Annotated in this window: 91 protein-coding genes (1 of these 91 running past the window's edge); 51 read left to right on the top strand and 40 right to left on the bottom strand. The window is 72.2% G+C overall.

What is annotated here, in order from left to right:
- Positions 1–32: 32 nt before the first annotated feature.
- The 4 genes from ABZ857_RS02415 to ABZ857_RS02400 form a co-directional block, all read right to left on the bottom strand.
- The gene (locus ABZ857_RS02415; protein WP_357036185.1) at positions 33–599 is read right to left on the bottom strand and encodes an AAA family ATPase; all 567 of its coding nucleotides are present in this window, start codon (positions 597–599) and stop codon (positions 33–35) included.
- Between the two features lie 91 nt (positions 600–690).
- The gene (locus ABZ857_RS02410) at positions 691–1,083 is read right to left on the bottom strand and encodes a type II toxin-antitoxin system VapC family toxin (protein ID WP_357036182.1); all 393 of its coding nucleotides are present in this window, start codon (positions 1,081–1,083) and stop codon (positions 691–693) included.
- Positions 1,080–1,310: an antitoxin gene (locus tag ABZ857_RS02405; protein WP_357036179.1), complete on the bottom strand. Its 231-nt coding sequence runs from the start codon at positions 1,308–1,310 to the stop codon at positions 1,080–1,082. Before ABZ857_RS02405 ends, ABZ857_RS02410 begins: the two co-directional genes overlap by 4 nt.
- A gap of 49 nt (positions 1,311–1,359) precedes the next feature.
- Positions 1,360–2,265, bottom strand: coding sequence for an AraC family transcriptional regulator (locus tag ABZ857_RS02400; RefSeq protein WP_357036176.1), 906 nt, complete (start codon positions 2,263–2,265; stop codon positions 1,360–1,362).
- Between the two features lie 144 nt (positions 2,266–2,409).
- On the opposite strand from ABZ857_RS02400, the gene ABZ857_RS02395 reads away from it, so the two are divergent.
- From ABZ857_RS02395 to ABZ857_RS02385, 3 genes are all read left to right on the top strand, one after another.
- A complete protein-coding gene (locus ABZ857_RS02395) occupies positions 2,410–2,727 on the top strand; it encodes an antibiotic biosynthesis monooxygenase (RefSeq protein ID WP_357036173.1) in 318 nt (105 codons plus the stop codon).
- Between the two features lie 67 nt (positions 2,728–2,794).
- The gene (locus ABZ857_RS02390) at positions 2,795–3,757 is read left to right on the top strand and encodes an alpha/beta hydrolase (RefSeq protein ID WP_357036170.1); all 963 of its coding nucleotides are present in this window, start codon (positions 2,795–2,797) and stop codon (positions 3,755–3,757) included.
- Positions 3,758–3,809: 52 nt separating this feature from the next.
- Complete coding sequence (locus ABZ857_RS02385; RefSeq protein ID WP_357036167.1) at positions 3,810–4,568, top strand: SDR family oxidoreductase; 759 nt, start codon at positions 3,810–3,812, stop codon at positions 4,566–4,568.
- An 11-nt stretch (positions 4,569–4,579) separates the two neighbouring features.
- Here the strand turns inward: ABZ857_RS02385 and ABZ857_RS02380 are convergent, their stop codons facing one another.
- The 6 genes from ABZ857_RS02380 to coaA all read right to left on the bottom strand — a co-directional run bounded on the left by ABZ857_RS02380 (position 4,580) and on the right by coaA (position 10,071).
- Positions 4,580–5,296, bottom strand: coding sequence for an ABC transporter permease subunit (locus ABZ857_RS02380; RefSeq protein WP_357036164.1), 717 nt, complete (start codon positions 5,294–5,296; stop codon positions 4,580–4,582).
- Positions 5,293–6,246, bottom strand: coding sequence for an ABC transporter ATP-binding protein (locus ABZ857_RS02375; protein WP_357036161.1), 954 nt, complete (start codon positions 6,244–6,246; stop codon positions 5,293–5,295). Before ABZ857_RS02375 ends, ABZ857_RS02380 begins: the two co-directional genes overlap by 4 nt.
- A complete protein-coding gene (locus tag ABZ857_RS02370) occupies positions 6,243–7,109 on the bottom strand; it encodes an ABC transporter permease (RefSeq protein ID WP_357036158.1) in 867 nt (288 codons plus the stop codon). Before ABZ857_RS02370 ends, ABZ857_RS02375 begins: the two co-directional genes overlap by 4 nt.
- Positions 7,106–8,047 carry an ABC transporter ATP-binding protein gene (locus ABZ857_RS02365; RefSeq protein ID WP_357036155.1) on the bottom strand — a complete coding sequence of 314 codons (942 nt, stop codon included), beginning with the start codon at positions 8,045–8,047 and terminating at the stop codon, positions 7,106–7,108. Before ABZ857_RS02365 ends, ABZ857_RS02370 begins: the two co-directional genes overlap by 4 nt.
- Positions 8,048–8,124: 77 nt before the next feature.
- Complete coding sequence (locus ABZ857_RS02360; protein WP_357036152.1) at positions 8,125–9,060, bottom strand: DUF389 domain-containing protein; 936 nt, start codon at positions 9,058–9,060, stop codon at positions 8,125–8,127.
- A 69-nt stretch (positions 9,061–9,129) separates the two neighbouring features.
- Entirely contained in the window at positions 9,130–10,071 is a 942-nt protein-coding gene (gene coaA, locus ABZ857_RS02355; protein ID WP_357036149.1) for a type I pantothenate kinase, read from the bottom strand.
- Positions 10,072–10,140: 69 nt separating this feature from the next.
- Here coaA and ABZ857_RS02350 point away from each other — a divergent pair, with 69 nt between their 5' ends.
- On the top strand, positions 10,141–10,545 hold the full coding sequence (locus tag ABZ857_RS02350; RefSeq protein WP_357036146.1) for a holo-ACP synthase: 405 nt from the start codon (positions 10,141–10,143) through the stop codon (positions 10,543–10,545).
- A gap of 56 nt (positions 10,546–10,601) precedes the next feature.
- Here ABZ857_RS02350 and ABZ857_RS02345 read toward each other — a convergent pair whose 3' ends face one another.
- The gene (locus tag ABZ857_RS02345) at positions 10,602–10,964 is read right to left on the bottom strand and encodes a MarR family transcriptional regulator (protein WP_357036143.1); all 363 of its coding nucleotides are present in this window, start codon (positions 10,962–10,964) and stop codon (positions 10,602–10,604) included.
- A gap of 1 nt (position 10,965) precedes the next feature.
- Here ABZ857_RS02345 and ABZ857_RS02340 point away from each other — a divergent pair, with 1 nt between their 5' ends.
- The 10 genes from ABZ857_RS02340 (at position 10,966) to tsaD (ending at position 19,605) form a co-directional block, all read left to right on the top strand.
- On the top strand, positions 10,966–11,454 hold the full coding sequence (locus ABZ857_RS02340) for a hypothetical protein (protein WP_357036140.1): 489 nt from the start codon (positions 10,966–10,968) through the stop codon (positions 11,452–11,454).
- Positions 11,455–11,574: 120 nt separating this feature from the next.
- Positions 11,575–13,077 carry an NAD(P)H-hydrate dehydratase gene (locus ABZ857_RS02335; protein ID WP_357036137.1) on the top strand — a complete coding sequence of 501 codons (1,503 nt, stop codon included), beginning with the start codon at positions 11,575–11,577 and terminating at the stop codon, positions 13,075–13,077.
- Positions 13,078–13,131: 54 nt separating this feature from the next.
- Complete coding sequence (gene alr, locus ABZ857_RS02330; protein ID WP_357036134.1) at positions 13,132–14,277, top strand: alanine racemase; 1,146 nt, start codon at positions 13,132–13,134, stop codon at positions 14,275–14,277.
- A gap of 24 nt (positions 14,278–14,301) precedes the next feature.
- The gene (locus tag ABZ857_RS02325) at positions 14,302–15,354 is read left to right on the top strand and encodes an alpha/beta hydrolase (protein ID WP_357036131.1); all 1,053 of its coding nucleotides are present in this window, start codon (positions 14,302–14,304) and stop codon (positions 15,352–15,354) included.
- The gene (tsaE, locus tag ABZ857_RS02320) at positions 15,351–15,812 is read left to right on the top strand and encodes a tRNA (adenosine(37)-N6)-threonylcarbamoyltransferase complex ATPase subunit type 1 TsaE (RefSeq protein WP_357036128.1); all 462 of its coding nucleotides are present in this window, start codon (positions 15,351–15,353) and stop codon (positions 15,810–15,812) included. Before ABZ857_RS02325 ends, tsaE begins: the two co-directional genes overlap by 4 nt.
- Positions 15,813–15,983: 171 nt before the next feature.
- Positions 15,984–16,637: a hypothetical protein gene (locus ABZ857_RS02315; RefSeq protein WP_357036125.1), complete on the top strand. Its 654-nt coding sequence runs from the start codon at positions 15,984–15,986 to the stop codon at positions 16,635–16,637.
- A 2-nt stretch (positions 16,638–16,639) separates the two neighbouring features.
- Complete coding sequence (locus ABZ857_RS02310) at positions 16,640–17,194, top strand: class F sortase (protein ID WP_357036122.1); 555 nt, start codon at positions 16,640–16,642, stop codon at positions 17,192–17,194.
- 109 nt (positions 17,195–17,303) lie between these two features.
- Positions 17,304–18,026: a tRNA (adenosine(37)-N6)-threonylcarbamoyltransferase complex dimerization subunit type 1 TsaB gene (gene tsaB / locus ABZ857_RS02305; protein WP_357036119.1), complete on the top strand. Its 723-nt coding sequence runs from the start codon at positions 17,304–17,306 to the stop codon at positions 18,024–18,026.
- A gap of 19 nt (positions 18,027–18,045) precedes the next feature.
- Positions 18,046–18,522 carry a ribosomal protein S18-alanine N-acetyltransferase gene (gene rimI / locus ABZ857_RS02300; RefSeq protein ID WP_357036116.1) on the top strand — a complete coding sequence of 159 codons (477 nt, stop codon included), beginning with the start codon at positions 18,046–18,048 and terminating at the stop codon, positions 18,520–18,522.
- Positions 18,523–18,567: 45 nt separating this feature from the next.
- Positions 18,568–19,605, top strand: coding sequence for a tRNA (adenosine(37)-N6)-threonylcarbamoyltransferase complex transferase subunit TsaD (tsaD, locus tag ABZ857_RS02295; RefSeq protein WP_357036113.1), 1,038 nt, complete (start codon positions 18,568–18,570; stop codon positions 19,603–19,605).
- A gap of 56 nt (positions 19,606–19,661) precedes the next feature.
- On the opposite strand, the gene ABZ857_RS02290 is transcribed toward tsaD, so the two are convergent.
- The 3 genes from ABZ857_RS02290 to ABZ857_RS02280 all read right to left on the bottom strand — a co-directional run bounded on the left by ABZ857_RS02290 (position 19,662) and on the right by ABZ857_RS02280 (position 22,671).
- Positions 19,662–20,600 carry a hypothetical protein gene (locus tag ABZ857_RS02290; RefSeq protein WP_357036110.1) on the bottom strand — a complete coding sequence of 313 codons (939 nt, stop codon included), beginning with the start codon at positions 20,598–20,600 and terminating at the stop codon, positions 19,662–19,664.
- A gap of 156 nt (positions 20,601–20,756) precedes the next feature.
- Complete coding sequence (locus ABZ857_RS02285; RefSeq protein WP_357036107.1) at positions 20,757–21,965, bottom strand: methyltransferase domain-containing protein; 1,209 nt, start codon at positions 21,963–21,965, stop codon at positions 20,757–20,759.
- Positions 21,966–22,095: 130 nt separating this feature from the next.
- Entirely contained in the window at positions 22,096–22,671 is a 576-nt protein-coding gene (locus ABZ857_RS02280) for a MarR family transcriptional regulator (protein WP_357036104.1), read from the bottom strand.
- Between the two features lie 122 nt (positions 22,672–22,793).
- Between ABZ857_RS02280 and ABZ857_RS02275 the strand changes: the two genes are divergently transcribed.
- From ABZ857_RS02275 to ABZ857_RS02255, 5 genes are all read left to right on the top strand, one after another.
- Entirely contained in the window at positions 22,794–23,654 is an 861-nt protein-coding gene (locus ABZ857_RS02275) for an NAD-dependent epimerase/dehydratase family protein (RefSeq protein ID WP_357036101.1), read from the top strand.
- A gap of 275 nt (positions 23,655–23,929) precedes the next feature.
- Entirely contained in the window at positions 23,930–24,244 is a 315-nt protein-coding gene (groES, locus tag ABZ857_RS02270; protein ID WP_111699864.1) for a co-chaperone GroES, read from the top strand.
- Between the two features lie 67 nt (positions 24,245–24,311).
- Positions 24,312–25,937 carry a chaperonin GroEL gene (gene groL, locus ABZ857_RS02265; RefSeq protein WP_357036098.1) on the top strand — a complete coding sequence of 542 codons (1,626 nt, stop codon included), beginning with the start codon at positions 24,312–24,314 and terminating at the stop codon, positions 25,935–25,937.
- Between the two features lie 312 nt (positions 25,938–26,249).
- Positions 26,250–26,876, top strand: coding sequence for a sigma-70 family RNA polymerase sigma factor (locus tag ABZ857_RS02260; protein WP_030508385.1), 627 nt, complete (start codon positions 26,250–26,252; stop codon positions 26,874–26,876).
- The gene (locus ABZ857_RS02255; RefSeq protein WP_357036093.1) at positions 26,873–27,088 is read left to right on the top strand and encodes a hypothetical protein; all 216 of its coding nucleotides are present in this window, start codon (positions 26,873–26,875) and stop codon (positions 27,086–27,088) included. Before ABZ857_RS02260 ends, ABZ857_RS02255 begins: the two co-directional genes overlap by 4 nt.
- Here ABZ857_RS02255 and ABZ857_RS02250 read toward each other — a convergent pair.
- Together ABZ857_RS02250 and ABZ857_RS02245 are read right to left on the bottom strand one after the other, a co-directional pair.
- Positions 27,049–27,426 carry a DUF5319 domain-containing protein gene (locus ABZ857_RS02250; protein ID WP_030508386.1) on the bottom strand — a complete coding sequence of 126 codons (378 nt, stop codon included), beginning with the start codon at positions 27,424–27,426 and terminating at the stop codon, positions 27,049–27,051. The genes ABZ857_RS02255 and ABZ857_RS02250 overlap by 40 nt on opposite strands.
- An 83-nt stretch (positions 27,427–27,509) precedes the next feature.
- The gene (locus ABZ857_RS02245; RefSeq protein ID WP_357036091.1) at positions 27,510–28,514 is read right to left on the bottom strand and encodes a helix-turn-helix domain-containing protein; all 1,005 of its coding nucleotides are present in this window, start codon (positions 28,512–28,514) and stop codon (positions 27,510–27,512) included.
- A gap of 612 nt (positions 28,515–29,126) precedes the next feature.
- Here ABZ857_RS02245 and guaB point away from each other — a divergent pair.
- Positions 29,127–30,608, top strand: coding sequence for an IMP dehydrogenase (gene guaB, locus ABZ857_RS02240; RefSeq protein WP_357036088.1), 1,482 nt, complete (start codon positions 29,127–29,129; stop codon positions 30,606–30,608).
- Between the two features lie 33 nt (positions 30,609–30,641).
- Positions 30,642–31,760 carry a GuaB3 family IMP dehydrogenase-related protein gene (locus tag ABZ857_RS02235; protein ID WP_357036085.1) on the top strand — a complete coding sequence of 373 codons (1,119 nt, stop codon included), beginning with the start codon at positions 30,642–30,644 and terminating at the stop codon, positions 31,758–31,760.
- A 51-nt stretch (positions 31,761–31,811) separates the two neighbouring features.
- Here the strand turns inward: ABZ857_RS02235 and nagA are convergent, their stop codons facing one another.
- The 3 genes from nagA to ABZ857_RS02220 form a co-directional block, all read right to left on the bottom strand.
- Entirely contained in the window at positions 31,812–32,957 is a 1,146-nt protein-coding gene (nagA, locus tag ABZ857_RS02230) for an N-acetylglucosamine-6-phosphate deacetylase (protein ID WP_357036082.1), read from the bottom strand.
- Between the two features lie 106 nt (positions 32,958–33,063).
- A complete protein-coding gene (locus ABZ857_RS02225) occupies positions 33,064–33,726 on the bottom strand; it encodes a response regulator transcription factor (protein ID WP_357036078.1) in 663 nt (220 codons plus the stop codon).
- Positions 33,723–34,838 (bottom strand): histidine kinase, encoded by a 1,116-nt coding sequence (locus ABZ857_RS02220; protein WP_357036075.1) that lies wholly within the window; start codon positions 34,836–34,838, stop codon positions 33,723–33,725. Before ABZ857_RS02220 ends, ABZ857_RS02225 begins: the two co-directional genes overlap by 4 nt.
- 217 nt (positions 34,839–35,055) lie before the next feature.
- Here ABZ857_RS02220 and ABZ857_RS02215 point away from each other — a divergent pair, with 217 nt between their 5' ends.
- A complete protein-coding gene (locus ABZ857_RS02215) occupies positions 35,056–35,478 on the top strand; it encodes a DUF6223 family protein (RefSeq protein ID WP_357036072.1) in 423 nt (140 codons plus the stop codon).
- 173 nt (positions 35,479–35,651) lie between these two features.
- Positions 35,652–37,400 (top strand): glycerol-3-phosphate dehydrogenase/oxidase, encoded by a 1,749-nt coding sequence (locus tag ABZ857_RS02210; protein WP_357036069.1) that lies wholly within the window; start codon positions 35,652–35,654, stop codon positions 37,398–37,400.
- 3 nt (positions 37,401–37,403) lie between these two features.
- Here the strand turns inward: ABZ857_RS02210 and ABZ857_RS02205 are convergent, their stop codons facing one another.
- Entirely contained in the window at positions 37,404–39,350 is a 1,947-nt protein-coding gene (locus ABZ857_RS02205) for a beta-propeller domain-containing protein (RefSeq protein WP_357036066.1), read from the bottom strand.
- Positions 39,351–39,466: 116 nt separating this feature from the next.
- On the opposite strand from ABZ857_RS02205, the gene ABZ857_RS02200 reads away from it, so the two are divergent.
- Genes ABZ857_RS02200 through ABZ857_RS02185 form a run of 4 tightly spaced genes read left to right on the top strand, consistent with a single transcriptional unit; the run spans position 39,467 to position 44,290 of the window.
- Positions 39,467–40,060 carry a TetR/AcrR family transcriptional regulator gene (locus ABZ857_RS02200; protein WP_357036232.1) on the top strand — a complete coding sequence of 198 codons (594 nt, stop codon included), beginning with the start codon at positions 39,467–39,469 and terminating at the stop codon, positions 40,058–40,060.
- Entirely contained in the window at positions 40,057–40,932 is an 876-nt protein-coding gene (locus ABZ857_RS02195; protein WP_357036063.1) for an alpha/beta hydrolase, read from the top strand. Before ABZ857_RS02200 ends, ABZ857_RS02195 begins: the two co-directional genes overlap by 4 nt.
- A gap of 58 nt (positions 40,933–40,990) precedes the next feature.
- A complete protein-coding gene (locus ABZ857_RS02190; RefSeq protein WP_357036060.1) occupies positions 40,991–42,547 on the top strand; it encodes a succinic semialdehyde dehydrogenase in 1,557 nt (518 codons plus the stop codon).
- 15 nt (positions 42,548–42,562) lie between these two features.
- Complete coding sequence (locus ABZ857_RS02185) at positions 42,563–44,290, top strand: GMC family oxidoreductase (protein WP_357036057.1); 1,728 nt, start codon at positions 42,563–42,565, stop codon at positions 44,288–44,290.
- On the opposite strand, the gene ABZ857_RS02180 is transcribed toward ABZ857_RS02185, so the two are convergent.
- The gene (locus ABZ857_RS02180; RefSeq protein ID WP_357036054.1) at positions 44,226–46,232 is read right to left on the bottom strand and encodes an AAA family ATPase; all 2,007 of its coding nucleotides are present in this window, start codon (positions 46,230–46,232) and stop codon (positions 44,226–44,228) included. The genes ABZ857_RS02185 and ABZ857_RS02180 overlap by 65 nt on opposite strands.
- Positions 46,233–46,319: 87 nt before the next feature.
- Between ABZ857_RS02180 and ABZ857_RS02175 the strand changes: the two genes are divergently transcribed.
- The 4 genes from ABZ857_RS02175 to ABZ857_RS02160 all read left to right on the top strand — a co-directional run bounded on the left by ABZ857_RS02175 (position 46,320) and on the right by ABZ857_RS02160 (position 50,817).
- Positions 46,320–46,985 (top strand): TetR family transcriptional regulator, encoded by a 666-nt coding sequence (locus ABZ857_RS02175; protein WP_357036051.1) that lies wholly within the window; start codon positions 46,320–46,322, stop codon positions 46,983–46,985.
- Between the two features lie 39 nt (positions 46,986–47,024).
- Complete coding sequence (locus tag ABZ857_RS02170) at positions 47,025–47,885, top strand: SAM-dependent methyltransferase (RefSeq protein ID WP_357036048.1); 861 nt, start codon at positions 47,025–47,027, stop codon at positions 47,883–47,885.
- Between the two features lie 115 nt (positions 47,886–48,000).
- Positions 48,001–49,548 carry a glutamine-hydrolyzing GMP synthase gene (gene guaA / locus ABZ857_RS02165; protein WP_357036045.1) on the top strand — a complete coding sequence of 516 codons (1,548 nt, stop codon included), beginning with the start codon at positions 48,001–48,003 and terminating at the stop codon, positions 49,546–49,548.
- 48 nt (positions 49,549–49,596) lie between these two features.
- Complete coding sequence (locus ABZ857_RS02160) at positions 49,597–50,817, top strand: acyltransferase (protein ID WP_357036042.1); 1,221 nt, start codon at positions 49,597–49,599, stop codon at positions 50,815–50,817.
- Here ABZ857_RS02160 and ABZ857_RS02155 read toward each other — a convergent pair.
- A complete protein-coding gene (locus tag ABZ857_RS02155; protein WP_357036039.1) occupies positions 50,756–51,493 on the bottom strand; it encodes a polysaccharide deacetylase family protein in 738 nt (245 codons plus the stop codon). The two genes, ABZ857_RS02160 and ABZ857_RS02155, sit on opposite strands and share 62 nt — an antisense overlap.
- 218 nt (positions 51,494–51,711) lie before the next feature.
- Here ABZ857_RS02155 and ABZ857_RS02150 point away from each other — a divergent pair, with 218 nt between their 5' ends.
- The 3 genes from ABZ857_RS02150 (at position 51,712) to ABZ857_RS02140 (ending at position 58,916) form a co-directional block, all read left to right on the top strand.
- Positions 51,712–53,664, top strand: a complete 1,953-nt coding sequence (locus tag ABZ857_RS02150; protein ID WP_357036036.1) for a glycosyl transferase family 2 — start codon at positions 51,712–51,714, stop codon at positions 53,662–53,664.
- Positions 53,661–55,250 carry a glycosyltransferase gene (locus tag ABZ857_RS02145; RefSeq protein ID WP_357036033.1) on the top strand — a complete coding sequence of 530 codons (1,590 nt, stop codon included), beginning with the start codon at positions 53,661–53,663 and terminating at the stop codon, positions 55,248–55,250. Before ABZ857_RS02150 ends, ABZ857_RS02145 begins: the two co-directional genes overlap by 4 nt.
- A gap of 195 nt (positions 55,251–55,445) precedes the next feature.
- Positions 55,446–58,916, top strand: a complete 3,471-nt coding sequence (locus ABZ857_RS02140) for a glycosyltransferase (protein ID WP_357036030.1) — start codon at positions 55,446–55,448, stop codon at positions 58,914–58,916.
- A gap of 425 nt (positions 58,917–59,341) precedes the next feature.
- Here the strand turns inward: ABZ857_RS02140 and ABZ857_RS02135 are convergent, their stop codons facing one another.
- Complete coding sequence (locus ABZ857_RS02135) at positions 59,342–59,836, bottom strand: hypothetical protein (RefSeq protein WP_357036027.1); 495 nt, start codon at positions 59,834–59,836, stop codon at positions 59,342–59,344.
- Positions 59,837–60,178: 342 nt separating this feature from the next.
- Here ABZ857_RS02135 and ABZ857_RS02130 point away from each other — a divergent pair, with 342 nt between their 5' ends.
- Both ABZ857_RS02130 and ABZ857_RS02125 read left to right on the top strand, forming a co-directional pair.
- The gene (locus ABZ857_RS02130; protein ID WP_357036025.1) at positions 60,179–63,118 is read left to right on the top strand and encodes a bifunctional glycosyltransferase family 2 protein/CDP-glycerol:glycerophosphate glycerophosphotransferase; all 2,940 of its coding nucleotides are present in this window, start codon (positions 60,179–60,181) and stop codon (positions 63,116–63,118) included.
- Positions 63,115–64,875: a glycosyltransferase family 39 protein gene (locus ABZ857_RS02125; protein WP_357036022.1), complete on the top strand. Its 1,761-nt coding sequence runs from the start codon at positions 63,115–63,117 to the stop codon at positions 64,873–64,875. Before ABZ857_RS02130 ends, ABZ857_RS02125 begins: the two co-directional genes overlap by 4 nt.
- Here the strand turns inward: ABZ857_RS02125 and ABZ857_RS02120 are convergent.
- Entirely contained in the window at positions 64,842–66,422 is a 1,581-nt protein-coding gene (locus tag ABZ857_RS02120) for a stealth family protein (RefSeq protein WP_357036019.1), read from the bottom strand. The two genes, ABZ857_RS02125 and ABZ857_RS02120, sit on opposite strands and share 34 nt — an antisense overlap.
- A 155-nt stretch (positions 66,423–66,577) precedes the next feature.
- On the opposite strand from ABZ857_RS02120, the gene ABZ857_RS02115 reads away from it, so the two are divergent.
- Both ABZ857_RS02115 and ABZ857_RS02110 read left to right on the top strand, forming a co-directional pair.
- The gene (locus tag ABZ857_RS02115; protein ID WP_357036016.1) at positions 66,578–67,468 is read left to right on the top strand and encodes a CDP-alcohol phosphatidyltransferase family protein; all 891 of its coding nucleotides are present in this window, start codon (positions 66,578–66,580) and stop codon (positions 67,466–67,468) included.
- 124 nt (positions 67,469–67,592) lie between these two features.
- Positions 67,593–68,633 (top strand): sulfotransferase, encoded by a 1,041-nt coding sequence (locus tag ABZ857_RS02110; protein ID WP_357036013.1) that lies wholly within the window; start codon positions 67,593–67,595, stop codon positions 68,631–68,633.
- A gap of 18 nt (positions 68,634–68,651) precedes the next feature.
- Here the strand turns inward: ABZ857_RS02110 and ABZ857_RS02105 are convergent, their stop codons facing one another.
- The 4 genes from ABZ857_RS02105 to ABZ857_RS02090 form a co-directional block, all read right to left on the bottom strand.
- The gene (locus ABZ857_RS02105; RefSeq protein WP_357036010.1) at positions 68,652–69,749 is read right to left on the bottom strand and encodes a LacI family DNA-binding transcriptional regulator; all 1,098 of its coding nucleotides are present in this window, start codon (positions 69,747–69,749) and stop codon (positions 68,652–68,654) included.
- An 80-nt stretch (positions 69,750–69,829) separates the two neighbouring features.
- Positions 69,830–71,338 carry a transposase gene (locus ABZ857_RS02100; RefSeq protein WP_357036008.1) on the bottom strand — a complete coding sequence of 503 codons (1,509 nt, stop codon included), beginning with the start codon at positions 71,336–71,338 and terminating at the stop codon, positions 69,830–69,832.
- Between the two features lie 47 nt (positions 71,339–71,385).
- Complete coding sequence (locus tag ABZ857_RS02095; RefSeq protein WP_357036005.1) at positions 71,386–72,258, bottom strand: PfkB family carbohydrate kinase; 873 nt, start codon at positions 72,256–72,258, stop codon at positions 71,386–71,388.
- A gap of 64 nt (positions 72,259–72,322) precedes the next feature.
- The gene (locus ABZ857_RS02090; protein WP_357036002.1) at positions 72,323–73,324 is read right to left on the bottom strand and encodes an SIS domain-containing protein; all 1,002 of its coding nucleotides are present in this window, start codon (positions 73,322–73,324) and stop codon (positions 72,323–72,325) included.
- Between the two features lie 390 nt (positions 73,325–73,714).
- Here ABZ857_RS02090 and ABZ857_RS02085 point away from each other — a divergent pair, with 390 nt between their 5' ends.
- The 4 genes from ABZ857_RS02085 to ABZ857_RS02070 are packed head-to-tail and all read left to right on the top strand — an operon-like array spanning position 73,715 to position 77,608.
- Complete coding sequence (locus ABZ857_RS02085) at positions 73,715–75,040, top strand: ABC transporter substrate-binding protein (protein ID WP_357035999.1); 1,326 nt, start codon at positions 73,715–73,717, stop codon at positions 75,038–75,040.
- A gap of 14 nt (positions 75,041–75,054) precedes the next feature.
- Positions 75,055–75,942 (top strand): sugar ABC transporter permease, encoded by an 888-nt coding sequence (locus tag ABZ857_RS02080; protein ID WP_357035996.1) that lies wholly within the window; start codon positions 75,055–75,057, stop codon positions 75,940–75,942.
- The gene (locus ABZ857_RS02075; protein WP_357035994.1) at positions 75,939–76,772 is read left to right on the top strand and encodes a carbohydrate ABC transporter permease; all 834 of its coding nucleotides are present in this window, start codon (positions 75,939–75,941) and stop codon (positions 76,770–76,772) included. The genes ABZ857_RS02080 and ABZ857_RS02075 overlap by 4 nt, the downstream gene beginning before the upstream one ends.
- Entirely contained in the window at positions 76,769–77,608 is an 840-nt protein-coding gene (locus ABZ857_RS02070) for a TIM barrel protein (protein WP_357035991.1), read from the top strand. The genes ABZ857_RS02075 and ABZ857_RS02070 overlap by 4 nt, the downstream gene beginning before the upstream one ends.
- Here the strand turns inward: ABZ857_RS02070 and ABZ857_RS02065 are convergent.
- From ABZ857_RS02065 to ABZ857_RS02040, 6 genes are all read right to left on the bottom strand, one after another.
- On the bottom strand, positions 77,592–78,254 hold the full coding sequence (locus ABZ857_RS02065; protein ID WP_357035988.1) for a hypothetical protein: 663 nt from the start codon (positions 78,252–78,254) through the stop codon (positions 77,592–77,594). The two genes, ABZ857_RS02070 and ABZ857_RS02065, sit on opposite strands and share 17 nt — an antisense overlap.
- A complete protein-coding gene (locus ABZ857_RS02060; protein WP_357035985.1) occupies positions 78,251–80,890 on the bottom strand; it encodes an FtsX-like permease family protein in 2,640 nt (879 codons plus the stop codon). Before ABZ857_RS02060 ends, ABZ857_RS02065 begins: the two co-directional genes overlap by 4 nt.
- On the bottom strand, positions 80,887–81,567 hold the full coding sequence (locus ABZ857_RS02055) for an ABC transporter ATP-binding protein (RefSeq protein WP_357036229.1): 681 nt from the start codon (positions 81,565–81,567) through the stop codon (positions 80,887–80,889). The genes ABZ857_RS02060 and ABZ857_RS02055 overlap by 4 nt, the downstream gene beginning before the upstream one ends.
- A 56-nt stretch (positions 81,568–81,623) precedes the next feature.
- Positions 81,624–82,160: a PadR family transcriptional regulator gene (locus ABZ857_RS02050; protein WP_357035982.1), complete on the bottom strand. Its 537-nt coding sequence runs from the start codon at positions 82,158–82,160 to the stop codon at positions 81,624–81,626.
- A gap of 125 nt (positions 82,161–82,285) precedes the next feature.
- Positions 82,286–82,492 (bottom strand): hypothetical protein, encoded by a 207-nt coding sequence (locus ABZ857_RS02045; protein WP_357035979.1) that lies wholly within the window; start codon positions 82,490–82,492, stop codon positions 82,286–82,288.
- A complete protein-coding gene (locus ABZ857_RS02040; RefSeq protein ID WP_357035976.1) occupies positions 82,482–84,536 on the bottom strand; it encodes a PspC domain-containing protein in 2,055 nt (684 codons plus the stop codon). The genes ABZ857_RS02045 and ABZ857_RS02040 overlap by 11 nt, the downstream gene beginning before the upstream one ends.
- A 685-nt stretch (positions 84,537–85,221) precedes the next feature.
- Here ABZ857_RS02040 and ABZ857_RS02035 point away from each other — a divergent pair.
- Positions 85,222–85,410 (top strand): hypothetical protein, encoded by a 189-nt coding sequence (locus ABZ857_RS02035; RefSeq protein WP_357035973.1) that lies wholly within the window; start codon positions 85,222–85,224, stop codon positions 85,408–85,410.
- A gap of 170 nt (positions 85,411–85,580) precedes the next feature.
- Here the strand turns inward: ABZ857_RS02035 and ABZ857_RS02030 are convergent, their stop codons facing one another.
- Positions 85,581–86,192 carry a helix-turn-helix domain-containing protein gene (locus tag ABZ857_RS02030; RefSeq protein WP_357035971.1) on the bottom strand — a complete coding sequence of 204 codons (612 nt, stop codon included), beginning with the start codon at positions 86,190–86,192 and terminating at the stop codon, positions 85,581–85,583.
- A gap of 103 nt (positions 86,193–86,295) precedes the next feature.
- Between ABZ857_RS02030 and ABZ857_RS02025 the strand changes: the two genes are divergently transcribed.
- From ABZ857_RS02025 to ABZ857_RS01995, 7 genes are all read left to right on the top strand, one after another.
- On the top strand, positions 86,296–87,006 hold the full coding sequence (locus ABZ857_RS02025; RefSeq protein WP_357035968.1) for a nitroreductase: 711 nt from the start codon (positions 86,296–86,298) through the stop codon (positions 87,004–87,006).
- Between the two features lie 361 nt (positions 87,007–87,367).
- Positions 87,368–88,552, top strand: a complete 1,185-nt coding sequence (locus ABZ857_RS02020) for a PspC domain-containing protein (protein ID WP_357035965.1) — start codon at positions 87,368–87,370, stop codon at positions 88,550–88,552.
- Entirely contained in the window at positions 88,549–89,187 is a 639-nt protein-coding gene (locus ABZ857_RS02015; RefSeq protein WP_193207064.1) for a response regulator transcription factor, read from the top strand. The genes ABZ857_RS02020 and ABZ857_RS02015 overlap by 4 nt, the downstream gene beginning before the upstream one ends.
- Positions 89,188–89,244: 57 nt before the next feature.
- On the top strand, positions 89,245–90,705 hold the full coding sequence (locus ABZ857_RS02010) for a glutamate-cysteine ligase family protein (protein ID WP_357035962.1): 1,461 nt from the start codon (positions 89,245–89,247) through the stop codon (positions 90,703–90,705).
- A gap of 59 nt (positions 90,706–90,764) precedes the next feature.
- Entirely contained in the window at positions 90,765–91,451 is a 687-nt protein-coding gene (locus tag ABZ857_RS02005) for a neutral zinc metallopeptidase (RefSeq protein ID WP_357035959.1), read from the top strand.
- A 251-nt stretch (positions 91,452–91,702) separates the two neighbouring features.
- A complete protein-coding gene (locus tag ABZ857_RS02000) occupies positions 91,703–92,170 on the top strand; it encodes a hypothetical protein (protein ID WP_357035955.1) in 468 nt (155 codons plus the stop codon).
- A 245-nt stretch (positions 92,171–92,415) separates the two neighbouring features.
- Positions 92,416–93,189 carry a CPBP family intramembrane glutamic endopeptidase gene (locus ABZ857_RS01995; RefSeq protein WP_357035952.1) on the top strand — a complete coding sequence of 258 codons (774 nt, stop codon included), beginning with the start codon at positions 92,416–92,418 and terminating at the stop codon, positions 93,187–93,189.
- On the opposite strand, the gene ABZ857_RS01990 is transcribed toward ABZ857_RS01995, so the two are convergent.
- The 4 genes from ABZ857_RS01990 to ABZ857_RS01975 form a co-directional block, all read right to left on the bottom strand.
- Positions 93,153–93,995, bottom strand: coding sequence for a response regulator (locus ABZ857_RS01990; RefSeq protein WP_357035949.1), 843 nt, complete (start codon positions 93,993–93,995; stop codon positions 93,153–93,155). The genes ABZ857_RS01995 and ABZ857_RS01990 overlap by 37 nt on opposite strands.
- The gene (locus ABZ857_RS01985; RefSeq protein ID WP_357035946.1) at positions 93,992–95,149 is read right to left on the bottom strand and encodes a sensor histidine kinase; all 1,158 of its coding nucleotides are present in this window, start codon (positions 95,147–95,149) and stop codon (positions 93,992–93,994) included. Before ABZ857_RS01985 ends, ABZ857_RS01990 begins: the two co-directional genes overlap by 4 nt.
- Before the next feature lie 9 nt (positions 95,150–95,158).
- The gene (locus ABZ857_RS01980) at positions 95,159–95,647 is read right to left on the bottom strand and encodes a hypothetical protein (protein ID WP_357035943.1); all 489 of its coding nucleotides are present in this window, start codon (positions 95,645–95,647) and stop codon (positions 95,159–95,161) included.
- Positions 95,648–95,757: 110 nt separating this feature from the next.
- Positions 95,758–96,492: a PIG-L deacetylase family protein gene (locus ABZ857_RS01975; RefSeq protein ID WP_357035940.1), complete on the bottom strand. Its 735-nt coding sequence runs from the start codon at positions 96,490–96,492 to the stop codon at positions 95,758–95,760.
- A gap of 105 nt (positions 96,493–96,597) precedes the next feature.
- Between ABZ857_RS01975 and pcrA the strand changes: the two genes are divergently transcribed.
- Complete coding sequence (gene pcrA / locus ABZ857_RS01970) at positions 96,598–98,814, top strand: DNA helicase PcrA (RefSeq protein ID WP_357036226.1); 2,217 nt, start codon at positions 96,598–96,600, stop codon at positions 98,812–98,814.
- Positions 98,815–98,975: 161 nt separating this feature from the next.
- Here the strand turns inward: pcrA and ABZ857_RS01965 are convergent, their stop codons facing one another.
- Positions 98,976–99,577: the 3' portion of a hypothetical protein gene (locus ABZ857_RS01965; RefSeq protein ID WP_357035937.1), read on the bottom strand. It continues 304 nt past the right edge of the window; only the last 602 of its 906 coding nucleotides appear in the window; its start codon lies off the right edge, out of view — the gene reads right to left on this strand; it ends in the stop codon at positions 98,976–98,978.

Here is a 99,577-nt window from a genome sequence, read left to right as displayed (position 1 = left end):
TCGAGCGTCAGATGATCGAGAAGAGGCAATCGTCAACGGCCCTGCTGAGGGCCGCTGTGGCATAGGACCGTCTCCACGCTTTCAGGGGATTGACATCCTCGGGTTCCCCCGTACCACGTGGCGTCGATGCTCCCGCTCCCGGGCTCCGGATCACGGGTCGTGAGCAGTTTGTGCCGGAACCTGGAGGAAGGGTCCTTCGTATTGCGTGGACTGCCGGACACCCCCGACAGTGTCTCGCTGACGATCTCGGGTTCCGGCCGCACCTGCACGGTGACGTCGAGATCGATGAGGGCGTAGCCGCTGAGGGCCCGCTCAAGTGACACGACCGTGCAGCCGAGACGGAAGCGGTCGGTTCCGTGCGGGGGACAGCCCTCGATTCCTCCCCGAAGCGGTCCCTCGTCGCCTCTGCGGCTGTCGAGGGCCTCTACTAGGTCGGCGCCCGTCGCCAGCCGAGAAAGCACTTCCAGCCCGTCGAGGACATTGGACTTGCCACTGCTGTTGCGCCCGATAAGCACGGTCATGCCGCCCAACTGCATGATGGAAGAACTGCGGAATGACTTGAACTCAGTCAGGCGGAGTTGCGCCAGGCGCGGTCTCACGTGTCCCACCGTAGCGAGAAACCGTAGCGAGAAACCGTAGCGAGAACGGGGCGCAAGAGGGATCGTCTAGCGGAGCGGGCCACGATCAAGCTCAGGAGAAGACCTCGATCTCGCACCGGGCGCCGCCGCTCTTCGCGAGCCGCGCGTCGCTGGTGACCAGCGGGCACGCGAGCGATTCCGCGAGGGCGAGGTAGAGCGCGTCATAGGCGCTGTAGTTGTTCCTGAGTTGCCAGGTCCGGCCGAGATGAACGTTCAGGGGTGCCCGGGTCAGCGGCATGACCTCCAGGAGACCGAGGCTCTTCTCCGCAGGCCGGACATCGAGTTTGCCGGACATGGTGAGTCCTCGGAGCACCGAGAGCACCTCGGCGTCGATGTGCGCCGGCGCGGCCAGAGTCTCGCCTCTCAGTCTCTTGCGAAGAGCACCGGCAGATGATCCCTTCTCGACGAGGACCTTGACCAGGGCGCTCGCGTCTATGACGATCAACGGCTGCTCCGGCCCTTGTCGAGTTCGCCGAGGATGTCGTCGGTGTCGATTCCCTCCGCGGCATTGGCCTCCGCCTTGTCCAGAATCTCGTCCAGAGTCGGCTGTCGTGCGTCGGCGATCAGTTTGGCGAGCAGGTACTCCTGCAGCGATTGGTGAGCGCGCATCGAGCGGGCCTTGTAGGTGAGGTACACCTCGTCCGGGATGTTCCGGATCTGGATCGTCGCCATAGCGCTAGTTTAGCGCTGATGCGCCGCATCGGCGCGAGTTCCGTTCGGCTCAGGGAAGGACGGCTGCCGGGCCGTGCACGCCGTGGCGCAGGCGGGCGGCGTCCCGGCTGGGGGGTGCGCCGAACTGGCGGCGGTATTCCCGGCTGAACTGTGACGGGTTGTCGTAGCCGACGCGGTGGCCGACTCCGGTGACGTCGCCCGGGTGGGTGGCGAGCAGCAGCCGGGCCTCCTGCAGCCGGATCTGCTTCTGGAACTGGATGGGGCTCATCGCGGTCACCGCGTGGAAGTTGCGGTAGAAGGCGGAGACGCTCATGCCGGACAGCCGTGCCAGGTCCTCGACCCGGAAGGGTTGCGCGTAGTGCTCGCGGATCCAGCGCACGGCCCGGGAGATGTGGCTGAGGCCGCTGTCGGCGAGGCCGAGCTGGCGTACCGTGGCGCCCTGCTCGCCGGTGATCAGGCGCCACAGGATCTCGCGCTTGACCAGCGGGGCCAGCACGGCCCGGTCGCGGGGCTCGTCGAGCAGGCGCAGCAGCCGGACCACCGCGTCGAGCAGCGGAGCGGGAGCGTCGCTGACGGCGATCCCCGGCGCCGCGCCTCCACCGGCAGGGGGAGTGTCTCCGGGCCCGGCCCGCAGCAGCAACTCGGCGACGGCGGACGGCTCCAGGATGAGACCGAAGCCCAGCGCCGGCCGCTCGGGGTCCGCCTGGGTGAACTGCCCGGTGACCGGCAGGTCGACCGACGCGACCAGGTACTGCCCGGCGCCGTACTCGAAGATCCGGTCGCCCAGCGCGAGGCGCTTGGCGCCCTGGGCGATGACGGCCAGCACGGTGCCGGACATCGAGGGCGCCGGCGGATCCGACCGGTCGACCTTCGAGACGAGGACGCCGTCGATGGCGGTGGTCGCGTCGGGCCGGGCATGCCGGGCCAGCAGGGTGCGGAGCTCTTCGAGGCACATGCGGCCATTGGAGCACGATTCCGTGCCGGGGCTCCCGTACGGGAGAGGATCGTGCAAGGACGGAAGAGCATCGTTCTAACGTTTCCGCAGGTCAGGCCGGTTCAATGGAATCACCTCAGTCCACCACCGAAGGAGAGGGCGTCCATGACCGCCAACTACGGCTTCGCCGCCACCCTGACCGCCAAGCCCGGAATGGGCGACCGGCTGGTCGACCTGCTGCTGACCGGTCTGGACGAGGGCAGCCCCGGCGCGAGCGAGCACTGCGTCGTCTATCTGGTCTCCCGTTCCGCGTCCGACCCCGACGTCGTCCACGTCATCGAGGGCTGGACCAGCGAGGAGGACCACCACCGGATCTTCGCCGGCGAGGCCGCCCAGGCCATCGTGGCGCGGATCGGCGGGCTGCTGGCCAAGGAGTCCGAGTACGCCGACCACGTCCCGGTGCGCGGCAAGGCCGCCTTCTGACTCCGCGATCACTCACCCGCCCTCTTCCCGCCCCGCCGTCGGCACCACCCCGAGAAAGGCAGTGACCATGACCCCGGCACGACCCGCCCTGGACCCCGAGCTGCGTGAGCTGCTGGCCGACATGCCCCTCATGTCCCGGCTCACCCCGGAAGTGCTCGCGCAGCTGCGCAGGCTCCCGCCGGCACCCGTCGACTCCCTCCTCGCACACCGGCAGGTCGACTGGCGCGAGGTCACCGCGCCCGCCACGGACGGCGCCCCGATCCCCCTGTCGATCTTCAGCCCCGCGGATCGCGCCACCGCCGCGCCCTGCGTCTACTGGATGCACGGGGGCGGAATGGTCATGGGCGACCGCTTCTCGCAGATCGACATCCCGCTGGAGTGGCTCGACCGGTTCGGCGCGGTCGTGGTCTCCGTGGAGTATCGGCTCGCACCGGAGGCCACCGGCACCGCCCTGGTCGACGACTGTTACCAGGGCCTGCTCTGGATCGCCGAGCACTCCGCCGAGCTGGGCATCGACCCCGCCCGGATCGTCGTCGCGGGCGCCAGCGCCGGCGGCGGCCTCGCCGCCGGCGTCACCCTGCTGGCCCGCGACCGTGGCACCCCGCCGATCGCCGCGCAGATGCTGATCTGCCCCATGCTCGACCACCGCAACACCAGCACGTCGAGCCGCCAGTTCTCCGGCGGGCCCGGCGTCTGGACCCGGGAGATGAACGAGTTCGGATGGCGTTCCGTCCTCGGCGACCTCACCGGCGACGAGGTGTCCCCGTACGTCTCGCCCGCGCTGGCGGACGATCTGTCGGGCCTGCCGACCACCTACGTCGACACCGGCTCCGCCGAGGTCTTCCGCGACGAGGACGCCGACTACGCCACCCGCATCTGGGCGGCCGGCGGCCAGGCCGAACTGCACGTCTGGGCGGGCGGCTTCCACGGATTCGACGCCCTGTATCCGCAGGCGCACATCTCGGCCACGGCCCGCCGGACGCGGACCGACTGGCTCGCCCGGGTCCTGTCCCCGGACTCCGCCGCATAGCGCCGCCGAGTTCACTCACCGACACGTACGACCACACCACAGGAGAAGAACAATGAAGGTCGCCATCGTCACGGGCGCCAGCTCCGGCATCGGCCGGAGCGCCGCCATCGAGATCGCCAAACGTGGAACCGGAGTCATCCTGACCTACGGCAACAACCCGCGAGGAGGACTGGAGACGGTCGCCGCCATCGAGAAGGAAGGCGGCAGGGCCGTCGCACTGCCGCTGGACGTCGGCGAGACCGGCGCCTTCGCGGCCTTCCGCGACACGGTGGCGGACGTGCTGCGCGACACGTGGCAGCGCGACACCTTCGACTATCTGGTGAACAACGCCGGTGCCTCCGAGGCGTCGTTGATCGAGGACACGACCGAGGAGACGTTCGACAGGCTGACGCGGGTCCTGCTCAAGGGACCGTACTTCCTCACGCAGAGGCTGCTGCCCCTGATGGCGGACGGCGGCGCCATCGTCAACACGAGCAGCAGCTCGGTGGCCGCGGCCGGCCTGGAGCCCGGCTACTCGGCCTACGCGTCGATGAAGGGCGGCCTGGTCGTGCTGACCCGGTACATGGCCAAGGAGTTCAGCACGCGAGGCATCCGTGTCAACGCCGTCTCACCGGGCCCGACCCGCACCCGGCTCGGCGACGATGCCTTCACCCGGTTTCCCGAGGTCGTCCCGGCCCTCGCCGCGAGGACCGCGCTCGGCCGGGTCGGCGAACCCGACGACATCGGCGCCGTGATCGCCACACTGGTGTCCGACGAGAGCCGTTGGGTCACCGCTCAGAACATCGAGGTGTCGGGCGGCTTCAACCTCTAGAACGTCCAGAGCTAGTCGTCGCCGGTCAGGGAGAGGGAGCGCAGGCGCTGGCCGGTCCAGACGACGGCGCCCACCGTGACGATGACCATGGCCGGTACGGCGAAGCCGAGCGTCACCTCGGTGGAGAAGAAGGGCGAGGTGGAGACCTGGTCGGCGAGCGACTGGGCCCACTGCTGGATGGAGAACTTCCGCGCGCCGGGCACGTAGCCGCCGATCACGCCCTCCCACACGAGGGCGTAGATGACGCCGACCGCGACCGCGTGGCGGGTGAGCACGCCCAGCAGCAGGAACACCGCGGCGTACGCGACGCCGCCGAACAGCGCCCCGAGGGTGAAGCCGGTCGCGACGCCCGACTCCGAGCCGGCCAGGAGGTAGGCGGCGGCGTAGGTCGAGACGGCCGCGAGCACCGCGACGAGGGAGGCCGCGACCACGAACTTCGTCACCGCGATGACCGGGCGGGAGATCGGCTTGGACAGCAGGTGGATGATCGTGCCGTCCTCGATCTCCGGGGCGATGACGCCCGTCCCGGCGATCAGCCCGAGCAGCGGCAGCATCGTGCCGATCGCGAAGCTCTTCATCAGCGTCACGGCCGTCTGCTCGTCGTGGCCGTTGATCAGCCTCAGCAGTGCGGCGATCACGACCAGCGCCACCGGCAGCAGCACCAGCAGCCAGATCCGCTTGCGGCCGAGCATGGCCCGGTAGGTGATGTCCGCCACCACCGTGTTCATCGCGCGCTCCGGGAGATCAGGTAGGAGAAGACGCTTTCCAGGTCCTCGTCGGTGGGGGAGACCTGCCACAGGTGTACGGCGAGGTCGCGCGCCATCCGGGGCAGCAGCGCGGTGAAGCGCGCGTAGTCGGTCACCTGGACCTCCACGCCCTGCTCGGTCAGCGAGACCGAGCTGGAGGAGGGGTCGGCGATGAGGGCGGTGGCCAGGCGCCGGTCGTCGCTCGACCTGACCCGGAACAGGTGCGGCCGGTCGGCCATGCGCCGCCGGATCTCGCGGTAGTCGCCCGACGCGGCGTGCCGTCCCGCGACCAGGACCTCGATCTGGTGGGCGACCCGCTCGACCTCTTCGAGGATGTGCGAGCTGAACAGGATGGTCCGGCCCTCGTCGCCCATGCGGCGGACGAGGTCCATGAGGTGGAGCCGCTGCCGGGGGTCCATGCCGTTGAACGGCTCGTCCAGGAGCAGCACCTGGGGGTCGTGGACGAGGGCGGCGGCGACCTTGACGCGCTGCCGCATGCCCTTCGAGTACGTCTCGATGCGGCGGCCTGAGGCGTCGGTCATCTCCACCAGGTCGAGGGCCCGCCGGGCCGCGTCGTCGGGCGAGGGCAGGCCGTGCAGCCGGGCGGACGACAGCACGAACTGCCATCCGGTGAGGAAGCCGTACACGGCCTCCTTCTCGGGGACCAGGCCGATCTGCCGGTAGATCTCGTGGTTGTGCCAGATGGGCAGGCCGTCGAGGGTCGCCGTGCCGCTGGACGGCGCGAGGAACCCGGCCATCATGTGCAGCAGCGTCGACTTGCCGGCGCCGTTCGGCCCGAGCAGTCCGGTGACGCCGGGTCCGATCGTCATCGTGACGTCGTTGACCGCCACGACGTTGCCGTACCAGCGGGAAACCTGGGCGAGTTCGAGCACGCCCTGGCGGGTGGTCACGGGGGAGCTTGTGGTGGTCACGACGCCGCCTTCCGGTAGCGCAGGAGAACGCCGGTCACGGCCAGGGCGATCACGGCCAGCAGGATCAGGCACGACGCGATGCCCGGCGGGTAACCGTCTCCGGTGGACGGCGCGGTGCCGAACAGCGCCGACTGGACGCTGTCAACGAGAAAGAACGGGTTGAGGAGCAGCGCCCACGGCGCGGCGGAGTCGTGGCCGGACATCCTCAGCACGGCGTAGAACAGGCCGGAGACGGCGGCGGTGAACATGTAGAACGCGATCACCGACGCGACGCCCAGCCCCCGGCGCGGGGTGAACGACGCCAGGGCGATGCCCACGGTGGACAGCAGCACCGCGTAGAGGACCGCGCCGCCCAGCGCGCCGAGGTAGTCGGCGGTGTGCGGCGGCCCCGGCAGGTCCACCAGCAGTTCGCCGACGAACTGGATCGTGAGCGGCACGGCCAGCAGGCCGAACAGCGCGACCGCGAGCGCGGTCAGCTTCGCCAGGACGTAGTCGGTCACGGTCAGCGGGCGGGACAGGTACAGCGGCAGCACGCGGAAGCGCAGGTCCGGCGCGACCAGGTACGGCGACTGGGCGGCCAGGAAGATCGCGATCACCGCCTGCATGAAGACGGCGTATCCCGGATAGGGCATGACGCGCTGCTTGGCCAGGGCCATGACACCGATCGACACGACCGTCGGCATCAGCATGATCGCGACCAGCAGCAGCGGCATGATCTTGGCGCGGATCGTGCGGCCGAGGCCGAACACGCCGCGCAGGCTCTGCACACCGAGGGCGAGCGTCGCCCGGCCGCGCCCCAGCCGTACGCCGTCGTAGTGGCGGTATCCGATGTCGTGGATGACCGCGGTCGGCTCTGGGGTCATGCCACCGGCTCCTTGGCTGTGGACTCCTTGAATATGTCCTCGATGCGGCCCCGGCGCTGCTCCAGCCGCAGGAGGCTGAGGCCGAGGTCGCAGACGGCGTCGCGTACGGCGTCGTAGGTGCGGCCCGGGTCGTCCGCGGACACCTGGACCGTCAGCAGCCTGCCCTGCGCCGCGACCGTCTCGCCGCCGGCGGTGAGGCGCTCGGCCAGCCGCTGCTGCCCCTCCTCGACCTCCACCGCGATGGTCTGCTCGGCCCGGGTGAACTCCCGGATCGCGGAGGAGCGCAGCAGCCGCCCGCCGTCGATGACGATGACGTGGTCGCACACCCGCTCCAGCTCGCCGAGCAGGTGGGAGGTGACCAGCACGCTGATGCCGAACTCGGTGCCGACGCGCCGGATCAGCGCGAGCATCTCGTCGCGGCCCTGCGGGTCGAGCCCGTTGGTGGGCTCGTCGAGGAAGACCAGCTTCGGGTCGTGGACGAGGGCCTGGGCGAGCTTGACCCGCTGCCGCATGCCGGTGGAGTAGCCGCCCATCGGGCGGTAGCGTTCCTCGTCCAGCCCGACGTGGCGCAGCGTGTCGGCGGCGCGCTCGCGGGCGGCCGTACGCGGCAGGCCGGACATCTGGGCCATGTGCACCACGAACTCGGTCGCGGACATGTCCGGGGGCAGGCAGTCGTGCTCGGGCATGTAGCCGACGGCCCGCCGGATCTCCGGGCCCTGGCCGGCCGTGTCGAGGCCGAGGACCGAGGCGCGCCCGGAGGTCGGGGGGAGCAGACCGAGAAGGATCTTGATAAGCGTCGACTTGCCCGCGCCGTTGGCGCCCACCAGGCCGGTCACGCCGGTTCCGGCCGCGACCGTGAGGTCGTCGAGCGCCGTGACGCGGGGGAAGCGCTTGGTCAGCCCCTCGGTCGCGAAGCATGGGGTCGCGCTCGCTGTCATGATCCGACCCTACTGGGCGAGGTGTTCGCCGGGCCTCCGTCTGATGGAGGAACCCGCCTACGCCTCAGGTATGCCCCTCACGCCCGTTGCCGACCACCGCCGTACCGGGACCACAGGGAGCGCTGGAGGAACAGCGTCAGCGTGCCGGCGACGACCATCCCGGCGATGTTGACGAGAAGCTGCAGCGCCGAGCCGCCGACCTCGTCCCAGCGCCACAGCGCCAGGGCCACGGCCATGTAGCCGGCCGCGGGGACGGTGGTGACGGAGATGAAGACGCCCACCAGCGCGGAGGACTTGCCCGCCGTGATCGACAGCACGCCGGCGGCGCCGGCGAGCAGCGCCACGATGAACGACCACCGGTCGGGGGTCACGATGAAGCGCACCTCGTCGTGGTGCCGCAGGCTGTCGGGGGAGATCCAGCCGAGGCCGCGCGAGACGAGGGCGCAGGCCAGGGTGACGGCGATCGCGGACGCGAAGCCCACGGCGAGCGTGCGGGCCGCGGCGCCGACGAGCGGCCACCGGCGGCGGAGCAGGCCGAACGAGACGGCCGCCACCGCGCCGAACTCCGGCCCGAGGACCATCGCGCCGACGATCAGGATCTGCGAGGGGATGAGCACGCCGATCGCGGCGATCTGCGTGGCGATCGCGAGGAACGCCAGGAACGCCCACGTGATGCGGCTGTCGAGCGCCACACGCTGCTCGAAGTGGTCCCACACCACCGCGTCGTCGCCCTCGCCGGGCGCCCGCTCCTCGGCCTCGGCCGCGCCCCGGGAGATCGACAGCTCGATCTCCTCGGCCGTGATCGAGCCGTCCCGCTCCAGGCCGAGCGCCTTGAGCTGGTCGATGACCGTGTTGGCGGCCTCCCTGGCGACGTCGGCGAGCACGACGTCGCCCTCCGGCCGCCTGGCCGCCTTGGCCAGGAGCACGACGTTCGTGACCCCCGGCGTTCGGTCGAGCACCTCGATGACCTGGTCGGTCCGCTGGAACGGGGCGATGACCCGCAGATGCAGCACGGCTGCATCCTAGGAGTGTCTGACAGATGCTGCCCCGCGCGCGGCAGGGCTTGATTCGCCGGACACGACTCAGGTTCTGCGCAGCCGTACCCGTCTGACGGAGTGGTCGGGGCCCTTGTGAAGGATCAGGCCGGCCCGGCGGCGGGTGGGGGCGATGTTCTCCACCAGGTTGCGCTCGTTGATCTCCCGCCAGACGTTCTCCGCGAACGCGGTCGCCTCCTCGTGCGACAGCGCCGCGATGTGCCGGAAGTAGGACTTCGGGTCGGAGAAGGCCGTACGGCGCAGCTTGTGGAAGCGCTCCACGTACCAGGTGCGGATGTCCTCCATCCGGGCGTCCACGTAGATGGAGAAGTCGAAGTAGTCGTAGACGGCCAGGGCGTCCGGCGGCGCGGGCTGCAGGACGTTGAGCCCCTCGACGATGAGGATGTCCGGCCGGTCCACCGTCTGCGCCGCGCCGGGCACGATGTCGTACTCCAGGTGGCTGTAGACCGGGGCCTCCACCGAGGGCCGGCCCGCCTTTACGTCGGCCACGAAGCTCACCAGCGCCCGGCGGTCGTAGCTTTCCGGGAAGCCCTTGCGGTGCATGATCCCGCGCTCTTCCAGCACCTTGTTGGGGTACAGGAAGCTGTCGGTGGTGACCAGGTCGACCCGGGGGTGCTCGGGCCAGCGGGCGAGCAGCGTGTGCAGCAGCCGCGCCGTCGTCGACTTGCCGACCGCGACGCTGCCCGCGATGCCCAGCACGTACGGCGGGGGCGCGTCCTGCTCGCCGAGGAACGCGCCGACGGCCGCGCCGCGCTGCCGCGAACCGGTGAAGTGCAGGTTCAGCAGCCGGGTGAGCGGCAGGTAGATGTCGGTGACCTCGGACAGGTCGATCGGATCGTGGACGCCGCGCAGCTCCTCCAGCTCCGCCTCGGTGAGCGTGAGCGGTGTGTTCTTGCGCAGGTCACGCCACTGCTCCCGGCTCAGCTCGACGTACGCGTCCCCATCTGCCACGACGGCAAGCGTAGCCATGGCTTTTCGGTGCCCCCATCCGGGGTCGTGCACAGCCTGTGGACAAAAATCGATGGATTACTTCGGTCCGTGACGGGGAAGAACGTGTGCTTCATGTCACTGGTCGCGCCGTACGCTGGCGGTGTGATCGTGGGCATCGGGGTGGACGTGGTCGAGGTGGCGCGCCTGGGCGCGGCCCTCGAACGCACGCCCGCGCTGCGCAGGCGCCTGTTCACCGATGCCGAGGGCGCGCTGCCACTGGAGTCGCTGGCCGCGCGGTTCGCCGCCAAGGAGGCCGTGGCCAAGGCCCTCGGGGCTCCGCCGGGCCTGCGGCACCTCGACGCGGAGGTGGTGCGCGACGGGCGCGGCCGTCCCGAGCTGAGGATCACGGGCCGGGCGGCCGAGGTGGCCCGCGACCTCGGCGTACGCCGATGGCACGTCTCCCTGTCGCACGACGGCGGCATGGCGGTCGCCTACGTCGTCGCGGAGTCCTGAGCGGGAGTCCTGAGCGGGAGTCCTGAGCGGGAGTCCTCAACGGGGGTCCCGGGGAGTCACCCGTCCCGCCGCGCGTGGTGGTCCACCAGGCGGGCCAGCAGCCCGGCGAGCTGGTCGCGTTCGGCCCGGCTGAGCGGCTCCAGCACCTCGTCTTCGAGCTCGGTGAGCAGCTCGTCGAGCCGGGCGAAGCGAGCCCGCCCCCGCTCGGTCATGGTGATGACGTTGCGGCGCCGGTCGGCGGGGTCGGGCGCGCGCTCCACCAGGCCCCGGTCGGTCAGCTCGTTGATGACGGCGACCAGGTCGCTGCGGTAGATGCCGGTGCGGCGGCTCAGCTCCGCCTGGCTGGCCGGGCCCGACTCCGCCAGCGTCGCGAGCACCGCGTAGTGCGGCGTCGCCTTCTTCGAGACGATCGTCCGCACGATGTCGTGGCGCGAGCTGGGCGAGGCGCCGCGCGCCCGCGCGGAGGCCATCCGGGGTCCCGAGGGCGAGCCGCTCGTGCTCGACCGGAACTTCGTGGTGGAGACCGCCTTCACCGGAGGGGTGCTGACGCCGCTCGGAGAGGAGGACATGCGGCCCTACCTGGAGCCGTACCCCACCCGAGAGAGCCGCCGCCCGCTGCTGGAGTGGGCGCGGTCGATGCCGCTCGACGGCGAGCCCGCCGACGTCGCGGAACGCGTCGGCGCGTACGGAGGGTGGCTGGCGGGCAGCCACGACGTTCCCAAGCTGCTGCTCACCTTCGACTCCTCGCCGACCCTGCTCATCGGGCCGGAGATGGCCGCCTGGTGTGCGGAGAACATCGCGGGGCTGGAGGTCGAGCACTGCGGCCCGGCCGGCCACCACGCGCCGGAGGACCGGCCCGAGGCCATCGCCGCGGCGATCACCGCATGGGCCGGGCGGCATGGCCTGTAGGCCCCGGCGGCATGGCCTGACAGCGTGAAAGACCGCCGATTGTGCCGCGGCGGCATTTCCCCGCCGATGCCCGGCGTCCGGTGATCGCCATCGCCGACCCGGCAGGCTACCGTCGGACGCATGCGGACCGCCTACACCTCCGACCAGATCCGCTCCGCCGAGCTGGCGCTGATGGCGAGGCTCCCCGAGGGGACGCTGATGGACAGGGCCGCCGCCGGGCTCGCCGCGGTCTGCGCGCATCTGCTCGCCGGCTCCTGCGGCCGGGTGTACGGCTCGCGCGTGGCGCTGCTCATCGGCAGCGGCGACAACGGCGGCGACGCCCTGTACGCCGGAGCCCGGCTGGCCCGCAGGGGAGCGCGGGTGGAGGCGGTCCTCGCCGGTTCGCGCACCCACGAGGGCGGCCTGGCCGCGCTGCGGCAGGCGGGCGGCCGGGCGCATCCGTACGACGCCGCGCGGGCACGTGAACTGCTGACCGACGCCGACCTCGTCATGGACGGCCTCGTCGGCATCGGGGGCAGCGGGGCGCTGCGGGAGCCGTACGGCGCGCTCGCGGCGCTGACCGCCGAGGCGGGCGGCCTGGTCGTCGCGGTCGACGTGCCGAGCGGGGTGGACGCGAGCAGCGGACGGGTCGAGGGGCCGGCGGTCCACGCGCACCTGACGGTGACGTTCGGCGCGTACAAGGCCGGTCTGCTGGTCGATCCCGGCGCCGCCCGCGCGGGCGCGATCGAGCTGGTGGACATCGGCCTGGGGCCCTTCCTGCCGGACCCCGAGGTGGCCGCGCTGACCGGCGACGACGTGGCCGACCTGCTGCCCCGGCCGGGCGCGGAGAGTGACAAGTACCGGCGGGGCGTCGTCGGGATCGCCGCGGGCAGCGACAGGTACACCGGGGCCGCCGTGCTCTCGGTCGGCGGCGCGGTGCGCGCCGGGGCGGGCATGGTCAGATTCGCGAGTTCGGCCGAGCCGGTGCGGCTGGTCAGGGCCCGCTGGCCGGAGGCCGTCACGACCGTGCTCGACCCGTCGCTGGTGCTGAAGAGCTCGCTGGACGAGGTCGGGCGGGTGCAGGCGTGGGTGCTCGGCCCCGGGCTCGGGACCGGGCCGGAGGCGCACGCGGTGGCCCGCGCCGTGCTGTCCACCGGGGTGCCCGTGCTGGTGGACGCCGACGGGCTGACGCTGGTCGCCAAGGACCGCACGCTGCTGCGCCGGGCCGCCCCCACCGTGCTCACGCCGCACGCGGGGGAGCTGTCGCGGCTGCTCGGCGTGCCGCGCGAGCGCATCGAGGCCGGGCGGCTCGAACACGTGCGCAGGGCCGCCGCCGAGCTGGGGGCGACGGTGCTGCTCAAGGGCTCGACCACGCTCGTCGCGGAGGAGGACAGGCCGGTCAGGGTCAACACCACGGGGACTCCCTGGCTGGCCACGGGCGGCACCGGCGACGTCCTGTCGGGCATCGCGGGCGCCCTGCTCGCCGCCGGGCTGACGGGCTACGACGCCGCCTCGTGCGCGGCGTACGTCCACGGGCTGGCGGCGCGGATCGCCGCCGGGGGCGACGCCGCGGGACGCGGACGGGCGCCGATCGCCGCCCTCGACGTCGCCCAGGCGCTGCCCGAGGCCCTGCGCACGCTCTGACGTGCGGCGTCAAGGTGGGCGCATCCACCCGGGTCAACCTGACACACTGGGAAAATGAGCTTCTCAACGGTGCCCGTCGCCACCCCGGCCGAGGCACGCGTGGACCTGTCCGCCATCAGGCACAACATACGGCTGCTCGCCGAGTCGGCCGCCGGCGCCGAGATGATGGCCGTCGTCAAGGCAGACGCGTACGGCCACGGCGCGGCGCCGGTCGCGCGGGCATGCCTGGAGGCGGGCGCGACCCGGATCGGCACGGCCTTCGTCCGCGAGGCGCTGGCGCTGCGCGAGGCCGGTGTCACCGCGCCGGTCATGTCGTGGCTCATCACACCCGGAGAACCGCTGGACGCCGCGCTGCTCGCGGACGTCGAGCTGTCGGCCGGCGCCACGTGGGTGGTCGACGCCATCGTGGAGGCCGCCCGGCGCACCGGGCGCACCGCCCGCGTGCACCTGAAGGCCGACACCGGCAACTCCCGTGGCGGCGCGACGCCGGCGGACTGGCCGTCGCTCGTCGAGCACGCGCTCGCCGCGCGGGCGAGCGGGGCCGTCGAGATCGCCGGGCTGTGGTCGCACTTCGCCTGCGCCGACATCCCGGGCCACCCCTCCATCGAGAGCCAGCTCGCGACGTTCGAGGAGGCGCTCGCCGTCGCGGACAAGGCGGGCGTGCCGAGCGACGCGATCCGTCACTTCGCCAACTCGGCCGCGACCGTCACGCTGCCGCGGGCCAGGTATGACATGGTCCGTACGGGCATCGCGGTCTACGGCCTGAGCCCGATCCCCGAGCTGGGCGACTTCGGGCTGCGCCCCGCCATGACGCTGACGGCCAGGCTCGCGCAGGTGAAGCGGGCCGCCCCGGGCTCGGGCGTGTCGTACGGCCACCTGTACGTCACGGAGCGTGAGACCACGCTTGGTCTCGTTCCTCTCGGGTATGCGGACGGCATCCTGCGAAACGGGACCAACCGGGCGGAGGTGCTGGCAGCGGGCCGGCGGCGGCGGATCGCCGGGCGGGTGTGCATGGACCAGTTCGTCATCGACCTCGGTGACGATCCGGCGGAATCGGGGGACGAGGTGATCCTTTTCGGCCCGGGGGACAATGGCGAGCCCACCTGTCAGGAATGGGCGGATTCCCTCGGCACGATTACCCATGAGATCGTGACCAGGATCGGATCCCGCGTGCCTCGCGTCCATACGGACGGACGCTGAGCCGCGGCTGCGAGGAGGGCAGGCATGAGCACACGTCGCAAGGTCGGGATCGCCGGAGCGGTCTTCGGTGCGGCGTCGGCGGGAGTGGCGGCGGCCACGCTCGCCAAGAGGTACGCCGTCGGCCGCATCCGCCTGCGGCCGGACCTGGAGGCGAGTGAGCCCTTCGGCGAGCTGCACGGACGTTCGGTGACGCTCACGACCTCGGACGGCGTGAAGATCCATGCCGAGATCGACGGCGTGGAGGACGCACCGCTCACGGTCGTGCTCTGCCACGGCTACTGCCTGTCCTCGGACTCCTGGCACTACCAGCGGCGCGACCTGCGCGACTCCTACCGGCTGGTGCTGTGGGACCAGCGCTGCCACGGCCAGTCCGCCCGCGCGCTGGCCAGCGACTGCACGATCGAGCGCCTCGGCGAGGACCTCGCGCTCGTGCTCGACGAGCTCGTCCCCGGGCCGTGCGTGGTGGTGGGCCACTCCATGGGCGGCATGACGATCATGGCGCTGGCGGAGCGGCGGCCCGAGCTGTTCGGCGACAAGATCCGTGGTGTGTCGCTGATCGCGACCTCGGCGGGGAAGCTCGCCGAGCTCACCCTCGGTCTGCCCGCCCTGGTCTCCAAGCTCGTCAACCTCGCGGTGCCGCCCGCCGTCTCGGTCATGCGCAGGAGCGGCGCGCTGGTCGACCGGGGCCGCCAGGCCGGCACCGACCTGTCGTTCCTGGCGCTGCGTCACCTCGGGTTCGGCGATTCCAGGAACGTCAGCCCGACCGTCGTGGACTTCGTCGAATCGATGATCAGGGCGACTCCCTCCGAGGTGATCGCCGACTTCTACCCGGCGCTGATGTCGCACGACAAGCTCACCGCGCTCGACGTGCTCAACAAGATGCCCACCGCGATCATCGTCGGGGAGCGCGACTGGCTGACGCCGCTCGACCACAGCCGGGCCATCGCGGCGGCCGCGCCGACCGCTCAGCTCACCACCGTGCCGGACACGTCGCATCTCGTGCAGCTCGAACGGCCCGACGTCGTGAACGAGGCGCTGCGCGAGCTGCTGAAGCGAGCCGAGAGGGGCACCACGTGACCACGGCCGAGTTCGGGGCCACGACCGCCGAGGAGACGCGGGCGCTGGGCGCCCGGCTCGCCGCGCTGCTCGGCCCCGGAGACCTGGTCGTGCTGAGCGGGCCGCTGGGGGCGGGGAAGACCACGCTTGTGCAGGGCATCGCGGAGGGCCTGAAGGTGCGGGGGCCGATCACGTCCCCGACGTTCGTGATCGCCCGGGTCCATCCGTCCCTGTCCGGCGGGCCCGCGCTCGTGCACGCGGACGCCTACCGGCTGGGCGGCACGCTGGAGGTGGACGACCTCGACCTCGACGCCTCGCTGGAGGAGTCGGTCACCGTGGTCGAGTGGGGCGAGGGCCTGGTCGAGGGGCTGTCCGAGGACCGCCTGGAGATCCACGTCGAGCGGGGCGCCGAGTGCGAGGAGCGCCGCGTACGGGTGACGGGTGTGGGTTCCCGCTGGTCGGGGCTCTCCCTCGCCTGACCACCCTCCACCCCCAGCACCCTCCGCCGGCCCACGCGATCCAGACCGGTCCGCCGCACAGTCCTTGACGCCTGTCCGCGTTCCTGTGGATCATCGGGACGAAGGAAGATCCTCGGCAATGAGTCGGTAAGGATTTTCTGGGTAAGGGACCGGCGTGGAAGAGGTGTGCCGTTGAGCAGGATCACGCAGGTCGCCGTCGGAGGAGCCTTACTGTTCGGCGCGCTGGGCTGCACCGCGTCGGCCGAGACGGTCTCCACCGAGCCCACGATGACGCTGACACCGGCCCTGCCGACGCCGCTCGTCTCGGTCTCGCGGCAGGACGTGCGGGTGGAGGTCGATCCGAAGCGGATCGTCGGCGGATCGACCAAGAGCATCCACATCACCGCCAGGTGCCCGCTGCCGCAGGGCGGCACCGAATACCGGGCGACCGCCCGCTCAGACGCCTTCACCGGGCTCGTGACGCTGGTGGCCCCGGCGCCGCCGTCGGCCACCCCGACGTCCGCGACCGTGCCGATGGTGCGCGGCGGCGCGACCATCAGGGCCGGCGCCAAGGCGGGCGGCTACCGCGTGCAGGTGCGCTGCGAGGCCACCAACGACATCGGCAGCGCGTCGTTCAGGATCGTCGCGCCGGAGCCGGCCCACAACGAGGACCACACCGGGGACCACACGAGGATTCCCACCCGGGCGCCGCACGCGGGCGGCGGCGGCACGGCGGCCGGGGGCCCCGAAGACGAGTCCGGCCTGCCGACGGGGGTCACCGTCGTCGTGCTGCTGGCCGCGCTCGGCGTCGGCATCGGCGTGGCCCGCAGGCGCTCCGGAGCCTGACCTTGGCGCTGTCCACCCGGGGGGTGATCATCGCCGGGGTGGTCACCGGGCTCGCGTTCGCCGCGGTCGCCGGCGGCAAGGGGATGACGGACCAGCCCGCTCCCAGGTCCTCCGTCGTCCCCAAGCGGATCGACATCCCGGCCCTGCACCTCAAGGCCCCTCTGATGAAGCTCGGCCTGTCCGACGAGGGCGACGTCGAACTGCCGCCGTTCGACAAGCCGTCCACCGCGGGCTGGTACACGGGAAGCGCCGTGCCCGGCGACCCGGGCGCCTCCGTGATCATCGGCCACGTGGACACCAAGACCGCTCCCGCCGTCTTCTACCGGCTGCGCGACCTGCGCGAGGGAGCGGTCGTGAAGGTGGTGCGCAGCGACGGCAAGACCGCCTCCTACCGGGTCGACTCGGTGGAGCGCGTGCCGAAGGACGAATTCCCGGCCGAGCGCGTCTACACCGAGGACGGCCTGCGCCTGATCACCTGCGGCGGAAACTTCGACTGGTCGCGCCACGAGTACCGCGACAACATCATCGTCTACGCCTCCCTGATCCGCGCCGCCTGACGCCGTTCGGTGGCCGCGCGGGTCCCGGCCTCGTTCGGGCGAGGGTCAACGGCCGGAACCGGCCCGGGCGTGGTCGTCCGCCTCCGCACAGCGACTACGCTTGACCTCCGTGCTTGTCTTGGCCTTCGACACCGCCACTCCCGCCGTCACCGCCGCGCTGCACGACGGTGAGCGCGTGGTGGCGGAGTCGACGACGATCGACGCGCGGCGGCACGGGGAGCTCCTCGCCCCCGCCGTCGAGCATGTCCTGCGCGAGTCCGGTGTGACGCTCAAGGACGTGACCGCCATCGTCGCGGGGACCGGCCCCGGGCCGTACACCGGCCTGCGGGTCGGCCTGATGACCGCGACGGCGCTGGCCATGACCGCCGGTGTGCCGGCGTTCGGGGTGTGCACGCTCGACGCCCTCGCGTACTCCGCTCGAGAGAGCGGGCCGTTCCTCGTCGCGACCGACGCGCGCCGCAGGGAGGTCTTCTGGGCGCGGTACGGCGACCCCCGCACGCGGCTCGACGGGCCGCGCGTGGACCGGCCGCACGACCTGCCCGGCGAGCTGCCCGTGATCGGCGCGGGCGGCGCCATGTACGCCGACGTCATCGGCGCCGACCGGGTGCGCGGTCCCGAGCACCCTTCGGCCGGAGCGCTCGCGGCCCTGGCGGCGGAGCGCCTCGCGACGCTGAGCGAGGAGGAGGCGGCGGAGATCGCCCGCGTGCCCGAGGGACGTGTGGATTCGGTCGAGAAGGCGCGGGAGCTGGCCGTGCTCGGCCCGCCACGGCCCATCTACCTGCGGCGTCCCGACGCGCAGGTGCCCGGGGCGCCGAAGCGGGTGACGGCGTGATCCGCCGCGGGGTCACGTCGTGAGGCAGGCCGAGGTCGTCCTGCGCCAGATGACCCACGAGGACCTGCCCGCCGTGATGCACATCGAGCGGACCACGTTCCCCACGGACGCCTGGAGCGAGGCCATGATGCGCGGAGAGCTGGCCGACCAGCCGCGCACCCGGCACTATGTCGTCGCCGAGGTGGGCGACCGCGTCGTCGGGTACGCCGGCCTGGCGGCGGCGGGCGACCAGGCCGACGTCCAGACGATCGCGGTCCTCGCCGACCACCGGCGCGCGGGCATCGGGACCGCGCTGATGGACGAACTGCTCACCGAGGCCGTACGGCGCGGCGCGGCCTCGGTGTTCCTGGAGGTACGCGCCGACAACCCGCCCGCGCAGGCGATGTACGAGCGGTTCGGCTTCCGGCGGCTGGGCCTGCGACGGCGCTACTACGACGACGGGACCGACGCCATCACCATGGTGAAGGACCTCGTGGCACGACACGAGAGCAACTGAGCGCCCCGCTGAGCGGAGCGGGGAACATGAGATGTGGGGGCGGGCATGAGCAGGCATGACGAGCCGATCGTGCTGGGGATCGAGACGTCCTGTGACGAGACGGGTGTGGGCATCGTCCGCGGTCACACGCTGCTGGCCAACACGATCGCGTCCAGCATGGACGAGCACGCCCGGTTCGGCGGCGTGGTGCCGGAGGTGGCCTCGCGGGCCCATCTGGAGGCGATGACGCCGACGGTCGAGAGCGCGCTGGCCGCCGCCGGGCTGCGCTTCTCCGACATCGACGCGGTCGCCGTCACCGCGGGCCCCGGTCTCGCGGGTGCGCTGCTCGTCGGCGTGGCCGCCGCCAAGGCGTACGCGCTGGGGCTCGGCGTCCCGCTCTACGGGGTCAACCACCTCGCCGCGCACGTCGCCGTGGACCAGCTGGAGCACGGCCCGCTGCCCAAGCCCTCGGTCGCGCTGCTGGTGTCGGGCGGGCACTCCTCGCTGCTTCTGGTGCCCGACGTGGCGCGGGACGTGATCTCGCTCGGGTCCACCGTGGACGACGCGGCCGGGGAGGCGTTCGACAAGGTGGCGCGGGTGCTCGGCCTGCCGTTCCCCGGCGGGCCGCACATCGACCGGGCCGCCCGTGAGGGGTCGGGCACGGCGGTGGCGTTCCCGCGCGGCAAGTACGACGACGGAACCCTCGACTTCTCCTTCTCCGGCCTGAAGACGGCCGTGGCGCGGTGGGTGGAGGCCCGCCAGGCGGCGGGCGAGGCGGTGCCCGTGGCCGACGTCGCCGCGTCGTTCCAGGAGGCGGTCGTGGATGTGCTCACCCGCAAGGCCCTGCAGGCGTGCGCCCGCTACGACGTGAAGGACCTGCTGATCGGGGGAGGCGTGGCCGCCAACTCCCGGCTGCGGGCCCTGGCCCAGGAGCGCTGCGACGCGGCCGGGGTGCGCCTGCGGGTGCCGCGGCCCGGCCTGTGCACCGACAACGGCGCGATGGTGGCGGCGCTCGGCGCGGACCTGGTGGGGGCGGGTGTGAAGCCCTCCACTCTGGAGATCCCGGCCGACTCGTCGCTCCCGATCACCGTCGTCAACGTCTGATCGCCGCCCCGCTCGCCTCCGGTGTCCATCGCGACGCGCGGCGGCGGGCGCGGCTCTCAGTCGGTGTGGCCGCGGGCGGGGCGCAGGAGGACCTCGGCGAGCGCCAGCATGGTCTCCTCCAGCGCGGCGAGCCGCCGGGCCACGTCGCCGCGGGCCGGTTCCATGGCGCGGGTGACCGCGTCCGAGACGGTCTCGGCGATCTGCTCGCGGTCCGGCCTGCTGCGCACCGCCTCGGCGAGGGGAACGACGGCCCCGGCCGCCAGGGTGAGGTCGGCGTTCATGCCCGCGATGGTGGTGCTCATCTCGTCCACGCCGGCGGCGACGTCCCCCACCCCGGCGCCCAGCGCGGTCACCCTGGCGTCCATGCCCTCGACGGCGTGACCGAGGCCGGCCACGGTGCCGCGCAGTTCCCCGATGCCGAGATCGGCGGGCAGGCTCCCGACACGCTCGCCGACCGCCTCGACCCCGCTCTCCACCGCCTCGATCCGGCTCCCGACCGAGTCAAGCCGTTCGATGACGACGGCCTCCAGCCGCTCGGTGCGCTCGGTGAGCGCGGCGAGGGCCTTGTCGAGCCGGGTGAAACGCCCGGCGGCGGCCTCCATCCCGCCCTGGAACTTGCCGAGCCGGTGCGCGAAGTCCGCCATCCGGTCGGCGAGGCCCTGGGTCCGGCCGCCGACCTCGTCCACGTGGTCGCGCAGCAGCTCCACGTGCTGGGCCAGCCCCTCCGCCCAATCGGGCGGCTTGGCCGCCATGTCGTCGAGCCGCTGGGTGATCATCTCGAGCGCGGCGCCGAGGCCGCCCAGCTCGCGCTCGCGCACCTCGCGCAGGAGCCACTCCATGCCCTCCAGCCGCTGGCGGATCTCGTCGAGCACGGCGCCCTGCGTCCGCTGCTCGTAGACGTGGTCCTGCGCCGCCCGGGCGAGCAGTTCGCGCATCCGGTCGGAGATGGCGGTCTGGCTGCCCGCCTGGAGGAGGTTGTGGCTGGAATGCTCCACCGAGAATGCTCCTTCACTCGCCGAAACATCGGTTCGGCCCGGTCTCGCGCAGATGAACGAACAGGCGGCACGCCCGACGGCCAACTTTAGGCCCTGGCCCGCGGCCATCAGGCGTGGAATGAGAAAGGCGGTAATTGCCGGTGAATTGTTGCGGTTTCACCCGTCCGCGCTGGTCATGGGCTGGCAGAGCAGGGCGAACGGCCGTTCTTCGATGCGGGTGAGCACGACCACGGCCGAATTGTCGCCGGAAAGCCGCAGATCCTTGCGCAGCCGTTCGACGTCGACGGCGGATCCGCGCTTCTTGACGGTGACCGCGCCGACGCGCCGTTCGCGCAGCGCCGCTCTCAGCCGTTTGAGCGAGAACGGCATGACGTCGGTCACCTCGTAGCAGGGCGCCCATCCCGTCCGTACGAGTCGGTCGCTCGTGATGTAGGCGATCCGCGGATCGAGGAGCCGGCCCGACACCAGGGCGGCGACCTCGGCCACCAGGTGGGCCCGCACCGCGGCGCCGTCCGGCTCGTAGAGATAGCGGCTCACCGGCCCGGTCTCCGCCTCCGCGCCGGACGCCGTGAGCGTGGCCCCGGACGGCAGCAGCGTGGCGCGGCGGCCGCCCGCCCCCACCCCGGTCCAGATGGCCGCCTCCTTCACCTCGCCGCGGTACGACACCCACTCGGCCTCGGCGCCCTCCGGGATGAACTCGTACGGGATGCCGGGGGCCACCTTCAGGCAGGCCGCCGGGGCGCGGGCCACCAGGTCGAGCACGACCGGCCACGTGGGGGAGTACGCCATCGGGTCGAAGGTCCGTCCCCTCGCCCCCCTTCGGGCGGGGTCGGCGAACAGCAGGTCGTATCCGCCGGGGTCGGCCAGCGCGGCGTCACCCGTGCGGACGTCGACCAGGGAGGACAGGCCGAGCGCCGCGGCGTTGGCGCGGGCGATCTCCACGGTCAGCGGGTCGAGGTCCACGGCGTCCACCGGGCAGCCGGCCCTCGCCAGCGCGAGGAGATCCCCGCCGATCCCGCAGCAGACGTCGAGCACGGCAGGGCCGCCCTCGAACTCCCCGGCAGCCTGGATTCCGCCGGCCCGGATTCTGCTGGCGCGGTGTGCGGCGACCTCGGGGCGGGTGGCCTGCTCCAGCCCGTGCGGGGTGAAGTACATGACCGCGGCGTCGGGGCCGAACTTGGCCGCGGCCCGCCGCCGCAGCGACGCCTGGGTGAGCGCCGCCGCCGCCAGGTCCGCCGGGTGGCTCCGGCGGAGCGCGCTCGCGGCGGCCACCGGATCGGCGCCGTCGGCGAGTATCTTCACGGCCTCGTCCAGGGCCCCGCGCCCGGCGGGCGCGAGCAGCATGCGGAAGGCGTCCAGGTCCACGCCCGCGACGCTACCGCCTGCCCGGCACGTACGTCGGCCGGAGGCGTCGCCCTGTGGACGACGGCGGGCGCCGAGGCCGGGACCGGCCGGAGCGGACGGGAACGGAAAGGCCGGGCGGCCGCGCCCGCGGTCAGCGGGAGCCGACGTCGCCGAGCGAGGTGAGCAGCTTGCAGAGCAGCCCGGACAGCTGCTCCCGGTCCTCGTCGGTGAGGTCGGCCAGCAGCCGTTCCTCGTTGGCCACGTGGCCCTCCAGCAGCGCGTCGACCACCGCCCGGCCCTCCTCGGTGAGGGTGATCAGGACCATTCGGCGGTTGGAGGGCGAGACCTCCCGGTGCACCAGTCCCCTGGCGACGAGGCGGTCCACCCGGTTGGTGAGCGCCGCGGAACTGACCATCGCGGCCGTGGCGAGATCGCTCATGCAGAGCCGATGATCGGGGTTGGAGCGGAAGAGGGTCGCGAGCACGTCGAACTCCCACGGTTCCAGGTCGTGCCCGGCGAAATACTCCTTGATGCCCTTCTCCAGCAGCCGGGACGCGCGGGAGATCCGCCCGGCCACCCCCATCGCCGAGCAGTCCACGTCCGGGCGCACCCGGGCCCACTGGCCGAGGATCCGGTCGACGGCGTCGTGGCCGCGAGTGTCGTGGCCGCGAGTGTCGTGGTTGGGGGCGCCGTTGCCGGCGGTGTCGTTCGCGAGGGTGTCGTTCATAGCGCGCGCGGCCTGGGTCCTCCCCGCCGCTCCTCCTCCACCGGTCATCGTAACCGACACTTCGACGTTGAAATGTAGGCGAGGCCTGCGCTATCTTCTGCGTCGAACAGTAAAACATCGAAGTGTTCGAGGTGAAAGAGATGAAGGTCCTGGTGCTCGGCGCGACGGGGTACATCGGCGCGGTGCTGGCGGAGCACCTCGCAGAACGCGGCCACGAGGTGGTCGCGCTCGTCCGGCCGAAGGCCCGCGACGCCGCCGTGCCCGGTGAGGTGCGACACGGCGACCTCCACGAACCCGAGACGCTCGGGAAGGCGGTGACGCCGGACATCGACGTCGTCGTGCACGCCGCCAGCCCCGTCGGGGACGAGGAGGTGGACGTCGCGGCGATCGAGGCGCTGGCCGGCGGCGGCGCGCGGCTCGTCTACACCAGCGGCGTCTGGGTTCTCGGCGCCACGACCGAGGCGGCGGGCGAGGACGCGCCGGTGAACCCCATCACGGCCTCCCGCTACCGGCCGCGCGTGGAAAGGCTCGTGCTGGACGCGGGCGGCGTCGTCGTCAGGCCCGGCGTCGTGTACGGCCGGGGCGCCGGCATCCCCACGGTGCTCACCGCCCCCGGGCAGGAGGACGGCCGCTACGTCCACGCGGGCGGTCCGGTGCCGACCTGGGCGACCGTGCACGTCGACGACCTGGCGGACCTGCTCGTGCTCGCGATCGAGAAGGCGGCCCCGGGAAGCCTCTTCCACGCCGTCGCCGAGGAGGCGGTGAGCGTCGCCGATGTGGCCGCGGCCGCCGGCCGTACGGGGAAGGCCGTGCCGTGGCGGATCGACGAGGCGAGCGAGGTGCTCGGCCGCCCGTTCGCCGAGGGCCTGGCCCTGAGCCAGGTGGTGAGCGGCGACCTCGCGAGGAAGGTCCTCGGCTGGCGGCCGAGCCGCCCCGGCATCGTCGACGACGTCCGCTCCGGCTCGTACGCCTCCCGCGCCTGACCGTCCGGCGGACGCGGGCGCCGGACCGCCGGGAGGGGCGGCGGTGACGGCGGCGCGGCGGACGGCTGAACGGGCGATCGCGGGCGCGTTGCCGTGAGGTACGTCTGACCTGCGATGCCGGTTCGTGTTGACTGTCACGCGCCACTTGCATACTGTTTCGTGTTGGCACTCTCCCACTGAGAGTGCCAACAGCGACGAGACAGGTCTGACACCCGCGACGGCAGGCCGCTGGTCGCCTCTTCAGCTCATTCATCGCAATCTGAAGGGGAGGTCCGATCGTGACGACCGCCACCAAGGTTCCCGTTAAGCCGCTTGGCGACCGCATCGTGGTCCAGCCGCTTGAGGCCGAGCAGACCACCGCCTCCGGCCTGGTCATCCCGGACACCGCCAAGGAGAAGCCGCAGGAGGGCCGCGTCCTCGCTGTGGGTCCGGGCAACTGGGACGAGGACGGCGAGAAGCGCATCCCGCTCGACGTCAAGGAGGGCGACGTCGTCCTCTACAGCAAGTACGGCGGCACCGAGGTCAAGTACGGCGGCGAGGAGTACCTGGTGCTCTCGGCCCGCGACGTGCTCGCCATCATCGAGAAGTAAGCCGCGCCGGCTTGCGGAGCCCCGGGACAACGCGCCCGGGGCTCCGCGCGCTCACAAGGAGACCTGAATGCCGAAGATCCTGGAGTTCGAAGAGGACGCGCGGCGCGCTCTCGAGCGTGGTGTCAACGCTCTCGCCGACGCCGTCAAGGTGACGCTCGGCCCCCGTGGCCGCAACGTCGTCATCGACAAGAAGTTCGGTGCCCCGACGATCACGAACGACGGTGTGACCATCGCTCGCGAGGTCGAGCTGGACAAGCCGTACGAGAACCTGGGCGCCCAGCTCGCCAAGGAAGTGGCGACCAAGACCAACGACATCGCGGGTGACGGCACCACCACCGCGACCGTCCTGGCCCAGGCCATGGTCCGCGAGGGCCTGCGCAACGTGGCCGCCGGCGCGCAGCCGCTCGGGCTCAAGCGCGGCATCGACAAGGCCGCGCAGGCCGTCAGCGAGCGGCTGCTCGGCACCGCCCGCCACGTCGAGGACAAGAAGGAGATCGCGAACGTCGCGACGATCTCCGCGCAGGACGCGAAGATCGGCGGCCTGATCGCCGAGGCGTTCGACAAGGTGGGCAAGGACGGTGTCATCACCGTCGAGGAGTCCAACGCGATGGGCCTGGAGCTGGAGTTCACCGAGGGCCTCCAGTTCGACAAGGGCTACCTGTCGCACTACATGGTGACCGACCCCGACCGGATGGAGGCGGTCCTCGAGGACCCCTACGTCCTGATCCACCAGGGCAAGATCTCCTCCATCGCGGACTTCCTGCCGCTGCTGGAGAAGGTCGCCCAGAGCAAGCGCCAGCTGCTGGTCATCGCCGAGGACGTCGAGGGCGAGGCCCTGGCCGTCCTGGTGACCAACAAGATCCGCGGCACCTTCACCTCTGTCGCCGTCAAGGCGCCCGGCTTCGGTGACCGCCGCAAGGCCATGCTGCAGGACATCGCCATCCTCACCGGCGGCCAGGTCGTCAGCGAGGAGGTCGGCCTCAAGCTGGAGCACGTCGGCCTCGAGGTGCTCGGCACGGCCCGCCGCGTCGTGGTCAACAAGGACACCACCACGATCGTGGACGGCGCCGGCGACGCCCAGGCGATCGAGGACCGCGTCCGCGAGATCAAGGTGGCGATCGAGCAGTCCGACTCCGACTGGGACCGTGAGAAGCTCCAGGAGCGTCTCGCGAAGCTGTCCGGCGGTGTGTGCGTGCTGCGCGTCGGCGCCGCGACCGAGGTGGAGCTGAAGGAGAAGAAGCACCGCCTGGAGGACGCGATCTCCGCGACCCGCGCCGCGATCGAGGAGGGCATCGTCTCCGGCGGTGGCTCCGCGCTCGTGCACGTGTCCAAGGAGCTCGACGACCTGGGCCTGATCGGCGACGAGGCCACCGGCGTCTCGATCGTCCGCAAGGCGCTGATCGAGCCCGCCCGCTGGATCGCCGAGAACGCGGGCCTGGAGGGGTACGTCGTCACCACCAAGATCGCCGCGATGAACGCCGGTGAGGGCCTCAACGCCGCCACCGGCGAGTACGGCGACCTGGTGGGCCAGGGCGTCATCGACCCCGTCAAGGTGACCCGCTCGGCCGTGCAGAACGCCGCGTCCATCGCCGGCATGCTGCTCACCACCGAGGCCCTCGTCGTGGACAAGCCCGAGGAGGAGGCTCCGGCCGCCAACAGCGGTCACGGCCACGGCCACGGTCACGGCCACTGATTCCGCGCCTTCCGCGCATCGCGCCCCGCGCCCGCCCGCAAGGGCGGACCGCGGGGCGCACCGCTTTTCCGGCCCTGCCCGTTCCGGGCGCGGACGAGCCGTCGGGGCGGAGCCGGGACGCCGGCAATGGGAACGACCGGCATGCTTCTTTTTCACTGTCAAGCCGTCAGTCGTATATCCATCCTTTTGGGCATTCTGGTTGGAATGTTCCAACGGTCGGGTGATCAGATGATTACCGAACGTTATCGACGCGTCAATGTGACCAATCCGTAGCCGTTAACCATGACGACATGAACGATCGCGACGGGCATCATGCCTAACGTGACCGAGGGATGCGTCGCCGACGCCGCAACTGGGGTAAGGCTTGCGACGAGATCGGATGAGCCCGACCTCAGGGAACTGACCAGCCTTGCCGTACAGGGAGATCGCACCGCGATCGAATCACTGCTGGGACATCTGCGCCCGATGGTGGTCCGCTACTGCAGGGCTCGACTGGGCCGAGTGTCCGGTCAGTACCACATCGCCGACGACGTGGCCCAGGAGGTGTGCATCGCGGTGCTGTCGGCGCTGCCGCGCTACCGCGACATGGGCCGCCCGTTCGCCTCGTTCGTCTTCGGCATCGCCTCGCACAAGGTGGCCGACGCCCTGCGTAGCTCGGTCCGCTCGGCCGTGCCGACGCAGGACCTGCCGGACGGGCCCGACGAGGGCCCCGGGCCGGAGGAGACGGTGGTGCGCTACATCGAGGCGCAGCACGCCCGCGACCTGCTCGCCCGGCTCCCGGACACGCAGCGCGAGCTCCTCATCCTGCGGGTGGTCTCGGGCCTGTCCGCCGAGGAGACGGGTAATGTACTCGGCATGTCTCCAGGTGCCGTCCGGGTCGCGCAGCATCGTGCGCTCGCCAGGCTCCGGCAGCTGGCCGAGCTGGAGTCGATTGCGTGACCACGAAACGTCGTCGTACGGCACGCCACCTCGGGTCGTACGGCGATGCCGACGTGGAGGGCGACGTAATGCGGACGGACGCCGTCCTCGACGCGCTCGCCCGCCGCGATCCGGTCGGCGGCACGGACGCCGCCGTCCGGTTGCTCGGCGCGCTCGTGGCCGACGTGGACAGTCAGCGGCTCTCCTCCGTGTCGATCACTCCGTCCACGTAGCCCCGGGCGTACTCCCAGCTGACGTAGTCCGCGGGATCGGGCTGGTAGGCCGGCTCGTGGACCTGCGGCCGGCCGTTGTCGATCATCTGGCGTAGGTTGCCGCGCAGCAGGTCCCAGTCGAAGTAGTGCTGTTCGCCGCACTCCGGGCAGTCGAGGACCAGCCCGAGCACCCCCTGGGGTTCGAGCAGCGAACGGAAGACCTCCACGTCGGCGAGATCGGTCAGCGCCTCGTCGCGTTCGGCGAGCGTCAGCGGCTCCACGTCGTCGGGCGCTCCAAGCTCCGCCGCGGGGTCGTTGGGGTCATCCGCGAACGGGTCGCGGGGGACGTCTTCCAGCACGCATCCCACCTTATGACCACGGCCCCCTCCACGCGGATAAGTGCGCCTCATCTGCTGGTCGGGCCGCGGCCCGGGCACGGACGTCACAGCCAGCCGCGGCGGGCGGCCTCGACCCCGGCGTGGAAGCGGGACTGGGCTCCCAGCTCCGACATCGCCTCGGCGAACCTGGCCCGCACCGTGCGTACGGAGATGCCGAGGTGGCGGGCGACGGCGTCGTCGGACAGGCCGTGCGCGGCCAGCCGCAGCACCTGCAGCGCGTTGTTGTGCGGGGAGATCGGCGCGGCCCTGGCCCACAGTTCCTCGAACAGCGCGCGCAGCGCCCCTGCCGCCACCGGGGCGTGGACCAGGTAGCAGTTGTAGGAGTGCTCGGGCAGCGAGACGCCCCACTCGGCGGGCAGCCCGGCGGTGTCGCCGCCGAGCGCGAAGAACCAGCTCGGCACCGCGTCGAGGGCGCGCAGCCCCGCGCCCGCCGCCGCGAACCGCGCGCACACCTCACGCATGGCGGGCGCGGACACGGCGTCGAGCGCGACCACCATCCGCACGCGCAGGATGCCGTCCACGGCGGCCTGGATCCACTGGCCGCCGTACCCGTCCGCGAACCGCGCCATGGTCCGGCGGTCCGGCACGGCCATGACCAGCTCGGCGGGGGGCGCCTGCAAAGCGAGGCCGATCACGCTCTCGCACAGCTCGTCCGCGCCGCTCACGGGCTCGACCGAGAACCGCCCGCTGCGCCAGTCGCGGCCCGCGTCGTAGTGATGGGACAGCCGCCCGGCCGCGGCGAGCACCTCGTCGATCTGGCGGGTCTCCCGGGCCATGCGGTCCAGCCTCTCGGCCACCAGCCGCCCGATCGCCGCGGCCGGATGCCGGGCGAGGAACTCCTCCCGCCGCCGGTTCACCGCGCCGATCCGTACGAGCCCGTCCAGGGCGTCGAGCACGTCCTCGGCGGGCCGGTCCACCGCCTCGGCAAGCTCGGTGAGCGTGGCGCGGTGCAGCCGCAGCATGGCCGTGTAGAGGGCGGCCTGGTCGGGGGAGAGGCCGAGGCTTTCGAACGGGTCGGCCTGGGAGGCGGCGTTGCGCGTCGTACTCATGCTCGCTCCGTCGGTGGTCACACTGGTCGCACGGCGCTGGTGGCACGGAGCCGACGGCACCGCGCTGGTCGCGCCGCACCGAGCGCGCCGGGCGTGTCGGGCGCGCTGACGCACCGGCTCACCGGTCCCTGGGCGTAAACGTTTCCCGGCGTTCGGCGCGTCGGCTTCCGCCTCATCGCCGCCTCGCTTCGGGTCGCGAGAATAGCTCGGATTTTCCGCGCTGTCCGTCCCGTTCGCACATTTGGTACGGCCGAACGTGGCGGCTTTTGTATGGACGTGAGGGTTCGCATTTGTTTCGGCCGAAGTTTCGAAAGACAGGAAATGCATCTTTGTGCAGTTGCACGTTACGCCATTGCATGTGGACGCTGCGTGACGCATTCTTGACCCAGCGTTAGCCGGGAACGCCCCGTCTGCCGGGCGCGGAGGGGGGCTCGACGGGCGTGGCGGGCACGACGCGGGGAAGTGGGGGGACCGGAAGCCGGTCCCCCCACTTTTTGTGCCATCCCTCTTGACAGGTCCGCCGGATGCGGTTTGGGGGCGGCCACTAGACTGACCTCGGGTCTGGCGAGGGACCCACGCGCGAAGACCCACAGCGCAGGAGGGGTGCAGCAGATGGCCAAGTTCACCGAACCGGGACTCACGTTCGACGACGTGCTCCTTGTTCCCGCGTATTCGGACCTGCAGCCGGGGGACGCCGACACGACGACCCGGCTGTCCCGGACCATCACGCTGCGCATCCCGCTCGTGTCGGCCGCGATGGACACGGTCACCGAGGCGCGCATGGCGGTCGCCATGGCCCGCCAGGGCGGCATCGGCATCCTGCACCGCAACCTCTCGGTCGAGGAGCAGGCGCAGCAGGTCGACCTGGTCAAGCGGTCGGAGGCGGGGATGGTGACCAACCCCGTCACCTGCTCTCCCGAGGACACCCTCGCCGATGTCGAGCGGCTGTGCGCGACCTACCGGATCTCCGGGGTCCCGGTCACCGACGCGGACGGCGTGCTCGTGGGCATCGTCACCAACCGCGACATGCGGTTCGAGAGCGACCAGAGCAGGGCCGTGCGCGACGTCATGACCCCGATGCCGCTGGTGACGGCGCCGGTGGGCGTCGACCGCGACGAGGCGTTCCGGCTGCTGCGGCAGAACAAGGTCGAGAAGCTCCCGCTCGTGGACGAGGCCGGTCGCCTGCAGGGCCTCATCACGGTCAAGGACTTCACCAAGAGCGAGCAGTACCCGATCGCGACCAAGGACGCCGACGGCCGCCTCATGGTCGGCGCGGCGGTGGGCGTCGCGGGCGACGCCGAGGAGCGCGCCATGACGCTGATCGAGGCGGGCGTGGACGTGATCATCGTGGACACCGCGCACGGGCACTCGCGCGGCGTGTGCGACATGATCGCCAAGATCAAGGCCAACGGCCGGGTGGACGTCATCGGCGGCAACGTCGCCACCCGCGCGGGCGCGCAGGCGCTGGTCGACGCGGGCGCCGACGCGGTCAAGGTGGGCGTCGGGCCCGGCTCGATCTGCACCACCCGGGTCGTCGCCGGTGTGGGCGCCCCGCAGCTCACCGCCATCTACGAGGCCGCGCTGGCGTGCGGCCCGGCCGGCGTCCCGGTCATCGGCGACGGCGGCCTGCAGTATTCGGGCGACATCGCCAAGGCGCTGGCCGCCGGGGCCGACACGGTCATGCTCGGCTCGCTGCTGGCCGGCTGCGAGGAGTCGCCCGGCGAGCTGATCTTCATCAACGGCAAGCAGTTCAAGTCGTACCGGGGCATGGGCTCGCTGGGCGCGGTGCGCAACCGCGAGCGCGGCGGCGCGTCGTTCAGCAAGGACAGGTACGCGCAGGCCGACGTGTCCGGGGAGGACAAGTACATCCCCGAGGGCATCGAGGGCCAGGTGCCCTACCGCGGCCCGGTCGCGGCGGTGGCCCACCAGCTCGTCGGCGGCCTGCGGCAGGGCATGTGGTACACCGGCTCCCGGACGATCCAGGAGCTGCACGAGAAGGCGCAGCTCATGCCGATCACGGCGGCCGGGCTCAAGGAGAGCCACCCGCATGACATCCAGATGACGGTCGAGGCTCCGAACTACCACGGGCGCTAGCTCGTACCGGAAGAAACGGAAAGAACAGGCGATATGACACAGGTGGAGATCGGGCGCGGCAAGAGCGGGCGGCGTGCCTACGCGCTGGACGAGATCGGCATCGTGCCCTCCCGGCGCACCCGCGACCCGGAGGAGGTGTCGATCTCCTGGCAGATCGACGCCTACCGGTTCGACTCTCCGCTCGTGGCGAGCCCGATGGACAGCGTCGTGTCGCCGCAGACGGCAATCGAGATCGGGCGCCTGGGCGGCCTCGGCGTGCTCGACCTCGAAGGGCTGTGGACCCGCTACGAGGACCCGGCGCCGCTGCTCGAAGAGGTCGCCACCCTCGACCGGGCCGCCGCGACCAGGCGGCTGCAGGAGATCTACACCGCGCCGATCAAGGACGAGCTGATCGGCCGGCGCATCGAGGAGATCCGCGCCGCCGGCGTCACGACCGCCGTACGGCTGTCGCCGCAGCGCACGGTGCAGCACCACAAGGCCGTGATCGACGCGGGCGTGGACATCTTCGTGATCCGCGGCACGACGGTCTCCGCCGAGCACGTCTCCGGCCGGGCCGAGCCGCTCAACCTCAAGCAGTTCATCTACGAGCTCGACGTCCCGGTGATCGTGGGCGGCTGCGCGACGTACACGGCGGCGCTGCACCTCATGCGGACCGGCGCGGCCGGCGTGCTGGTCGGCTTCGGCGGCGGCGCCTCGCACACCACCCGCAACGTGCTGGGCGTGGTCGTGCCGATGGCCACCGCGATCTCCGACGTGGCCGCGGCCCGCCGCGACTACATGGACGAGTCGGGCGGCCGGTACGTGCACGTCATCGCCGACGGCGGCATGGGCGGCTCCGGCGACATCGCCAAGGCGATCGCCTGCGGCGCGGACGCCGTCATGGTGGGCTCGCCGCTCGCACGGGCCGCCGAGGCCCCCGGCCGCGGCTTCCACTGGGGGTCGGAGGCCCACCACCCCGAGCTGCCGCGCGGCAAGCGGGTCGAGTTCGGCACGATCGGCACGCTGCGGGAGATCCTGCACGGCCCGTCGTCGCTGGCCGACGGCTCGATGAACCTGCTCGGCGCGCTGCGCCGCACGATGGCCACCGCCGGCTACTCCGACCTGAAGGAGTTCCAGCGCGTCGAGGTGGTCGTCGCCCCGCCGCAGCGCTGAGCCGGTCGCCGGGAGGGCCGGGCCGCCGCGCCCGGCCCCCGGCTTCATCGGTCAGGGGTGGCGGACCCAGGCGCCGCGCTTCATCACGCCGCCGACGCGCAGGTCGTCGTCGAGCACCACGAGATCGGCGTACTTGCCGACCGTGATCGAGCCGACCTCGCCGTCCAGGCCGAGGACGCGGGCGGGGGTGAGCGAGGCCATCAGCGCGGCGTCCACCAGTGAGCGTCCCACCTCCCGCACGGTGCGGCGGAAGGCCACGTCCATCGTGAGCGTGCTCCCGGCGATCGAGCCGCCGCCGGGAGTGTCGGAGGCGAGCCGGGCCACCCCGTCCACGACGTCGACGGTCATCGGGCCGAGCGGGTAGCGCCCGTCGCCCATGCCCGCCGCCGCCATCGCGTCGGTGATCAGCGCCGTACGGCCCGCGCCCGCGGCGTGCATGGCCAGGCGCAGCATCGCCGGGTGGACGTGGACGCCGTCGTTGATCAGTTCCACGGTCACCCGCTCGTCCTGGACCAGGGCGGCGATCGGCCCCGGCGCGCGGTGGCCGAGCGGCGGCATCGCGTTGTAGAGGTGGGTGGCGACGGTCGCCCCGGCGTCGATCCCCGCGATCGTCTGCTCGTAGGTCGCGTCGCTGTGGCCCAGCGCGGCGACGACGCCCTCCGCGGCGGCGTCCCTGATCACGTCGAGTGCGTTCGGCAGCTCGGGCGCGATCGTCAGCATCCGGACGTGGCCACGCCCGGCCTTCACCAGCGCCCGGAACTCCGCCACGTCGGGCTCGCGCAGCAGCGTGGGCTCGTGCGCGCCGCAGCGCGACCTGGCGATATACGGCCCCTCGAAGTGGATGCCGGCGATCAGGCCCTGCTCGCACAGGTCGGCGAGCGTCGCCGCGGCCCGCGCGAGCGTGTCGGGCGCGGCGGTGACGAGGCTCGCCATGAGGGTGGTCGAGCCCCGGCTCAGATGGAAGGCCGCGACCGCGGCGGCGGTCTCCGGGTCGCCGTCGGGGAAGCTCCCGCCGGCGCCGCCGTGGCTGTGGATGTCGACGAAGCCGGGGACGACGGTGCGCCCGCCCAGGCCGAGCCCGTCGCCCGGGGCCTGCCCGCGCCCGATGTGGGTGATCCTGCCGTCCTCGATGGTGAGCCAGCCGTCGTGGACGCCGTCGGGAGTGACGACGCGGGCATCGGAGAGAGTCACGCTCATGCCGCCATCCTTCCGCGTACGGCGCGCGCCCGCCGCCCCGGGGTTGTCAGGTGCGGGGCCGTCCGGCGGCGGGGAGGCGGGGCGTGCGGAGTCCCGGATCGAGGAGTCAGCGGCTGCGCGGGGTCACCAGGCCGGATTCGTAGGCGAAGACCACGAGTTGCGCGCGGTCGCGGGCGTGAAGCTTGGCCATGGCCCGGTTGACATGGGTCTTGGCGGTCATGGGGCTGATCATCATGTGGTCGGCGATCTGGTCGTTGGACAGGCCGTGGGCGACCAGGGCGACGGCCTCGCGTTCGCGGTTGGTCAGTTCTTCCAGCCCCGCGCAGGTGTCCGTACGGAGCGGCTGGCTGACGTACCGGCTGATCAGCTTGCGGGTGATCGACGGTGCGAGCAGGGCGTCGCCTCGCGCGGCGACGCGTACGGCGTGCAGGAAGTCTTCCGGCACGATGTCCTTGACGAGGAATCCGGCGGCGCCGGCGCGCAGCGCGTCGAAGACGTACTCGTCCAGGCCGTAGTTGGTCAGGATGACGACGTGCACCCCGGCCAGCGCCGGGTCCGCGGCGATACGCCGGGTCGCCTCGATGCCGTCGACGACCGGCATCTCGATGTCGACGAGAGCGATGTCGGGCAGGTGTTCCCTGGCCAGGGCCAGGCCCTCCATCCCGTCGCCGGCCTCGGCGACCACCTCGATGTCGTCTTCGAGGTCGAGAAGCGCGCGGAATCCGCTGCGGAGGAGCGGCTGGTCGTCGACCAGCAGGACCCGGATCACGACGCCTGGTCCACCGGGAGCTCGGCCTGGACGGTGAAGCCGCCCTCGCTGCGCGGCTCCGCGCGCAGGTGGCCGCCGAGTGCGGTGACTCGTTCGCGCATCCCGAGCAGCCCGACGCCGGGCACGGGCGCGGTGTCCGACGTGGCCTTTCCGTCGTCGTCGACCCGTATGACCAGGGCGTGCGGACGGTAGTCGATCCGGACCGACGCGGTGGTGGCGGAGGCGTGCCGGGCGATGTTGGTCAGCGACTCCTGGACGATCCGGTAAGCGGTCCGGTCCACCGCGGCCGGCACCTCGTTTCGGTGTCCTTCGATCGTCAGCTTCGCGTCCAGGCCGGTCGTCCGGGCCCGCCGCACCAGTTCCGGGACGTGGTCGAGCCCGTGCGGCGGGTTCTTGCCATCGTCGCGCAGCACCTCCAGAGTCGCTCGCAGTTCCCGGGCCGCCTCACGACCGGCCTCCCGGATCACCAGCAGGGCCTCCGGCACCTGTTCACCTCGCTTGCGGGCCACGTGGACGGCGACCTCGGCCTGTACCTTGATGATCGAGATCTGATGGGTCAGTGAATCGTGCAGCTCCCGCGCGATGTGCAGCCGCTCTTCGTCGGCCCGGCGCCGCGCGGTCTCCTCACGGGTGCGCTCGGCCTCGTCCGCCCGGCGTTCGGCCTGCCGCAGGGCTTCACCCGCGGCGCCGGCCGCGATCAGCCAGGCCAGCTCGAGCGCGCCCCGGGCCTGCGCGAGGGCCGCGGCCGTGTCGTGCAGGCCCGAGGCCAGGGCCGCGAGGGGGAGAGCGGCCAGCATCGTCACGCTCGCCACCACCGCGATGGTGCGGTGTCCCGCCCGTACGGCGGCGTACACCGCGAACAGGTACGCGACGGCGGGCACGTCGAAACCGGCCGCCTGGTAACCCACCGCGCAGAGGCCGGTGACGGCAAGGACGGGAACCGGAGCCCGGCGGCGCGCGGCCAGCGCCAGGCCTCCGGCCGCCAGCAGCGCGTAGCCGAACAGGCCGGGGCTCGTGGCGGGATTCTGCCGGGACAGCCCGGTGACCAGCAGCGTCGCTGCCACGCAGGCGGCGATCGCCCAGTCTCCGACAGCGGCCCGGCCTGTACCCATGCGCGCACCTTAGCCGGGTGTCCGCGTGGACGGCTCCTCCGCGCGGATGATGGGCCGTCTACCGCACACGCGGTATCTCCGCGGCTCCTGCGGCGTTCGCGGCAGCCGGGTGCGGCGTCGGTGGCAGCGTGAAATGCCCGCGCCGGCCGGACGACCGGCGATGGGCCCTGCGGACATGATCCGGTGGTGTCCCGTCGCAGGAGAGAAAGAGAACCGCATGTCCGTCCGTCGCCTGCTCGCCGCCGCCTCAGCCGCTCTGCTCGCAGGATTGGGGCTCGCCACGTCGGCGGCCGCGCACGTCGTGGACCAGCCGGCCGGCGTCGGCGCCTACACCTTGACCGCCGGGCGTCTCTGGTCCGTGGTGGCCGCGCTGCTGGGGCTGGCCGGTGTGGTCGTCGGCGGCCTGGCTCTGGCCCGCTCCACCGGTCGCATCGGGACCGGCGACGGGAGAGGCGGGGCCGTCGTGGCCATGGCGGCCGGGCTGGCCGGCGCGGTCGTCGGCGGGCTGGTCGTGGCCGCGGCCGATGGCGGTCCCGGCACCGGCTACGGAATAGTCGGGGGCTTCGTGGCCCTGGTGGTGGGGCTGGTCGCCATGGTCCTCGGCGGGCTGGTTCTGGCCCGCTCCCGCCGCACCGGTTGACCGCCGATCAGCTGCCCGGCCGGGGCGGGGTGGCCAGCCCAGGATTGTTCACCGACATTTCCGGAGATCCTTGGGAAAGGCGGCGGAAACGATGGATTCCTGGGTAGCTACTCGCGGGTAGATTTGCTCGGCAATGGCGAAAGCGGTGCAGAGGGAGCCTTATGACGGCGAGGATGGGCACGGCACGACTCGGCCCGGCGGAACGTACCGCCGCCCTGGCGCGGATGGAGGCGCAGGAACTCGACGTCGTCGTGATCGGCGGCGGCGTGGTCGGCGCCGGCGTCGCGCTCGACGCCGCGACCCGCGGGCTCTCGGTCGGCCTGGTCGAGGCGCGCGACTTCGCCTCCGGCACGTCGTCCCGGTCGTCCAAGCTCATCCACGGCGGGCTGCGCTACCTGGAGCAGCTCAACTTCGACCTGGTCAGGGAGGCCCTGCGGGAGCGGTCGCTGCTGCTCAAGCGGATCGCGCCGCACCTGGTCAGGCCGGTGCCGTTCCTGTTCCCGCTCACGCACGCCGGCTGGGAGCGGCCGTACATCGGCGCGGGACTCGTGCTCTACGACACGCTCGGCCTGTCCTTCGGCCTCACCCGGGGCGTGCCGGGGCACCGCCACCTCACGCGCCGCCAGGCCCTCCGCGTCGTCCCGTCGCTGCGCAGGTCGGCGTTCAGCGGCGCCGTGCAGTACTGGGACGCCCAGGTCGACGACGCCCGCTTCGTGATGACCACGCTGCGCACCGCCGCGACGTACGGCGCGCACGTCGCCTCGCGGGTGCAGGCGGTCGGCTTCCTGCGCGAGGGGGAGCGGGTCACCGGGGTGCGTGTGTGCGACCTGGAGACCGGCGCGGAGCTGGACGTGCGGGCCCGCCAGGTCGTCAACGCGACCGGCGTGTGGACCGACGACATCCAGCAGCTCGTCGGCGGCCGCGGGCAGATCCACGTGCGGGCGTCCAAGGGCATCCACCTCGTGGTGCCGCGTGACCGCATCCACTCGCTGAGCGGGCTCGTCATGCGCACCGAGAAGTCGGTGCTGTTCGTCATCCCGTGGGGCCGGCACTGGATCATCGGGACCACCGACACCCGCTGGAACCTCGACAAGGCTCACCCCGCCGCCTCCCGGGCGGACATCGACTACCTGCTCGACCGGGTCAACTCGGTGCTCTCGGTGCCGCTGACCAGGGACGACGTCGAGGGCGTGTACGCCGGGCTGCGGCCGCTGCTGGCCGGGGAGTCCGAGGAGACCTCCAAGCTCTCGCGCGAGCACGTCGTCACCCACCCCGTGCCGGGGCTGGTCATGGTGGCCGGCGGCAAGTTCACGACGTACCGGGTCATGGCCGCCGACGCCGTGGACGCGGTCGCGCACGGCCTCGACCAGCGCGTGCCGCCGTCCTGCACCGACCAGGTGCCGCTCGCGGGCGCGGAGGGCTACCAGGCCCTGTGGAACTCCCGCCACCGCATGGCGCGCTCCTCGGGGCTGCACGTGGCCAGGATCGAGCACCTGCTGGAGCGGTACGGCTCGCTGATCGACGAGGTGCTCGCGCTCATCAAGGAGGACCCCTCGCTGGGCCGGCCCCTCGACGGCGCGGACGACTACCTGCGCGCGGAGATCGTGTACGCGGCGACGCACGAGGGCGCCGGGCATCTCAACGACGCGCTGACCCGGCGCACCCGCATCTCGATCGAGACCTTCCACCGGGGGACCGCGGTCGCCCAGGAGGCCGCCGAGCTCATGGCCGGCCCGCTCGGCTGGGACGCCGATCAGGTCAAGCGCGAGGTCGAGTACTACACCAAGCGGGTCGAGGCGGAGCGGGCCTCCCAGGAGCAGGACACCGACCAGGAGGCCGACGCGATCCGCCTCGGCGCGCCGGAGATCGTCCCCGTCGCGCCTCCGCGTGATCTCGCGAAGGCGCGGGGGAACGACAACTGATCGTCAGCTGAAGGGGATCCACGCCCGGTCGGCCAGCGTGGCGGCGTCGCTGACCTTGAGGCCGGTGCCGGACACGGTCCACAGGTCGTCGCCGATGACGAGGGAACGGCGGATGCCCTGGTCGCCGGGGGCGAAGTCGCTCTTCGCGGCCGGCCGCGGGTGGGTCACGACGCCCAGCTTGGTGATCTCGCGGTCGCGGACGCGTAGTGCGAGGGCCGCGCTGCCCGCGATCCCGCCGTCGGCCCAGTTCTGGAGCGGGAGCACGGCCAGCCCGGTGGCGGGCCAGTAGAGGAAGGCGTGGGGGTCCCACTCGGCCTCCGAGCCCGACTCCTTCTGGTGGAACCGCGACAGCACCGCGGGCGCTGCCGGGTCGCCGACGTCGAACAGCGAGATCTGCGTGCCGAGCACCCGGCCCTGCTCGCTCGCCTCCTGGCCGATGCCGATCAGCCGCCCCGCGCCCGCCGGGTGGAGATAGGCGGAGAAGCCGGTGATCTTCAGCTCGCCGGTGACCTTGGGAGCGGCCGGGTCCCGCAGGTCCAGCGTGTACAGGGGGTCGGTCTGGCGGAACGTCACCACGTAGCCGAGGCCGTCCATGAACCGCACCGAGTAGATCCGCTCGCCCTTGCCGAGGCCCGTCACCGAGCCGGTCTGGGCGAGCGTGCCGGCGTCGAGCACGTACACGCCGCTCTCGCTCGTGCCCGGGCTCGCGCCGAACACGTCGGCGCCGCTGGTCGTCGCCACCCGCAGATGGCCGTCGTACTCCGACAGGGAGTACTGGTTCAGCAGCCGTCCGGGCACGGACCCCGACGTGACGTAGCGCGGGGCGCCGGGGGCGGAGACGTCGAAGCGGTGCACCTCCGTGCGCTCGGGCGGCGCTTTCGGCGTGGGCGCGGCGTCCGATGAATCGGGCGCCGGCACCACGTCGATCGGGCGGGCCGCCCACCAGCGGGGATTGCTGGTGACGTAGAGGCTGCCCGCCGTTCCGTACACGGTGTCGCCGTCGGCCGCGACCGCGATCGGCGTGAGCGAGCCGAACGGCGTGGCGGCGGCCAGGTCGATCGTGTGGATGGTCAGCATCGAGGTGCCGGTGAACTGGTCGGGGTGGCTGACCTGGTCGCAGCCGACCCGCTCGGTGCGGCTCGCGCCGCCGGTCTCGACGTCGTACGACGGCAGCCACGCGTCGGCGGGGGCGGACAGCACGGCCTTGCGGTTGCCTTCGAGCAGTTCCTTCTCCGGTTCGTCCTGCTCCGGGGCAGGGAAGGCGATCTCCGGCTGGGACCGCACGACGAGCCGCACCGTGGAGCCGGACTGCCGGGCGTCGATGTGCTGCCCGTGCACGGTCATCGCGCCGAGGACGCGGGGCTCGCCGGACAGGTCCACGAGCACGTACCTCGGGCCGCCGGGACCGACCCGGGTCTTGGCCATCGCTCCGAACGGGATGATCCCGCCGCCCTCGAACAGCACGAGCGCGCGGTCGCCGTGGACCAGCAGGTCGGCCTGGGCCCACGACTGGTCCTCGGAGACGAGCCGCAGCGTCCCGGTGACCTTCCGGGTCTTCGCGTCCACGACGCGCAGCACGCCCCCGGTGACCGTGATCACCCGGTCGCCGTCGGTCTTGACCAGGTCGGGCTCGTCCACGCCCGCCTCGTGCGTGTTCGTGGTCGAGTACGCCTGCTCGGGCGTCGCCTGCTTGGCGGCGGCGGCGACGTCGGAGCGGGCCGCGTAGAGCATGGCGTCCCCGAAGCCCCAGGGTGTCACGTTCCGCACGGCCGCCTGCCGCAGCCCTTCGGTCATCTCGTCGCAGCCGGCGTACGCGACGAGCCGCACCTTGCCGGTCAGGTCCGCCGGAGCGGGCGGGAAGTCCTGGGTCGTACGGCCACCCGCGCAGCCCGTGGCTCCCGTGGCCAGCAGCGCGGCGAGAATGCCCGCCGTACGAATCGATGTCCTCATGCCCCCAAGACGGATCACGTTCGGTCCTGGTTCGACTGATCCTCTCGACTTGGATCCCAAGGTACTATCTAGGAGTATTAGGAATTTCTCTAGGAAGAGAAGGGGGTGGCATGCGGATGGCGCGGGCCGGGTTGACGGCGGACCGGGTGACGCTCGCCGGTGCCGAGCTGGCGGACGAGGTCGGGCTCGAGCACGTGACCATGTCGGCGGTGGCGCGACGGCTGGGGGTGAAGGACGCCAGCCTCTACGCGCACGTCCGCAGCCTCGAGGACCTCCGCGGGCGGATCGCGTTGCTGGCGGCGGACGAGAAGACCATCCGCATCGCGGAGGCGATCGCCGGGCGGGCCGGAAAGGACGCGCTGGTGGCCTACGCGAACGCCTGGCGGAAGTACGCCCACGACCATCCGGGCCGATACACGGCGACGCAGATCCCGATACAGATCGATCCCGAGCTCGCGGCCCGGGCGCCCGGGCCGCGACGCGCCGTCGAGCTGACCTACAGCATGCTGCGCGCCTACGCGCTGGACGAACCCGACCTGACCGACGCGGTCCGGCTGATGCGCAGCACGCTCCACGGCTTCACCAGCCTTGAGGCCGCGGGAGGGTTCGCGCACAGCCGCCCGGCGGAAGACTCCTGGGCCCGCTGTCTCGACGCCCTGCACACCCTCCTGGAGCGCTGGCCCGCACACCACGAAGGAGACCCCTCATGACCAGCCCGACCATCGGACGCCTGCGCGTGGACGGCGCCACCCTGCACTACGAGGTGCGCGGGAAGGGTCCGCTCCTGCTGCTGATCCCCGGTGGCACGGGCGGCGCGGCCTCCTTCGACGGCGTCGCCGACGAGCTGGCCGCCGATCACACGGTCGCCTCCTACGATCCGCGCGGCCTGTCCCGCAGCCCGCTGGACGACCCGGAGGCCGAGCAGCGGGTCGCGCGGCACGCCGACGACGCGTTCCGGCTGCTGGAGCTGCTGTCTCCGGACGCGCCCGCCCGGGTGGCCGCCTGCAGCTCCGGCGCGATCGTCGCGCTGCACCTGCTGACCACCCGTCCCGAGCGGATCGAACGCGTCGTGGCGCACGAGCCGCCGGTGGTGGAGGTGCTGCCGGACGCCGCCGAGCACCGGGCGCTGCTCGCCCGCGTCCAGGACACGTTCCGCCGGGAGGGGCTGATGCCCGCGGCCGCGGTGTTCGCGGCCGGCCTCAGGCGGCCCGGCTCCGACCCCGTCGGCACCCCCGTCGGCACCCCCGTCGACACCGCTGTCGACTCCGGGGCGGCCACCGAGTTGCCGCCCCAGGCGGCGGCTCGAGCCGAGCGGACGATGGCGGACATGCCCTACTTCCTCGGGCGTATCGTGCCGAGTTTCATGACGTACACCCCGGATCTGGACCGTCTGGAGGCCCTGTCGGACCGGCTCGTGCTCGCGGCCGGAGCGGACTCGATCGGCGAGCTGCCCTACCGCCCCGCCGCCTTCCTGGCCGAGCGGTTCGGCACGCCACTCGTCCACTTCCCCGGCGGGCACACCGGGCTCACCACGCACCCCGCCGAGTTCGGTGAGCTGCTCCGCACGGTGCTGAGCGCGTAGCCGTCTCTGTCATTACTTACCGGTAGCCACGGGCGGGGCTCCGGAATATTCTTCCGCCATGGGTGCCATGAATGGGACGCTCGACGCGGCCATGGTCGACCGGATCCTCACGCACGTCTCGTCCGAGGGTAAAACGCGGGAGATCATCGCGCCGTTCACCGGGGAGGTCCTGGCCGAGGTCCCGATCTCCACCCCCGAGGACGTCCGCGCGGCGTACGCCAGGGCAAGGGAGGCGCAGGAGGCCTGGGCGGCGCTGCCGGTCAGGGAGCGGATCAGGCCCTTCCTGCGGCTCCACGACGCGATGCTCGACCGCCGCCGGGAGCTGCTCGACATCGTGCAGTGGGAGACCGGCAAGGCGCGGCGCCACGCGTACGAGGAAGTGGTGGACGTGGCCGGCTGCACGCTCTACTACGCGCGGCGGGCGCCCGGGCTGCTGGAGCCGCAGCGCAGGCAGGGCATATTCCCGATCGCCACCCGGGCCGCCGAGCTGCGCCACCCCAAGGGCGTGGTCGCGGTGATCAGCCCGTGGAACTACCCGCTGGCCCTCGGCGTGACCGACGTGGTCCCCGCGCTGATCGCGGGCAACGCCGTCGTGCACAAGCCCGACACCCAGACTCCGCTGTCCACGCTGTGGACGATCGACCTGCTGGCCGAGCTGGGCATGCCGCGCGACATCTGGCAGGTCGTGCTCGGCGATCCGGAGGACGTCGGCGACCCGCTGATCGACGGCGCCGACTACGTCGCGTTCACCGGCTCGACGCGCGGCGGGCGCAGGATCGCCGAGGAGGCGGCCAAGCGGCTCATCGGCTGCTCGCTGGAGCTCGGCGGCAAGAACCCGATGATCGTGCTCGACGACGCCGACCTCGACGTGGCCGCCCAGGGCGCGATCCGGGCCTGCTTCACCAACGCGGGTCAGCTGTGCATCTCGATCGAGCGCCTCTACGTGCACGAGGCGATCGCCGACGTCTTCCGCGACAAGTTCGTCCGGGCGGTGGAGAACATGAAGATCGGCCCCGGTCTCGACTGGGACGTGCAGATGGGCTCGCTCACCTCCCAGCGGCAGCTCGACGGGGTCGCGGCGCACGTCGAGGACGCCGTCGCCAAGGGCGCCACGGTGCTGACGGGCGGCCGGCCGCGCCCCGACCTCGGCCCGTTCTTCTACGAGCCGACCGTTCTCGACGGCGTCGGCGAGGACATGGCCGTCTGCAGGGACGAGACGTTCGGGCCGGTCGTGTCGCTCTACCGCTTCAGGAACGAGGACGAGGCGGTCGACGCGGCCAACGACACCGCGTACGGGCTGAACGCCTCGATCTGGACCAGGGACGTCGCGCGGGGCCGCCGCCTCGCCGTCAGGATCAAGGCCGGCACCGTCAACATCAACGAGGGGTACGGCTCGGCGTACGCCTCCTACGACGCGCCGATGGGCGGGATGAAGTCGTCCGGACTCGGCCGTCGCCACGGGACCGAGGGCCTGCTGAAGTACACGGAGGTCCAGACGGTGGCCAGCCAGGCCACGTGGCTGGGCTTCGAGCCGATCCTCGGCATGACCTACGACAAGTACGCCGACACCCTCGCGGGGCTGCTCAAGACGATGAAGCGGCTGCACCTCAAGTAGAAGGAAGGCGGGGCGTTGGACTACGACGTCGCGGTGATCGGGTCGGGGTTCGGCGGGAGCGTGGCCGCGCTGCGGCTCACCGAGAAGGGCTACCGGGTCGGCGTCCTGGAGGCCGGCCGCAGGTTCGACGAGAAGACCCTGCCGAAGACGTCCTGGCGGGCCAGGGACTTCCTGTGGGCCCCCGCGCTCGGCCTGAAGGGCATCCAGCGCATCCACGTCCTGCGCGGCTCCAACGGGGTGATGGTGCTGGCCGGCGCGGGGGTCGGCGGCGGCTCGCTCGTCTACGCCAACACCCTCTACGAGCCGCTCGACCCGTTCTTCCGCGATCCCCAGTGGGCGCACATCACCGACTGGAAGGCCGAGCTCGCGCCGTACTACGACCAGGCCAGGCGGATGCTGGGCGTGGTGGAGAACCCGACGGTGACCGCCGCCGACGAGGTGATGAGGAAGGTCGCCGAGCGGATGGGCGTCGGCCACACCTTCCGTCTCGCCCCGGTCGGGGTGTTCTTCGGCGAGCCCGGGGTGGAGGTCGACGACCCCTACTTCGGCGGCGTGGGGCCGCGCCGCCGCGGCTGCGTCGAATGCGGCGAGTGCATGACCGGCTGCCGCCACGGCGCCAAGAACATGCTGATCAAGAACTACCTCTACCTGGCCGAGAAGGCCGGGGCGGAGGTCCATCCGGAGACCACCGTGACCGGCGTGCGGCCCGTCGAGGGCGGCTACGAGATCACGGTGAGGCGCACCGGGCCGTTCGGCCGCACCCGCACGCTGGCCGCCGGGCAGGTGGTGTTCGCCGCCGGGACGTACGGCACCCAGCACCTGCTCCACCGGCTCAGGGCGACCACGCTGCCCCGGATCTCGCCCCGGCTGGGCATGCTGACCCGGACGAACTCCGAGGCCCTGCTCGGGTTCGAGCGGCCGACCACCAAGGGCGCCAAACTCAACCGGGGCGTGGCGATCACCTCCTCGATCCATCCCGATCCCGAGACGCACATCGAGCCGGTGCGGTACGGCGACGGCTCCAACGCCATGGGCCTGCTGCGCACGCTGCTCGTGGACGGCGGCGGGCGGGCCCCGCGCTGGCTGAAGTTCCTCGGGGCGGCCCTGCGGCGGCCCCACCTGCTGCCCCGGCTGTTCAACCACCGCAGGTGGTCGGAGCGCACGGTCATCGCCCTCGTCATGCAGGCCAAGGACAACTCGATCACGCTTTCGCCGAAGGGCGGCGGACTGCGGGCGGGACCCGGCCACGGCGAGCCCAACCCCACCTGGATCCCCGCCGGGCACGAGGCCGTCCGCCTGGCCGCCGAGGAGATCGGCGGCCTTCCCGGCGGCTCCTGGCTCGACCTGTTCGACATCCCGGCGACCGCGCACTTCCTCGGCGGCTGCGCGATCGGCGACTCGCCCGAGACCGGTGTGATCGATCCCTACCACCGCGTCTACGGGTACGAGGGACTGCACGTCGTGGACGGCTCGGCCGTGTCGGCCAACCTCGGCGTGAACCCCTCGCTCACGATCACGGCCCAGGCCGAGCGCGCGATGGCGCTGTGGCCGAACAAGGGCGAGCCGGACCCGCGCCCCGCCCCCGGCTCCGCGTACGTGCGGCTCGGGCCGGTCGCGCCCGTGCGGCCGGTCGTCCCCGCGTCGGCCCCGGGCGCGCTGCGCCTGCCGATCGTGGGCATCACGTCAGGGGGGACGGCAGCGGACGGCGGTGCACCACGTCGAGACGGGACACCGCGCGGGTGAGCGCCACGTAGAGCCTGCTCATCCCGCGCTCCTCGGCCGCGACGATCTCGGCGGGCTCGGCCAGCACGACGTGGTCGTACTCCAGACCCTTGCACAGGGTGGCGGGCACCACGGAGATCCGTACGGACGGGTCGGGCGTGAGGCCGTCGGCGACGGTCAGGCCGGCGTCCGTGAGCGCGGCGCGCAGGCGGGCGGCGGAGGCGTCGGCGGCGATGACGCCGATCGAGCCCTCGTGGCCGAGCGCCTCGAACACCGCCGTCACGACCGCCGGGTCGTCCCCGCGCAGCACGCGCAGCCGTCCGTCCCGCCGGAAGGAGCGGGAGGGCGGCACGTCGACCGCGAGTTCCGCCAGCAGGCGGTTGGCCAGCTCGACGACGGCGGCGGGCGTGCGGAAGCCGGTGGTGAGCGCCATGACCGTGGCGTCCGGCTTGCCCAGGTGCGCCATCTGCTCGCCCCACTCGCGGGCGGCCCACGGGGTCGTGCCCTGCGCCAGGTCGCCGAGCACGGTCAGCGAGCCGTGCGCGCTGCGCCGGGCGACGGCCCTGCACTGCATCGGCGACAGGTCCTGCGCCTCGTCGACGATCACGTGGCCGTATCCCTGCGGGCGCTCGATCAGGCCGGCGAGCTCGTCGAGCAGGGTCAGGTCGGCGGTCGTCCAGGCGGCGCTCCGGTAGGTGCGCGGCGGTCTCGCCCAGGTGATCGCCGCCCGCTCGGCCGCCGTGAGCACGCCCTCGGCGGCCTCAGAAGGGTCGCGGAGCACCTCGAACAGCACCTCCTCGGGGCGTACGACCGGCCAGAAGGCGTCCACGGCGGCGGCGACGGCCCTGGTGGTCCGGCGGGTCCACGCCGTGTCGATCGTCCGGCCGCGGGCCTCCGCCCGGCTCCGCACGAGTGACACCACGCGGGCGAGGACGCGCTCGCGGCCCACGCCGTACGGCATCGCCTCGCGCCGGGTCTCCTCGACCACCTGGCGCAGCTCGTCCTCCGAGACGCGCCAGCGGGAGGAGCCGTCGGCCACGGCGAGCGGCTCCGCGGGCTCGCGGACGCGCCGGTGGAGCGCCCTGCGCAGCACCTCGGCCATGCGCACGTCGTGCTTGACCACGGCGGCGTCCGCGCCGTCGGTCCCCTTGACCGGGACCCTGGCGAGGAGGGCGTCCAGCGTGGTCTGCTCGACGTCGACCTCGCCCAGGGCCGGCAGCACGGCGGAGATGTAGCCGAGGAAGGCCAGGTTCGGGCCGAGCACGAGCACGCCGCCGCGTGACAGCCGCTTGCGGTGGGCGTAGAGCAGGTAGGCGGCGCGGTGCAGGCCGACGGCGGTCTTGCCGGTGCCCGGTCCGCCCTGGACGCACAGGGAGTCCTCCAGGTCGGCGCGGACCAGGTCGTCCTGCTCCGGCTGGATGGTGGCGACGATGTCGCGCATCGGCCCGACCCGGGGGCGTTCGATCTCGGCCGTCAGGATCCGTCCCGCGCCGCCCAGATCCACGCCGAGGTCGCCGAGGTCAAGGCCGCGATCGAGGCGCTCGTCCTCGAAGCCGGTCAGCTCCCCGCCGGCCCAGCCGAAGCGCCGCCGTACGGCCACGCCCTGCGGATCCCGGGCCGACGCCTGGTAGAAGGTCCGGGAGACCGGCGCCCGCCAGTCGATCACCAGAGGCTGCGCCCCGCTGTCGGCGGAGATGTGGCGGCGGCCGATGTGGTAGCGCCGCCCGGCGTGCTCGCTCACGTCCGGGGAGAAGTCGAGGCGTCCGAAGAACGGCGGCCCTCCGTCGTCCTCGCCGAGCTCCTTCGCCAGGCTCTTCAGATGGCGGCCCAGCCGCTCGGCGCTGTAGCGGTCGCCCGCCACGGTCTCCCCGATGATCACGTTGTGCCGGGCGCCGTCCAGCATCCGGCGCAGGCCCTCCCTGCAGCGTTCGACGTACGCCTGCTCCTCCTCCAGCGGGGTCATCCGGCGTCTCCTTCCACGCATCAAAAGCAACTCGGTTAAAAATACAACCGAGTTAAGTGTTGTGCGCGCCCCTGCTAGCCTGTGCGCATGGTCGAGGGGCTGCGGACGCGCAAGAAGGAGCGGACCCGCCGGGCCATCTCGGACGTGGCGATCGCGATGTTCCTGGAGCACGGCTTCGACCGGGTGGGCGTGGCCGAGATCGCCGCCGCGGCGGAGGTGTCCAAGCCCACGCTGTTCCGGTATTTCTCCTCAAAGGAGGACCTGGTCCTGCACCGCGTCGCCGACCACAGAGGCGAGGCCGCAGCCGTGGTGCGCGCCCGCCCGGCCGGGCGGACCCCGCTGGACGCGCTGCACGACGCCTTCCTGGCCGGGCTCGACGCCCGCGAGCCGACCACCGGCCTGTGCGACGACCCGGAGGTGATGGCCTACCACCGCCTCGTGTTCGACACGCCGAGCGTGGCGGCCCGCCTGGTCGAGCACGGCGCGGCGGAGACGGAGGCGCTGGCGCGGGCGCTGAGCGAGGCGGCGGACTCCGCGCCCCGCGCTCCTGGAAGCGCGTCCCGTCCCGTGCCGCACCTGACGTCGCGCCTGGTGGCCGCGCAGTACGTCGCCGTCCGGCAGATCCTGGCCAGGGACAACTACGCGGCGCTGGCGTCCGGCCGGACGGCCGACGAGGTGCACCGCGAGGCCGTCGAGGCCGCCGGCACCGCCTTCGAACTGCTACGGCACGGCGCGCGGGCGCACGGCCTGTGACCCATCGCCAAGATCGCTGAGGCGGTTTACGCTCGACGGGTGAAGACCGAGGGGCTCAGCGGAACCGCACTCCACACGGCGGCGGCGCGTGCCGCCCACCTGATCGTCGACGGGGAGCCGGTCGTCTTCCGCGACCCGTTCGCGTACGCCCTGCTGGGCGAGTGCGCCGAGGACTACGTGGGCCTCCACCGCGAGATGGCGGATCACCTCGTTCTCGCCGGGCTGCGCGCGGCCGTCGTCACGCGGAGCCGCTACACCGAGGACCGCCTGGCCGGCGCCGTACGGCGGGGCGTCCGGCAGTACGTGATCCTCGGTGCGGGACTGGACACCTACGCCTGCCGCTCGGCCTCGGGGCCTGTGGAGGTCTTCGAGGTGGACCATCCGGGCACCCAGCGCTGGAAACGGGAGGCGATGGCACGCGCGGGCCTGCCGGAGCCGCCCCGTCTCACGTACGTTCCCCTGGACATGGAGACCGGCGGGGAGTGCCCGGTCGACCGGCTGGCCGCGCACGGCTTCGCCCTCGCCGGGCCCGCGTTCGTGAGCTGGCTCGGCGTGACCGCCTATCTCACCCGCGAGGCCGTCGCGCGTACGCTGGCCGGGCTCGGCCGCCTCGCCCCCGGCAGCGAGATCGTCATGGACCACCTGCTGCCCGAGGCCCTGCGCGGCCCGCGTGCCCGGGCGTACGCCGAGACCCTGACGCCGCTGGTGGCGGACGGCGGCGAGCCCTGGCTGACGTTCCTGAGCCCGGAAGAGGCGGCGGACCTGCTGGAGGAGCACGGCTTCGAGGTGGTCGAGCAGGTGCCGGAGGGCGACGCCGCCGGCCCCGCCCTCCGGGCGCGTACGGACGCCCTGGCCAGCAGCGAGATCTCGGTGATCACCCACGCCCGCCGGAGGGCCTGACGGTGGTCGGCCAAGTTTTGAGTGCCGTCCGGCCGTGGGCACGTCCGGGCGGGCAGCGTCACCGCGCCGATAGACTGGCGTTACCGCCTCGCTGCCTTCATGGGGGTCCTTTCCAGTGTCTGAGTTCGACACGGTCCTTGTCGTCGACTTCGGTGCGCAGTACGCGCAGCTGATCGCGCGACGGGTGCGTGAGTGCCACGTCTACTCCGAGATCGTCCCGTCGTCGATGCCGGTGTCGGAGATGCTGGCCAGGAAGCCCAAGGCGATCATCCTGTCCGGCGGCCCCTCGTCGGTGTACGCCGAGGGCGCGCCGCCGGTTCCCGAGGGCCTGTTCGAGACCGGGGTGCCGACCTTCGGCATCTGCTACGGCTTCCAGGCCATGGCCCGGGCGCTCGGGGGCGAGGTCGCCAGGACCGACTCCGCCGAGTTCGGCGGGACCGCGCTCAAGGTCCTCCAGGAGGGCCTGCTGTTCGCCGGCCTGCCCGTCGCGCAGACCGTGTGGATGTCCCACGGCGACTCCGTGGTCGGCGCCCCCGCCGGGTTCGCCGTCACCGCGGCCACCGACGCCACCCCCGTCGCCGCGATGGAGGACCCCTCACGCGGCCTGTACGGCGTGCAGTTCCACCCCGAGGTGCTCCACTCCGAGCACGGGCAGCAGGTGCTCAAGCACTTCCTGGAGGCGGCCGGCTGCCGCCCCTCGTGGACCATGCTCAACATCGTCGAGGACGCCGTGGAGGCCGTGCGCGCCCAGGTGGGCGACGGCCGGGCGATCTGCGCGCTGTCGGGCGGCGTCGACTCCGCCGTCGCCGCCGCGATCGTCCAGCGGGCCATCGGCGACCGGCTGACCTGCGTCTTCGTCGACCACGGGCTGCTGCGCAAGGGCGAGGCCGAGCAGGTCGAGCGCGACTTCGTCGAGGTGACCGGCGTCAAGCTGCGCGTCGTGGACGCCTCGGAGCGCTTCCTCAAGGCGCTGTCGGGCGTCACCGACCCGGAGGAGAAGCGCAAGATCATCGGCCGGGAGTTCATCCGGGTCTTCGAGGACGAGCAGCGCGCGATCCTCGCCGACGGGCCGGTGGACTTCCTCGTGCAGGGCACGCTCTACCCGGACGTGGTCGAGTCCGGCGGCGGCACCGGCACCGCGAACATCAAGTCGCACCACAACGTGGGCGGGCTGCCCGAGGACCTCAAGTTCGAACTGGTCGAGCCGCTGCGCACGCTGTTCAAGGACGAGGTGCGGCGGGCCGGCGAGCAGCTCGGCCTGCCCGCGGCGATGGTCTGGCGCCAGCCGTTCCCCGGGCCCGGCCTCGGCATCCGGATCATCGGCGAGGTCACCCGCGAGCGCCTCGACCTGCTGCGCGAGGCCGACGCCATCGCCCGCGAGGAGCTCACCCGCGCCGGTCTCGACCGTGACATCTGGCAGTGCCCGGTCGTGCTGCTGGCCGACGTCCGCTCGGTGGGGGTGCAGGGCGACGGCCGCACCTACGGCCACCCGGTCGTCCTGCGGCCGGTGACCTCCGAGGACGCCATGACCGCCGACTGGGCGCGCGTGCCGTACGACGTGCTGTCGCGCATCTCCACCCGGATCACCAACGAGGTCCGCGAGATCAACCGGGTGGTCCTCGACGTGACGAGCAAGCCGCCGGGCACCATCGAATGGGAGTAACTCGGGATCAACCGGAATGATCCCGTGCGCGCTGGATAGGGTAGCGCGGTGATTGCCACTCAGTCCGTCACCGCTCCGTCAAGCGCGAAGGTCACCAGGCTCGCCTGGCTCGACGCCCTGCGGGGGATCGGCGCGATGGCGGTGGTCGCCGAACACGCACTGCCCTGGCTCATGCCGTCGCTGCGCCCCTACTGGTTCAGCCTCGGCATGTACGGCGTGCTGGTCTTCTTCCTGGTCAGCGGATACATCATCCCCGCGTCCCTGGAGAAGAGGGGTGACGTCGGAGCGTTCTGGGTCAGCCGGGTTTTCCGGCTGTACCCGCTCTACCTGCTGGTGATCGCCCTCGTGCTCGTCATGGCGCTCTGGGTTCCGGTGCGTCAGGAGGTGCCCCGGCACCCGTCGGCCGTGGCCGCGCACGTGAGCATGCTGCTCGACGTCGTCCACACCGGTGCCCTCGCCGACCCGATGTGGACGCTGTCGTACGAGATGGTGTTCTACCTGCTGGTGACCGCGCTGTTCGTGGGCGGGGTGCACCGGCGCAGCGGGACGCTGGCGATCGCCTTCGGCGTCGTGGCGGTCGCCGCCGGGCTGGTGCTGTCGGCGCCGCTGCTACCGGGGCCGTGGCCCGCCGTCGCCGCCGGCGTGCTGTTCGTCGCGGGCCTGGCCTGCCTGATCACCGGCCGGTTCCGCGCGGTCGCGGCGTACACGCTGGGCCTGATGGCGCTCGTGCTGCTCGTGTTCGGCAGCTTCGTGCCGTGGTTCGGGGCGGCCATCCTCGCGGTGATGTTCACGGGGACGGCCCTGTACCGGTGGGAGCGGGGCACGGGCGGGCTCGGCGCGGTCGTGGCCGCGGCGGCCCTGGTGGCCGCCGCGCCGGTGTGGTCGATCCAGGCGGGCTGGTGGTGGGTGCAGCCCGACGTGTGGATCACCACGATCGTCCTTGCCGGCGGGACGTTCGCGCTCGGCATGGCGCTGCGCGGGCGGCGCGTCCCCGGCGTGCTGACCTGGCTCGGCCTGATCAGCTACTCGGTCTACCTGGTGCACCACCCGCTGCTCAAGTATCTGAACGCCCTCGCCGGCGACCTGCGGTCGCTCACGCCGACCGGTCAGGCGGCCGTCGCGCTCGGCTACCTCGTGGCGCTGCTCGCGCTGAGCTGGCTCACCTACCGCTTCGTGGAGGCGCCGGCCCAGGCGCTGGGCCGCAGGCTCAGTGGACGTCGGTCGTCATCTCCATCCCCGACCGGTCGGGATATACCTGTCCCGGGGTGAGCTCCTGGCCCTCCAGCAGGGTGGACACCGTCACGAAGCTGTAGCCCTCCGCGGTCAGCGTCTCGAGCACGTCGGGCATCGACTGCACGGTCTGCTTGATGGTCTCGTGCATCAGCACGACCTCGCCCTCCCCGGCCACATCCAGGGCCCGGTTGGTGAGAAGGTCCACATGCCGGTAGTCCTTGATGTAGTCCTTCGTGGCGGTCGTGCCGGGCACCTGGATGAGCCCGAACTTGGCGGTGATCTCCTCCACGCCGCCGTTGCGCAGCCCGCCGGGCGCGCGGAAGAGCTTCGGCGCCTTCCCCGTCGTCTTCTGGATCAGCCGCTGGGTGTCGCCGATCTTCTTGTTGATCTCGGCGTACGTGAGCTCGGTCAGATAGCGGGCATCCCACGAGTGGTTGCCGATCTCGTGGCCCGCCTTCGCGATCTCGGCGGTGACCTTCGGATGCTTCTTCACCTCCGTCCCGATGACGAAGAACGTCGCCTTCGCCTTGTATTCGGCGAGGGTCTTCAGCAACGTCTGCGTGTACGGCCCCGGACCGTCGTCGAAGGTCAGGGCGATGCATTTGTGGGTCGCGCAGTACGGCTCATCGGTCCCGCGAGCCTGCGCAGGGGTGGCGGCGGCCGCGGCGAGGGCGCACGCGACGGCCACAGGGATCAGACGACGTACAGCCATGGGGTACTCCTCGGGGGATCTATAACGCGGCATCGTAACGTGCTCGGCGGCACTTCCTCCTCTTCAGTCCGGTTTCGTACCGACCGGAAACCTCCGTCCACCTGGGAGGGGAGCGATTAAACCTTCGGCCAAGGAAGGGGCTAAGGCTGCCCCCTCGCGAACCGGGTTCGCGATGCTGGGCCGGTCGGAAGAGGAACCGGGCAGCGTGAGGAGGGCGGGTGACGCGAACCGCCACCCGGTCGGCGTGGGGGACGTGGATCGGGTTCGAGACCTGCACCACGCTGCTCGGCCGCCTCGTCGAGGGCTTCGCCGGTCCCTGGACCCCCCTGGAGGACGTTCCCGTCCCCGCTCTCGCGACGGTTCCGGCGGGCGACGCGGACGCGAGCCGGGACGACGCACCGGACGCGACACGGGACAGGGCAAGGGACACGGCACGGGACGCCGAACGGGACACGGCACGGGACACGGCTGGCGCGACCGGATGCGTCGTGCTCGCCGCGCGGTCACCGGCCGACCTGCGCAGGGCGGTGCCGCTGCGCAGCCTGCTGCCCGAGGCGACGCGGGTGCGGATCGCCGTCGCCGACGTGCCGCCCTGGGCGGCCCAGCCGCTGCCGGTCGCCGCGCCGGGCGCCTGCTGGCGGCACCTGACCGAGATGCGGGTCGCACGCCGGGGGCGTGGCTGGCATCTGGACGCCGCCTTCACCGAGCCGGTGCCGGCCGGTGACGTCGTGGCCCACGTCGCACGCGGCCTGTTCGGCGGATGCGAGGCGACCACTCCTGTCGCGGGGCTGGAGGGCGGCGGCACGGCCGGCTGGCGGCCGGGCGACCCCAACGTGACGCTGTCGCCGCCCGGCGGGCCCGTGCCGGACCGCCGCGACGCCCCGGGCTGCGACCTGCTGCTGCGTGCCGGCGACCGGACGGCGCCGCGCGCGCACCTGGTCCTCGGCGGGTCCTCCCCGGCGGCCGGGGACGACGTGCCGCCGCTGGACGAGGCCGTGGTCAACCCCATTGGGTTCCGGCAGCATCCCTCGCAGGGGATGGCGGCGCTCGCCGCACACCGGGACGGGTTCGTCGTCACCCTCGGCGGGGACAGGCTCGTACGGCTCCCGGCCTGCGGGCGGGTCACGGACGTGGACGTCGCCCGGCTGCGGGACGTGCGCGGGATCGCGGTGCCCGCGCTCGGCCCACAGGCAGAGCAGGGGCGGGCGAGTGAGGTCGCCCGCGTCGTGGCCGCCTTCTCGGCCGCCGGGATCCCGGTGCTCGCCGCGCCCGATGCCGCCCGTGACCGGGCGCTCGGACCCGCCCTCGCCGCCGCGCTCGCCGCGGTGACCGGCGAGGCGCTCACGTCCGACCTGCGCCGCGAGGAGCTGAGCGTCCGGCTGCGCAGGGCCGCGTTGCGTGAGCACGGGGCCGCCGCCCGCTGGCGGCGCCTCGCCCTGGCCGCCGGCCTGCCGGTGCCGCCGCAGCCGCGGGTCTCGATCCTGCTGTGCACGCGCCGCCCGGAGATGGTGCCGTTCGCGGTCGAGCAGATGGAGCGCCAGCGCGGCGTGACGGCCGAGCTGATCGTGGGGCTGCACGGCTTCACCGCGCGGGAGGCGGCGATGCCCCGCACCCGGCTGCCGGCCACCGTGATCGAGGCCCCCGCCGCGACGCCGTTCGGGGAGGTCCTGAACCGGATGGCGGCCATCGCCTCCGGGTCGTACCTCGCCAAGGTGGACGACGACGACTGGTACGGTCCCGACCACCTCGCCGACCTCCTGCTCGCCCGGCGCTACAGCGGCGCCGACCTCGTCGGGTCGGCCGCGGAGTTCGTCTACCTGGAGCCGCTCGACGTGACGATCCGCAGGTGCATCGGCACCGAGCGGTTCGCGCCGCTGGTGGCCGGGGGCACGATGCTCGTCACCCGGGCGGCGTTCGAGGCGGCCGGCGGCTTCCGGCCCCTGGCGAGGACGGTGGACGGCCAGCTGCTGCAGGCGGTGGAGGCCGTCGGCGGCCGGATCTACCGCACCCACGGCCTCGGCTACGTGCTGCGCCGCCGCAGCGCGTACGGCCACACCTGGCGCCAGCCCGTGCAGTCGTTCCTCGCGTCCTTCCAGGAGCAGTGGCGCGGGCTGGTCTTCAACGAACTGATGGAGGACGGTGCCCCATGGCGGGCGGAGGTGAGAACGTGACGCGGGCTGCGCGCATCCCGCTCAACGACTACGGGGTGCTCGGAGAGCCGCCCGCGCCGGGGGAGTGGACCCCCGCGCTCGCGGTGAGCGTGGTGATCCCCGCGTACCGCGCGGAGCGCACGCTGCCGCTGACGCTGGCCGGCCTGGCCCGGCAGACCTACCCGGCCCACCTTATGGAGGTCGTGGTGGTGGACGACGGCGAGCGCCCATTGGAGCTTCCTCCCGGCCCGCTGCCGGAGCGGCTGCGGGTGGTCCGCCCGCGCGGCGGGGCGTGGGGGAGGGCGAGCGCCTGCGCGGCGGGGGCAGAGGCGGCCGAGGGCGAGGTGATCCTCTACCTGGACGCCGACCTCGTGGTGTTCCCCGAGCACGTGGAGGCCCAGATGCGCTGGCACCACCTGGCCGACTACCTGGTCGTGCTCGGGCACCTGCGGTTCGTGCCCGGTCTCGACGAGGTCCCGGCGAGCGAGGTGCTCGCGGCCGTCGAGGCGGGCGCGGTGCACAAGCTCTTCGCCGAGGAGGACGCCACGCCGCAGTGGACCGAGCGGCGCTGGGACCAGACCGACGACCTGCGGACGGCCGGTTTCAGCGCGTTCTCCGTCATGGTCGGGGCCACCGTGTCGCTGCCGGCCCGCCTGCTGCGCGCCGCCGGAGGGCTGGACGCCTCGCTGGTCCTCGGCGAGGACACCGAGCTCGGCTACCGGCTGGCCCAGGCGGGGGCCGTGTTCGTGCCCGACCGCCGCAGCCGGTGCTGGCACCTCGGCCGGTCCACCGTCATGCGCCGGGAGACCGACGTGAAGCGGCACAACTGGCCCCATCTCGCCGAGCGCGTCCCGAGCTTCCGCTGGCTGCGCAGGCACCCCCACCGCACCTACCTCGTGCCGTACGTCGAGGTCGTGGTCGAGGTGGGGGACGCGTCGTTCGAGGAGGTCAGGGCGACCGTCGACGCCGTGCTCGCCGGGCGGCTGCCCGACGTGCGGGTGACGGTCGTCGGGCCCTGGGGACGGCTCGGCGGCGGGCGGCGGGACCCCCTCGGCGACCCCTCGCTCGATCTGCGCCTGGTGCTCGCCTGCTACCAGGGCGAGCCACGCGTGCGGTTCCGCGAGGCCGTGCCGGACGACTGCTTCCCCGTGCCGTTCCGCTTCCACTGCCCGCCAGGCTGGGTGCCGTCGCGCGGCACCATCGGGTCGGTAATCAAGCACGCCGACCGGCAGCGGCTGGGGCTCGTCTCGCTCGCGCTCGACGAGCGGAAGGACGGCCGAGTCGTGCGGGCCCGGCTGGAGCGCACCGCCGCCATGAACCGCGCCCGCCGGTGCGCCGGGCCGGGAGACGACCTCGACGACCTGGTCCACGAGATGTACGGCACGGTGTGGGACGCGGGAGACAAGTGGGGGTTCCTGCCCGCCGCGCTCGCCGCGACGACCGCCCCGCCGGTGCCCGGCCGCGCCTGGACGGATGCTTCCGGCGAGGCGGGCGCTTCCGGCGAGGCGGGCGCCGGGCGGGGTTCCCGCCGTCCGGGAGCCCGGCCGCTGCGCCGCACCGCCCGGCTGCTCCGCAGGCGCCTGCGCGCGCTCGTGCGCCCGGCCTGAGCCGCGCATGTTTCCCGCTCACCATCGGGGCGCTCACACCCGCCGGTCGTGCCGCAGGCGCGCGGGGACACAGCCTTTGTCGCTCGGAGTCGCTCGTCTCTCGCTCCCCGCTCGCTCCTCAGTCCAGACCGGCGGCGCGCCCCTCCGGATCGCTCGTGTCTCCGTCCGCCGCTTCGCCGACCCTAAGGACCGCCCGTGCCCCGCCTCAGTGTGATCATCCCGATCTACGACGTGGAACCGTACCTCGCCGGCTGCCTGGCCTCGGTCGCCGCGCAGACCTGGGAGGACTTCGAGGTCGTCATGGTCGACGACGGCTCGCCCGACGGCAGCGCCGAGATCGCCGCCGGCTTCGCGGCGCGCGACGGCCGGTTCCGGCTGGTCCGTCAGGCCAACGCCGGGCTCGGGGCGGCGCGCAACACAGGAGTGCGGCACGCGACCGGGGACTACCTGATGTTCGTCGACAGCGACGACCTGCTGCCGGCGCACGCCCTGGAATACCTCCTGGCGTCCCTGGAGCGGACGGGATCGGACCTCGCCACGGGCAACGTGCTGCGCCTCGACGGGCGCGGCGCCCGCCAGTCGGCCATGCACCGGGCCGTCTTCGCCGCCGCCGCCGCGGCCACCCACATCACCCGGACGCACGCGCTCCTGTGCGACCGCCTGGTCACCAACAAGCTGTGGCGCCGCTCGTTCTGGGACGCCCACGGGTTCGCCTTCCCCGAAGGCGTGCTGTACGAGGACATCGCGGTGGCCCTGCGCGCCCACTTCCTGGCACGGTCCGTGGACGTGCTGCCCGCGCCGGTCTACCTGTGGCGGCGGCGCGAGGGCGGCGGCCGCTCGATCACGCAGGACAAGGCGCGGGCCGCGCACCTGGAGGACCGGTTCGCCGCCGTCACGCGGGTCCGCCGCTTCCTCAGCGAGCACAACTTCACCGCGCACATCCACGCCTGGGATCGCGCTGTGCTCGACGGCGACCTCACGAACTTCCTCGACGTGCTCGACGAGGCGTCCCCGGCGTTCCGGGAGCGCTTCCTCGACCTCGCCGGCCTGTATCTGGAGGACGTGGCGCCGCCCGTGCTCGACGGGCTGCCCGCGCTGCGGCGTCTGCAATGGCATCTCGTGCGCGTACGCCGCATGGCCGACCTGCTGGAGGTCCTGGCCTGGGACCGGGAGGTGGACCCCGACCGGCGGCTCGTCCGCAGGATGGGCGGCCACCACCTGAACGTCCCCCTCGCCCGCTCCGCCGACCGGGAGATCCCCGCCGCCGTGACCAGGGCCAGGGACGAACTCGTCCCGCGTCACCGCATCGACGCGGTCCGGTGGGAGGACGGCGTCCTCGTGGTGGAGGGACGCGCGGCCCCGCCGTTCCTGCGGCCCACCCGGCGGGTCCACCAGCAGGTCTTCGCCGCCCTCGTCCACGAGCGGACCGGACGGCGCGTCCGGGTGCCGGCCTCGGTCACCAGGGCCCGGGTGTCCACGAAGTCGAAGTCGCGCGACTGGGGCGGCTTCCGGCTCGCGATCGACCCCGCGGCGCTGGCCAGGGCGGGCCGGCTCGGGCGGTGGCACGTCGAGTTGCGCGTGCTCCACCGGGGCGTCCTGCGGCGCGGACGGCTGACCGACCCGCACGCCGCCGCCTCGATCGTCGACCAGGCGGAGTATCGGGCCGTGGGCGCCGACCACTACGTCGCGCCGCTGCTCGGGGAGACCGGCGTCCTGGTGCTGCGGGCCGAGCGGGAGGCCGCCCGGGTGGTCACCCGGGAGGTGCGGGACGGCCGCCTGCGCCTGGTGGGCCACGTCGTCAACGACCTCGGCCCGAGCCCGGTGCTCCAGGTCACCCGGCGTCCCGGCGGCGTCGCCCGCACCTATCCCGTGAACGTCGACCGGCGCACGTTCGAGGCGGTCGTCGACCTGCGCGACCTGCTGCCCGCGTCCCGGACGCGGGAGATCGCCGTGCCGGCGGAGGTCGCCGTGCCCGAGACGTGGTGGGAGGTCGAGGTGCGTGCCGCCGACGGCACGGTGACGCCCGTGACCGTCGCCGAGGACGTGCCCACCGGCCGGTACGGCCTGGCCGGCCGGGAGATCGTCGTGTGCCGCGACCGCACCGGCGGCCTGGTGCTGCGGAACCAGCCCGTCGCGGCGTACGCCGACCTCGCCGAGTGGCTGCCTGGTGGCGAGTTGCTCGTCGAGGGCGGCCTCGTGGTGCCGCACGAGATGGCGGCCCTGGTGGTGGCCGCCCTCGATCCCGTCTCGTCGGGACCCGGGGTGTGGCTGCTGCCGGTCGAGGGCGCCGGAACCCGCTTCCGGGCGCGGCTGACGCCCGAGCAGGTCGGCTCGCCCGCCGGGCGGCTGCCGCTGCCGCGCGGCCGGTACGCCCTGGCGATCCGGGCGCGCGCCGCCGGAGGACAGTGGGCGGACCTGCCGCTGGAGTTCGACACGGACGTGCCCGCGGCCCACCAGACGGCCCGCCGTACGTTCGGGATCGTCACCGCGGGTCCGGGCCGGGCGGTGCTGACCGTGAGCGGCGACCTGACCGCCGACGAGCGCGGCAAGAAGGCCCAGCGGGTGTTGCGCACGAGCACCTACCCCCAGATGAGGGACAGGCCGCTGCGGGACGCCGTCCTGTTCGACGGCGGCGCGGGCACCCGCTTCGGCGGCAGCCCGAGGGCGGTCTGCGAGGAACTGCGCCGCCGGGGGACCGACCTGCCGCTGCTGTGGAACGTGCGGGACGGCCAGGTCGCCCTGCCCGGCGACGTCGAACCGGTGCGCACGCTGGGACGGGAGCACTACGAGGCCCTCGCCCGGTGCCGCTACGTCGTCACCGACGCGCCGCTGCCGCCGTGGTTCGAGCGCAGGCCCGGCCAGGTGGTCGTGTACGCCGGGGCGGACGCCGCCGGCGGTCGCGGGGCGGGTCAGTGGACCCATCTCGTCTCCGCGGGCCCGTGGTGCACGCCGCGGCTGCGACGGACGCCCGGCTTCGAGGGAGAGGTGCTGGAGACCGGTCTGCCCTGCGACGACCTGCTGGCCGGTCCGGGCGCCCCGGAGCGCGCCGCCGAGGTGCGGCGCCGCCTCGGGCTGCCGGAGCGCGCCCACGTCCTGCTGTACGTCGCCGGGGAGCACGACACGCTCGACGCCGGGCGCCTGGCGGCGGGGCTGCCCGGCGACCACGTCCTGCTCGTCCGCCGGTCCCCTGCCGGAACCGCTCGCCCAGGCCGGGCCAAGGAGGCGCGGGCCCGGGCCAAGCGGCCGCCCGCGCCGGCCGGGGCCGCCGGTTTCGTCGCGGTCCCGGAGCACGGAGGGGTGGCGCCGGCGTGGGGTGCGGCCGGGCGGGACGACGTCCGCCTGTGGGACGTCAGCGGCCATCCGGACCCGCACGAGTTGCTCCTCGCCGCCGACGTCCTGCTCGCCGGGGACGTGGCGGCGGTGTTCGACTTCGCCGTGACGGGACGCCCGGTGCTCCTGCACGCGGGCCGGCCGCAGGACCTGTGGCTCCTGCCCGAGGCGCCGGGGCCGGTGCTGTGGCGGGAGAACGAGGTGCTCGACGCGCTCGCGCACCTCGACGAGGTCGCGGACAAGCACGGGGACGCGTACGCCGCGTTCCTGGCGAGGTATCGCCCGATGGCCGACGGCCAGGCCGCTCACCGGGTGGCGGACCACATATTCGGCTGACCGCGCCGCCCGCGCGGCTACCTACCGCGCCCCGTGGGCAGGATGAGTCGAACCCCGGGCGGGTGCCAAACGCTGGGATATCGTCTCAAGAAAAGCAATCCGAAGGCGGCTGAAAGCGGCTGGTGAGTCGCCGGCTGGCTCAAGAACTGGGGCTGGTATCGACTCAAGTGTACGAACGGAAAAGCTGTCATGCCACCATCGGTGAGGCCAGGTGAGCCATGTTCAGGTCGACTCTGCTCGGAGTCGTGTCGGTCGCATGCTTGGCCGCATGCGGAGGCTCGGATGGAGAGGATCCTGCTGCTTACAACTCCGCATGGTTCGTCGGGGTGCAGCCTGGCGAGGCGAACGACAGCTACGTGGCCAAGACGGATCTCTCGCCGGTGCGGTTACCAGACTGTGCCACAGACTCCGACATGGAAATCCCCTTACTCAGTAGGGATGGCCGAAGCATCGCGCTCCTGGGTTGTTGGGCCAGAGGATTTTCGATCATTTCGATCGCGGACGGCAAGACAAGCGATGTGAACGCCGTCGACGACCCGTCCGCTGTCGCGTGGGCACCAGACGGTTCTGGTCTCGCTGTTCAGAATCCCAAGAAATGGCTGCTCGTGGACCGGCGGGGCGCGGGAGTCGCGGCTCAGGTGGTGCGCCCTGATAGGGGAGGCCGGCCCTGCTTCCTCGCCGGAATCACAGTTCGTGGCATCCTCGGCTGGTGCTTTGCGGATGGCGAAATCGTGGCCGTGAAGAATAACGGGTAGTCGCAAGTTATAGCGAAACCTGAGGGAGTAAGACCATTCGCCGGAACGGTGAGCATTGCCCTCGATAGGGTGAAATAGTAGTTCATGGCCTGAATAAATGGGAGACGCAAGGGCGCGTTTAGAGAGGAGCTTGATTTCCGCCCCGGCCCGCAGCAGGTTCGTCATCCAGTCTGAGATAGACCGGGTACGAGGCGATGGGCAGGATCGCTCTCGGCGGCCCCGGGCGGCTTGGGGATGGCCTCTGCCCCCTGACACGTGGTGGAACGGACTGGAGACCGAACCCGAGCCGGACTTCACTACCGAGGACGGCATCCGTACCTTCATCACCATGGCGGCGGGCCGGTCTTGGGAACCCTGACACCGGCTCGGCCGCCTCGCTGACGTCAGGACGCGCGGATACCTCCTCTATGGCCGGGCGCCCCGCCGTGGGTAAAGAGGAGACCAAGGAAGGGTATGGCGATGCGGATCGGCCCGGTGCCGTCCGCCGCGCGTCGGCATCCTGACGGCGTGACGGTGCCTCCCAGGCTCTCGGTGGTCGTCCCCCTGCACGGCGGGGAGGAACACGCCGAGGAGTGCCTCGAATCCCTGCGCGACCAGACCCTCGACGACATGGAGGTGATCCTGGTCGGCCGCCCGCGGGGCCTTCGCCCGCCCGACCACAGGTTCACGCTCCTCACGCTCGGCGACGGCGGCGACGACCCCGGGACGGCGCGCAACGCGGGCGCGGCCGTCGCCACCGGGCGCTACCTCGCCTTCGCCGACCCCGGCGCGGTCGTCCCCGCGGGCGCCTACCGCGCGCTGGTCGGCGCCCTCGACCACACCGGCTCCGACCTCGCCTGCGGCCGGATCCGCAGCTGGACGCCGTACGCGCCGGGCCAGGCGGCCGTCCCGGCTCCGAAGGCCCGACTGCGGACGCACATCACGCGGCATCAGAAGCTGCTGGACGACCCGCGGGCGGGCGGCACAGTGTTCCGCCGGGAGTTCTGGAACCGGCACGGGTTCGCCTTCCCGGCGGGCCTGGTCGAGGACTTCCCGGTGACGATTCCCGCGCACGTGCTGTCCACCTCGGCCGACGTGCTCGGCGACGTGGTCTGCCTCACGCGCGGGTCCCGGCCGCCGGCCGACCCGCTGCGCCGCCTGCGGGCCATGCTGGAGGTGTCGGACCTGCTCGGACGGCACGCGCCGCAACTGCGCACGGCCTACGACCTGCGCCTGGCGGAGGGGCCCGACCTCGAAGCGGTGCTGGACGCCGTACGCGACCGGGTTCCGGACGGGCTTGCCGAGACGCTGAGCCGCCTGGGCCACCTGGACCCGGGCGCGATGGAACGGCTGCCGGTCCTCAGGCGGCTCCAGATCCACTTCGCCGCGCACGGCATGACCGGCGAACTGGCGGAGCTGCGGACGTTCGCCGCGTCGGAGATCAGGCACCGGGGCGTGCTGCGGCGGGGGCTGAGGCGCCGCCGCTGGTATCTCGACTACCCCTTCCGCCGCGACCCCCGGCTCCCGCGCTCGCTGTTCGACGCCACCCGCGACCTGCGGCTCGTCGCCTGCGTGGACGACGTACGCCACACGGACGGCAGGCTCGTCCTGGCCGGTCACGCGTACATCGCCCATCTGGACAGCGGGCGCAGCCGGATCGAGCTGTGGCTCCAGCGAGGGGAGGAGCGGATCACCCTCCCGGTACGGCGGACCCGCAGGCCCGACGTGACCGCCGACTCCCGGCAGTCGGTCGCCTGCCACGACGACTCCGGCTTCGAGACCGTGGTCGCCCTGGACGCCCTGCCCCGCGGCCGGTGGGCGCTGCACGCGCGGGTCCGGGCGCGGGGCGTGACCCGGGCGGGCCGGGCGACAGGGGCCCCGGGCGAGCGCGTCTTCGACGCCGGGGACGTGCGCGTCTGCCTCACCCGCGACCGCGGGCTGACGCTCGGCCCCCGCGCCGCAGGTGCCCCGCACCACGATCTCGACGGCCAGGTGAACACGGCCCGGTGGACGGAGTCCGGCGAGCTGGTCCTGGAGGGGACGGGCCGGTGCCCGGCCGGCCGGATCGTGCTGGAGCGCGGCGCGGAGCGGCACTCCTGGCCGGTCCGCCAGGACGAGGCGACGTGGACGGCCGCCATCGGCAGGACGGCCGAGGGACTTCCGCTCCGCAGCGGCGTCTGGCGCGTGCTCGCCCTGACACCGGCGGGCAGGGACGAGCGCGTACGCCTGAGCCCGGCCCTGATCGCCGACCCGCCGCGGCCGCGTGTCACCGGGTTTCACGAGATCTCCGTCCGCACCTCGCACGACGGCGACCTGAGCCTCGCCGTGCGCCCGGCGCTCGGCCCGCACGAACGCGGGCCGTACGCGACGCGCAGGCGGCGGGCGGCGGCACGATCCTGGCCGAGGGGCAGGGTGACCCTGCGGAACGCGGCGGTGTTCGACAGCTACGGCGGCGGGCAGTACTCATGCAACCCCCGGGCCGTCTCCGAGGAACTGGCGCGCCGCCACCCGGACGTGGAGATCGTCTGGGTGACCCGGGACGGGCAGTTCGCGGTCCCGCCGGGCGTGCGCCTGGTCCTGTACGGCTCACGCGAGCACGAGGAGGCGCTGCGCACCAGCCGCTTCGTCGTGGCCAACCGGCGCACGCAGCCGGGGTGGTACCGCAAGCCGCGCGGACAGACGGTCGTGCAGACCTGGCACGGCACGCCGCTCAAGCGGCTGGGGCTCGACCTGGAGGGCATGCCGTACGCGCAGCGGGTGCCGCGCGACGAGCTGGCGCGGCAGGTGGCGACCTGGGACCTGCTGCTGTCGCCGAGCCCGTTCGCCACCTCCGCGCTGCGCGGGGCGTTCGGCTACGAGGGGGAGATCCTGGAGTCGGGCTACCCGCGCAACGACGTGCTCTTCGATCCCGCCCGCGCCCGCGCGGCCCGGCGGCGGCTGGGCCTGACCGGCGACCGGCGGGTCATCCTGTACGCGCCGACCTGGCGGGACGACGAGAGCACCGGGCGGCTCGCACTGGATCCGGCCCGGGTGGCGGGGGCGCTGGGCGACGACGACGTGCTGCTCGTGCGGGCGCACTACCTCGTGGCGCGCGACATGACGATCCCGACCGGCGACCGCATCCGCGATGTATCCAAATTTCCGGATATGGCCGATCTCTTGGCCGCCACGGACGTGCTGGTCACGGACTACTCGTCGGCGATGTTCGACTTCGCGTGCACCGGCAGGCCCATGGTGTTCTTCGCCCACGACCTGGAGCGCTACCGGGACGAGGTGCGCGGCTTCTACTTCGACTTCGAGGCTGAGGCCCCCGGGCCCGTCCTCAGGACCGGCGACGACGTGCTCGACGTGCTGCGGCACGGCGACCTCGGGCGGTTCGCGGCGCGCTACGAGCGGTTCGCCCGCAGATACTGCCCCTGGGACGACGGGCACGCCTCGGCGCGCGTGGTCGCGCGCGTGCTGTCATGACCCGCGCCTCCCGGCATGTCGCCGGCCGCCCACCCCGCGGTGCCGCCGCAACGCCGTCGCAGCACATCGCGTTCGAGGCTCCCGGCGCATGCCCCGCCGAGGCGCCCGAGCGGGCCGCCCGGCTGGACCGGCCGGGTGTCGTGACCGTCGTGCCGGCCGTTCTCGCGCTGGCCGCCGGACTGTGGGACCTCGGCGGGCCGCCGCCGTGGCGGGACGAGGCGGCCACCGTCAGCGCGGTCGGCCGCACCCTGCCCCAGTTGGCGCACCTGCTGCAGTCCGTCGACGCGGTGCACGGCCTTTACTACGCGCTGATGCACGTCGTCGCGGGCCTGTCCGGCACCGCCGAGGTGGCGCTGCGGATGCCGTCCGTCGTCGCGGGCGCGCTGGCCGCGGCCGGGACCGGCGCGCTCGGCCGCGCGCTCGGCGTCCCACGGGCGGGCCTGTACGGCGGCGTGCTGCTGGCCCTCATGCCCATCTTCTCCAGGTATGTCCAGGAGGCCCGGCCCTACCCGATGACGGCGGCGGCGGCCGTCGGCGTGACCCTGCTGTTCCTGCGCCTTCTGCGGTCGCCCACGTCGGGGGTCCTGGCGGCGTACGGCGCGGCGCTGACCGTGCTGGCCTACTTCAACCTGTTCGCGTTCCTGGTCGTGGGGGCGCACGGCGTCGCCCTGATCCTGTCCAGGGGGCCGCTGCTCCGGTGGGCGTGCGCGGCGACGCCGGCACTGGCGGCCGTGGCGCCGCTGGCCTGGCTCGGCTCCCGGCAGAGCGCGCAGGTGGGGTGGATTCCCCGGCCGGAGGCGGATGACGTGGGCAGGCTCGCCGTCCAGCTGTCCGGCGACCTCGGAGGGGCGACGGGACCCGGAGTGGCCCCGCTGACCTGGGCGCTCGTGCTCTTCGGCCTCGCGTATGCCGCCGTCGCGGGCGTCCGCCGGGCCCGCGCGGCCCGCGGCGCCGAAAAGCCTGCCGGAAGTCCCACCGGAAAGCCCGCGGAAAGTCCCGCCGAAAGTCTCACCGGAAAGCCCGCCGGAAGGCCCGCGGGAAGTCCCGCCGGAATGTTCTGGGCCGCCGGCCCGGCCGGGAAGGCGCCTGCCGGTGAAGCGGGTCCGGCCCCCTTCGGCCATGCGGCGCTCGTGCGGCTGACGCTGCCGTGGCTGCTCGTGCCAGCTCTGGTGCTGCTCACGGTCTCCTGGGCCGTCCATCCCGTGTACGTGTTCCGCTACGTCTTCTGCTGCGTCCCGGCGGCGGCGCTGCTGGCCGGGGCGGGCCTGGCCGCGCTGCCCCCCGGCCTCGCCGCCGCCGTGCTGGCCGCCTGGCTCGGCTTGTCGGTTCCCGGGCAGCTCGCCACGCGCGGGCCGAACGGCAGACAGGACGACCCACGGCCGGTCATGGCGCTGCTCGCGGCCGAGGCGAAGCCGGGAGACGGGGTGCTGTTCGTCCCCGCCAAGGTCAGGAAATACGAGGCGGTCTACCCGTCGGTCTTCGGCAGGCTCCGCGATGTCGCGCTTGCCCGGTCACCCGAGCGGGACGGCAGCTTCCCGGGCCGTGAGGTGGGCTCCCGGGTGCTCGCGGCCCGGCTCGACGGGCTGCGTACGCTCTGGGTCGTCGGCCACACGGGCAAGAACGCGATGCCCGCCGGCAGGCGCGCCCTGGTCGCCCGTTCGTTCGCCCCGGCCGGTCGCTGGACCTTCCGGGGCCTGTTCGTCGACAGGTACGACGTGCGGGCTCACCGCTCGAACGGCGCCGGGGTGGGGAAGTAGGCCTCCAGGAACCGCGCCAGCAGCGCGTCCTGTTCGGCGGTGGTGGGCGCGGTGTCGTTGAGGCAGAACACGTCGTGCCTGCGCCGGGCCAGCATGCGGCGCAGCTTGGCGGGCGTCTTCGGCAGCGACAGGTCCACATAGGTGTAGTCGACCGTGCCGGGGACCGCCCGCCCGCTCAGGTAGCCGTAGTAGTGCGCCAGCGAGGACACCACCGAGATGTCCCGCGACGTGCGGAACCTGCTGCGGGCGGTCGCCGTGAACTCCGCCGAGAAACGCCCCTCCAGCTCGTACATGAGCGACCGGCGCAGCGCGTACGGCACGTGCTTGAGCTTCTGCGTGATCGTGCGGCCGGTCAGGTCCTCCAGGATGCGCCGGTTGTTCATGCCCGCGGCGTGGACCGGGGACTCCTCGGTCTCCGGCATGCCGAAGGGCACGTGGACCGTGCTGGGGAAGAAGCGGGTGATCCCGTTGCCCTCGAAGAACGTCCGGGGAGGCAGCGGCCGGCCCAGGAAGAAGTCGTCGTTGAAGTACAGGAAGTGCTCGCTGAGCCCGTCGATGTGGTGCAGCTGCGTCTCGATGGCGTGGGAGTTGAACACCGGCAGCACCGACGGGTCGGTGAAGATCTCCTTGTGGTCGACCACCGCCACCATGGGGTGGGTGGTGTCGAGCCACGGAGGCGTCTGGCCGTCGGTGACGATCCACACCCGGTTGATCCAGGGGGCGTACATCAGCAGGGAGCGCAGCGAGTAGCGCAGCTCGTCCCTGCTGGTGAACCGCGCCTCCGTGGTCGCCATCTCGCTCAGCGGCGCGCCGGTGCGCAGCGCCTCGGCGCGCTCGGCCTGGTCGCGGCGCGCCCGCCAGGCCGGGTCGGCGCCGTCCACCCATGTGTAGACGGCGTCGATCGGGAAGTCGATGTCGTCGAGCAGCCGCCGGACGAACTCCGGCCGGGTGCGGTAGGCGCGTGCCCGGCGGGCGGCGCACGCCAGCGGCGTGAACAGCTCCTCGCCGCCGTCCAGGCTGGGACCGTCGGCGGGGACGCGGTCGCAGGCGGGGTTGGGCCTCGGGGCGACCAGTTCGTCGCCCTCCCGGGCCCAGAACTCCAGGTCGCAGCCGCTTTCCGGGCCGAGCGTCAGGGTGCGCGAGGGGCTGGCGAAATACATGGCCAGCCGCACGACCCTGGCGTCGCCGAGCAGCGCCGCCGCCCGCCGCACCGGGCGCATCCGGCCCGCGTCGGCCTGGCGCGCCCGCGCCCCCTGCCTGCCGTACGGCTGCCGCGCCGCGAACAGCGGATGACCGCCGGCCGCGAGCGCGGCGAGCGCGCGCGTGCGGTCGTCCTCGGGCACGGCGACCACCGGCGGCCGGTTCGGCAGGGGGCGCACGCAGAAGTACGGCACACCCGCCTCGGCCAGCAGGCCGCACACGACGTCCAGCGTCTCGCGCTGGGCCTGGAGCGGACCCGCGTCGGCCCGGATGAGCGCGGCCCGCGGTGCGGGCTCCCATGACGGCAGCCGCCCCTGCAGCCGCCGGTACAACGTGACAACGGGCATGGTTTCCCCCTCGAACACGGACTGTAACCGATCGGCGACCGGATTGGCGGATGGTTTACGCAGATGGGGGAGATCGTCAAGAACCGGCAATGAGATGCCCTTCCTGTTACCGAAGAGCACGCGAACGGCTACCGCTTGTAGTCATTCTTGCCTGCATGGGGGGCTTCACGCTGGACGACATACTCGCGACGCGCAAGCCGAGAGACTCGTGGTGGACCGTCTTCATGGTCGATCCGCTCGCCTGCCGGCTCGCGCTGCTCGTGGCCAATCACACCTCGATCACGCCGAACGGGCTGACCAGGCTGTCCATGTTGATCGGCTTCGCCTCGGCGGCCGCCTTCGCGGAGGGCATGCTCGTCGCTGGGGCGGTGCTGTTCTATCTGAGCTTCACGGTCGACTGCATGGACGGGAAGATCGCCAGGCTCAAGGGCACGGGGACGCCCTTCGGCCTGTGGCTCGACTACGTCGGCGACCGTGTGCGGGTGGTCTGCTGCGCCTTCGGGTGGGGGTTCGGGGAGTACAGCCGCACGGGCGACACCGACGTGGTGCTCGCCGCCATCGGCGTCGTCGTGCTCGACCTGTTCCGCTACATCAACGGCCCGCAGCTGAAGCGGGTCAAGGACGCCACGCGTGCGCTGCTCGAGGCGCGGCTGGACGGTCAGTACGTCCTCGCCGAGAGCGTCCTGCGCGCCAGGCCGCGGACCGAGCTGGGGCGGGCCGCCGCGGAGTTCGGCCAGGTCGCGGCCGACGACGGCGCCACGGTGGTCGACCTGCAGAAGGCGTTCCACGCCCGCTTCCCCTGGTACGACCGGTTCCGCGTCTTCCTGGTGCGGCACCGGGTGCGCACCCACATGGTGAGCGGCATCGAGTTCCACGCCGCGGTCTTCGTCGTGGGCCCGCTGTTCGGACCCAAGGCCCTGGTGCCGGTCTCGGCCGTGGCCGGCGCGTTGCTGCTGGCGTTCGAGATGAGCCTCGTCTACCGCGTCTGGCTGGCGGCGCGCCAGGTGCCCAGCACCGCGGCCGAGAAACAGAAGATCCTTGTCTGACCGGCCGTCTCGGCCGGATCCGCACGCTCGTACGGCATGACGCCGTAGGACCCGCGTCACGAGCCGCGCCCGGGGGAGGGCGGCGGCCTGGCGTCTGGCAATTTCACCACGGGGGATAGAACTCATGCATTCGGACAGACCTGTCTTCGTCGTCGGCTGCCCGCGCTCCGGCACCACCATGCTGCAGCTCATGCTGCACTCGCACCCGCGCATCGCGGTCCCGCCCGAGACGCGGTTCCTCGTCCCGGCCTACTTCTCCCGCCGGGCGTACGGCGACATGCGGCTGGCCGACAACAGGCGCAGGCTGGCGACCTGGATCGCCGAGGGCCGGACCACGAAGTTCCACGAGCTCGGGCTGAGCGGCCCCGACTTCGTCCAGGCGGCCATGCTCGGCCCGGGCAGCTTCGGCTCGGTCATCGGCATGGTCTTCAAGTGCTACGCGGAGCGCTTCGGCAAGCCGCGCTGGGGCGACAAGCGGCCCAGCTACTACCGGCACGTCGAGATGCTGATGCGGATGTTCCCCGACGCGCAGTTCGTCCACCTCGTCAGGGACGGCCGCGACTGCGTGGCGTCGCTCAAGCAGATGCCCTGGTACAAGGCGGACGCCGTGCACGCCATGGCCAACTGGGCCGAGGCGATCGACTTCGGCCGCCGGCACGCGCGCAAGCTGCCACCCGACAGCTTCTACGAGCTGCGGTACGAGGACCTCACGGCCGACCCGGAGACCGAGCTGAAGAAGTTGTGCGTGTTCCTCGGCGAGGACTACGACCCGGCGATGTGCGAGCCGCGCCACATGGCCGAGCTGGCCGTGCCCAAGCACAAGGTGTGGCACAGCAACACGCACGAGGAGGTGACCACGGCCCACTCGGGCAAGTGGGCCTCCCGGCTGGAGCCCTGGGAGATCTCGCTGTGCGAGGAGGTGCTCGGCGAGCGGCTCACCGCGTACGGCTACGAGCTGGGCGGCGCGCGCAAGCCCGACCGCGAGCACGTCGCCGCGTTCAAGGCGGCGGCGGCCAAGCGCCGCGCGGCGCGGCTGCGCAAGTACAACCGCGACCGGCTCACCCGGCTGCGCGAGCCCGGCCCGATCGCCGCGCTGCTGACCGAGGGCCAGCGGCGGCTCGCGGGCCTGCCCCAGCAGCGCTCCTACGAACTGCTTCCCCGCTGACGTCCCCTCTCGGCCATCTCAGGCGCCCGGCGGGGGGCCGACCGACGACCGCACGATGAGGCGCGAGCGGAGCGTGTGCGTCTCCCGGCCGGCCTCGCCCCCCCGCACGATGTCGAGGAGCACCTCGGCCGCCTTCGCGCCCAGCCCGTGCACGGGCTGGGCGATCATCGTCAGCGGCGGGTCCATGACCGCCGCCCAGGCGCTGTCATCGAACCCGATGAGCGCGACGTCGCGCGGGTAGGAGAGTCCGGCGGCCCGCAGGGCGCGCAGGGCCCCCGTCACCGCCTCGGTCTCCGTGCAGAACAGCGCGGTGATGCGGTCGGGCAGGGCGAGCATGCGCGCGACCTCCTGGGTCGCCCGTTCCTCCACCTTGCGCCCGACCATCACGAGGTCGGGGTCGAACGGGATGCGCGCGTCGTCGAGCGCGTCGAGGTAGCCGCGCAGGCGCTCGCCGTCGGTCCACAGGTTGCGGGAGGCCGCCGCCAGCAGTTCGCGCCGGGTCGCGGGCGGCTGCTCGACCTCCGGCCCCCAGACGAAGCCGATCCGCCGGTGCCCCGCCGCGATCAGCCGCTCGACCGCCTCACGCGCCGCGTCGCGGTTGTCGATGACGACCGCGTCGAGGTCGAGCGCCGGGATGGCCCGGTCGACCAGGACGACGGGGACGCCGCGCTTCAGCGCCTCCTTGACGTGGCCGACCTCCCGGCCGCTGACCGCGGCGGACGCGATGATCATGCCGTCCACCCGCTTGTCGATCAGCACGTTGGTGGCGGCGACCTCCTCGTCGAGGTTCTCGTAGGTGCTCAGCACGATCGTGTCGAAGCCCCGGGCCCGGGAGGCGTCGCAGACGCCGCGGACCAGTCCGGCGAAGAAGGGGTTGCCGATGTCGGCGACGATCACCCCGATGGTGTGGCTCACGCCGGTCGACATGCTGCGGGCGAGCGCGTTGGCGCGGTAGCCGAGCTTCTCGGCCGCCGCGAGCACGCGTTGGCGCAGCTCCGGGCTGACGTGTCCGTACCCGCCGAGCGTGCGGGCGGCGGTCGCCCTTCCGACGCCCGCCTCGGCCGCCACCTCGGAGATCGTCACCCGCCCGGCGGCCTGGCTCCGCTCAGCTGGCATGGCTGGCGTTCCCTCCCTCTCGGTCTCAGGGCAGCTTATTGACTGCTCCCCCGTCTGAAGCTGGGCGGGGGATTCCTGGCTCACGCTGCCTGGCTGTCCGGCGGACGGTCAGGTCTTACGCGATCAACGCCCGCCGGGTTCAGACCAGCCCGGATGAGCATCACGCGGGCGGAGTTCTTGTCCCTTGAGGAGACAGCTCCGCACGCGTTGCAGGTGTAGGTGCGTTCCGACAGCGGCAGTGCGTGCTTGGTTCTCGCTCCGCAGTGACCGCAGTCCATCGTGGTGTGTGCGGGATGCACGAGGCGGACATCCCGCCCGTGCTTGCGCGCCATCTCGATCAGGGCTCGCTTGGTGGCTGAGATCGCGGCGTCCGCTGCCTTGCGGGCCATGGTGGACTTGGCGAGGAACTTCGGGCGGAAGTCCTCCACCGCGATCACGTCGTGGTCCCTCACGACCTTCTTGGCCCACTTGCGTGCGCCGTCTTGGCGTTGCCGGGCAACCTTTTTGTGCAGCTTCGCGGCCTGCCTCCTGGCACTGCGGTAGCCCCTGGAGGCGGTCTGCCCGCGCTCGGGCTTACGGCGGGCCATCTTCCGCTGGTAACGGGCCAACCTAACAGCGGCCTTGTTTCCGTGCTCGGCGTGCGGGAGGTCATGGTCGTCGCTGGTGGTGGTCGCGGTCTGCTTCACGCCCCAGTCGATGCCGATACACCGCCCTGTGGCGGGCAGCGGCTGCGTCTCGGCGGGGACGACGAAGGATGCGTACCAGTGGCCGAGGCTGTCCCGGTAGATGCGGACGCTGCTCGGTTCGGCGGGCAGGTCGCGGGACCATACCACCGTCAGGGCGATACCTCCGGCCAGGTGCAGGCCGCCGTCTTTGAGGCGGAAGCCGTTCCGTGTGTAGTTCAGCGTCGGGTCGGCCAGATCCTTCTTCTTGAACCTGGGCATTCCCGCTCGCTGCTTCATGGGCAGCCGGGCCTTGATGTCCTTCAAGGCCTTGGCGCGGGACTTGGCGAAGTCCCGGATGGTCTGCTGCTGCGGCACCGACGCCCCCGTGCGTAGCCACTCGTGCTCGGTGCGCCACCCGGTCAGCATTTTGTCGAGCTGAGCCGGGCCGCACGTCTGCTTCGCGTGGTGGGCCGCCCGGGATTGGGCGACGCATTCGTTCCACACCCAGCGGCACCGGTCCCACTCGGTCAGCAGCGCGGCGAGCGCGGCCGACGGCACGCGAAGGCGGTAGGTGTACCGGGCCAGCCCGGACGCCTGCGCTACCGCTGATGTCGTCACACCATCCTCCGGGGCGGCATCACGAACGGCGATCTCGGCGGTGCCGATGACGGCGATCTCGCGGGCGCGGCGAACAGCCTGCGTGATCTCCTGCCTTGAAGTGACATCGTGCCAGCCGTAGAAGCCGCCGGCGGCGTTATGGACGATGTCACGCACCAGGCCAGGCACCTGAAGTTTCTTCGGTCCGTGTTCCCAGCAGGCGTAGCCGTCGCACGGTTGGAGTCCGGACGACCGGAGGGTCTGCGGTTTCTCGCATCTGTGGCACTGCACGATCACCTTCGCGGCGTCTTTACCCTCACTGCCCATGAATTGAATGTCTCCTCCTCGGTTCGCGGGCAGGGGCATCCTCCGGTTCATCTTGTGAGAACGGGCCGTCCGTGGCCGAACGCGCCCTCCACCAGGCACTGCTCGTAGGCCGACCGCGCGCCGTCGTGGAGCGCGCGCTCGACGGCGTCGCGGTCCGGGGACGTGCCGGCGGTCCAGCCGCCGCGCAGCAGTGAGACGGCGAACCCGGTGAGGAACGCGTCGCCGCAGCCCATCGTGTCGACCATCAGGCGGGGGTCCTCCACCCGGCGTGCGGCGGTCGCGACCGTGACCCGGCCGTCGTGCGCGATCGCCCCCTCCACGCCGCGCGTGGCCAGTGCGAGCCGCGCGCCGCGGCGTACGGCCTCGGCCAGCAGCGCCCGCGTGGCGGCCTCGTCGAGGTGCGAGCACGACAGCAGGACCAGGTCGGCGTGCGGGCAGATCCGGTCGAGATAGGCGGGGGAGCGGAACTCGTCCTCGCTGGACAGGTCGAAGCTCACCAGCGGGCCGAGCCCGGCCAGCTTGGGCAGCTCGCTCTCGCTGCGGGAGTACACGCTGGAGTGCACCAGGTCGAAGGAGGCGGCGTAACGCAGCAGGTCGTCGCCGAGGACGAGCGGCTCCCGCAGCGTGACACCGCCGCCGTTCCAGCCGAGGAACACGCGGTCGCCGTCGTCCACACGCAGCGTGGAGACGCCGCTCTCGCCGGCCCGCACGACGCAGCGGTCGATCGCGACTCCCTGGGCGGCGATCGAGGCGCGCAGGAAGTCGCCGAGGTCGTCGTCGCCGAACACGCCCAGGTAGGCCGCCTCCAGGCCGAGACGGCGGGCGTAGACGGCCACGTTCACGCTGTTGCCGCCGGGATACTCCACGCCGCGGTCGACGAACCGGTCGACGATGTTGTCGCCGAAGCCGAGGACTCTCAAAGGACTCTCCTGTGGACGGGCCCCCGCGCAGGCACGCGCGAGGGCCCGGAAGGGGACGGCTGGATCAGTAGTCCATGACGCGGTAGTAGCGGCGCAGGTCGAGCGAGTGGTCGCGCACCCGCTCCAGGTGCTTGCTGACGCGGCTCATGACGGTGTCGAGGACGAGCGGCGCGAGCAGGCCGCGGAACTCCGGGCTGATGCCGTCGAGCGGGTAGTCCTTCGTGTCGAAGACCGTGACGTCCTTGGAGATCCGCTTGGCGAATGCCTCGGCGCGGTCGGTGAGCGCCCTCGCCTCGTCCTCGCCCTGGAAGACGAGCACGCTGGTGTTGTCTTCGAGCAGTTCGAGCGAGCCGTGGAAGAACTCGGCGCTGTGCACCCGTGTGGTGCGCAGCCACTGCATCTCCTCGAGGATGCACATGGAGTAGAGGTAGGTGAACCCCCAGAGGTTCCCGCCGCCGATGAGGAAGTAGTAGTCGCTGTCCTTGTGGGCGTCGGCGAACGCCTCGGCGACCGGCTCGGCCTGCTTGGAGACCTCCAGGAGGATCCGCGGGATGTCGTCGAACTCGGCGGCGAACTTCTCGTAGCCGTCGAACTCGCCCCGCCGCGACAGCAGCCGGCCCATGAAGAGCAGCATCTGCATGTCGAACGGCCACGTCTTGGGCTCGGTCAGCAGCGCGAGGTCGACGTTCTGGGCGATCGGCGAGTCGGGGTAGCCGGTGAAGCCGATGGTGTAGGCGCCCTTCGACTTGCAGAACTCGATGGCCCTGACGACGTCGTCGGTGGTGCCGGAGACCGAGGTGAAGATCGCCACCGAGCGCTCGCCGAGCGCCTTCTCGTCCGCGGCGACCAGTTCGGCCGCGATCACCGCGCGCACGTCGAGGGTGGACCGCTGGCGCGCCAGGCGCTCGTACGGCCACATCTGGGCGTAGGTGCCGCCGGCGCCGACGAGGTAGAGGTTGTCGAATCCCCCGTCCACGAGCCGATCGACCAGTTCCTCGATCCGCGGGCGCAGCGCCACCGCGCTCGCCAGCTGGGAGAGGAATTCCGGCTCGTTGAATCCGAGCATTGTCGCGTCCTTTCGGGATCACCTGCGGACCGGCGGCGCCCCTGCTGCCTGATACCGGTATCACGCGGGGGTCACGCTGGCACAGGTGAACGTACGACGTCAACACCGTGGCCTGCTTTGCGGTGCTCAAGCGGCCTCTATCTGGTGTTTCTTGCCTCCCGCGGTCTCGGACGCGTCGTGCGGGAAAAAATTCTTGAAACAAGTACTGGTACCGGTATCAGATGCTCTGTACAGTCACCCCACACCAGGCGGGTCGTGCCGGGGGCGCGTCCCGGCGGATCCCAGGGCCCCGGCATGCCAGGGGCCCGGCATTTCAGGGCCCCGGCACCGGCGGTCCTCACTCCACCCAGATGGACCAGCCCCCAGAGAGACCAGAGAGAAAGGCAGCCCATGCGCCCTCGCGCACTGACGACGTTCGCGGCACTCGCCGGGATGTCGGTGCTCGCCCTCGCCGGTTGCACCGGCGGCGGGCAGGCGGACAAGGCTCCCGCGGCCGACGTGACCGCCGCCCCCGACTACTCGGGCACCCTGAGCGTCCTCACCAAGTTCGCCGGAGAGCCGCTGGAGCCGTACTTCGAGAACCTGGCCGCCGAGTACGAGAAGCTCCACCCCGGGGTGAAGGTCCAGCTCATCCAGGAGACCGACCAGAGCATCAAGGACAAGACCAAGACGCTGACCGCGTCGAACGCCCTGCCGGACGTCTACTTCACCTGGACCGGCAACTGGGCGGAGAACTTCGTCCGCGGCGGCCGCGCGGCCGACCTGACCAAGATCATCGGACCCGGCACGGAGTGGGGGAAGACCTTCAGCGAGGGGGCGCTGTCGGCCTTCGCCTACGACGGCAAGTACTACGGGATCCCGCTGTACGGCAACGGCAAGTTCATGGGCTACAACAAGGCCGCGTTCGCCAAGGCGGGGGTGAAGGTGCCCGCCACGTTCGAGGACCTGATCGCCGCCTGCGGCCCGCTGCGCAAGGCGGGATACGAGCCGATCGCGTTCGGCAACAAGGACGGCTGGCCGGCCCTGCACTACCTGCAGCAGATGTTCGCCTACGACGTGCCCTGGGACACGCTGCAGGCCGACCTCAAGCCCGCGACGGCGAAGCTGGACGACCCGGGCTACGTCACCGCGCTGACCCGGTTCAAGACCCTCGTCGACACCTGCACCGACACCAAGAGCGGCACCAACGGCGTGCTGTACAGCTCGGCGCAGGAGAAGTTCGCCGACGGCAAGGCGGCCATGTACTACCAGGAGATCCTGGAGTTCGACAACGAGACGGCCAAGGGCAAGCTCCCCACGGACGACTTCGGCATCTTCCAGCTGCCCGCGCCGCAGGGGGCGAAGGGCGACCCCGCGGTGATCGAGGGCGCGCCCGAGGGATATCTGGTCAACGCCGCCTCGCCGCGCATCCCGCTCGCCGTCGACTTCATGAAGTTCGTCACGAGCGTGGAGAACGCCAAGACCCTGTCGTCCCCGCCGTACGGCCAGCCCAGCACGGTCATCGGGGCCGTCACGCCCGAGACCTCCAGCAAGGCGGTCTACGAGGGCGTCGGGCTGGTCAACAAGGCGCCGAAGCTGGCCGCCTGGCTCGACACCGTCACCGTGCCCGACGTCGCCGACGCCTGGCTGTCCGGCGGCGAGGCGCTGATCACCGGCGGCAAGACCCCCCAGCAGGTGCTCGACAGCGTCCGCCAGGCCTCGGCGTCGGCGAAGTAGCCGGAGGAGAGCAGGTGCGCACCATCGGCAAACGGGCGCTCGGGCTCGCGTGGGTCGTTCCCGCCCTCGTGCTGGTCGGGGTGTTCGTCTACTTCCCGCTGGCCGAGAACCTCGGGTTCAGCACGCTCAAGTGGGACATCTACAGCGGCAGCCAGGAGTACGTCGGCCTCGCCAACTACACCAAGCTCGTCGAGGACCCGGTCTTCTGGCGGTCGCTCGGCAACAACGTGCTGTACGCCGTGGTGTCGATCGTGTTCCAGGTGTTCGGCGCGCTCGTGCTGGCCGCGCTCATCGAAGGCGTGCGCGGCGAGCGGTGGCAGCGCGTCCTGCGGGCGATCTACTTCATCCCCTCCGCGATCTCGCTGACCGTCGCCGGCCTGCTCTTCTACTTCATCTACGAGCCCGACCTCGGCCTGCTCAACCACCTGCTGCAGGCGGTCGGCCTCGGCGGGCTCAGCCACTCGTGGCTGGGCGAGGAGAGCACGGCCATGTCGGCGATCATCGCGATGAGCCAGTGGCAGGGCTTCGGCTACTCCACGCTGCTGTTCGCCGTCGCCATCCAGCGGATCCCCCGCGAGATCTACCAGGCCGCGGCCCTCGACGGCACCGGCCCGGTCCGCCGCTTCTTCCACGTGACCGTTCCCCTGGTGCGAGAGATGACCGGCGTGATGTCGATGGTCACGATCTCGGGGGCGTTCCAGGTGTTCAACGAGGTCATGGTGATGACCAGCGGCGGGCCCGACAACTCGACCCAGGTGCTGGGGACCTGGCTCTACCGCAGCGGCTTCGTCCGCAACGACTTCGGCTACGCCGCCGCGATCGCGACCGTCATCTTCGTGATCACGCTCGGCATCGCCGTCGCGCAACTGTGGGTCGCGCGCAGGAGAAGGGTGGAGTGGTGAGTCGCATCGGCTTCCTGGGGGTGATCACCCGGCTGTTCCTGTGGGCGTTCCTGCTCTGCCTCGCGGCGGTGGTGGTCTATCCGCTGCTGTGGATGGTGCTCAACGGGTTCAAGACCAACGGCGAGATCTTCGGGAACCCCTTCTCGCTGCCCTCCCACTGGAGCTTCGACAGCTACCAGAAGGCCTGGAACCGCGGGGTGAGCAACTACCTCACCACGAGCGTGCTGGTCACCGTGACCTCGACGGTCGCGACCGTGTTCGTCAGCGCGTGGGCCGCGTACGGCCTCACCCGGGTGAACATCCCGTTCTCCAAGCTGACCACCGGGATCATCCTCGGCGGCCTGATGCTCGCCCCGAGCGTGGCGCTCGTACCGCTGGTGAAGATGTTCCAGTCCATGGGCCTGTACAACAGCTTCTGGGCGCTGCTCATCCTCTACACGGCCTTCCGGGTGCCGTTCACCACCTTCCTCATCCGGGCGTACATGCTCGACCTGCCGCGGGAGGTGGACGAGGCGGCCGAGATGGACGGCTGCGGCCGGTGGACCGCCTTCTGGCGGATCATCCTGCCCATGTGCAAGCCGATCATCACCTCGACCGTGCTGCTGCACATCCTGTTCGCCTGGAACGAGTACCTGTTCGCGATGGTCTTCACCAGCGGCGCGGGGGTGCAGACCCTCCCCGTCGGCCTGATGAGCCTCATGAGCAAGCACGGCACCGAGTTTCCCGTCGTCTTCGCCGGCATGGCGATCGCCGCCTTCCCGGTCGTGCTGCTGTTCTTCGCCGGGCAGCGTTACATCGTCAAGGGACTCGCGGACGGAGTCGGAAAATGAGCCCCATGCCCCTCATCACCGGATCGAACTTCTCCTACCAGCACCTGCCGTTCGAGCGGTTCCTCGACGACGCCGCCGACCTCGGCCGCGAGGAACTGGAGCTGTGGGGGATCGCCCCCCACTTCCACGTGCCGCAGGTGAGCGACGCCGAGGCCCGCGCCGTACGCCGCCGGGCCGCCTCGCGCGGCCTGCGGGTGCGCTGCCTCACGCCCGAGCAGGTGGCCTACCCGGTCAACATCGCCTCGGCCGACACGCGGCTGCGCGCCTCCAGCATCGCGATGTTCCGCCGGGCGGCGGAGCTGTGCGCGGAGCTCGGCGCCGAGTTGCTCCTGCTCACACCGGGCCGGGGATACGAGGACGAGCCGGTGGAGGCCGCCTGGCGCAGGTCCGCCGACGCGCTCGCCGAGATCGCCGGGTACGCCGAGGGTTTCGGGGTGACCTGCGTGCTCGAACCGCTCCAGCGGGTGGAGTCGAACCTGCTCAACGACTCGCGGGCGCTCGCCCGGATGCTGGACGAGGTCGGCGCGCCGAACCTCGCCGCCGTGCTCGACACCGTGGGCATGGCGGTCGCCGGGGAGAGCGTGGACGACTACTTCGACGCGCTCGGCGACCGGGTCCGCCACGTGCACCTCATCGACGGCCGCCCGGCCGGGCACCTGGCGTGGGGCGACGGGGAGCTGCCGCTGGCCGACTATCTCGCCGCCTTGTCCCGCCGCGGTTATGCCGGGTTCATGACATTCGAGCTGTTCGGCGACGGCACCTACGCCTTCGCCCCCCGGCCCGTCGTGGAACGCTGCCTGTCGGCCGTACGGGCCGCCGTCACGGCGACTCCGTAGCCGCCGGAGAACGCCGGCGTCGCTCCGTGAGGAAGCGGGCGACGATGAAGCCGATGGCCGCGGCGGCCGCCGTCCACACGATCGTCTTCCCCATGGTCTGGACCACCTCGTTCCTGCCGGGCGGGAGCACGACCATCTGAACGGCGGCGCCGACCGGCACGGTCAGTCTCGCGAGCAGACCGATCGCTCCCGGTCGCCTGACGCATGCGCCGACGGCGCCCAGGGGCGCTCCGAAAATGACAGCGGCGATGTACCACAGGGGTGGTTCCGACGCGTACCATTCCCACGCGCACCCGCCACTGCGGATGGTGTCCACGATGCTGTAGGCGGCCGTGGCGGCGAGCAGGGCCAGCGCGCCGGCGGCACCACCCCGCGCCGGTGCCGCGGGACGGCTCTTCCCGGCGCGGGTGACCAGCCACCCCACCGCCACCGCCAGACCCGCCCACGCCCAGCCGGAGTCGAGCAGCACGCTCATGATCTCCGCGACCGACCACCCGCCGGTGGTGTAGGCACGGCCTTCGAGGTCGGCGAAGCTGTCGGAGAGCGCGTTCACCAGGGAGGTCGCCGCGCCGAATGCCGCTCCGATCGCCGGCGCGCTCACCAGGATCTTCGCCCAGACGTCGCTGCTTCTCGCGGTAACCGTCACGTCGCCCTCCGCCCGGGGAGTGGCAGGCGCGACCGCGTGAACGCGGCGCCGCCGAGCGCGGCCAGCAGGGGGAGCACCACGACGAGCAGGCCGACGAGCGCCCAGGGGATCGCGAACACCGGCACATCGGCCTGTGCCGTGGTCATCGTCAAGCCGTCGGGGCCCAGGATGTTCACGGTCTCGCCCGCGGAGGGCCGGGCGGCCGCGATGCCGGGGGCGAAGCCCGCGAGCACCCCCATGACCGAGCCCAGCAGCGCGATCACCAGGGCCTGCCCGCCGACGATCGCCCGCTTCACGCGCGGCGCCGCGCCCACGGCGGACATGGTCTCCAGGTCCGGGCGCGCCTCCGCGGCGGCCAGCATGGTGGCGACGAACGTCATCCCCAGCACGAGCACGGCCGCGGCGATGCCCAGCACCACCAACGGCAGCTGATCGCCCGGGCCGGGTGGTGTCTCGAGCCGTACCTCCGCCTTGGCGCTGATCGCCTCCACCTCGGCGGCGATCCGATCGGCCGTCGCCTTAGGAGTCCGGAAGCCGGCGGGATCGACCAGGAGCATCGCCGGGGCGGTCCGATACCCCTTCTTCTCGACCGTCTCCGGCGAGACGACCGCCCGAGCCCAGCCCTGCCCCTCGGCCGCCCGTACGCCCACCGCGGGCAGGGTGAGCGGAGCCCTGTCACCGGTGCCCAGCCCGCTGCCGGGCCACACGTCGAGGCGGATGTGGCCCTGTTCGACGGCGGCGGGGTCCAGCACGACGGCTTTGCCGCCGCGGAGCGCCGCGACCGCCGCCGGATCCTCGCGCCCGAGGACATAACGGAGCAGTCGCTCGTCGTCGGAGACGAAGAGACCGCCGGTGCCGCCGAGATCCTCGATCAAATGCCATCGGCGAAACGCTTCGGTGTTCGCGAGCGGCATGCTCACGCTGAGCGGCACGCCCGAGGTCGTGGCGAGGGTCCGCGCCTCGATCAGCGGCACCCCGGCCGGCAGTTCCGCCCGGACGGCGGCGCGGACCCGTTCCCACAGCTGGGGAGTGAGGTCCGGCCCGCTGATCGTCAACGTGCCGAGAGGGGACCGCGGGAAGTACAGGTTGGTGGCCTGCTCCTGTGCGATCCGGCTCTCCATCACCACGCCGAGCGCGGTGAGCGCCGTGACCGCGGTCATCACGGCGGCGACGGCGGGCGCCGTACGGCCCCTGTTGCGTGCGGCGTCCCTGGCGGCGAACCGGAGCGGCAGGGGGAGCCGGGCGGCGAGCCGTCCCGCCACGGTGACGACCGTGGGCACCACCGCCACCAGTCCCAGCTGGATGCACAGTGCCGCGGCCGCGATCCAGGCGGTGTCGCGCCGGGCGGTCATGGCGGCTCCCGCGACGCCCACGGCCACGAGCGCCGCTCCCAGCAGCGGCCTGCCGGCCCGGTCGCGGCGGCGTTCGCGCCTGCCCGACAGCACCGCCGTGGCGTCCGTACGGCTCGCCGCGACGGCGGGGGCGAGGGCGGCCAGCAGCCCGGCGACGACGCCCAGCGCCGTGAGCGGCCCGACCGTCGCCCAGGGCACGGTGAACGGACCGGCCAAGGCCCCCCCGAAAACCTCCAGCCCCGGCATCGCCAGTGCCGCGACGCCGATGCCGAGCGCCACCCCCATCCCCGTGGCCGCGACGCCGAAGAGCAGGCCGTCGGCCAGTGCGATCGCGCGCAGCTGTGCGGGTGATCCGCCCTGCACGGCGACCAGCGCGAACTCCGAGGCCCTGCGCCGCCGGCCGATGGCGAAGGCCGGCCCGGCCGAGAGGACGACCTGCAGCAGCGCCATCCCGATCCAGGGGACCGCCTCCAGGAAGCTCCTCGTATCGGTCCAGGCCGTCATGGGAAACCGCGGCGGGGACTGCTCGGCGACCGCCTTGCTGAGGACGAGCAGGCCGCGTTCGTTGAGCCGCCACACGTCGGGCCACGTGACCGGGTGCGGTGCGGCCACGAGCCAGCCTCGCGTGACCAACCCGGGGTCCACCGGCCCGAACACGGCGTCCGGCAGACTGCCGGGAAACACGACCAGGTCAGGCGGGTTACCCGCCGGGGCGAGAAGGACGACGCCGACGACGCGCAGCGGCCGCCGTTCACCGGCGGTGAAGAGGGTCACGCCCGGGGCCAGGTCCGGGCCGCCCCGCCGGGCCGACACGACGGCCTCACCGGGAGCGGCGGGCAGCCTGCCCTCTGTCAGCCGGAAGGTGCCGCGGGAGAGCGGGTCGCGCAGGTCCACCTGGCGCAGAAACCCCGACTCGTAGCCCTGGGGTGTGACGTAGCGAACGTACGCCTGGGACACCGGGATCGCCCGGCTGCCGGGGTCGAGGCGGGTCGCGATCTCCGCCTCGGTCAACGGTGTGCTCCCGTCGCCGCCGGGGATGTTCTCGCCAACGGCGTTCTGGGTGAAGGAGTGCCACCCGCGGGCGCCCATCACGAGCGCGTCGGCCCGGCCGAGCGGGTAGCGCAGCTGGGCGTCGCTTCCCGCGTTCACGGTGGCGACGGCGGTCAGCGCGAAGGTGACGAGGGTGACCGGCAGGGCGATCATCGCGAGGATCAGCGCGCTGCGCCCCTTCGACCGCCGGGCGTTGCGGCGGGAGATCCGCAACGCGGCCCTGACACCCTTCATCGGGCGGTCTCCATCCGGTCGGCGGACTCGGTGATCCGCCCGTCCTTGAGGAAGACGACCCGGTCGGCCCAGGCGGCGTAGCGCGGCTCGTGCGTGACCAGCAGCACGGCGGCCCCCGCGTCGGCACGCTGCCGGAGCACCTGGATGATCTCGTCGCCCGCGCGGGTGTCGAGCGCGCCCGTCGGCTCGTCCGCCAGGAGCAGTCGCCGTTCCCCGACCAGCGCACGGGCGATGGCGGCCCGCTGGCGCTGGCCGCCCGACAGGTCGTCGGGGTACCGGTCGCCCAGGTCGGCGAGCCCGACCTCCTCCAGCACCGCCATGGCCTCCCGCCTGGCCTTCGCCGTACGGACGCCGTCCAGCTCGCGCGGCAGCGCGACGTTCTCGGCGACGGTCAGCGACGGGATGAGGTTGAGGTCCTGGAAGACGTAGCCGGCGCTCCTGCGGCGCATCGCGGCCAGTTGCTTGAGGGACAGATCCCGCAGCTCGCGGCCTTCGAGCGTCACCGACCCCTCCGTCGGGCGGTCCAGCCCGCCGGCGAGGTTGAGCAGGGTGGACTTGCCGGACCCGGACGGGCCCATGACAGCGACCAGCTCCCCGGCGCCGACGTCCAGGCTGACGCCCCGCAGCGCGTGGACGGCCCCCGCCCCCTCGCCGTGGACGCGTACGACGGCGGTCATGCGCACGACCGGCGCGCCGTCCGGTGCGGGTAACCGGTCCGGAGGTCGGTTTTCGGTCACGGAATCTCCTCGGAGGGACGGGCGAGGACGGCCTCGCAGTGGTCGAGCCAGCGTTGCTCGGCCTCGGCATGGAAGATCATCGAGTCGACGACCAGGCGCTGTGCGGTCTCGGCGGACGCGTCGAGGCTCCGCAGGGCGCGGGTGAGCTCCTGCAGGCCCCGCATCGTCGCGGACCGCTGGGCCCGGATCACCGCCGCCACGTCCACGCCGGGCGTGGTGACCGCCATCGCGAGCTTGATGACGAGCTCGTCGCGGGGCCGGTCGGCCCGGGAGACGGGTTTGGCGAACCACCGGTCGAGCTCGTCGCGGCCTTCGGGGGTGATGGCGTAGCGGACCCGGCCCTGCTCGTCCTGTTCGCTCTGGTCGTCGCGGGACACCAGGCCGTCCCGTTCGAGGCGGGACAGCGTCGTGTAGACCTGCCCGATGTTCAGTGGCCAGGTCGTCGCCGTGGACGCCTCGAACTCGGCCCTGAGCTGGTAGCCGTAGCGCGGGCCCCGGCTCAGCAGGGCGAGCAGGCCGTGTCGTACCGACATGAATACTCAGTATGCATACTGAGTATGCTTCCCGCAGCGGTTCGCCCGGAAAACCCGGAAAAACCCGGAAAAGACGGAAGGCCGGCGCCGCACGGAGCGGCACCGGCCGTGACTAGATCAGCGGATCAGCGGCGGATGGCCTTGGCGAGGATGGCGACGAAGGCCGCGAAGCCCAGGCCTCCGACGAGGACGGGCGCCATGATGACGGCGTCGGGGTCGGGTCCGGTCAGGTAGCGGATGCCCATGCCGATGAACAGCAGGCCGCACAGCAGCGACATCCAGTCCGTACGGTGCGCCCGGCGCGGGCGCTCGGGCCGCGACTCAGGCCGCACGGCGCACCTCCACGTCGCCGAACCCGGCCTTGACGTGCAGCTCGATCGTCGGCGCGTCGCCCTCGACGGGTGTCTCCGGCTCCAGGACGCGGTCGAACTGCACGTCGCTGCCGTCCTCGACCTTGTGGTCGATCTTCACCTCGCCCAGCTTGGCGGAGCCATGCACCTCCACGCGGGCGGTCGCCGGGACGATCACCGTGAGCTGTCCCAGCGACACCGAGGCGTCGAACCTGACCCGGCCGCCCGGCTTGAGCGTCACGTCGCTCAGGTCGAGCTTGCCTTCGCCGATGCCCAGCTCGTAGGTGCCGGGCGACCGGACGGAGCCGACGGGGTGCCAGACGAAGCTGCCGACCTTGCGGGGAATGCCGTTCACCGTCGAGCTTCCCACCAGCACGAGGGCCACGATCGTCCCGGTGGCGATCAGCGCCGCGCCGCGGCCGAACCACGCCGCGACCAGCAGGCCCGCTCCGATCGTGACGAGGACGGCCCCGCCGACGACCGGCAGGCCGACCGAGCCGGAGCCGGTCCGCTGCATGGTGACCATGATCCCTCCAACGATCAGGGCGAGGCAGATGGTGAGGCCGCCGACGAACGACCTGGGACGCTTGGGCTTCGCGGGCCGCGGAGGCGGCGGCGTGGGCGGGGCGTAGGGGCTCGGCGGGTAGGGCGCACCGTAGGGCTGCTGGTACGGCTCCCGTCGCGTGTAGGGGCCGTGGGGGGCGAAGGGCTCTCCGGCTCCGTATCCATGCCCTCCGGCACCGTATCCTCGCATGCCGTGCCCGGGGTCCTGGGCGCCGCTGCGGCCGTACGCGCCCGCGCGCGCCTCACGGGCCAGGTCGGACAGCCGCCGGTAGCCGTCTCCGGCCGGAGGCGCGGAGACGGAGGGCCCCGGCGCGCCGGGGGCCCAGCCGGCCGGCGCCCCGTAAACCTCCGGTCCCGGGGTGTTCGGGGCCGAGGTGTTCGGGGCCGGGGTGTTCTGGGCCGGGGTCCGCGAGTCGCGGGTGTTCGGGCCGGGGATGTGCGGGCAGGGGGTGTTCGGGTCGGGGGTGTTCGGGCCGGGAGCGGGCTCCGCGGCCAGGCGGGCGACGGATTCGAAGGGCCGGGTCGGCGGGTCGCCGACGGCCCGCCCGGCCGGTGCCGCCGCGTCCTCGGCGACGGCCTCCTGGACGAGCGTGTCGTCCACGGCCGTGCCCTTCGCGGCCGTGTCCTTTGCCGCCGTGTCCTTTGCCGCCGTGTCCTTCGTCGCTACCGGGTCCTGGATGATCGTGTCGTGGATCGCGGTGTCGTCCGCGGCTCTGTCCGCGGCTCTGTCCACGGCTCTGTCCACGGTCGTGCCGGGGGCGGCCGGGCCGGTGGCCGCGGCGTCCGGCGCGGGCGCCTGCTCGGCGGCCCCCTGCGGCGCCGGTGTCTCCTGGAGCGGGGTCTCCTGGAGCGGGGTCTCCGCCGGCGGCGCTCCCGCTCCGGAGGCCCCGGCCGCCGCCCCGTACGGCCCGGGCACGTACGGCTCCTGGGCGGCAGGCCGAGTGAAGGGCGTGAACGGCGCGAAGTTCGGGGTGGCCCGGGTCATGCCGCGCCGTCCGGTCGCCCGCTCGGGCATCGACTTGGCCATCGTCAGCAGGTCGACGCCGCGCGCGTGGGCGGCCATCAGCACGATGGCCAGCAGGGTGCCGACCACGATCGTGCCGCGGTTGATCCCCCCGGAGGCGACGTTGATGATCAGGCCGAACGCGAAGACCGCGGCCAGCAGCGCGAGCACGGTCTCGGCGTCGAACAGCCGCCGGGTCCACTGCTCCAGGTGGCCGGGGCCGCCGTCCGGCCGGCGCATCAGCAGGAACGCCGCGACGTACAGCATGATGCCGATGCCGGAGGCGAGGACCAGCACCGCGAATCCGACCCGGAAGAGCACGGGGTCCATGCCTGTGAACCTGCCGAGACCCGCGCAGACGCCCGTGATCACGCGTCCGTCCCGGGAGCGGCTCAGCGCCTTCTCGGGCTCGGGCGTGCCGGCGGGGTCGGGAGCGGGGGTCGGTGGTGCCTCGGTCATGGTCCCATCCTGGCCTCGCCCGCCGCCCCCCTGCCATCGGGGGAACCCCTGACTCGTCCCCGACCCCTCAGGGGCGGCGTCAGGGCTCTCGGATGCCGAGCTTGAGACCTATGTAGGCGATCCTGGCCGTGCGGTCCTCAGCTACCAGCCGGAAGTGGAGGCGGCCTTCTCCCGGGGTGGACCTGGCATGCCAGTCGAATGCGCGTGTACAACCGTCGAGATCCTCGAAGCGGCGCAGTCGCTCCCGCCCTGCGAACCCCTGGCTCACCTTCGTTTGCCAGGCGTACGCGCTGCCGCCGATCCCCGGCTCGCGGACGATGGTGTCGTCCCCGGCGGAGGTGACCCGAGCGCAGGTGCCGGGTGCGCCGGGCAGCCCGCTGGGGCGGATTCAGCGGCCGGGCCCGTGCGGCAGTGGTCTGCGGTGACCTGATGCTGCCGCTCGCCGTGGTGCTGCGGGCCGGGCGATGACGAGGCGAAGGTCTCATCGCGCCGGGCGGCGCCGGGCGGCCATGATGATCGTGACGGTTAGGTTGGACCAGCGCCCAGCCAGCACAGAGGTACGGTCCTGTCATGACGGCGGAAGGCGCTGAGTGGGAGAACTCCAGCCGCCACGAGCAGAACGTGATGGAGTTGGCGAACGCCCTCAGCGAATTGGACGAAGCCGCGCTTCTCGCGTTGACCCCGAATGAGCGAGGTGCAGTACCGTGCCCGGCACGCGTTGTGGCGGTACGCGGATGCCATGTGGCGCCAGGTCAGGGACGCCGCCCTCGATGACGAGGCTGACGTCCGCTTCAATGCGGTGGTGGCACTACGTGAACTCGCCATAGAGCTCTGCGTCTCAGTCAGCCACGTCTACGCGTCGCAGGCGACATAAAGCACTACGACGGCAGCGAGGATCCGGCTCCCAACCTGCCCCCGGTGGCCGACTGGCCCGACGTTGGGGAGACCTGGAACAAGAGGATGGGGCGCGATTCGGATCAAAGGTAGCGACGACCAGCGTGGCCACACGTGCCCGGGGCTGGCCTGGTGGGTGAGGCGGCTCGTTCAGAGCACATGTGCCGCCCCGTCGGCTGGTTCCGGCAGGCTGTGCAGGAGGAGGATCTCCGCGGCGGCCCGTGCGTGCCGACCGTAGTCGGCCTCGCCCAGCACCATGGCGCGGCTGGCGGCCCCGTCCGCGAGGGTGACCAGTTGCTCGGCGAGGGCGGCGGGCTCGCGGCAGCCCAGCTCGGTCAGCAGCGCGGTGACCAGCCGCGCCATCCGCAGTTTCTGCTCGCGGGCGTAGGCGTGGACCACGCTGTCGGGGTCGGGGAACTCCGCCGCGGCATCGATGAACGGGCACCCGCGTACCGGGGCGGCGTCCGCTGCGGGCAGGTCGAACAGCCACAGGATCCGCTCGCGCGGGGAAAGGTCCTCGCGGGTCAGCACGCTCTCCAGGGTTCTGCCCGATGAGGCGAGGTCTTGCAGGTGGGCGATCACCAGATCGTCCTTGGTCCGGAAGTGCGCGTACAGCGTGCGTTTGGACACCGGGGCCTCGTCCGCGATCTGCTCCATGCCGGTCGCGTTGATCCCCTGGGTCGCGAACAACCGGGCGGCGGCGGCCAGGATGCGTTCCCGTCCGCCGCGCCCCTGCCGTCGAGGTGTCGTGGCCGTCAGCATGGACTAAGTGTACGCCTGCGTTTACTTCACTCCGGCGTGGTGGTAACTTCACGCCAGGAGGTAAACGATTCCGTTTACCTAAGTCGTCGTGGAGGAGTGCCCCATGAGCAGGTCGCAGACCATCGACCTGAGCAGCCAAGCCGAGAAGCTGATCCGCGGACGTCGTGCCACACGCGCGTTCCGGCCGCAAGCCGTACCCGAGGAGACGATGCGCGCCATCTTCTCCCTGGCCGGCGCCGCGCCGTCCAACTCCAACGCCCAGCCATGGCAGGTGGAGGTGGCCAGCGGCGCGGTACGTGACCGACTGGCGGACGCCCTGCCCAGGGCCCACGCCGAGCAGCGCGTCTCGGTCGACTTCCCGTACACGGAGGACATGTACTCACAGGTGCACCAGGCCCGGCGGGCGGAGTTCGGCGCCGAGCTCTACGGCGCGCTGGGCATCGGTCTCGACGACCACGCGGCGCGGGCCGCCTACGACGCCCAGAGCCTGCGCTTCTACGGCGCGCCGCACGTGGCGTTCCTGTTCGTCACCGGCGACGGCGGGCCACGGCTGGCCGCCGACGTCGGCGCCTACATGCAGACGCTGCTGCTGGCGATGACCGCCTACGGCGTGGACAGCTGCCCTCAAGGGCTGCTGAGCTTCTACGCCGACACCATCCGCGGCGAACTCGGCATCACCACGGGAAAACTGCTTGTGGGCATCTCCTTCGGCTACGCCGACGAGAGCGCGCCGGTCAACCAGGTCACCACCCGGCGGGCCGCGCTCGAGACGACCACGGCCTTCCACGGCCGGCACCCCGGCGACCGGCCATGATCCTGCGGGTCGTACCGCCTCGACCGGGTACCGCACGGTCATCCATTCGCTCGGGAGAGACAGAACCGTAGGCATCCGACTGCGCCCACTCCTTGAGCAGGGCCCGTGCCGGTCCAGGATCAGGGCGTGCCGCGAATCCTGCCGTGTGAGCGGGTTCCAGATGCCCGACCGGTGGCGTGATCCGACAGTGTCCGTAATCCTGCGAACGCGGAGCGTTCCGCCGGCGAATCTCGCGCTTGCGAGTAGGCACCAGGAGCGCCTCGCCGTTAACTACCCTGACTCGTCCCCGACCCCTCAGGGGCGGCGTCAGGGCATGCCCTGATGCGCTCATGGTCTGTGACGTGTGACGATGCTTCCCGAGATGTCTGAGATGCCTAACGCCCCCGCGGCGTATCCCCGGATGGTCCGGCCCGCCTCGGGCCGGGTGGTCGCGGGCGTCGCGCAGGGTGCCGCCGCCCAGCTGCGGCTCGACCCCGTCGTGCTGCGCCTCGCGTTCGTGCTGCTCACCGTCGTCGACGGGCTGGGCGTCGTGGCGTACGCCGCGCTGTGGATGTTCACTCCCAAGGAGGAGGTGAAGGGCCGCGAGCCGGCCCGCGAGTGGGGCCAGCTCGCCGCGTACGGCGTGCTGTGGCTGGCGCTGGCGGGCTTCGCGTGGATGACGGGCGCCTCCAGCGGCGGGTTCGGCACGTGGCCGATCGCGGTCGGCGGCATCGGCGCGCTGATCCTGTGGCAGCAGGCCGACCCGGGACGGCGGCAGCGGTGGATGTCCGGCGCGGTCAAGCAGGTCAGCACGACCTGGGTGCGCACCGGCATCGGCGCGCTGCTCGTCGTCGTGGGCGCGATCGGCTTCCTGGCCGCGAGCGGCGAGCTGGCCAAGGCCAGGACCGGGCTCGTGTTCACCGCGGTCGTCGTCGGCGGCATGCTGATGATCGCCGCGCCCTGGCTTGCCTCGCTCGTGAAGGAGCTCCAGCGGGAGCGCACCGAGCGCATCAGGCAGGAGGAGCGGGCAGAGGTGGCCGCCCACGTCCACGACTCGGTGCTGCACACGCTGACCCTTATCCAGCGCAACGCCCACGACGCGCGGGAGGTCGCCAGGCTCGCCCGGTCGCAGGAGCGGGAGCTGCGCAACTGGCTCTACCAGCCCAAGCAGGACGCCGACGCCACCCTCGCCGCGGCCGTACGGCGGGTCGCGGCCGAGGAGGAGGACGCCCACGGCGTGCAGATCGAGGTCGTCTGCGTGGGCGACTGCGAGCTGGACGAAGGCATGGTGGCCCTGTTGCACGCCGCCCGGCAGGCGATGGTCAACGCGTGCAAATACAGTGGGGCTCCGGTCGTCTCCGTCTACGCCGAGGTCGAGCCCGACGAGGTGACGGTGTTCGTCCGGGACCGGGGGAAGGGCTTCGTGCTCGACGACGTCCCCGGCGACCGGATGGGCATCCGCCAGTCGATCATCGGCAGGATGGAGCGCAACGGGGGAAGCGCCCGGGTCAGGACCGAGCCCGGCGACGGAACCGAGGTCATGCTGACCATGAAGAGGGAGCCATGAAGACCGTACGCGTGCTGATCGTCGACGACCACCGGCTGTTCCGGTCCGGCGTACGGGCCGAGCTGGGGCCGTCGATCCAGGTGGTCGGCGAGGCCGAGGACGTGGAGTCGGCGGTGACGGCGATCGGCGAGCTGCAGCCCGACGTGGTGCTGCTCGACGTGCACATGCCGGGCGGCGGCGGCCAGGAGGTGCTGCGGCGCGTGCTCGGCTCGGGCTCCCAGGTGCGCTTCCTCGCGCTGTCGGTGTCGGACGCGGCAGAGGACGTGATCGGGGTCATCCGGGGCGGCGCCCGGGGCTACGTGACCAAGACGATCAGCGGCGCCGAGCTGACCGACGCGATCATCCGGGTGTCCGAGGGCGACGCGGTGTTCTCGCCGCGGCTGGCCGGGTTCGTGCTCGACGCGTTCGCCTCGACGGAGGCCCCGCCCATCGACCCGGAGCTCGACTCGCTCACCCAGCGGGAGCGCGAGGTGCTGCGGCTGATCGCGCGGGGTTACGCCTACAAGGAGATCGCCAAGGAGCTGTTCATCTCGGTGAAGACGGTCGAGACGCACGTGTCGAGCGTGCTGCGCAAGCTGCAGCTGTCCAACCGGCACGAGCTGTCGCGCTGGGCCACCGCCAGACGTCTGGTCTGACCCCGTCTGTGTGGATCCGTCTGGTGCGATCGCCTGTCGGCATGCGACGCTCAGTGCATGGGCCGTGACGTACCCTCCGTCTCCTTCACCCGGGAGGACCGTCGTCGCTACCGGGACAAGGTGAAGCTGTCGCTGGACGTCCTGGCCGAGATGCTGCGGGAGTCGCGGTTCGGGTTCGACCGGCCCCAGATGGGCCTGGAGATCGAGCTGAACCTGGTCGACTCCCGGGGCGAGCCGGCGATGAAGAACGCCGAGGTCCTGGCCGCCATCGCGGAGCCCGACTGGGCGACGGAGCTGGGCCAGTTCAACGTCGAGATCAACATCCCGCCGCAGGTGCTGTCCGGCGAGGGCAGCCGCCTGCTGGAGGAGTCCGTACGGCTGCGCCTCAACCGGGCGCAGGAGCGCGCGGCGCGCGTCGGCGGGCAGCTCATGCTGGTCGGCATCCTGCCGACGCTGCGTGAGACCGACGTCAGCGAGGGAACGCTGTCGGCCAACCCCCGCTACAAACTGCTGAACGAGCAGATCTTCGCCGCCCGGGGCGAGGACCTGCACATCATGATCGAGGGGGTGGACCGGCTCGACACCTACGCCGACAGCATCACCCCCGAGGCGGCGTGCACGAGCGTGCAGCTCCACCTGCAGGTCAGCCCCGAGACGTTCGCCGACCACTGGAACGCGGCCCAGGTCATCGCCGGTCCGCAGGTCGCGGTCGCGGCCAACTCGCCGTTCCTGTTCGGCAAGGAGCTGTGGCGTGAGACCAGGATCAGCCTGTTCGAGCAGGCCACCGACACCCGGCCCGAGGAGCTGAAGGCCCAGGGCGTGCGGCCGCGCGTGTGGTTCGGCGAGCGGTGGATCACGTCGGTCTTCGACCTGTTCGAGGAGAATGTCCGCTACTTCCCCGCGTTGCTGCCCCTGTGCGACGAGGAGGACCCGAGGCGGGTCCTCGACGAGGGCGGGGTGCCCGAGCTGCACGAACTGCGGCTGCACAACGGCACCGTCTACCGCTGGAACCGGCCGGTCTACGACGTCTCGGACGGCGTCCCCCACCTGCGGGTGGAAAACCGCGTACTGCCCGCCGGGCCGACGGTGGCCGACATCGCCGCCAACGCCGCGTTCTACTACGGGCTCATGGGCGTGCTCCCGGCGGCCGAGCGGCCCGTCTGGACGCGCATGTCCTTCGCCGCGGCCGAGGACAACCTCCGCAACGCCGCGCGGCACGGGCTCGACGCCCGCCTCTACTGGCCGGGCCTGGGCGAGGTGCCCGCCGCCGAACTGATCCTGCGCAGGCTGCTGCCCATGGCCTACCACGGGCTTCACCTGTGGGAGGTCGACCCGGTCCAGCGCGACCGGCTGCTCGGCATCATCGAGCGGCGCTGCGTGACCGGCCGTACGGGGGCGGACTGGCAGGTCAGGACGGCCCGCGCGTTCGGCGGCGACCACGAGGCGCTGCGCCGCATGACCCTCCGCTACCTGCAGCACATGCACACCAACGAGCCCGTCCACACCTGGACCATGTGAAGCTCCCGAGTTCGGCGACGGCGCAAATCTTTGCCGTCCAAATGGGTATTCACACGGAAATGACCCGCCGAACACTCGCCGTGCTCCTGCTCCTGGCGGTGCTGGTCGCCTCCTGCGGCACGCTCACCGGCTCCCCGCCCGACCGGGCGCAGCCGGGGGACGCGGCGTCCCGGGGCACGCCGTGCGAGGGCACCGGCGACGACTTCCCCGGCGACGTCAAGCTGGCCCGGTGCCTCACCGAGTGGTTCTGGTCGCGCCGCTTCCGGGAGAGCGGCGGGACCTACCGTCCGATCACCCGCTTCGTGGCCTACCGGGGAAACGACGGCCCCGACTGCGGCGGGCAGCCGGCCGTGCCCGAGAACGCCTTCTACTGTCCGTACGGCCATTTCATCGCGTATGACGCGGCCTGGCTGAAGGCGATGTACGACCAGATGGGCGACGGCGCGGTCTATGTCGTGATCCCGCACGAACTGGGGCATGCCGTGCAGGCCCAGCTCGTCGAGGACTTCCGGTTCAACGTGGAGCGGGAGCTCCAGGCCGACTGCTACGCCGGCGCCGCGCTGAGCGGCCTGATCCGCGTGGGAGTGCTGGGCACGGAGCAGGGCGACGAGGAGGAACTGCTCGCCAACCTCCAGGCGGCGGGCGACCCCACCGACATGTGGCTGGCGCCGGACGCCCACGGCACCCCGGAACAGCGCCGGCAGTACTTCGCCCACGGCTACACCGAAGGGGTCGGTGCCTGCTGAGGGTGCGGGCGTCAGGCGGCAACAGGCGGCTCTGACCGGGTTTCGACCCGGACCGGACCCGTGCCGCCGGAGTCTTCGGCGAACCCTTTCGGCCAGGACTGAAAGGCGTTGCGGTTAGCCCCTTATGGGACATCTCATTGATCTCGGAGATAGGAACGAATCGCCTGTCTCAGCCGAAGTCGTGTTCAGCATCCGCGTGCTGCGCCCGGCTGTCGGCGCACCGCCGTCGAAGAATTCCTGAGAGGGGAAAGATGCGATCCATCCGTAGGTCTCTGTCGGTTGCCGCCGCTGCCGGGGCTTTCGCCGCCGGCACATTGACAGGCGTTTTCGCGGCAGCTCCCGCCAATGCCGCTGTTTCCGAGTGCGTCAACGGCGCCAACGGTTTCGTGGACATCCCCTACAACAAGACCGGAACGGTCGCTTACAGCGTCGACCTCGGCGGTGGGAGAAAGGCGCAACTGCACTACGGCTCGATCAGCGGTGTCCAGCGCGGATGGGCCATTATCAGGGGCACCACGAAGAAGGGCGACAAGGTCTGGATGGACTGGACCACGACCGCCACAAACGGCGGCTGGCTGCAGTGCGGTCCCTTCACGGTTCAGGCGGACGGCCTGACGAACACGAGCGCGGCCCAGAAGACGAGTTCGAAGGATGGTTACTGGTTCCGCGCCTGCGGGCAGATCGTCGGCGGAACCACGAGGTGCACTCCCTGGTGGTAGCCCTCCGCGGGGCAGCCGGCCCGTAAGCCGGATCTGGCAGGTGGCTCGGGCGCGTATCAAGGGTTTCGAGGGGTCCGCTGTCGCCGCAGCGGACCCCTGCTGCTTGGGGGCGGGGGCCGCCCGGACGAATACGCACGTGGTCACGGCACGGGTGCCGTACAAGAGGCTCCTCCCGTTCACCCCGCCGCCGGCTTTGTGACTGCCGGGCCCTCGTACGCTCCGGGGGTGATGGGAGCATGGCGGTCGTGACGACGAACCGGACGAGGGGGGCAGGTGCGATCGCGACCGGTCTCGGCGTGCTCGCCGCGGCCAACGTGCTGAACAACCGGATCGCCCGGCGGTGGGCGCCGCTGACCTCGGCGGCCGCGACCGGCGCGCTGCTGGTGATCGCCCGGCGCGAGGGGCTGACCTGGAACGAGCTGGGCTTCCGCCGCGCCCGTGCGGGCGCGGTGACCGGTGGAGCGCTCGCCGCGGGCGTCGCGGCCGTCTACGCGGCCGGCGTGGCGCTGCCCCGCACCCGGCCGCTCTTCCACGACGCGAGGGCGCTGGCCCTGTCGCGCCGCCGGGTGCTGGAGGAGGCCCTGGTCCAGGTGCCCTTCGGCACCGTGCTGCTGGAGGAGGTCGGCTTCCGCGGCGTGCTGCCCGCCCTGCTCGGCCGGGTGCTTCCGGCCCGTACGTCTGTCGCGGCCTCGGCCGCGTTGTTCGGGCTGTGGCACGTGCTGCCCGCCATGGACATGGCCCGCGCCAACCCCGCCCTCGGCCGCCTGACCGCTGGGGAGACGCCGGACGAGGCCGCCGGCCCCATGAAGGCGGCGCGGCTGGAGACGGGACGGCTGGTGGCGGGGACGGTGGCGTCTACCGCCGCCGCCGGGCTCGTGTTCCACGGGCTGCGTCACCGCGCCGGGCTGCTCGCACCCGCGCTGCTCCACCTGGCGACGAACTCCCTCGGCTACGCCGCCGCCCGGCTGTCCCGCCGCCTGGATCAGCCGTCGCGGGGGTCGGCCAGGCCGGTCCGATAGGCGTACGCGACCGCCTGGGCCCGGTCGCGGAGACGGGCCTTGGCGAAGAGGTTGTTGATGTGCGTCTTGACCGTGGCCTCGCCGATGAACAGGGCGGCGGCGATCTCGGCGTTCGACAGGCCGCGCGCGATGAGCCGCAGGACCTCCGCCTCGCGCGGAGTGAGCCCGTCGGGCGGCGGCGCCCCGGCACCGGCCGACGTCCCGGCGCTGGGAGATGCCCCGGTGCTGGGAGATGACGCGGTGCCCGGCCCCATCCCGGCATCCGGCGGCGTCCCCGCCCCCGGCGTCCGGCCCGTTCGGGGCGCCTCCCGGGCGTGGCGCGGCGAGAAACGCGACCGGTGAGCCGGTGTGGCGGCCGGGGCGGGCGTCTCGCCCGGTGATGCGGCGCCGGTGACGGTGCTCAGGAGGCGGCGCTGCACGCCCGGGTCGAGCTGGGCGTCGCCGTTCATCACCGTGGTCACGGCGCGTGCGATCTCCTCGGCGTCCGCGCTCTTGGTGAGGAAGCCCCGCGCCCCGGCCCGCAGCGCGGCGAAGACCGACTCGTCGTCGGTGTACGTCGTGAGCACGACGACCTGGGTGTCCGGGAACCCGGCGCGGATCCTGCGGGTGGCCTCCACACCGTCCATCCGGGGCATGCGCAGGTCCATGAGCACGACGTCGGGCCGTTCGTCCGCGACCAGGCGCAGCGCGGCCTTGCCGTCGGACGCCGACCCCACCACCTCGATGTCCGGCAGCAGGCCGAGCAGCAGGACGAGCCCGTCGCGCACCACGGCCTGGTCGTCCACCACGAGCACCCGGGCGGTCACGCCGGCACCCACAGCCGGACCCGGAAACCGTCCTCGGTCTCGCCGGCCTCCAGGGTGCCGCCCAGAAGTTCGGCTCGTTCGCGCATGCCCACGAGACCGTATCCTCCCCCCGGCGTCCCGGGCTCGTCACTCGGGGGGTTGACGACCTCCAGTTCGCACTCCCGGTCGCCGAAGCTCAGCCGTACGGTGGCGGGGGAGCCCGGGGCGTGCCGCCGCACGTTGGTGACGGCCTCCTGGGCGGTGCGGATCATCGCCAGCTCGGTCTCGGGCGGCAGGCGGCGTTCGAACCCGGAGACGACGACGGCGCACTCCTCGCCGGTCGAGTTGCGGAACTCCTCGGCGAGCGCGTCCAGCGCGGCGGGCAGCGGCTGGGCGTCGTCGCGGAGCGCGGCCACGGCCCTGCGCGCCTCTTCGAGGCCCTTCTTGGCCAGCTCGCGGGCGCGTTCGACCCGGTCCAGCGCCTCCTGCGACCGGTCGGCGCGCAGCAGCAGCCGGGCGCCTTCGAGGTGCACGATCTGCGCGGACAGGGAGTGCGCCAGGATGTCGTGGATCTCCCGGGCGATCCGGGCCCGCTCGGCCAGCACCGCCTCGCCCGCCTGGGCGGCGGTGGCGGCCCTGCGCTGCCTGATGGCGTAGGCGACCGCGAAGACCACGCAGATCGAGACGCACAGGCTGACGTCGCGCTCCCGCGCGTCGGGGGTGACCGGCGGCAGCAGGCCCGTGACGCTCGACCCCAGGCCCGCCAGGGCCAGCAGCAGGAGCGGCAGCGACCGGCTGAGCGGCTGCCGTACGGCCGCGGCTCCGACGCAGAACATGAGCACGGCGACGGCCGGGCCGCTGTCCGAGACCATGTCGAGGGCGATGGCCGCCACGAGGGTGAGCCCGATGAGGACGGCCTCCGCCGGCCCGTCGTTCCAGCGTCCCGGCAGGATCGGCCAGAGCCGGATGACGACCATGAGGATCAGCGTGACGGCGATCGCGGTGGTCAGCGCGGTGACGGCGAGCCGGTCGCTGGTCAGGCCGAACCCGGGCGGGGAGGTGGCCTGACCGCCCACCACCAACGCGATCACCGCCGTCCGCAGGCATGCGCCGGCGATCGCGTTCCTGCGGTGGGACTCGGGGCCGGCCTGGGCGCGGCCGTCACGGCTGAGCACGTCCCGACGTTAGCGGGCGGCCTGCACGTCCGGTACGGGGGCGCCGGGCAGGGCCTTCGCCCGCCGCGCGACGACCAGGAACTGGACGCCGAGGGTCACCCCGACGAACAGGAGCACGGAGGTCTGCGACGAGGCGAGACCGAGGAGGGAGGTCAGGGCGATCATCGCGACCCGGACGGCGATGGAGCCCACCCAGGCGATCAGGGTCACGACGCCGCCCTGCGACCACGCCACGCCGTTCCGGTCGCGCCACACGCGCGTCGTCATGGCCCGCAGCACACCGAGGCCGGCGGCCACGAGGAGTTCCGCGACGAGCACGGCGAGGCTCAGCGCCGTGTGCCGGGGGTCGACGAGCGCGCCGCCGCCGAGGCCGCCCAGGATCATCAGGGCGGCGATGAACAGACCCACGGGCCTGGCGACGGGCCTCGGCGTCATCTGCCGGTAGATCACGAAGGCGAGGACGGCGAGGGCGACGACGACGATCTGTGCGGTTTCCATGCGCCCGACGGTAGGGAGATCGGGCGCGCACCGGATCGGCGCGCGGGTGGAAAACCGGGGTGGAGATCAGGCGATCTCCACCCGGGGGTGGAGGACCCGGCGCGCCCGGCTCAGGCGGTGATCACCCGCTGGAACGCCTCGGCGTACGAGCCCTCGGGGAGGCCCGCGGCGGCGGCGTTGCCGGAGAGCCAGCCCTTGACCATGCCGTCCAGGTCGGGGACGTGCGCGGTCTGGCTCTCGTGCGCGCGCAGCGCGGCGATCTTGCGATCGACCGTGGAGGTGACGTCGACGTAGTGGTTGACCGTCATCCCGCCCGTGAGCCACACCTCGCGGACGGTCCAGGCCTCCAGGCCCTCGTCGGCCAGCAGTTCGGGGAAGGCGTACGGGTTGCGCGCGTCGGGGTAGACCGCGTCGAGGGTGGCGCCGCCGACCGCGCGGTGGTCGGGGTGGCTCGGGCCGAGCCGCTCGTAGTTGCGCTCGGGGCTCGACGTGACGACCAGGTCGGGCCGCACCTGGCGGATCACCCGCGTGATGTCGCGCCGCAAGCCGAGCGTCTGCTCGACCACGCCGTCCCGGTAGCCCAGGAAGCGCAGGTCGCTCACCCCGACGCACTTGGCCGCGGCCGTCTGCTCCGCCCGGCGCAGCGCGGCCATGCCGCCGTTGTCCACCGCCCGGTCGAACCCGCCCGCGTCGCCATCCGTGACCAGGCAGTACACCACCTCGGCGCCCGCCTCGGTCAGTCTGGCGACCGTTCCCGCGCCGCCGAAGTCGATGTCGTCGGGGTGCGCGACGACCACCAGCACCTTCTTGATTTCCGCCTCGTCCAGCACGAGCAGCCTCCTCATGGTCCGGCACATCACCTTAAACGTGACTTGCCGGGCGAGTGGGCTCCGGATGTCGGTGCGCGGTCATAACCTAAGGAGGTGTCCACCCGAGCCGCCACTCATCCGTTGCTCGACGGCCTCAACCCGCAGCAGCGGGACGCCGTCACCCACCAGGGCAGTCCGCTGCTGATCGTCGCCGGGGCCGGCTCCGGGAAGACCAGGGTGCTGACGCACCGCATCGCCTACCTGCTGGCGGAGCGCGACGTCCAGCCGGGGGAGATCCTCGCGATCACCTTCACCAACAAGGCCGCCCGCGAGATGAAGGAGCGGGTCGACAAGCTCATCGGGCCGAGGTCCAGGGCCATGTGGGTCATGACGTTCCACAGCGCCTGCGTGCGGATCCTGCGGCGCGAGGCGAAGCGGCTGGGCTTCACATCCAGCTTCTCGATCTACGACCAGGCCGACTCCCAGCGGCTCATGGCGATGGTGTGCCGCGAGCTCGACCTCGACCCCAAGCGCTACCCGCCGCGGTCCTTCTCGGCGCAGGTCAGCAACTTCAAGAACGAGCTGATCGACTACGAGACGGCGGCCGACCGGGCCTCCACCCATCTGGAGCGCACGCTCGCCGAGGCCTACCGCACCTACCAGCGGCGGCTCACCGAGGCCGGCGCGATGGACTTCGACGACCTGATCATGCTGACGGTCACGCTGTTCCAGCTCTTCCCCGAGGTGGCCGAGCACTACCGGCGGCGGTTCCGGCACGTGATGGTCGACGAGTACCAGGACACCAACCACGCGCAGTACATGCTGATCCGCGAGCTGGTCGGGCGGCCCGAGGTGCGCACCGCCGACGGCGACGTGGTGCGGGAGGGCGTCGAGCCCTCCGAGCTGGTGGTCGTCGGCGACGCCGACCAGTCGATCTACGCCTTCCGCGGCGCGACGATCCGCAACATCCTGGAGTTCGAGCGCGACTACCCGGACGCGCGGACGATCCTGCTGGAGCAGAACTACCGCTCCACGCAGACGATCCTGAACGCCGCCAACTCGGTCATCTCCCGCAACGAGGGCCGCAAGCCGAAGAACCTGTGGTCCGACCAGGGCGCGGGCGCGAAGATCATCGGTTACGTCGCCGACAACGAGCACGACGAGGCCATGTTCGTCGCGCAGGAGGTCGACCGGCTCAGCGACGACCACGGCGTCACCCCCGGCGACGTGGCGGTCTTCTACCGCACGAACGCCGCCTCCCGCGTGTTCGAGGAGATCTTCATCCGCACCGGCCTGCCGTACAAGGTCGTGGGCGGGGTGCGGTTCTACGAGCGCAAGGAGGTCAAGGACCTGCTCGCCTACCTGCGGGTCCTGGCCAACCCGAATGACACGGTGTCGCTGCGGCGCATCCTCAACGTGCCCAAGCGCGGCATCGGCGACCGCGCCGAGGCGATGATCGAGGCGTTCGCCAACCGGGAGCGCATCGCCTTCTGGGAGGCGCTGCGCCGGGCAGACGAGGCGCCGGGCGTGGCCACCCGTTCGCTCAACGCGATCCGCGACTTCGTCACGTTGCTGGACGAGCTGCGCGCCAAGGAGCTTCCGCTCTCGGACCTGGCGGAGGAGGTGCTGAGCGCCACCGGCTACCGTACGGAGCTGGAGACCTCGGGCGACCCGCAGGACGAGAGCCGGCTGGAGAACCTCAACGAGCTGATCTCGGTGGCCGCCGAGTTCGAGGAGGCGAACCCGGAGGGCACGCTCGTCGACTTCCTGGAGCAGGTCTCGCTCGTCGCCGACGCCGACCAGATCCCGGAGGGCGACGACCACGGCGGCGTGGTCACGCTGATGACCCTGCACACCGCCAAGGGATTGGAGTTCCCCGTGGTGTTCCTCACGGGCATGGAGGACGGCGTCTTCCCGCACATGCGCTCACTGAGCGACCCGAAGGAGCTGGAGGAGGAGCGCAGGCTGGCGTACGTCGGCATCACCCGGGCCAAGGAGCGGCTCTACCTGTCCAGGTCGGCGGTCCGCTCGGCGTGGGGCGCGCCGTCGTTCAACCCCGCCTCGCGCTTCCTGTCGGAGGTGCCGGGCGACCTGCTCGAGTGGCGCGGCGACCCGGGCAAGTCCGCCTGGTCCGCCGCGACCTCGCGCCCGGCCGCCCGTACGGCTCCCGCGCAGAAGACCGGCGGCCGGCAGATCCCGAACCTGTCGCCGGGCGACCGGGTCACCCACGACACGTTCGGGCTCGGCACCGTGGTGGCGGTGGACGGTCAGGCGGAGAAGACGCGAGTGAAGATCGACTTCGGCAGCGAGGGCGAGAAGACCCTGCTGCTCGCCTACGCCCCTATCGACAAGCTCTGATCGGCAAGCCCTGATCGACAAGCTCTGATCGGCAAGGTCTGACCCCCGCAGAGCGGAGCGGCCGGCCTCCGGGTGGTGATCACCCGGGGACCGGCCGCCTGTGTCTCACGCCGCGCGAGGGGCTCGGCCGCGCGGGGTTCCATCATGCGATGGAGCGGGGATCACTTGGCGATGTCGATGATCCCCGGCGCGTCCGGCACCTCGCCGTCGAGGTCGGTCAGGTTGGCGACCGTGCTCGCCGGCGGGGCCTTGACCGTGACCTTCTTGCCCCAGCCGGCGAACGTGGTGACGTCGGACAGGGTGAAGGTGAAGGAGGACTTGTCGACCTTCATCTTCAGGTCGGCGCTGGTCGAAGCCCGGCGGACGAGCTGGTCGGGACCGATCCACAGCTTCCAGGACACCACGGTCTTTCCGGGGTTGGACCCCAGGGCGGCGAGGCCGTCGTTGAGGCTCGGGTTGACCTTCATGAGCTGCCCGAGCGTGATGCTGCCGCGGTAGAGCGTGGTCTTCGCGCCGTTGACGTTGCCGCCCGGCCCCTTGGCCTTGGTCGTCGCGAGGACCGCCTTGAGGCTCTGCCAGTCGGCGGGGTTCACGAAGCCCAGAGTCGACGAGGAGCCCGGCTTCAGGCCGGGCACACGCAGCCAGGTCTTGCCCTCGGGGAGCAGGCCCGCGTAGACCCCGCCGGAGAGGTAGCCGGTCTTGCCGATGACGATCGTGCGGACCGGGTCGTTCAGGCCCTGCAGATCCTCCAGATTCTCCTCGT

The organism is Microbispora sp. NPDC046933 (assembly GCF_040644635.1).
Classification (GTDB): Bacteria; Actinomycetota; Actinomycetes; order Streptosporangiales; family Streptosporangiaceae; genus Microbispora.
This window is presented reverse-complemented; position numbering and strand designations above follow the sequence as displayed.

What these genes read in the sequence shown, in the direction of transcription:
- nagA (WP_357036082.1), bottom strand. Translation starts at nt 32,957, where the DNA reads ATGAGCGTGACTCTCTCCGATGCCCGCGTCGTCACTCCCGACGGCGTC.
- ABZ857_RS02260 (WP_030508385.1), top strand. Translation starts at nt 26,250, where the DNA reads ATGCCTAACGTGACCGAGGGATGCGTCGCCGACGCCGCAACTGGGGTA.
- groL (WP_357036098.1), top strand. Translation starts at nt 24,312, where the DNA reads ATGCCGAAGATCCTGGAGTTCGAAGAGGACGCGCGGCGCGCTCTCGAG.
- ABZ857_RS02060 (WP_357035985.1), bottom strand. Translation starts at nt 80,890, where the DNA reads ATGAAGGGTGTCAGGGCCGCGTTGCGGATCTCCCGCCGCAACGCCCGG.
- ABZ857_RS02180 (WP_357036054.1), bottom strand. Translation starts at nt 46,232, where the DNA reads ATGACCCCGCTGGAGGAGGAGCAGGCGTACGTCGAACGCTGCAGGGAG.
- ABZ857_RS02155 (WP_357036039.1), bottom strand. Translation starts at nt 51,493, where the DNA reads ATGGCTGTACGTCGTCTGATCCCTGTGGCCGTCGCGTGCGCCCTCGCC.
- tsaD (WP_357036113.1), top strand. Translation starts at nt 18,568, where the DNA reads ATGAGCAGGCATGACGAGCCGATCGTGCTGGGGATCGAGACGTCCTGT.
- ABZ857_RS02015 (WP_193207064.1), top strand. Translation starts at nt 88,549, where the DNA reads ATGAAGACCGTACGCGTGCTGATCGTCGACGACCACCGGCTGTTCCGG.
- ABZ857_RS02195 (WP_357036063.1), top strand. Translation starts at nt 40,057, where the DNA reads ATGACCAGCCCGACCATCGGACGCCTGCGCGTGGACGGCGCCACCCTG.
- ABZ857_RS02115 (WP_357036016.1), top strand. Translation starts at nt 66,578, where the DNA reads ATGGGGGGCTTCACGCTGGACGACATACTCGCGACGCGCAAGCCGAGA.
- ABZ857_RS02110 (WP_357036013.1), top strand. Translation starts at nt 67,593, where the DNA reads ATGCATTCGGACAGACCTGTCTTCGTCGTCGGCTGCCCGCGCTCCGGC.
- ABZ857_RS02030 (WP_357035971.1), bottom strand. Translation starts at nt 86,192, where the DNA reads ATGCTGACGGCCACGACACCTCGACGGCAGGGGCGCGGCGGACGGGAA.
- ABZ857_RS02025 (WP_357035968.1), top strand. Translation starts at nt 86,296, where the DNA reads ATGAGCAGGTCGCAGACCATCGACCTGAGCAGCCAAGCCGAGAAGCTG.
- coaA (WP_357036149.1), bottom strand. Translation starts at nt 10,071, where the DNA reads ATGGCTACGCTTGCCGTCGTGGCAGATGGGGACGCGTACGTCGAGCTG.
- ABZ857_RS02235 (WP_357036085.1), top strand. Translation starts at nt 30,642, where the DNA reads ATGACACAGGTGGAGATCGGGCGCGGCAAGAGCGGGCGGCGTGCCTAC.
- ABZ857_RS02040 (WP_357035976.1), bottom strand. Translation starts at nt 84,536, where the DNA reads ATGACCGAGGCACCACCGACCCCCGCTCCCGACCCCGCCGGCACGCCC.
- ABZ857_RS01975 (WP_357035940.1), bottom strand. Translation starts at nt 96,492, where the DNA reads ATGAGGAGGCTGCTCGTGCTGGACGAGGCGGAAATCAAGAAGGTGCTG.
- ABZ857_RS02385 (WP_357036167.1), top strand. Translation starts at nt 3,810, where the DNA reads ATGAAGGTCGCCATCGTCACGGGCGCCAGCTCCGGCATCGGCCGGAGC.
- ABZ857_RS02105 (WP_357036010.1), bottom strand. Translation starts at nt 69,749, where the DNA reads ATGCCAGCTGAGCGGAGCCAGGCCGCCGGGCGGGTGACGATCTCCGAG.
- ABZ857_RS02020 (WP_357035965.1), top strand. Translation starts at nt 87,368, where the DNA reads ATGTCTGAGATGCCTAACGCCCCCGCGGCGTATCCCCGGATGGTCCGG.
- ABZ857_RS02210 (WP_357036069.1), top strand. Translation starts at nt 35,652, where the DNA reads ATGGGCACGGCACGACTCGGCCCGGCGGAACGTACCGCCGCCCTGGCG.
- ABZ857_RS02190 (WP_357036060.1), top strand. Translation starts at nt 40,991, where the DNA reads ATGGGTGCCATGAATGGGACGCTCGACGCGGCCATGGTCGACCGGATC.
- ABZ857_RS01980 (WP_357035943.1), bottom strand. Translation starts at nt 95,647, where the DNA reads ATGGAAACCGCACAGATCGTCGTCGTCGCCCTCGCCGTCCTCGCCTTC.
- ABZ857_RS02280 (WP_357036104.1), bottom strand. Translation starts at nt 22,671, where the DNA reads ATGAACGACACCCTCGCGAACGACACCGCCGGCAACGGCGCCCCCAAC.
- ABZ857_RS02085 (WP_357035999.1), top strand. Translation starts at nt 73,715, where the DNA reads ATGCGCCCTCGCGCACTGACGACGTTCGCGGCACTCGCCGGGATGTCG.
- ABZ857_RS02175 (WP_357036051.1), top strand. Translation starts at nt 46,320, where the DNA reads ATGGTCGAGGGGCTGCGGACGCGCAAGAAGGAGCGGACCCGCCGGGCC.
- ABZ857_RS02120 (WP_357036019.1), bottom strand. Translation starts at nt 66,422, where the DNA reads ATGCCCGTTGTCACGTTGTACCGGCGGCTGCAGGGGCGGCTGCCGTCA.
- ABZ857_RS02000 (WP_357035955.1), top strand. Translation starts at nt 91,703, where the DNA reads ATGCGATCCATCCGTAGGTCTCTGTCGGTTGCCGCCGCTGCCGGGGCT.
- ABZ857_RS02335 (WP_357036137.1), top strand. Translation starts at nt 11,575, where the DNA reads ATGCGGACCGCCTACACCTCCGACCAGATCCGCTCCGCCGAGCTGGCG.
- ABZ857_RS02340 (WP_357036140.1), top strand. Translation starts at nt 10,966, where the DNA reads ATGTCGTGGCGCGAGCTGGGCGAGGCGCCGCGCGCCCGCGCGGAGGCC.
- ABZ857_RS02220 (WP_357036075.1), bottom strand. Translation starts at nt 34,838, where the DNA reads ATGGGTACAGGCCGGGCCGCTGTCGGAGACTGGGCGATCGCCGCCTGC.
- ABZ857_RS02405 (WP_357036179.1), bottom strand. Translation starts at nt 1,310, where the DNA reads ATGGCGACGATCCAGATCCGGAACATCCCGGACGAGGTGTACCTCACC.
- ABZ857_RS02390 (WP_357036170.1), top strand. Translation starts at nt 2,795, where the DNA reads ATGACCCCGGCACGACCCGCCCTGGACCCCGAGCTGCGTGAGCTGCTG.
- ABZ857_RS02135 (WP_357036027.1), bottom strand. Translation starts at nt 59,836, where the DNA reads ATGACGAACCTGCTGCGGGCCGGGGCGGAAATCAAGCTCCTCTCTAAA.
- ABZ857_RS02090 (WP_357036002.1), bottom strand. Translation starts at nt 73,324, where the DNA reads ATGCTCGGATTCAACGAGCCGGAATTCCTCTCCCAGCTGGCGAGCGCG.
- ABZ857_RS02245 (WP_357036091.1), bottom strand. Translation starts at nt 28,514, where the DNA reads ATGAGTACGACGCGCAACGCCGCCTCCCAGGCCGACCCGTTCGAAAGC.
- ABZ857_RS02055 (WP_357036229.1), bottom strand. Translation starts at nt 81,567, where the DNA reads ATGACCGCCGTCGTACGCGTCCACGGCGAGGGGGCGGGGGCCGTCCAC.
- ABZ857_RS02400 (WP_357036176.1), bottom strand. Translation starts at nt 2,265, where the DNA reads ATGTGCCTCGAAGAGCTCCGCACCCTGCTGGCCCGGCATGCCCGGCCC.
- ABZ857_RS02205 (WP_357036066.1), bottom strand. Translation starts at nt 39,350, where the DNA reads ATGAGGACATCGATTCGTACGGCGGGCATTCTCGCCGCGCTGCTGGCC.
- ABZ857_RS02325 (WP_357036131.1), top strand. Translation starts at nt 14,302, where the DNA reads ATGAGCACACGTCGCAAGGTCGGGATCGCCGGAGCGGTCTTCGGTGCG.
- ABZ857_RS02395 (WP_357036173.1), top strand. Translation starts at nt 2,410, where the DNA reads ATGACCGCCAACTACGGCTTCGCCGCCACCCTGACCGCCAAGCCCGGA.
- ABZ857_RS02010 (WP_357035962.1), top strand. Translation starts at nt 89,245, where the DNA reads ATGGGCCGTGACGTACCCTCCGTCTCCTTCACCCGGGAGGACCGTCGT.
- ABZ857_RS02100 (WP_357036008.1), bottom strand. Translation starts at nt 71,338, where the DNA reads ATGGGCAGTGAGGGTAAAGACGCCGCGAAGGTGATCGTGCAGTGCCAC.
- alr (WP_357036134.1), top strand. Translation starts at nt 13,132, where the DNA reads ATGAGCTTCTCAACGGTGCCCGTCGCCACCCCGGCCGAGGCACGCGTG.
- ABZ857_RS02380 (WP_357036164.1), bottom strand. Translation starts at nt 5,296, where the DNA reads ATGAACACGGTGGTGGCGGACATCACCTACCGGGCCATGCTCGGCCGC.
- guaB (WP_357036088.1), top strand. Translation starts at nt 29,127, where the DNA reads ATGGCCAAGTTCACCGAACCGGGACTCACGTTCGACGACGTGCTCCTT.
- ABZ857_RS02365 (WP_357036155.1), bottom strand. Translation starts at nt 8,047, where the DNA reads ATGACAGCGAGCGCGACCCCATGCTTCGCGACCGAGGGGCTGACCAAG.
- ABZ857_RS02050 (WP_357035982.1), bottom strand. Translation starts at nt 82,160, where the DNA reads ATGTCGGTACGACACGGCCTGCTCGCCCTGCTGAGCCGGGGCCCGCGC.
- ABZ857_RS02370 (WP_357036158.1), bottom strand. Translation starts at nt 7,109, where the DNA reads ATGACCCCAGAGCCGACCGCGGTCATCCACGACATCGGATACCGCCAC.
- ABZ857_RS02070 (WP_357035991.1), top strand. Translation starts at nt 76,769, where the DNA reads ATGAGCCCCATGCCCCTCATCACCGGATCGAACTTCTCCTACCAGCAC.
- ABZ857_RS02035 (WP_357035973.1), top strand. Translation starts at nt 85,222, where the DNA reads ATGAGCGAGGTGCAGTACCGTGCCCGGCACGCGTTGTGGCGGTACGCG.
- ABZ857_RS02200 (WP_357036232.1), top strand. Translation starts at nt 39,467, where the DNA reads ATGGCGCGGGCCGGGTTGACGGCGGACCGGGTGACGCTCGCCGGTGCC.
- ABZ857_RS02005 (WP_357035959.1), top strand. Translation starts at nt 90,765, where the DNA reads ATGACCCGCCGAACACTCGCCGTGCTCCTGCTCCTGGCGGTGCTGGTC.
- ABZ857_RS02125 (WP_357036022.1), top strand. Translation starts at nt 63,115, where the DNA reads ATGACCCGCGCCTCCCGGCATGTCGCCGGCCGCCCACCCCGCGGTGCC.
- ABZ857_RS02215 (WP_357036072.1), top strand. Translation starts at nt 35,056, where the DNA reads ATGTCCGTCCGTCGCCTGCTCGCCGCCGCCTCAGCCGCTCTGCTCGCA.